The sequence below is a fragment of the Pantoea sp. sgz302252 genome (assembly GCF_042610525.1).
In the GTDB taxonomy this organism is placed as follows: Bacteria; Pseudomonadota; Gammaproteobacteria; order Enterobacterales; family Enterobacteriaceae; genus Erwinia.
The window spans coordinates 197,588-312,930 of the sequence record NZ_JBHDVM010000002.1 but is presented as its reverse complement, the minus strand read 5'-3'; the positions used below and the strand labels follow the sequence as shown (position 1 = coordinate 312,930).

Below are 115,343 nucleotides of genomic sequence, written 5' to 3'. Positions count from 1 at the left end.
GGTTTTACGAAACAGCACCACGGCCAGAACCAACGCGGCAACGGCAGGTATCGCACCAATATAACCTACCGAAGACATAGAGAGATCCAGGCTAACTTTATTACCTAAAAGCGCGCCCGCGCCGATACCAATATTAAAGATGCCGGAGAACATCGCCATAGCGACATCGGTAGCGTCCGGTGCCAGCGTCAGCACCTTCATCTGCATGCCCATACCAATCATCATAAAGGCCACGCCCCAGAACAGGCTCAGCACCACCAGCCCGGCCTTGCTTGCCGCAACCGTTGCCAGCAGCAGCAGGCAAAGCGAAAGCAGGCCGATTGCGCCGGTCAGCAACGGTGTCAGGCGCTTCTCGCCGCTTTTACCGAAAATAATGCTGCCGATAATGCCCGCAATACCAAAAATCAGCAGCAGCAGGGTAGCGAAGCTCTGCTCGAACCCGGCGACTTTCTCTACAAATGGCTCAATATAGGTGAACGCAGTAAAGTGAGCAGTCACCACCGCTACGGCCAGTGCATACAAACCTACCAACGCGGGACGACGCAGCAGATCCGGCAGGCTTTTCAGTGAACCGGTATGCTCTGACGGCACGCGCGGCATAATTTTTAAAATCAGCCCCAGCAGCACAAAAGCGCCTGCGCCAATAGCCAGGAAAGTGCTGCGCCAGCCAAAGGCCTGGCCGATAATCCTGCCCAGCGGCAGGCCCAGCACGGAAGCCAGCGCGGTAGCGGTAGCGATCAGGCTTAGCGCCTGCGCTCTTTTACCCGGCGGCGCCAGCCTGACCGCCAGCGAGGCGGTAATCGACCAGAACAACGCATGTGCCAGCGCAACGCCCGCGCGGCTCAGCAGCAGTACGTCGAAATTCCAGGCGAAAAAGGCCAGCACATGGCTGAGGGTGAACAGGCTGAAAATGGCAATCAGCAGCACCCGACGGTCGCTGTTACTGGTCATCAGCATTAGCGGCAGCGACATCAGCGCGACAATCCAGGCGTAAATCGTCAACATAATGCCCGCCTGCGCGGACTCCATGCCAAAGCTGTGGCCGATATCGGAAAGCAGGCCGACCGGCATATATTCGGTGGTGTTAAAAATAAACGCAGCTACAGCCAGAGCCAGCACGCGTGACCAGGCAACTTTGCGTGAAACGGTGTTCATCTCGGACATAGGCTTCAGCTCCGTAAAAACTCAAAACGCGTCATTCTAGGGCCGCATGCATAAAATTCAATCTGAAAGTGATCTTCATCACACTTTTTACAAAGTTTGAAGGTTTAGATAAGGCTAAATTTCAGGAAAGCTATTATTTTTCAACAAGCTGTATCGAGTCCGCTTTTTACAGGAAAAGCAGGCTGGTTCAGTTTGAAAGCTCAGAGGAAAGATTGAATTTGTAAGGTGTTACATACTGAGAGTAAAAGAAAGGATCGTAAAATATCGCCTGTCGCCTGAGGTAGGGTTGACGCTGTTTTACTGCAAAAAAACGATTACCAGAAAACCTCTTATTGTTGATATTGAAGAATAAACTCAGCGTAACAAACCGGCATACCAGCCGGTTTGTAGAGATATCAGGCTACTTTTTTACCCGATTTTTTACGCTGCTTTTTCATTTCTGCAGAGTGCACCTCCTGCAATATTCTTTTCTTTTCACAGTCGGTAAAGCGCGTCAGGATCTGGCGAATCAATGGCTGATAGCCGAGACCCGACAACTCTGCGATCATTTTTAAATCTTCAATAAGCGACTTATTCAAACGTATTGAAATAGGTTGAAGTTCGGGCGCTTCATTGATTTGCACGTCAAAATCCGGATGATGAGACAATGCTGAGACTCTGACGTGAGCTTCGCTACGTCCAAGCTCACCGGATTCCCATGCTTCGTCTGAGGGCGAAATCACTGGTGACTGATTATCTGGCTTGTTAACGTTTTTGCTCATATTTAACCTTTTCTGTATCCATATTTTTCATAGATGCGCATTTCGTCATCGTTAGGAACCTAAGCAGTCCTGATTGCTATCTCACTGTTTTCTTTATATATAAAGACTATTTTTAATTTTTTACCATAGTCAGTTTCAGCGATAAACCATTGCGTTGGAGGATCAGACTTGTGATCTTCTCGCGTGTCTTCCAGAAGATAGCCATCCCGATTTGAAAAACATTCAATGATTTCGCTTTCTGTGACTGGCGGGACTTTACTGGCCAGTTTAAGTCTGACCTTCTGTGAAATCAGTAGCCTCATACTGTTCAGACTCCTTCCATAGCGTCTTTGTATATACATGCTATCCAGCTAAAGGCTAAAATTCAAGCCTGCCGGGGAACAAAAAGCAAACAAAAGAGGTTTTTTTGAGCGAATATGAGGATGATGTGAAGACAGGTAATTTTAAAGTTGTATATACAATATAAAGACAGCCAGGGCGATAGCGAAAGTCAGCGTCAGAAAGCAAAAAAGCAGCCACAATGGGCTGCTTTTTAAGGAGTTTTTTGGTCGGCACGAGAGGATTTGAACCTCCGACCCCCGACACCCCATGACGGTGCGCTACCAGGCTGCGCTACGTGCCGACGCGTGAGCTAATACTACGCAAATCCGCTACGATTGCAAGCAGCTAACGCCTTGACTGCTATGAAAATAACCAATTCAGCCAGCTGTTATGCGCCAAAAAGGACACAGATCAAATTAGACTGCTGACGAACCTGAAGCGATGGAGGGCCTGTGGCGCACTACGGGCCATGGACGGCCCGTACTGAGCTGCCACGGAAGGCGCTTTTTGCGTCTTTACGGAAGACACAGACCCTCCTGAGCCGGCACCGGCATATTTTGTCGTCAACCTCATCAAATTTCTTTTAAATCTGCGGCCCGGGCGGTAACAGATCAGTTAGCGATAAACCTTTTCTCTTCCGTCAGCACCTGCAGCAGCAGCGTCAGCTGTGGCCTGTGATCTTTCAGGCGCTGGCCCTCGTTGTTCCAGGCACTATAGCTGCCGCTGTTATCCAGCTCCAGCGTCAGGCCCGGTGTGAGCACCACCAGCTGGCCGCTATTCATACTGGTTACCCAGTTATGGCTGCGTCGGGCGGCAAACAGATCTTCGCCCTGTGAATAATCGGATGCTGGCGTACGGACATGCAGCAGGCGCTGCATCAGCGTGGTCATCACATCCTGATGATTGGTCAGCTTATCAATCTGCTGCGACGGCGTATTCGGCCAGTGGATCACCAGCGGCACCTGTAAATTAGCGCGGTTACCCATGCTGTCGTCGTCGTTAAGCGCCACGCCATGCTGTGCGGTAATAACCACCACGGTGTTTTCCAGCAGGCCTTTCTCCTGCAGGGTAGTCAGCACGTTTTGGATCTGCGCATCCACTTCGGCAGCGCCGCGCGTATAGCGTTTTAGCGACTCTTTCTGCGTGGCGCCGGTTTTACCGGACGACAGAGAAAGATAAGAGAACCAGGGCGCGCTTTTGGCTTTCTGCGTCTCCAGCCAGCGCTGCCACTGCGTGACGGTCTGCGCATCAGACTGGCTTTCCGAATTCGGCAGAGAGTAGTCGGCCAGCAGAGCCTGACGATAGAGCGGGGAAGCGAAGCCGTCGCTGGCGAACAGGCCAAACTGGTATCCCTGCTTCGCCAGCGCGTCGGTCAATGCCGAAGGAACGCGCGAAGAAAGCACGCCATCCATATAGCCCGCCGAAATGCCGTAAAACAGCCCGAACAGGCCGCTGTCGGCGTGGCTGCCGGTGCTGAAATGCTGCGTAAAGCGCACGTTCTCGCTGGCGAACTGCGTCAAATGCGGCAGCGATTTCGCCATTGTGGCTTCGTTCAGACCGTCTACGGTAATCACCAGCAAATTATTGCGGGTGCCGCCGTCGCGGAAAGTAATATCGTTCAGCGGATAGGCGACCGACAGCGCTTCCGGATTACCTTGCTGAACCAGCCTGCGCTGGTACTCCTGCGCGTCCAGCAGGCCGTGCCTTTCCAGAAAGCGTCTGGCCGTCATCGGATAGGAGAGCGGCAGGTTAGAGCGCTGCATGGTGACGGGCCGATAGAAATTCGCATCGGCCCAGATATACATCAGATGGCTGGCAAAGAAAGCCACGATAAATAGCACCGCCAGCGGTTTGCCAAAGCTGCGACGGTTCAGGCTGCGCAGCTTTTGCCAGCTCCAGGTGGCGAACAGCATCTCTACCAGGAAAATAGCCGGCACGCTGATAAACATCAGCTGCCAGTCCCGCGCCATCTCGCTCTGATCGGGGTTGATCACCAGCTCCCAAACCACAGGGTTAAGATGCAGGTGGAAGCGGGAAAACACTGCGCTGTCGATTAACAGCAGCGTCAGGCCAGCGGTGGCGATAATGGCGGAAAGAAAACGCAGCAGCCTCTGCGACATCACCACAAAGGTCAGCGGAAAGACGATCAGCAGATAGGCGGCAAAAACAATAAAGCTAAAATGGCCCGTCCAGCTGGTAAAGGCGTAGATGCGCCCGACCAGCGAAGCGGGCCAGTCGGCAACAAACAGATAGCGGCTACCCAGAATAAGGGCAAAGAGGATATTGAACAGGGCGAACCAGTGCCCCCAGCCAATCATCTGGGAGACTTTATCACGGTAGCGCGGCTGATTTGTTACCATAGTGAGATCACATTAATGCGCTTTATCTTCACGCACCGAAGCCTGAAGCGCCTCGGCAAATGAACGCGCCAGGGCGCGGCGCTGCTCGGGAGCAACGCTGGTATTCAGCAGATTAGTGACCATATTGCCCAGCACCATCAGAGAGAGATCGGTGGGAGCCTTGTCTTTTTCAAGTACGTTGACCATTTCGGCGAGGAGTTTTTCCACGCGGTCGTCGCTGTAACGGGATGATTGTGGCATAGCGTTAAATTTATCGAGTATTAAAAGGCGGCATCTTAACGTAAAAGCGCAATTTTTTCTGCAATTTTATCGTGAGTGAAAGGTTAAACTTGTTGCCTGTTGATCCCGGCCACGCTCGGTGATTGAATACGCGCTTAAGTTTACAGGAGAGTTTACATGAGTCTGGATATCGAGCAGATTGCCCTTCATCAGATGGTTAAGCGTGATGAACAAACGCTGGAGCTGGTGCTGAGGGAGTCGCTGTTGCCGGCCAACGGCCCGGTCACAGCGATGATGGAGGAGCTGCATCGCGTCTACAGCGCCAAAAGCAAGGCCTATGGCCTGTTTAATGAAGAGAGCGAGCTGGCCGATGCGCTGCGCAACTGCCGTAAAGGCCAGGACGACTTTCTGGCCTTCAGCCGGGCGGCCACCGGGCGCCTGCGCGACGAGCTGGCGAAATATCCGTTTGCGGAGAGCGGCGTCGTGCTGTTCGCTCACTATCGCTACCTGGCGGTAGAGTATTTACTGGTTGCGGTGCTGAACAGCCAGAACAGTATGCGCGTCAATGAAGAGTTAGATATTAGCACCACCCATTATCTGGATATTAACCATGCGGATATCGTGGCGCGAATCGATCTCACTGAATGGGAAACAAATCCGGAATCGACCCGCTACCTGACTTTCCTGCGCGGACGGGTAGGGCGCAAAGTGGCGGATTTCTTTATGGATTTCCTGGGCGCCAGCGTTGGTCTGGATACCAAAGCGCAAAACCGTGGGCTGCTACAGGCGGTAGATGATTACTGCGCAGAGGCGGCGTTAGATAAAAATGAACGCCAAAACTATCGTCAGCAGGTTTACAGCTACTGCAACGAGCAGCTGCAGTCGGGCGAAGAAATTGAGCTGGAAGGCCTGTCGAAAGAGCTGGCGCCGCTGGGCGAAAAAACGTTCCAGGATTTTACTCAGGAGCAGGGCTATGAGCTGGAAGAAAGCTTTCCGGCGGATCGCAGCACGCTGCGCCAGCTCACAAAGTTTGCCGGCAGCGGCGGCGGCCTGACGATCAATTTCGACGCTATGCTGCTGGGCGAAAGGATCTTCTGGGATCCGGCCACGGATACGCTGACCATTAAAGGTACCCCGCCTAATCTTCGCGACCAGCTGCAGCGTCGTAGCGGCGGCAAGTAAGGCTAAGCGCCGTGTAACAGCGGCGCGTTCGGCAGCCAACAGGCCGGACGTTTTGGTTATTTTTGAGCGTTTTATAGAAGCTTATGGTGATGTAATCGTTACTCTGTACTTTTGGCCGTAGATCAAAAAGGACAGAAGCATGATTAATCTATTTCCATGCATATCATCCAAACCCAAAGAAACAATAAATGAATGTGCCGGACGCGTTGTAAAAAATAATCTTGTGACTGTGAATTTTGGCAACAGGGAATATAAAGTTACTGTCAAGAATAATCATGATGTCACAGTGACCCGACAAGATAAAACCTGGTACAAGTCCGTTGGCGATATCTTCGCCAGAGGATTTACCCGTGGGCAAAAAGCCTTTACCCCAAGAGCGCTACAGCTGCAGAAGGCAATACAGGCGGAGTGGATAAAAGCGAAGCAAAACATAAACGAGTGCTTTGCTGACTCATCAACAGAACAATCGATTCCAGACCGCGCCAGCCAGGCTATAAGCGATTCAATGACCGGACGATTTTCACAAAAGGAAATCATTGCAAAAAGAAACGCTCTCAGGAAAGTTTCTCCCGAGCCTAAGCTTTTTCAACAGAGAACATCTCCCGAGCCTAAGCTTTCTGTTGAGAAAACTTGTTCCAGTCAACCCTCTTCCGACCCTCAGGTTGATGAAAACAGTTCTTGTGTAGAGAAACAGACTGAAGAGCTATTTTCCCGATTAAATACGACGAACAAAGGACCTAAGAAAAAGCTATGTGCGGAGACATCCAACAGTCTCTACACGGACAAAGCGGGCCCGTATCTGCCTGATGAAGTTTGCCGATTCAGTGACGTTCTTGCGATGGCCGCTACAGCGGTAGACCCCGGTTTACATGCCAACAAAATAACTATAAATGATAAAATTGTCGCTATAGCCAGCCAGTACCCGAAAACAGAGCAGATAAAGACGCATCTAAGAATGATGGCCAATAAAAAAACGCCTGCTCTGGTGGTTTTATCAACCAAAAAAGAGATTGTTAAATCTTATGCTCCAGGCTGCTGCTGTCTGCCAGACTATTTTTCCAACCGTAATCCATATTCTAAGCAGAATAAAATTTACAATGGAGGAAAAAATTCTGTTATTTTGGGTAAGGCAAAGGAAAGCGTTTCCGAAAGCGGACAGCAGAACCTTCTTATTAATGATTCATATAATTTAAAATTAAAGAATAGCAATAATGAAGATATTACTATTCCGGTGCAACATGTTACTAACTGGCCTGATAGAGAGACCATACCGCTGGATACTCTAATAAATCTGCTCAATCTTATCATTACTACTGTGAAGGACAAGCTAAACGAATATAAGGAACAGGGTGTCGACATTGTTCAGGATATGGTGCCTGTGATCCATTGTAAAGCAGGCGTAGGTCGTACCGGCGTGATTATTGCGGCCCTCGCATTGCGTCTCAATCCGACTATGTCGCTTCAGGAAGTAATCGAGATTATGCGTGCTTCGCGTAATAATAAAATGGTACAAACGTATGGGCAGCTGCGAACTTTAGTGCAATTCTGTCTCAAAGAGGACTATGAAATCCTGCGAACATCAGAGGCAGGAATATAAAAAGGCAATTGCCGTAAGCAGCCTGCTGCCGGGGTTCTCTCTTTCCTGTAAATTTCATAAAAAAACGCCGCGTTAAGCGGCGTTCTTTCACAGCAATTTCACTCGCGATTAAGCGCGAACGAAGTCGATGTGGTGCAGTTTTGGCTTGAACGGGTGACGCTGAACAGCCTGCACTTTTACTTTAATTTCTTTGCCATCGACAACCAGGGTCAGCACGTCGGTGTAGAAACCAGGCTTAGCCTGAGTATTCATCACGCTGTCGTGATCCAGTTCGATAGCTACAGCCGCTTCGTTACCGCCATAAATGATAGCCGGGAACTTGTTAGCTGTACGCAGGCGGCGGCTCGCACCCTTACCCTGCTCTTTACGTACTTCTGCATTAATAGTGAACATTGTTCAGTCTCTTTAAGTGATTATCCTGCTACAGGCGACCCAGCAGCAGGTTGGAGCGTTCAGCTTTTGCATTGGCAAAAGCGGGGCGCATTGTAGCAGGCAAGGGCCGCGCGGGCAACGCCTTAAAACGTTTCTGGCCTCAGCGGATCTCGTTGGCGCGCCGAAAACGGCCCTGATAATCGAATACTTTTTCGCGGATCTGCCAGAAATTACGCTGTTTACGCGCCACCACGAAATCCGGATGGCGCAGCAGCGGCTGCATTGCCACGATATCCGCCGCATTCTGCCAGCCAGGCGGCACACCGGGCGCGCGCTGATGTGGACGCATAAACAGCTGCTCAAAAGCCTTGCGCTGCGCGGGCGTGCTCAGCCGGAAGCGCTCGCTTACTTCAGTCGCTTCCTCGTCGAAATAGCGCGCTTTCAGCCATTCGCCTTTTTCATCCTTGCCGTTTTCCAGCACCATAGCGGCGCAGCGCAGCACCAGCGCATCCTTCAGCTTTAGCGCCGCCTTAAGCATATCGTCGGGATCGACCAGCACCGCGTCGCACTGATGGCAGCGGCGGGCAGCAATATCGTTTTCAGCGTTGCAATGCGGGCAGCTTTTAAAGCGAAAGCGGAAATCGCACTGCTCGCGCTCGCCGTCGTCATCTTCCAGCACGCCCTGGCAGCGGCGGCCAAAGTGCTCAATAATGGTGCCGTCGGCGGTAGTTTTTCCCCAAAACGTATTGGCGAAGCCGCAGGCGGGGCAGAAAACCTGCACCGGTTTGTTATCGCTTTTCCCCTTTGGCGCGCCTACTTCAGGCGTAAAAATATCATGCGGATTCCCGGCATAGTCCAGAATCAGGCAGTCGGTTTTGCCCGGGCAAAGACGCAATCCGCGTCCGACGATCTGTTGATAGAGGCTAACCGACTCGGTAGGGCGCAGAATGGCGATAAGATCGACATGCGGCGCGTCGAAGCCCGTGGTAAGTACTGCGACATTAACCATATAGCGAATTTCACGCGCTTTAAAAGCGGTAATCAGCGCATCGCGCTCCGCGCCTGGCGTATTGGCGCTGATCAGCGCTTTACTGCCGGGCAGCAGCCCCAGCACCTCTTTGGCATGCTCGACCGTAGCGGCGAAAATCATCACGCCCTGACGATCCTGAGCGAACTCGACAATTTGCTGAATGATATGCGGCGTAATGCGCTGCTGCTGTTTCAGCTCAAGGTTAAGATCCGCCTCGCTAAACAGTCCGTTCTCCCTGGCCGTCAGGCGGCTGAAATCATATTGCACCACCGGCATATCCAGCCGTTCCGGCGGCACCAGAAAGCCATTTTTAATCATATAGCGCAGCGGCAGCTCGTAGATACAGTCGCGGAACAGCGCCCGCTCGTCGCCGCGCACCATGCCGTGATAGTGAAACTGATAGATCCAGCCTTTGCCCAGGCGATAGGGCGTGGCGGTCAAGCCCAGCAAGCGCAGCTGCGGGTTGCGCAGGCGCAAATGATTAAGTATCTGCTGATACTGGCTATCTTCGGCATCGCCGATGCGGTGGCATTCATCCACAATCAGCAGCGAAAACTCGCTGTCAAACTGCTCCAGGTTGCGCGCCACTGACTGCACGCTGCCGAATACCACCTTGCTGCGGCTCTCTTTCCTTTGCAGGCCGGCGGCGAAAATATCCGCTTCCAGGCCGTAAGCCTGATATTTGCTATGGTTCTGCGCCACCAGCTCTTTGACGTGCGCCAGCACCAGCACGCGGCCACGCGCCACCCTCGCCAGTTCGGCGATCACCAGGCTTTTGCCTGCGCCGGTCGGCAGAACAATCACGGCGGGCTGATGGGAACGACGGAAGTAGCTGAGCGTGGCGTCAACCGCTTCCTGCTGGTAAGGACGCAGGGTAAAGGACATAAATAAAAATCCGCGAGCAAAGCCGCATTATGCCACGAAAGCACGATCGGTGCGCGTGCGCCTCTGTGCCTGAGACGCAACTCCCGATATACTGCGTTGTTACTCTCTTCTGACGTTCCGCTACAGGAACGGCGAATTCATCTATTGAAACAGGCAGTGCAGATTTAATGCGACTCGATAAATTTTTATCTCAGCAACTGGAAGTCAGCCGGGCGATAGCCGCTCGCGAGCTGCGCGCGCGTAAAGTGACGGTTGATGGGGAAGTAGTGCGCGACGGCGCTTTCAAGCTTAGCCCGGAAAGCGAAGTAGAATATGACGGCAATCTGCTGCAGCTACAGCCTGGCCCGCGCTATTTTATGCTCAATAAACCTCAGGGCTACGTCTGCTCCACCGACGATCCGGATCATCCAACGGTGCTCTACTTTCTGGAAGAGCCGACAGCTTACAAACTCCACGCTGCAGGCCGCCTGGATATAGACACCACCGGCCTGGTGCTGATGACCGATGACGGCCAGTGGTCGCACCGTATCACTTCGCCGCGCCACCACTGCGAGAAAACCTATCTGGTGACGCTGGAAAATCCGGTAGCGGACGATACGGCGGCTCAGTTCGCCGCGGGCGTGCAGTTGCATAACGAGAAAGATCTTACCAAACCGGCGCAGCTTGAAATCATCAGCGACAACCAGGTGCGGCTAACCATCAGCGAAGGTCGCTACCATCAGGTAAAACGGATGTTTGCAGCAGTCGGCAACCACGTAGTGGCGCTGCATCGTGAGCGTATCGGCGCTATCGTGCTGGATGAAGAGCTGGCAGAAGGCGAATACCGTCCGTTAACGGCGGAAGAGATCGCCAGCGTAGGCCTGCCTGCAGAATTGAAATAAGGAAACAGGGATGCGTAAGGAAAAGAACTCTTCGGCCGGACTGGTGGTCATTCTTGGCCTGCTGGCGATGTTAATGCCGTTGTCGATCGATATGTATCTGCCTGCGCTCCCGCAAATCGCCCGCGAGTTTGGCGTATCGGCCGGCAGCGTGCAGATGACGCTGAACCTTTATATTCTGGGATTCGCGCTGGGGCAACTGATTTACGGCCCGCTGGCCGACAGCTTCGGCCGCAAGCCGGTAATAGCCGTGGGTACGCTGATCTTCGCCGTAGCGGCGGCGGCCTGCGCTATGGCGCAAACCATTGACCAGCTGATCTTTATGCGCCTGCTGCACGGCCTGTCAGCAGCGGCGGGCAGCGTGGTAATCAGCGCTCTGATGCGCGACAGCTACTCGAAAGAAGAGTTTTCGCGCATGATGTCCTTTGTGATGCTGGTAACCACTATAGCGCCGCTACTGGCCCCGATCCTGGGTGGCTGGATGCTGCTACTCTGGAACTGGCACGCTATCTTCTGGGCAATTTCGCTGGCGGCAGTGGTGACAACGCTGCTGGTAGTCACGCAAATCAAAGAGACACTGCCGCGCGACAAGCGCCAGAAATTTAATATGCGTACCACGCTGCGTAACTTTCTGTCGCTGTTCCGCCACAAGCGCGTGTTCAGCTATATGCTGGCCAGCGGGTTCTCGTTCGCCGGCATGTTCTCTTTTCTGAACGCCGGGCCTTTTGTTTACATTGAGCTGAACCATATTTCGCCGCAGGACTTCGGCTACTACTTCGCGCTGAACGTGGTGTTCCTGTTCCTGATGACGCTGCTGAACAGCCGCTGCGTGCGCCGCTTCGGCCCGCTGGCAATGTTCCGCCTGGGGCTGCTGATCCAGTTTACTATGGCCGTCTGGCTGGTGGTGGTCAGCGCGTTGAACCTTGGCTTCCTGCCGCTGGTATTTGGCGTGGCAATGTTTATTGGCTGCGTCGCTATGGTTTCTTCTAATGCGATGGCGGTCATTCTGGAAGAGTTTCCACATATGGCCGGTACGGCCTCCTCGCTGGCGGGTACGCTGCGTTTCGGCGTGGGCGCGTTGGTCGGCGCATTGCTTTCCGGGCTGACTTTTACCAGCGCCTGGCCAATGGTCGGCTCGATGTTTGTCTGCGCTACGTTCTCTATGCTGCTGTTTATCTACGCTATCCGCCCTCGTAAAGGCGCTAGCGCCTAATCCTGCCGGGCAAAACGGGAGGTATCGCCTCCCGTTTTCAGCGCCCGTTCCTTTTACAGGAATAGTCTAAAGTTTCCGGTTTTTTCCAGCCCATCCACTATAATGTTGTCTTATTGTAAAAAAAGCTTTGCTTGAAATTACTTTTATGCAACAAATGTGAGGGCTGTCCCACTCTTGTCGGGCCAGCGAAAATCAAACCGGGCCCCGGCAGCCGCAAAGCCTCCGCAGACGAGGCGCTGCCTTAGCCAATAACGAAGTAGCCATGATGATAGCGTCCGATACGGTCTGGGGAGCAGAAGTGAACAGATTGCAGCATTCGGTGGTGCACCGCTTACCACAAAGCTATCGCTGGGGGATCGGCGACCGGCTGGAGGCGCTAAAGCTGAGCGGCGCGGAGGCGGAAGACGAGCTGGTGGGCTTAAGCCTGCTCAGCCATCAGGGCAGCCAGGCCTGGGATATCATGCGCATGCTGAAAGAAACGCTGGTGGAAATCCAGCTCGACTGCGCCGTGGTCGAGTGGGAAGGCGAACCCTGCCTGTTTGTCGCGCGCAACGACGAAAGCACCGCAACCTGCCGCCTGAAAAATTTTGGCGTCGGTATCGCTGAAACCTTCAAAGATATGCCTGCCTGAGCCTGGCTCAGGCAAGCGCGATCAGTTCCTGCGTGTAGCGTGCTTTCGGCGCGGTAAAAATGGTCTCGCAATCACCTTGTTCTACTACTTCTCCCTGCCGCAGCACCACTACCTGGTGACATAACGACCTGACTACGCGCAAATCATGGCTGATAAAGATATAGGCCAACTGACGATCTTGCTGCAGTTTTTTCAGCAGCGCCAGGATCTGTTTCTGTACCGAGCGATCGAGTGAAGAGGTTGGTTCATCCAGTATGATCAGGCGCGGCTGCAGGATCAGCGCGCGCGCGATGGCGATACGCTGCCGCTGGCCGCCGGAAAACTCTGCCGGATAGCGATGGCGCGTCTCGGCATCCAGGCCGACTTCCTGCATTGCCTGGATTACCTGTGCTTCCCGCTGCTCCACGCTCAGCTCAGGCTGGTGCACCTGCAAACCTTCTTCGATAATTTGCTGAACGTTCAGCCGGGGATTCAGGGCGGAATTAGGATCCTGAAACACCACTTGCATTTCGCGTCGCACCGGCAGCATCTGTTTGCGATTCCACAAATGCAGCGGCCGGTCGCCCAGCCAGATCTCGCCTTTGGCCTCAATTAGCCGCAGCAGCGCCAGCCCGGTAGTGCTCTTGCCGGAGCCGGATTCGCCTACCAGTCCCAGGCTTTCACCGGGACGCAGCTCGAAGCTCAGCGATTTTAGCGCCTGGTGCGCGCCAACTACGCGGCGCATCACGCCTTTTTTCAGCAAAAAAGCGACGCTGAGATCGTTAACGCGCAGCAGCGGCGGCGCGGCGCTGTCCGCGGGGTTTGGGCTGCCGTCCGGCTCTGCATCCAGCAGCGCGCGGGTATAGAGATGTTGGGGCGCGCTGAACAGCTTGCTGGCGCTGTTACTCTCCACGCCCCGGCCATTGCGCATCACCAGCACCTTATCCGCCAGCTGCCGGACAATATTCAGGTTATGGGTGATAAACAGCAGGCCCATATTCAATTCCTGCTTCAGCTCTTTCAGCAGCACCAGAATCTGCGCCTGCACGGTAACATCCAGCGCCGTGGTCGGTTCATCGGCGATCAGCAGCTGTGGCCGCGTCAGCAGCGCCATGGCAATCATCACGCGCTGCCGCTCGCCGCCGGAAAGCTGATGAGGAAAATCGCCCAGCCGTTTGGCGGGCTGCCGAATACCCACGCGATCCAGACAGCTGAGGATTTCAGCTCTGGCAGCCGCCGCGCGCATGCCGCGATGCAGCGAAAGCACTTCATACAGCTGTTTTTCGATATTGTGCAGCGGATTCAGCGACACCATAGGTTCCTGAAAAATCATCGCCATACGGTTCCCGCGCAGGCCGCGCAGCGTACGCTCGTCGGCTTTCAGCACATCCTGACCGGCAAACAGAATCTCTCCCTGCGGATAAACCACCGGCGGTGTTGGCAGCAGGCGCATCATTGACAGGGCGGTCACGCTCTTGCCGGAACCGGATTCGCCCACCAGCGCCAGCGTCTCGCCAGCCTCCACGCTTAGCGAAAGATCATCAACCACCCGGCGCTCGACGCCGGCCTGGCGAAAGGCAATGCTTAAATTTTTAACGCTCAGCAACGACATCAGTGCACCTTACTGGGATCGAAGGCGTCGCGAACCGCCTCACCAATAAAAATCAACAGCGACAGCAAAATCGCCAGCGAGAAGAACGTCGCCATGCCAAGCCAGGGTGCCTGCAGATTATTTTTACCCTGTAGCAGCAGCTCGCCCAGCGAAGGCGAACCCAGCGGCAGCCCGAAGCCAAGGAAATCCAGCGAAGTCAGCGTGGTGATCGAGCCGCAGAGAATAAAGGGCAGATAGGTCAGCGTCGCCACCATAGCGTTTGGCAGCATATGGCGCAGCATAATAGTGCGGTCACCGACGCCCAGCGCCTGTGCTGCGCGGATATAATCGAAATTGCGGGCGCGTAAAAACTCGGCGCGCACCACGCCGACCAGTTGCATCCAGCCGAACAGCACGCTAATCGCCAGCAGCCACCAGAAACCGGGCTGAATCACGCTTGACAGCAGGATAATCAGAAACAGCGTCGGCATCCCCGACCAGACTTCGATAAAGCGCTGTCCCCATAAATCGACCCGGCCGCCGTAATAGCCCTGGCAGGCGCCTACAATCACGCCGATTACGCTGGAGATCAGCGTTAGCATCAGGCCGAACAGCAGCGAAATACGCGCGCCGTAGAGGATCCTCGCCAGCACGTCGCCGCCGTTGGCGTCGGTGCCCAGCCAGTTCTCCAGCGAAGGGGGAGAAGGGAAGGGGACTTTTGAAGCAAAATTAATGGTGCCGTCGCCGAATTTAATCGGTGCCCAAATGGCCCAGCCTTTGCTGGCGAGACGCGATTTCAGCCAGGGATCCTGATAGTCCGCCATGGTCGCCAGCTCGCCGCCGAAATCGGTCTCGCTGTAGTTCACCAGCAGCGGGAAATAAAAACGGTGATCGTAATGCACCAGCAGCGGCTTATCGTTGGCCAGCAGCTCAGAGCCCAGGCAGAGCACAAAAAGCACGGCAAAAATCCACAGCGACCAGTAGCCGCGACGGTTATGGCGAAAGCGCTGCCAGCGCGCCTGGTTAACGGGGCTTAATCGGCTCATCAGCGACCCTCGAAATCAATGCGCGGATCGACCAGCGTATAGGTGATATCGCTGAGGATATTCAGTAACAGGCCGATCAGGGTGAAAATATAGAGCGTACCGAACATCACCGGATAGTCGCGCTGGATGGTAGCATCGTAGCCCAGCAGGCCCAGGCCGTTGAGCGAAAACATCACTTCGATCAGTAGCGAACCGGTAAAGAACATACTGATAAAGGTGGCCGGGAAACCGGCGATCACCAGCAGCATCGCGTTGCGGAAAACGTGGCGGTAAAGGATTTTCTTTTCATCCAGACCTTTGGCGCGCGCCGTCACCACATACTGCTTGCGGATCTCATCCAGAAACGAGTTCTTGGTCAGCATAGTCAGCGTAGCGAAACCGCCGATTACCGTTGCCAGCACCGGCAGGGTAATATGCCAAAGGTAGTCGATAATTTTATCGTACCAGGGCAGGGAGTCGAACTGCGCCGAAACCAGGCCGCGCAGCGGGAACCAGTCCAGATAGCTGCCGCCCGCGAACAGCACAATCAGCAGCGTAGCAAACAGAAAAGAAGGGATAGCGTAGCCGATAATAATCAGCGAGCTGCTCCAGATATCGAAGGCGCTGCCGTTATGCACCGCCTTGCGGATGCCGAGCGGAATCGACACCAGATAGATAATCAACGTGCTCCACAGCCCCAGCGAGACGGAAACCGGCAGGCTCTCTTTGATTAGCTGCACCACCGAGCTGCTGCGAAACAGGCTGTCGCCGAAATCGAAGCGGACATAGTTCCACAGCATATCCAGATAGCGCTGGTAAATCGGCTTATCAAAACCGTAGCGTTTGGTTATTTCCGCTACCACTTCCGGATCCAGGCCACGCGAACCACGATACTGGCTGTCGCCGGGCTGCCCGTGCAGCGTGCTGCGCCCCAGATTTTGCGGCGCGTTACCTGCGCCTGGCATACCGGTAGTCTGGCCGAACTCAATATTGGCCAGCGCCTGATCCACCGGGCCGCCCGGCGCAATCTGCACGATAAAAAAGTTAATGGTAATAATCGCCCACAGCGTGGGAATAATCAGCAAAAGTCTGCGTAGCAGATAAGCACCCAAACCTGACTCCTTAACGACGCTGGGCCGGCAGCTGCGCGGCTTTATTCACATCGTACCACCAGCTATCGAAGCCTAAGGAATAGGTCGGCCGCGTGGTCGGCATTGAAAATTTATCCCAGTAAGCATAACGATCGCTGGCGCCATACCACATCGGGATCATGTAATAGTTCCACAGCAGCACCCGATCCAGCGCGCGGCCCAGCGGCAGCAGCGCCTTTTCATCGCCCTGATGCTGATTGATCTGCTCAATCAACTGGTCAATTACCGGGCTGGCGACGTGCGGTCGGTTATAGGTTGAGTTGATATAGGTGCTTGACCAGTACATCTGCAATCCACTGTCAGGGTAGGGCATGGCCGGATAAGGTGAAGCCAGCATATCAAAATCGCTTTTGCGTAAACGAGCCAGATACTGTGAGCTGTCTACCTGACGAATGTTCAGCGTAATGCCCAGCCGCGCCAGACTATGCTGGAAAGGGAGCACCCACTGATCGTTGCCGCCGCTGCGCAGCAGCATTTCAAACGTGAAAGGCCTGCCGTTTTTATCCACCAGCCGCTGGTTTTTCAGCGTCCAGCCAGCCTGTTGCAGCAGCGCCGTGGCTTTAAGCAGATTAGCGCGGTCATAGCCGCTGCCGTCAGTATGGGAAGGCTGAAAAATTTGCGAAAAAGCCTCATCAGGAATTTTGCCCTTAAACGGCGCCAGGATCTCCAGCTCTTTTGCCTCCGGATAACCGGTTGCGGCATAGTCGGTATTCTGGAAATAGCTTTGGGTACGCTTATAGGAGCCGTAGAACAACGCTTTGTTCATCCATTCGAAATCAAAAGATAACGAGATGGCCTCGCGTACCCGACGATCGGCGAACAGTGGCTTTTGCACGTTAAAAGCGAGCCAGGTTGAAGCCGTAGCTACGGTGTTCGGTTTTTCGTCTTTAATAATGTAATTGTTTTCAAAATTGCGGCCGCGATATTGCGTCGCCCACTTTTTCGCTGAGCCTTCAGCGCGAAAATCAAAGGCGCCCGCCTTAAAGGCTTCAAAGGCCACGTTATCGTCCAGATAGTAGTCGTAGCGCAACGTATCGAAATTAAATCGGCCTTTGTTCACCGGCAAATTCGCCGCCCAATAATCCTTAACGCGAGTCCAGGTTACGGACTGGCCCATCTTGTAAGCGCTGACTCGGTAAGGGCCGCTGCCGGGCGGCGGCGTAGGTAGCGGCTCGCTGAGGTTATGATCCTGCCAGAACTTTTTCGGGAACACAGGCGAAGCCAGCAGCGAGAGCATCATATCTTTGTTGCCGACCGGCAGCTCAAAACGCGCCGTCAGCCGCGAGATGGCTTTAGCCGTGACGCCTTTATAAAATACCCGGAACTGCGGCACGCCTTCCGTCATAAATTTATTAAAGGTAAAGGCGACGTCTTCCGCGGTAATTGGCGAGCCATCCTGAAAACGGGCCTGCGGATTTAGCGTAACCTCTACCCAACGATAGCTGTTGGGATAGCGTGCAAACTCTGCAATCAGGGGATAATAGCTGCCAGCTTCGTCTTCAGAATTAACAAACAGCGTATCATAAAGCGTGTCCGTGCCCTGGGCTGGATTACCCCGCGAAGCAAAACGGTTAAAGTTGTCATAGGTGCCAATAGCGGAAAGCGTGACGCTGCCGCCTTTGGGCGCGGCCGGATTCGCATAGTCAAAATGGGTAAAATTAACGGCGTATTTCGGTTCGCCGAGCTGCGCAAAAGCGTAGCTTTCGTTAATTTCATCGGCTTGCGCCGCTGCCGTGACAAAACAGAACAGCAATAAGGTCAACCAGCGAAATATCATCTTATTATCCGAATCCAGACTAAAAAGGCAGCGCATCGCCCGGCTTGCCAGGCGCGTACGGCGGCATCAGTGCGCCTGCATAGCGTAGCGCAAAAAGTTATCCCGCAGCCGGGCCACTGTGCTTCTCATGCTTAAAATAGTCAATTAGCTGGGTTACCGTACGCGGGCGGCTGAACAAAAAGCCCTGCAGATGACAAACGCCGCGATGGCGCAGCCAGCTGGCCTGCTCGTCGGTTTCCACGCCTTCGGCTACCGTATGCAGGTTCAGTTTTTTTGCCAGCGCCAGCACCGCATCCAGCACCGGCGAAGAAAACGACTCGCGGGCGATATTTTTAACGAATCCCCGATCGATCTTCAAATAATCGAAGCGGAATTTTTCAAGATAGATTAACGCGCTGTGCCCGGTACCGAAATCATCCAGCGCGATACGAATATTTTTACTGCGCAGCCAGTCGAAAACGCGCTGGGCATTGCGGGTTTCCACCATAGTTCGCTCGGTGATTTCAAAAACGTAGCGAAAATGTTCCTGTGGCATCGCTTCCAGCCAGCCGGTGACATCCTGATAAAAGGTTTCATGGCTCAGGTGAGTGGGAGAGAGGTTTAAATTGAGATTGGTGCCGGCGGGTACCGCGTGGCGTAGCCTGTGACAGTCGCGCGCCACCAGCTCAAACAAATGACGGGTCAGCGGCACAATTAAATTTTTACTTTCGGCGTAGCGAATAAAAGCATCAGGCGGGATAGCACCTGCCTCAGGATGAGTCCAGCGCAGCAGGGCTTCCAGGCCGCAGGCTTTACCGGTCGCAGCGGCGACCACCGGCTGATACTCCACATGAAATTCACCGCGGCGGATACCCAGCAAAATTGCTTTGCCCGGCCGCATGCGCAGCGTTAAGGCCATAAAGCAGCTAAATCCGCCCAGCAGCCCCAGCAGCAGGCCAATCGGCAAAATCAGCATAATATCGTCAAACGAAAGCCTGCTGCCGTAAAGCTGTAGCTGCACGGGATAGCCTGGCAGCGCGATAGTTTTCAGCGGGGTGGCGGTAAGCGAACTTACGGGCACCACGCGCTGTTCCCAACTGGTTATTGCCTGAGAGCCGGTCACTATAGCTATGCCAGTTATCTCCTGCTGCTGCCCGGCATACAGCAGATAAGGGGTCAGATTAATGTTCAGGGTAGCCAGCACGCCGCTGCCAGCTTCGCTACCGCGTAGCCAAACCTGTAATACCGGCTTGTCGGGCGTCAGCGGCGCGGCAGCCAGCTGAACATCAAGCGGCAGGCCAGTACTGGTCAGGGGAGAGAGCTGCTGTAAATCGGCCTGGCTATCCCCAGCGACGGAGGAGCAATAAACCTGATTATTAACAACCATCAGAAGGGCTTGAATATTGTCATCAGTGGCGACGCGCCGGAGCAGGTCGTCTTTAATAGCGGCGCAGGCGGGATGTGGCAATGCCTGTAGAGGCAGTAGGTTCTGCTTCAGCTGGCTGAACATCTTCAGAACATAGGCCTGGGTGTTGGCCGCCAGCCTGTCATGATTATCCGCCCGGCGGTGCAGCGTCAGCAGTAGCGCGATAACGATAAACAGGGCAAGCAGAAAGAGGCCGAGGGTCGCGCTAAAGCAGGCAATCTTGCGAGGAGTGAGCAGAGGCCGCGTAAGGCTTGATGAGAGTGGCATGGGGTTTATCTCCCGGAAGTGCCCGTTTAATGTTTGCGCTGTCCTGCACAACAGGCGCCCGTTTCACTGCGGCAGGATATACCGGGAAAGCGCCTTTTGTCTCCATATTATTATGATTAGCTTCGCTTTTTTAATGCATTCTGTCAGCGACAGCCGGGCTGAAGCCAGAACTCAGGGCAAAGAAAAACCCCGCCAGGGCGGGGTTTGTCATCGAAAGCATTCTCGTTTTGCACAGGCTTCAGGGATCTTAGCTCTGCGTTCGGTCCAGTACTCTTCGGGCGGCGCGGTAACGGTTCTTCCAGTAGGCGTCGTTGAGGTTGGAAATCATTACGCCGCTGCTGGTAGAGGCATGCACGAAATTATCGTTGCCCAGATAAATGCCGACATGGCGACCGGTGGAACCGGCGCGGAACAGCACTAAATCGCCCGGACGCAGCTTGCTGCGCTGGATGCTTTTGCCGGTATCTTCCTGCTCGTAAGTCGAACGGGGCAGATCCAGGCCAAATTGTTCACGAAACGTGGTCTGCACAAAGGCAGAACAGTCAATGCCGCGTTTACTGGTACCGCCAAGACGGTAACGAACGCCCTTCCAGTCCGAATATTGATCCATCAGGCGGGTTTTAATATCCACATTCTGAACCAGCTGTTCGAATTCATCCTGAGACGCCTGAAGTAAAAAACCGTTATGGCCTTTAACTGCATGCGTATCAGTTTGTGCATTGCTGTTGGTATTGGTTGAGCTACAGGCTGAAAGCAGCGTGGCTAACGCCACTGCGGGCAATACCCGCCATATATATCTCAGAATCGGTTGAGACTTGACCATTATGTTTGTGATCCCTTGAAGTCCTTAACGACAAAAGTCGCTAGCTATGCGAAACGAAACGAGAGTAATTAGCGCACTACGGCCAGACAATTCCACAGCGTTCAATCTGTGCGTATGCGCACAGTTTAAAATGTAAATAATGGAAATATCTTACAGCTTTACCTAATCGGAAATGAGATTACCCGATTAACTGCGCGGTGGCGAGGGGTTTTAGCGACTTTTTTACAGGTTTTTATGATAAGAAACAGCGAGGTCGTACGCTTGCCGCTTTATCGGCATCAGAGGCGAAAACCTGAGGATAAAAAGGGTAAAAAAGCGATAAAAAGTGCGCTTTAAAACAGATTCAGATTAATACCGCTGTACCTTTTTCCACGGCAGCAGATTCATCTGCAGGATAAACATAACCAAATCTTTTGCATAAAGTGTTTTTTTGAGAGGTAAATCGCATAAAAAAAGCGACGAACGCCAATGGGAAAGGGTTTTCGTCGCATTTAAACCGGCTAAAAAAGACGGCAATTACTTAGCTGGCTTATATTTTCCTGGCAAATAACGATATAAAGCGTTTACCAGCCAGTCGCTGCCCGGCGTAATTAACCACCAGCTCATGCCGACCAGCACCACGGAAAGCGAGCCCACCGCCACATCGGTAAACCAGTGCGCGCCGATCATAATGCGCGGCGTGGCGAAGATCAGCACGATAGCCACGGCAATCAAAAAAGCGTTACGGCCAAAATAGCGCAGCATAAAGCAGGCAAAAATCATCAGCATCATGCCGTGGTCGCCGGGAAAGCTGTCGGAAGAGGCGTCTTTGGTCGGAATACCGGTCAAAGTCGTGACATGGTTGACATCCGGGAAATATTTGGTCGGGCTGGGATGCGAAACCGGAATCAGGTGGCCGAGCTGATTCAGCACCACCGCCGTCAGCAGCATGGCTATGCCGATAGCCAGCAGCCGCCTGCGTCCCTGAGGCGTCTCGCGTCGCCAGAAGCTGTAATAAAGCGCGCCCATTGCCAGCAGTGATACCGCATCAAAAGGCCGGAAATTGGTGATGGCCACCAGCCACAGCAGCGCCTTATTAGTGACCAGACGCTCGTTAAACCAATAAAAAATGGTTTTATCCAGCGTAAACCAAAAGCCGTGGTTTTCCGGCAGATACCAGGAAAAAAACAGCGCCAGTCCCAGCGCGTTGAGCGCCAGGATAGAGATCAGTCGATTAGCACGCATTTTATGAATGTTTATTTAAGAAGAAGTGACGGCGTACATTATACAACAGCAGTTAAACGAAGTTTCAACAAAGATGCCTGCAGACTGTTCCAGTCCGCTTCTTCTTCATGAATGATTTCGATCCTGCTGTCCGGTGGCGCGGCCTGGCGCGTCTCAATATTCAAGTCGGCACCCTGGCGGTTAACGCTTAGCAGGCCTTCCTTTATCCGCATTACGCCTTTAACCCGACTGACCGGAGCCAACCGTGCCCACTCCAACAGACCAACCGTATCGAAAACGGTATCGGCATCAAACACCCAGCCGCAGGAATAATAGCCTTGTCCCTGGTTGAGCGAGCGCCGCCAGCGCGTATTTTGTACGGGTGCCAGCGCCGCCAGGCGAGAAGAGGAGCGGGCATGATGATGTGCCGCCTGCGGCAGTGGTTGCTGATTCAGCCTTGGCCGTGTCAGCAGCTCGCTGGCAATCTCTCCAAAACGCGCAGGGATTACCGGGCGCTGTAGCTTGTCCTGTGCCTGCCAGTCTCGCAGGGCGCTCAGCGTGACCGTATCCCAGCGGTCTTCTTTATTTGCCACAATAATATCGGCCGCCGCCAGCTGATCGCGGAAATTTTCATTGGCCGTGACGCGGGCATCGCTTAACTGGCGCGGATCGAGCAGGCAAAGCGTGGCGTCCAGAGTCAGCCAGGGCTGATACACTTCGGCGGCCAACAGATCCAGGATTTGTTTAGGATGGCCGAGCCCGGTCGGTTCAATCAGCAGACGATCGGGTTTGGCCTGCTTCAGCAGCATATTCAGCCCAACCTGCATCGGCAGACCGTTAACGCAGCACATGCAGCCGCCAGGAATCTCCTTCAATATTGCGCCGCTTTCCGCCAGCAGTGCGCCATCAATGCCTACCTCGCCAAACTCGTTGACCAGCACCGCCCACTTTTCGCCTTCCGGCTTCTGCGCCAGCAAATGCAGCAGCGTGGTTGTTTTGCCGCTGCCAAGAAAGCCGGTAATAAGGTTCACGCGCGTCATGGTTTTCTCCCTAAGTTTGGCCCGAAAGAGTGCCGAAAATCGCCTTGCCTACTATGGTTAAACAGGCAGAGGTTAATTAATGAGGTTAAGTATGAGTCATTCTCAACTTGCGCAGGCCCTGTTTTTCATTGCCCTGGCCAGCAGCCCGCTGGTAACGCAAGCTGCCAACTCTGGCGTGATCCATTTTTCCGGCGCCATTGTTGACACAGGTTGCGATATGAAAGTGGAGCAGGGCCAGGCCACAGCTTCCTGCTTTCGCGATGGCGAAACGGAAGTTTTGCCGATTTCACTGCAGCCCGGTAAAATGCCGCTGGCGACTCTCGCCCATACTGAAATCACCTGGCTGGACAGCGAGCGCCAGCAGGGCGTACTGACTATAACCTATCGTTAGCTTATTGTTATAACATAACAAAAGCGGCGATGCATTTCGCTTTCGCCGCTGGGGAATAGTGTTTTACAGAGGCTGGCGTAAATTAATCCGCGCGGCCCATATAGCGGCGTTCAGCAATATGAATGCGGATACGCTCACCGCTGCTCAGGTATTCCGGCACCTGAATAACCAGGCCGGTGCTCATGGTTGCAGGCTTGGTACGGGCGCTGGCGGAAGCGCCTTTGATACCCGGCGTGGTCTCGATAATTTCCATATCCAGCGTCTGCGGCAGCTCCAGCGCCAGGATCTGGCCATCCATCGTCAGCACCTGCAGGCCAGGAATGCCGCCATCGGGAATAAACAGCAGCTCTTCTTCAATCTGATCTTTTTTGAAAACGTAAGGCGTATAGTCTTCGTCATCCATAAAGACATATTCGTCGCCGTCTACATAGGAAAAGGTCACCTGGCGGCGGCTCAGGGAGATCGCCTCCAGGATATCGTCGCCTTTAAAGCGCTCTTCGACCTTCAGGCCGGTGCGAATATCGGTGAAGCGCATCTTATACAGGGTAGAAGCGCCACGCGCGCTGGGGCTTTGTACATCAATATCTTTTACTAACAGCAGCTTGCCGTTGTAGCTGACGGCCATGCCTTTTTTGATTTCATTTGCTCTTGGCATTGTAATAGTCCGATAAAAGGAGCGGTGGAAATATTGGCGTCAACTTACTCTTGCCGACGCCTTCAGGCAAGTGCTGAGCGGCAAAGAAAAGTGGTCATGGCGTTCATAGAGCGCGCCTGCTATTGTCGCGCCGATTAAAAAGAGGATTACCCATGCAATGTCGAGCTTCCTGCGGCGCCTGCTGCACCGCGCCTTCTATTTCTACACCTATACCCGGCATGCCCAACGGCAAGCCAGCCAATACGCCTTGTATTCAGCTGGATGAAGATTACCGCTGCAAAATCTTTACCTCGCCGCTGCGGCCTGCGGTGTGCGCCAGCCTGAAGCCCGATGCAGAAATGTGCTGCAACAGCCGTGATGAAGCGATGACCTGGCTGCTGGATCTGGAAAAGCAGACTGCTTACTGTTAAATCGCTGTTGACAGAAAGTAAGGTATCAGCCAGGTGTCAGCAAAAGCGATATTTTTTCCGAAAAGAAAAGGCGAAGTGTGCGTCGCTTCAAAAATCTGCTATGCCATTGCCGGTAAAACTTGCCAGAAACAGGCAAGCAGGGCCAAACTCATTGAAACGTTTCAGCGTTGTCTGCACAGAGAGTTAGCGGCCCAGGGGCCCATTTTTATCTTCTCTGGCTGAAACGATTCAATGAAGCAGTGAGGAGAACTATGTTCCAGCTTGAACTGAATGCAATTCACCCCGGCGCCAGGGCCGGCAGCAAAGAAGAGGCCATCCGCCAGGTTGCCGCGGCACTCACCTCAGCCGGTAACGTAGGTGAAGGTTATGTTAACGGCATGCTGGCCCGCGAGCAGCAAACTTCCACCTACCTTGGCAACGGCATCGCTATCCCCCACGGCACTACCGACACGCGCGATTTGGTGCTGAAAACCGGCGTGCAGGTTTTCCAGTTTCCGCAGGGTATCGCCTGGGGCGAAGACCAGACCGCTTATGTGGTAATCGGCATCGCCGCGAAATCGGACGAGCACCTGGCGCTGCTGCGTCAGCTAACGCACGTCCTGAGCGACGACAGCGTGGCAGAACAGCTAAAAACTACAGACTCCGCAGAAACGCTGCGCGGCCTGTTGATGGGCGAAAAGCAGGGAACAGAATTCCGATTTGACACCTCGCTGATTACTACTGACGTAGCGGCCAGCGATCTGATGACGCTACAGGCGTTGAACGCTGGCCGTCTGCAACAGGCTGGCGCGGTTGATGCCAGTTTTGTCAGCCGCGTCATCGCCTCGCGCCCGCTGAATCTGGGGCAGGGCATCTGGCTGAGCGACAGCGCCGAGGGTAACCTGGGCAGTGCCGTCGCCGTCAGCCGCAGCGCTGCACCTTTTGATGTAGACGGCGAAAAAGCCGCGCTGCTGGTTACCGTCGCGGTTGCCGACGAGCAGCCGCTGAACGTGCTGAACTACTTAAGCGATCTGCTGATCAAGCAGAAAGCGGAGCGCCTGATGAGCGCAGATGCAGCAGGCATTCTGGCGCTGCTGACCAGCGAAGTCTCCGAGCAGGCGGACGTGCTGACAGAAGAGTTCACTATCCGCAACGAACACGGTCTTCACGCTCGTCCCGGCACCGCGCTGGTCAGCGTGATCAAGAAATTTAACTGCGACGTCACCGTCACTAACCTTGACGGCAGCGGCAAACCAGCCAACGGCCGTAGCCTGATGAAAGTCGTGGCGCTGGGCGTGAAAAAAGGCCATCGCCTGCGCTTTACCGCCAGCGGTGAAGATGCCCGCGCGGCGCTGGACGCCATCGGCGAGGCTATCAGTTCCGGCCTGGGCGAGGGCGCGGCATGAGCAGACGCGTAGCTACTATTACCCTGAACCCGGCCTACGATCTGGTCGGCTATACGCCGGAAGTCGAGCGCGGCGAAGTCAACCTGGTGAAAACCACTGGTCTGCACGCGGCTGGTAAAGGCATCAACGTGGCTAAGGTGCTTAAGGATCTGGGCATTGATGTCACCGTCGGCGGCTTCCTGGGCAAAGAGAACCAGGACGGCTTTCAGCATCTGTTCAGCGAGCTGGGCATCGCCAACCGCTTTCAGGTAGTGGAAGGCCGTACCCGCATTAACGTCAAGCTGACCGAAAAAGATGGCGAAGTCACCGATCTGAACTTTTCGGGCTTTGAGGTCACGCCGCAGGACTGGGAGCGCTTTACCACGGACTCCCTGAGCTGGCTGGGCCAGTTCGATATGGTTTGCGTCAGCGGCAGCCTGCCCGCTGGCGTTAATCCGGACGCCTTTACCGAGTGGATGAGCGCGCTGCGCACTCACTGTCCCTGCATTATTTTCGACAGCAGCCGCGAAGCGCTGGTGGCTGGCCTGAAAGCCGCGCCCTGGCTGGTAAAACCGAACCGCCGCGAGCTGGAAATCTGGGCAGGCCGCAAACTGCCGACGCTGCAGGATGTGATTGAGGCGGCGCATGCGCTGCGCGAACAGGGTATCGCCCACGTGGTGATTTCGCTGGGCGCAGAAGGCGCGCTGTGGGTTAACGCTTCAGGCGAATGGATCGCCAAACCGCCAGCCTGTGAGGTGGTGAGTACCGTGGGTGCCGGAGATTCCATGGTCGGCGGGCTGATTTACGGCCTGCTGATGCGCGAATCCAGCGAGCATACCTTACGTCTGGCCACCGCCGTGGCCGCCCTGGCCGTCAGCCAGAGCAACGTAGGCGTGACCGATCGCACCCAGTTGGCCGCGATGATGGCGCGCGTCGACCTGAAACCTTTTAACTGACAGCAGGAGAGGCATAATGAAAACGCTGCTGATACTTGATCCTTCGCTGGGGCTGGCTACTGGCCATCTGGCAAAAAATATCACCAAAGCGACCGCGACCGCCAAAGGGCTGACGCTGACCGAAAACCTGGCGGAAGCCGACCAAATCATCCTGGTAGGCGAAACGCTGCCTGCTAATGTCGATCTTACGGGCAAAGCCGTTTACCAGACCTCTGCTGAACAGCTGCTGCGCCAGCCGGACGTTGAGCTGGGCAGAGCGCAAACCGAAGCGAAAGCCTGGCAGGCACCTGCTGCCGTAGCTAAACCCGCAGCGGCAAGCAGCGCGGCGGACGTAGTTGCCAGCGGGCCGAAACGCATTGTCGCCGTTACCGCCTGCCCAACCGGCGTGGCGCACACCTTTATGGCGGCAGAAGCCATCGACGCAGAAGCGAAAAAGCGCGGCTGGTGGGTGAAAGTCGAAACGCGCGGCTCCGTAGGCGCGGGCAATGCGATTACCCCAGAAGAAGTAGCAGAAGCCGATCTGGTTATCGTTGCGGCGGATATCGAGGTAGACCTGGCGAAATTCGCCGGTAAACCTATGTATCGCACCTCAACCGGTCTGGCGTTAAAGAAAACCGCACAGGAGTTTGATAAGGCGCTGGCGCAGGCTAAACCTTACCAGCCGCAGGGCGGCAGCCAGCCAGCGGCACAGGGCGAGAAAAAAGAGAGCGCGGGTGCCTATCGCCATCTGCTGACCGGTGTTTCCTACATGCTGCCGATGGTCGTCGCGGGCGGTTTAAGCATCGCGCTTTCCTTTGCTTTCGGCATCACCGCTTTTAAAGAGCAGGGCACGCTGGCAGCCGCGCTGATGGATATCGGTGGCGGCAGCGCCTTTAAGCTGATGGTGCCGGTGCTGGCAGGCTTTATCGCCTTTTCCATCGCCGACCGTCCGGGCCTGACGCCGGGCCTGATTGGCGGCTGGCTGGCCAGCACCATTAACGCGGGTTTCCTGGGCGGTATTATCGCTGGTTTTATCGCCGGTTACGCCGCGAAGTTTATTAGCTCTAAACTCAGGCTTCCGCAGAGTATGGAGGCGCTAAAACCGATCCTGATTATCCCGCTTGTCGCCAGTTTGATCACCGGTCTGCTGATGATCTACGTAGTGGGCGGCCCTGTAGCTAAGATCATGGAAGGCCTGACCCACTGGCTGAGCAACATGGGCACAGGTAACGCCATCCTGCTGGGCGCGGTGCTGGGCGGCATGATGTGTACCGATATGGGCGGCCCGGTGAATAAAGTAGCCTATGCGTTTGGCGTCGGCCTGCTCAGTTCGCAAACCTATGCACCAATGGCGGCGATCATGGCGGGCGGTATGGTGCCACCGCTGGCAATGGGTCTGGCGACGCTGGTGGCGCGCCGTAAGTTCAACAAAGGGCAGCAGGAAGGCGGTAAAGCGGCACTGGTACTGGGACTGTGCTTTATCTCTGAAGGCGCTATTCCTTTCGCGGCCCGCGACCCGATGCGTGTATTACCCTGCTGTATCGTTGGCGGCGCGCTGACCGGCGCTATCTCCATGTGGGTAGGCGCTAAGCTGATGGCACCGCACGGTGGGCTATTTGTCCTGCTCATCCCGGGCGCTATCACGCCAGTGCTGGGCTATCTGCTGGCGATTATCGCCGGAACCCTGGTAGCCGGACTCTCTTACGCGGTGCTGAAGCGCCCGGAAGCGGAGATGGCGAAAGCCTGATTCAGACGTAATACGAAAGCGCGGGTAACCGCGCTTGAGGTTGATGACAAACCCCAGGTCGCGTTTAAATCAGTGACAGAGCAGCAGAGGCAGATCGGAACACGGACACGCCGTAGACCCGTCCATGGGGGCTCGTTTCGCGCGTCCATGCGCGAAAACGGTCCGCTTATCCGCTCAGCCTCTGCCGCTATCAAGCAGCTGTGTTGCTGTAGAAAAAAGCTAAAATCCAGAAACGGTTTAGGTTTGTCAGCAGTCTGAAGCGCGGGCAACCGCGCTTTTTTTATAATGATGACTCAAACCTGTTCCGACTTCAGCCAGGCGATCTCATCTTTCCAGATATCGGGATTGATGGTTTCCAGAATCAGCGGGATATTATCGAAGCGGCTGTCTTTCATTAACCAGCTAAACACTGTTTTGCCGATGTTGCCTTCGCCCAGGCTATGATGGCGATCGACGCGGCTGGCGAAAGCGCTTTTGGCATCGTTAAGATGCATGCCACGCAGGTATTCAAAGCCCACAATCCGCTCAAATTCCGCAAACGTTTTTTCGCAATCCTCTTCGGTACGCAGATCGTAACCGCCCGCAAAAGCGTGGCAGGTATCAATGCAGACGCCAACGCGCGACTTATCCTCAACGCCGTCGATAATCGCTGCAAGATGCTCAAAGCGGAAACCCAAATTGCTGCCCTGACCGGCGGTGTTTTCGATCACTGCCGTTACGTTTTGCGTTTTATCCAGCGCGATATTCACCGATTCGGCAATGCGCTTCAGGCAGGCGTCTTCGTCGATCTGCTGCAAATGGCTGCCGGGATGGAAATTCAGCAGCGTCAGGCCCAGCTGGTCACAGCGCTGCAGCTCATCGATAAAGGCGGCGCGCGATTTCTCCAGCGGCTCTTCCAGCGGATGGCCCAGGTTAATCAAAAAACTGTCGTGCGGCAGGATCTGCGCGGCGCTGTAGTGATACTTCTCGCAGGCGTTGCGAAAGGCGGAAATCGTCTCTTTGCTCAACGGCGCGGCGCGCCACTGGCGCTGGTTTTTGGTAAAAAGCGCGAAAGCCGTGGCTTCGATTTCATGCGCGCGCAATACAGCCTGCTCCACGCCGCCGGAAGCGCTGACGTGGGCGCCAATATATTTCATGCCTTGCTCCTGAATCCAATAATGCGAGCGGGGAATAATAACCGGAAACGACGTGAATTTATGCCAGTAAATGCTGGATTGCCAGGTTAATCGCGCCGCCGCCCGCCAGCAGCCAGATAAACAGCAGCAGGCCCAGCAGCAGCGGCTTTATGCCCGCTTTTTTCAGCATGCTGAACCGTGTGGTTAAGCCTAACGCCACCATAGCAACGGCCAGCAAAAAATTATCCAGCTCATTCAATGCGGCTACCAGCGGCTGCGGCAGCAGATGCAGCGAGTTGAACAGCGCTACACCGATAAACCCCAACGCAAACCAGGGAAAGCTTACCGCAACGTTGCCGCTCTTACTGGCGCGGCGGCCAAGCAGCAGCAGAAAAGGCGCCAGCATCATTACCCGCAGCATTTTAGCAATGACCGCTGCGTTTTCCGCTTCCGGGCCAACCGTATGTCCGGCCGCGACAACCTGCGCCACTTCGTGCAGCGTGGAGCCGGTAAAAATTCCCCACTGTGTGGGCGTTATGGCCGGTAATAGCCTGCTGGCTTCGTGCCAGAGCAAAGGATAAAGAAAGATGCCCAGCGTACCGAACAGCACTACGGTCGCCACGGCGACGGCTACTTTTTGCGATTCCGCCTTAATGACCGGCTCGGTAGCCATGATCGCCGCCGCGCCGCAGATACTGCTGCCCGCGCCAATCAGCCACACCGTATCGCGATCCAACCGCAGCACGCGACGGCCAAACCAGCATGCCAGCATAAAAGTTGAGCTTAGCGTCAGCAGATCGGTCAGCATGCCGCCCAGGCCAATATCGGCGATTTGCTGGAAGGTCAGGCGGAAGCCATAAAGCACTATGCCGATACGCAGCAGCCGTTGTTTGGCGAACTGAACGCCAGTATCGCAACCCAAGGCCAGGCGTCCATAAAAGGTGTTGCCCGCGATAATGCCGGTAAGCATGGCCAGGGTTAAAGCGCCCAGGCCAATGGCCATCATAGCGGATTGCCTGGCGAGCCAGAGGGCGGCGGCGGCCAGCAATACAGTTAGCGCCAGACCTGCGCCATAGCGTAGCGGCTTATAAGATAAAGGCGTTAAAGAGAGTTCGGCCATAGTCAGGCTCCTCAGCAAGATAAGGCAAGCATGACGCACACTGGCTTAAAGGAGAAATTGATTATATATTTATAATTAACCAGAATAAGTGATATAAAAGGGGTCAGAATGTTCAGACGGCTAAAAAAATGGGCGGGACTTGTCAGAAAGGATAGCGTGATGCTGTGGTACGCCTGCCGCGACCCGCGCACGCCGCTCTGGCAAAAAGGTCTGGCCGTCGGGCTGGCGGTTTACGCTTTCAGCCCGATTGATTTAATCCCGGATTTTATTCCGGTGGTAGGGCTGCTGGACGATGCCGTTATCGTGCCTGGCGGTATGATGCTGCTGCTGCGCCTGCTGCCGGAAGCCGTGCGGCTGGACAGCCAGCGGCGTATTGCCGATCGGCAGGCGAAAAAGAAAGCTGGCCGCCGCGCGGGGATGATACTGCTGCTCTGGCTGGCGGTAGTCATTGCCCTGGCGCTGTTTTACAACAGGTAAAAAAGCATGCATATCACATTAAGACAGCTTGAGGTCTTTGCCGAAGTATTAAAAAGCGGCTCCACCACTCAGGCTTCCCAGGCTCTGTCGCTCTCGCAATCGGCGGTCAGCGCGGCGCTGGCAGATCTGGAAAACCAGCTGGGCGTTCAGCTGTTCGACAGACCGGGCAAACGGCTGATGGTCAATGAACATGGCCGGTTGCTTTATCCGCGTGCGGTAGCGCTGCTGGAACAGGCCAGCGAAATCGAACAGCTTTTCCGGGAAGATAACGGCGCGCTGCGGGTTTACGCCAGCAGCACCATTGGCAACTACCTGCTGCCGGGCATGATTGCGGGATGGCGGCGCGACTATCCTGATTTGCCGCTGGAGCTGAGCGTGGGCAACAGCCAGGATGTCATCAACGCCGTTATGGATTTCCGCGTTGACGTTGGCTTTATCGAAGGGCCTTGCCACATCAGCGAACTGATTAGCGAACCCTGGCTGGAAGATGAGCTGGTGGTCTTTGCCGCCGCCGACGCGACCATTTTGCAGCGGCCAGTGACGCTGGAAAGCCTGGCCGCCGCGCCCTGGATCCTGCGCGAGCACGGCTCAGGCACGCGCGAACTCGTTGATTACCTGTTGCTTTCGCACCTGCCGCAGTTTAGCCTGGCGCTGGAACTGGGTAACTCTGAGGCGATCAAGCATGCGGTGCGCCATAACATGGGCATTAGCTGCCTGTCGCGCCGCGTCATTGCCGAGCAGCTGGCTGCCGGAACGCTACAGGAAGTGCCTGTGCCGCTGCCAAAACTGAAACGCACGCTGTACCGTCTTCATCACCGCCAGAAGCATTTATCAAAAGCGCTGCTGCGTTTTTTAAGCTACTGTGCGGAATAGATTCGGGAATTTTAGCGCCAAAGAAGACAAAAGCTTCCCGCGAGTCCGCTAATAATTCGCCGCGGATCATGAAGCTATCTTATAACGTCGCGTAATGACTTCTTCTGGCGAAGGAGTTTGTTACAATCGCGCCTCATTTTAGCCAGAGCACAGCATTTACCAATGGATCATGACACAAAAACAACACAACAGCCTGAATTAAGGCGTAAATTAAAGGCGCGTCATCTGACGATGATCGCTATCGGCGGCTCAATCGGCACCGGTCTGTTCGTTGCCTCCGGCGCGACCATCTCCCAGGCAGGCCCAGGCGGCGCGCTGCTCTCCTATGCCCTGATCGGCCTGATGGTCTACTTCCTGATGACCAGCCTTGGCGAACTGGCAGCTTTTATGCCGGTATCCGGCTCATTCTCTACCTACGGCTCTAACTTTGTTGAAGAAGGCTTTGGCTTCGCGCTGGGCTGGAATTACTGGTACAACTGGGCGGTCACCGTGGCTATCGAGCTGGTGGCGGCGCAGCTGGTGATGACCTACTGGTTCCCGGATACGCCAGGCTGGATCTGGAGCGTGCTTTTCCTGAGCGTGATCTTCCTGCTCAACTACATTTCGGTAAAGGGCTTTGGTGAGGCAGAATACTGGTTCTCCCTGATCAAAGTGGTCACTGTGGTGATTTTTATCGTAGTGGGCGTGATGATGATCCTCGGCATCTTGCGCGGCGACCAGCCGGTAGCAGGCTGGCAGAACTGGCAGATCGGCGATGCGCCTTTCTCCGGCGGTTTTTCCGCGATGATCGGCGTAGCGATGATTGCCGGCTTCTCTTTCCAGGGCACTGAACTTATCGGTATTGCCGCCGGTGAATCAGAAGATCCGGCCAAAAACATTCCGCGCTCGGTTCGTCAGGTTTTCTGGCGCATTCTGCTGTTTTATATTCTGGCGATTCTGGTGATCAGCCTGATTATTCCTTACACCGACCCAAGCCTGCTGCGTAACGACGTGAAAGACATCAGCGTCAGCCCGTTTACGCTGGTGTTTAAGCATGCTGGCCTGCTGTCGGCAGCGGCGATCATGAATGCCGTTATCCTGACCGCCATTCTTTCTGCGGGCAACTCCGGCATGTATGCTTCAACCCGCATGCTGTTTACGCTGGCGCGTGAAGGTAAAGCGCCGAAAATTTTCGGCAAGCTTTCCAAAGGCGGCGTGCCGCGTAATGCGCTTTACGCCACAACTGTGGTGGCAGCGCTCTGCTTCCTGACTTCCATGTTCGGTAACCAGACCGTTTACCTGTGGCTACTGAATACTTCCGGTATGACAGGCTTTATCGCCTGGCTGGGTATCGCTATCAGCCACTATCGTTTCCGTCGCGGCTACGTGGCGCAAGGGAACGATGTGAACGATCTGCCGTATCGCTCTAAGTTCTTCCCGCTTGGGCCGATCTTTGCCTTTGTACTCTGCCTGATCATTACGCTGGGGCAGAACTATCAGGCATTCCTGGCGGATCGCATCGACTGGTACGGCGCGGCGGCAACCTATATCGGCATTCCGCTGTTCCTGGTTATCTGGTTCGGCTACAAGCTGACGAAAGGCACGCGCTTTGTAAAATACAGCGAAATGAAGTTCCCTAAATTCAAATAGCTTTCCCTTTCCCGAAAGGCGCGATTTTCCGCGCCTTCAGACTGCTGACAAACCTAAAATGCTTCTGGATTTTGGCTTTTTATTACAGCAACACAGACGCCTTACAGCGGCAGAGGCTGAGCGGATAAATGGACCGTTTGGCGCAGGGACGCGCCAACCGAGCCATCAGGGACGATTTCACGGCGTGTCCATGTTCCGCTCTGCCTCTGCTGCTCTGTCACAGATTTAAACGCGACCTGGGGTTTGTTATCAACCTCAAAGGGGCGGTTTTCCGCGCCTTTTTCATGAGTAATATCCCGTTACACATATGATTGATAACTATTATCATTTCCTTTATTGTTAGCGCCGTAAGTTTTTTGCTTTGCTAATTTTGCAGGATCGGCGGCCGCCAGCTGCGGGTCCGATAACAGGTAGAAATCATGAGCGTGACCCACAACCCCGACCGCGGCGGCTGCCAACAGCACGAAGGCGCGATGAATCGTTATCATCATCTGCTGCGCCGCCGTCTGTTTTTTATGGGGGTGCTGGTACTGGCTATCCTCGCTTCGCTGCTGTTCGACTTTACCTTAGGCCCATCAGGATTATCGCTGGAAACCCTCTGGCAGACGCTGCTTTCACCACAGAGCGTTGATGCCGGATCGCGGGTTATCGTCTGGGATATCCGTTTACCTTATGCGTTGATGGCGGTAGTGGTGGGGCTGGCTTTAGGCCTGGCCGGAGCCGAGATGCAAACTATCCTGAATAATCCGCTCGCCAGCCCGTTTACGCTGGGCGTTTCCTCCGCCGCCGCGTTCGGCGCTGCGCTGGCTATCGTGCTGGGCATCGGCTTGCCCGGGATTCCCGATCAGTGGTTTATTTCTGCCAATGCCTTTATTTTCGCGCTGCTGGCCGCGCTGATGCTGGATGGCGTCACTCGCTGGACGCGCGTAGCCACTTCTGGCGTAGTCTTGTTCGGCATCGCGCTGGTCTTTACCTTTAACGCGCTGGTGTCGATGATGCAGTTCATCGCCAGCGAAGATACGCTTCAGGGGCTGGTGTTCTGGACGATGGGCAGTCTGGCCCGCGCCTCCTGGGACAAACTGGGCGTGCTGACGCTGGCGCTGCTGGTTATCCTGCCGTTCTCCATGATGAGTTCCTGGAAGCTGACCGCGCTGCGCCTGGGCGAAGATCGCGCCGTAAGCTTTGGTATAGATGTGCGTCGCCTGCGTCTGGGCACGCTGCTGCGCATCAGTATTCTTTCTGCACTGGCAGTGGCTTTTGTCGGGCCGATCGGCTTTATCGGCCTGGTGGCGCCACATATCGCCCGTCTAATCTTTGGCGAGGATCATCGCTTTTATCTGCCAGCCAGCGCGCTGACCGGCGCGCTGGTGCTGTCGATGGCGTCGGTGGTGTCGAAAAACCTGGTGCCGGGCGTCATTATTCCTGTCGGCATTGTGACTTCTCTGGTCGGCGTACCTTTCTTCCTGAGCATTATTCTGCGTCATCGGGGGAACGTCTGATGGACGGCTTAAAAATCAGCGGCTTTCACGCCGGTTATCCTAAACGCAAAATTATCAGTGACCTGAACGTGCCGCTGCTGCCGCGCGGTAAAATCACCGTGCTGCTGGGGCCGAACGGCTGCGGAAAATCGACGCTGCTGCGCTCTGTCGCGGGCCTGAACCAGGCGCAGGGCGAGCTTTGGCTTAACGGCACCGAGCTGCTCAGCCAGCCGTTCGCACGCCGCGCAGAGAAGGTAGTTTATCTGCCGCAGTCGCTGCCAGCTGGCGTACATCTGCACGTGCTGGAATCTATTATCGTTGCCCAGCGCGCCTCCGGCGGACGCAGCAGCGCGGCAAGCGAAGCGGAAGTGATGGAACTGCTGGAAAGGCTTGGCATCGCCCATCTGGCATTAAGCTACCTGGACCAGCTTTCCGGCGGGCAAAAGCAGCTGGTAGGGCTGGCACAGTCGTTGATCCGCCGCCCGGAGCTGCTCCTACTGGACGAGCCGCTCAGCGCGCTGGATCTTAATTATCAGTTCCACGTTATGGATCTGGTGCGCCGCGAAACCAGCAAGCGCAATATTGTCACTGTAGTAGTGGTGCATGATATCAATATCGCGCTGCGCCACGGCCAGCATGTGCTGATGCTGCAAAACGGCGGGCTGATTGCGGACGGCCCGCCGGAAGAGGTGATTACGCCGGAAAGCCTGGCGAAGGTATATGGCGTGCGCGGCCGCATTGAACGCTGCTCGCAGGGTACGCCGCAGGTGCTGATTGACGGGCTGGTCAGCGAACCGGTTTCCTGATTAGGGGCAGTCCGTTTGAGTGGCATGGCTAAAGGTTGGTAAAAACCGGCCTTTAGCTTTGCACACTGGCGTGAGTAAATATTGCGAAGTTATGATCAGGGTTGTACAATATTTGCGCACTCAGCGACAGGAGGACGTCATGCCGGCAAAATTCATCAACGCCACAAAGGTTAATGAAGTTTTCGCGCACCTGAACGAAAGCGAGGATAACGCTGCGCTCTATTCGGCTCTGGCTAATGGCGAAGAGGTGCAAATTGAGGGCGTTATACTCTCACCTGGTTATCGGCTGGTACGTGTTGATGACCGTTTTGCCGGTAAGATTAGCCAAAGCCATTTCGAGCTGGCGCTTATTAACGATCTCTCAGAAGACGTTGCTTATTACAACCGCGTTGTGATCCAGCCGGATGTTTTCCTGAATTGCCGGCCAGTTACCCAGGTACTGGTATGGCGAACTCAAAAGCCTAAGCATCGAAAAGAGCTGCACGAGCTGGCGGGTGCCGTTTTCCTGCATTATTTGCTTAAACGCTATGACGTGATTATCTCTGACATGAACCACACGCATGACGGTATCGCCTTCTGGCAGGCAAGGATCTATGATGCGCTCGCCTATGGCCTGAAAGTTTATGCTTACGATATGCTTAGCTGTGAGCTAAACCAGATCCGTTCCGAAGAGGAAGTAGGGCATTACGAGCAGTGGCTGTGGGGTGATATAAATCACTATCAGAACCGGCTGGCTATCATTTCCAAGCTTGCGCTTCCCGTCTCTGCCTCCGTGCCTGACGCTATAACTGCCTGAAAATCTGCTCCTGGTTATCTGAGCCAGCAAATAGTTAATATATAAGCCCTGATGACAAATTAATAACTTTTTCAACGCGCACTGTCAGTAAATAGCCTCTATCACGGGCTATGGTTCGAATCGCCGCGAGTAAAATTTAACGGAAAGGGTAATTAAGATAATTAACTATTTCAGCGAATTAAATACCCCCATAAAGTTGGTGCAACACTCTTATTAAAAAGGCCGGGAGTTTCCCGGCCCAGGCCATTTAAGCCAGCAGATATTTAGCATGGAAGCGCAAATGATCTTCCACAAAGCTGGCGATAAAGTAATAGCTGTGATCGTAGCCGGGCTGAATACGCACGGTCAGCGGATAGCCTTTATCGCGGGCGATGGCTTCAAGCCGTTCCGGACGCAGCTGATCGGCCAGGAACTGATCGCTGTCGCCCTGATCCAGCAGCATCGGCAGCGGGTGCGTGGCCTGCTGCATCAGCAGGCAGCTATCCCAGTTTTCCCACTGGCTGCGATCTTCGCCCAGATAGGCCGTAAAGGCTTTCTCGCCCCACGGCACCTGCCCTGGGTTAACGATAGGCGCAAAAGCAGAAGCCGAAACAAAGCGCTGTGGATTACGTAACGCCAGCACCAGCGCACCATGTCCGCCCATCGAATGGCCCATAATCGCCTGACGATCGCTGACGTTAAAGTTGTCTGCAACCAGCGCTGGCAGCTCTTCGGTCAGGTAATCGTACATGCGGAAGTGCGCATCCCAGGGCGCCTGGGTGGCGTTCAGGTAGAAGCCTGCGCCCTGGCCCAGATCGTAGGCTTCGTCATTCGGCACGACTTCGCCACGCGGGCTGGTATCCGGCATAACCAATACCAGACCCAGCTCTGCCGCCACGCGCTGCGCGCCGGATTTAGTGGAAAAGTTCTCGTCTGAACAGGTCAGCCCCGCCAGAAACCACAGAACCGGCGGCGGCGCTTCGCTTTTCGGCCCGGGTAAAAAAATGCTGAAGGTCATCGAGCAGTTCAGCGTGGCCGACAAATGACGGTAGCGCTGCTGCCAGCCGCCAAACAGCCGATGTTCTTCAAGAAGCTCCAGACTGGAGGCCATCCTTTTCTCCTTATTTAGTAAAATGCACCACGGAGCGAATCGATTTACCTTCATGCATTAAATCGAACGCTTCGTTGATCTCTTCCAGCGGCATGGTGTGGGTAATAAAATCATTCAGCGCAAATTTGCCGTCAAGGTAATCCTGCACGATGCCCGGCAGCTGCGTACGGCCTTTCACGCCGCCGAAAGCGGAACCGCGCCAGACGCGCCCGGTCACCAGCTGGAAAGGCCGGGTAGAGATCTCTTCGCCCGCGCCAGCCACGCCGATGATAACCGATTCACCCCAGCCCTTATGGCAGCATTCCAGCGCTGAACGCATCACGTTGACGTTGCCGATACACTCAAATGAGAAATCGACGCCGCCATCAGTCATCTCCACAATCACTTCCTGGATCGGCTTATCATAATCTTTTGGGTTAATCAGATCGGTGGCGCCCAGCTTTCTGGCCAGATCGAATTTGCTGGTGTTCAGATCGATGCCGATAATGCGTCCCGCTTTCGCCATCTTCGCGCCGATAATCGCGGACAGGCCGATGCCGCCTAAGCCGAAGATCGCCACGGTATCGCCTTCTTTAACTTTGGCCGTGTTCATTACCGCGCCCATGCCGGTGGTAACGCCGCAGCCCAGCAGGCAAACCTCTTCCAGCGGCGCTTCTTTGCTGATTTTCGCCAGCGAGATTTCCGGGATAACGGTGTATTCGGAGAAGGTGGAAGTGCCCATGTAGTGGAAAATCGGCTTGCCGTCTTTAAAGAAACGGGTGGTGCCATCCGGCATCAGGCCTTTGCCCTGGGTAGTACGGATCGCCTGGCAAAGGTTGGTTTTGCCAGAAAGACAGAACTTACATTTGCCGCACTCCGGGGTGTAGAGCGGAATAACGTGATCGCCGACCGCCACGCTGGTAACGCCTTCGCCGACCGCTTCCACAATACCGCCGCCTTCGTGGCCGAGGATTGCAGGGAAAACGCCCTCAGGATCCTTGCCGGAAAGGGTATAGGCATCCGTATGGCATACGCCGGTGGCGACGATGCGCACCAGCACTTCGCCTTTCTGCGGCGGCATCAAATCGACTTCTTCGATTTTCAGCGGTTCGCCGGCAGCCCAGGCAACAGCGGCGCGAGTTTTAATCATCTGCATTTCGGTTTATTCCTTATTAAGGTGGCTTGTTGCCGTTTGGCATGGATCCGGCGAGCGGCGCCAGCCGCTCAAGCCGTTTAATTATGGCTGAATTTCATCATCCGGCGACTGCTCTATAATCAGATACTTCAGCGCCTTGACGTTGGGCGTAAAAGCGTCGCGGCGCCAGACCAGATAAGTGTTGGTTTCACTGATTTCCGCAGGCAGCTCGTGCCGCTGCACCTGGCCGGGCGCGGCAATCTTCTCCAGCACCGATTCCGGCAATATCGCCAGACCGGAGCCGCTTGCCACGCAGGCGAGCATGGCGTGATAAGACTGAATTTCCATAAACTGGCCGGGCTGCTCGCCCGCCTGGCGAAACCAGTTTTCCAGCCGCAGCCGGTAAGAACAGCCGGGACGAAAGGTAAACAGCGTTTCGCCAGCGGCATCCGCAGGCTGCTGGACGGGCGCGCGTTGCGGATTGCTGATTATCACCAGGCGTTCGGCAAAGGTTTTACAGCTGTTTAGCTCATCGACCGCTACGGGGCCATCAGCCAGCGCGGCGGCCAGTGTGCCCTGGCGCACCTGCTCAATAAGCTCGCCGGAAGTGCCGGTAATCAACGACAGCGTGACTTCGGGATAGCGTTGATGAAAGCTTGTCAGCAAAGAGGGCAGATGCACGGCGGCGGTGCTCTCCATCGCGCCCAACGCAAAATTGCCGCCGGGTTCGCCGCTTTGCGCCATCTTCAGCGCTTCTTCGCTGAGCGCCAGGATGCGCTGCGCGTAGCAGAGGAAATTGTGGCCCATCGGCGACAGGCGCAGGCGCTGCTTTTCACGGATGAAAAGATCTATGCCCGTTTCCTGCTCCAGCTGGCGTAGCCTGGTAGTCAGATTAGAGGGCACGCGATGCAGCAGCTCGGCGGCGCGCGCCAGCGAACCGGTCTCGGCTACCGTACAGAACATCTTTAGCTGCGTCAGATCCATTCATTCTCTTTTTGTAAGCAAGTTGGTCAGTATTATTCATTTTTCGTGAGTTTAACCATCATGCAGACTGGGCGCAAGAATTTAATAACATCGTTAAAGGAGCAAGAGATGGCCGGACGGGTGGCGTTCAGCGCTTTTATTGCGCTGATTGTGGCGATGGGCATCGGGCGATTTACTTTTACGCCTCAGGTACCGCTGATGATCGCAGAGCATCAGCTGACGCTGACCAGTGCGGCGGTGGTCGCGGCTTTTAACTATCTGGGTTACCTTTGCGGCTCATGGAATGCGATGCGCACGAACGTGGGCGTAGAGGCAAAGCTAAAAGCGGGTATCGGCGGCGCAGTAATATTGACGCTGCTTTCTGCCTGCGTATCGGACGCCTGGCTGCACGGCGCGGTGCGTTTTGTGATTGGCTGGGCCAGCGGCTGGACGATGGTGCTGGTAGCGGCGTGGAGCAATGAACAGCTGCATAAATATGGTCGGCCAGGGCTGAGTGCAGCCGTGTTTGCCGGGCCGGGCACGGGGATTCTCCTCAGCGGGCTGCTGGCGGTTTTCCTGCACGCGCGGCAGGTCAGCGCTGCTCAGGCCTGGTGCGCCTATGGCGTGCTGGCGCTGTTGCTGGCGCTGCCCATCCTGCGTTTTCTGCCGCGTAAAGGCGAACTGCACCGGCCGGAAACAGCGCCGGAACCGCTGGTGCTGACGCCCGCCCTGAAAAAGCTGGTCTGGAGCTATAGCCTGGCCGGATTCGGCTATATCATTCCCGCCACTTTTCTGTCGCAGATGGCGGCAGCCCGTTTTCCCGGCAGTGCCTTTGGTCAGTTCGTCTGGCCTGTCTTCGGCGGTACGGCGGTGCTGGGGATTGGCTTAGGGATCCTGATGCGGCACCTTGGCGAGGCTAATACCCGGCTGGCGTTTAATCTGTGGGTTCAGGCGCTGGGTGTTCTTTGCGCCGCCATCGTGCCGGGCCTTAGCGGGCTGGCGATTGGTGCCGTACTGATGGGGCTGCCTTTTCTCAATCTGGTGCAGCTTTCGCTGCAATATGCCAGAGAAATGGCGCCGCATCACAGTCGCTATATGGCAGGCTTGCTGACCACGGGCTATGCCGTCGGGCAACTTGTCGGGCCGTTGATTTCTGCACTATCTACAGGCCTTACGCACCGGCTGGAGCCTGCGCTTTACGTCGCGGGCGTGGGACTGCTACTGGCGGGTGCGCTGGTCTGGCGGCGCGCTGCATGATTCAGTTTCAGAGCCGATTGGATTGATTGCTGGATTAACGTCGCGTTGTGTACCAAAATAGCGCCTCTGAAATTGTACCGGCCCCGTCGGGGCTGGCGTAACATCTGCTGGAGAAAAGATCGCCATGGCTACGTTAAGTCAGGAAGCCACACTTGTTCACGAAGCGCTGGTCGCGCGTGGACTGGAAACCCCACTACGCTCGCCTGCGCGTGAAATGGATGACGAAACCCGCAGACGGCTGATCGCCGGTCATATGACCGAAGTTATGCAGCTGCTCAATCTTGATTTAGAAGATGACAGCCTGATGGAGACCCCGCACCGCATCGCCAAAATGTATGTGAACGAGGTTTTCTCTGGCCTGGACTACGCCAATTTCCCGAAAATCACGCTGATCGAAAACAAAATGAAAGTGGACGAGATGGTGACGGTGCGTGATATCACGCTGACCAGCACCTGTGAACACCATTTTGTGATCATCGACGGTAAGGCGACGGTGGCCTATATCCCGAAAGACAAAGTCATTGGCCTGTCGAAGATTAACCGCATCGTGCAGTTCTTCTCTTCCCGTCCGCAGGTGCAGGAGCGTCTGACCCAGCAGATCCTGATCGCGCTGCAAACGCTGCTTGGCACCAATAACGTCGCGGTCTCTATCGATGCGGTACACTATTGCGTGAAAGCGCGCGGCATCCGCGACGCTACCAGCGCCACCACCACCACTTCGCTGGGCGGCCTGTTTAAATCCAGCCAGAACACCCGCCAGGAATTCCTGCGCGCCGTTCGCCACGTTTAATCTGTTGGCCGCTGGCTTTTAGCCCTTTACGGTCAGGAACCTGCCGATGCCTCGTATTCACACGCTGGATTTTATTCGGGGCATCGCCATCCTGGGGATCCTGCTGCTTAACATCAACGCCTTCGGCCTGCCGGGCGCCGCCTATCTCAATCCTGCCTGGCAGGGGAGCGTTACGCCACACGATGCATGGACGTGGGCGTTAATCGATTTTTTCGCCCAGCTTAAATTCCTCGCGCTGTTTGCGCTGCTATTTGGCGGTGGCCTGCAATTGCTGCTGTCACGCGGCAAACGCTGGCTGCAGGCGCGGCTAAGCTGGCTGGTGCTGCTCGGTTTTCTGCACTGCCTGCTGTTTTGGGAAGGCGATATTCTGATGGACTATGGCCTGATTGGGCTGGTGGCCTGGCGGATGATCCGCGATGTTGCTTCAACGCGCCAGCTGTTCAATACCGGCGTGATGCTCTACGTTGTGGGCTGCGGCGTGCTGGTGGTCTTCGGGCTACTGTCAGGCCATCAGCCTAATAATTCCTGGCTGCCGGGCGCGGCGGATATCGAATACGAAACCTTCTGGAAAACGCACGGCGGCTGGGAGGCGATACGTAATCGGCTCGATCTGCTTTCCTCCGGGCTGATGTCGCTGGCGGCGCAGTACGGCTGGCAGCTGGCCGGTATGATGCTGATCGGTGGCGCGCTGATGCGCAGCGGCTGGCTACAGGGCCGCTGGAGCCTGGCGCACTATCGGCGTACCGCGCTAATTCTGCTGCTGCTGGCAGCGGTCATTGAGCTGCCGGGGATTTACCTTCAGTGGCAGGCTGGCTGGGCTTTTTATCCCAGCGGCTTCTTCCTGCAATTGCCGCGTGAATTAAGCGCGCCGCTGCAGGCAGTAGGCTATGCCGCGCTCTGTTTTGGCTTCTGGCCCGTGTTGGCTGGCCTTAAACTTACGCATGCCGTGAGCTGTGTAGGTAGGATGGCGCTAAGCAACTATCTGCTGCAAACGCTGATTTGCACTACGTTGTTTAACCAATTTGCCTGGTTCAACAAGTTTGACCGCCTGGAGCTGCTGGCCGTCGTACCAGGGGTTTGGCTTTGCAACATCACTTTTTCAGTGATATGGCTGCGTTATTTCCGTCATGGGCCGGTTGAGTGGCTCTGGCGCATTCTTACCCGCTTCGCTGGCGGCGAGCCGCAGCGCTCATGATAGCCGTCACAAATGTGACGGAAACAGATGTAACCGTTTTCATCCCTGTGAGCTGATTCACGCAGCCGCCTGTCTCCCTTTGTCAGAATAGCCTCCGCAAACCACGCATTCGGGAGAGCTATGCAAACCTTATCTTTCACAGGCGTTCAGCCATGATCACCATTCGCGATGTAGCCCGTGAGGCTGGCGTATCGGTGGCGACGGTATCGCGCGTACTCAATCACAGCGCGGCGGTAACTCAGGAAACGCGGGAAAAAGTGCTGGGTATCGTCGAACAGTTGGGCTACAGGCCCAATGCTAACGCGCAGGCGCTGGCCTCACAGGTCAGCGACACCATCGGCGTGGTGGTGATGGATGTCTCCGATCCCTTTTTCGGCGCGCTGGTGAAAGCGGTAGACACCGTGGCGCAACGCATGCAAAAGCACGTACTTATCAACAACTCCTATCATCAGGCCGAGAAAGAGCGACACGCTATCGAAGTGCTGATCCGCCAGCGCTGCGGTGCGCTAATCGTCCACGCCAAAGCGCTGGCGGACGAGGAACTGGCCTCCTTTATGGAGCAGGTGCCCGGCATGGTGCTGGTTAACCGCGTAGTGGCAGGCTATGCGCATCGCTGCGTCTGCCTGGACAATGTCAGCGGCGCGCTGATGGCGACCCGTATGCTACAGCAGCAGGGGCACCGGCGTATCGGCTATCTGGATTCCAGCCATGCGATTGAAGACCGGGAACAGCGCCGCGCGGGCTGGCGTCAGGCGTTGGCAGAGCAGGGCGTAACGCCAGCCGAAAGCTGGATAGCCAGCGCCGAGCCGGATATGCAGGGCGGCGAGGCGGCGATGGTAGAACTGTTGGGCCGCAACCTACAGCTCAGCGCCGTCTTCGCCTATAACGACAGCATGGCCGCCGGAGCGCTCACCGCGCTGAAAGATAATGGCATTGCGGTGCCGCAGCAGATTTCCGTGATCGGCTTCGATGATATCCCCATTTCACGCTATACCGATCCGCAGCTGACTACGGTACGTTATCCCATTGTTTCTATGGCGAAACTGGCAACAGAGCTGGCGCTGCAAGGCGCAGCCGGGCTGCTGGACGAATCGGCACAGCACTGTTTTATGCCAACGCTGGTACGGCGTCATTCCGTGGCACCGTGCCAAAATGTGGCGGCGATCACTTTCCGCAACGATACCGCTATGTAACCGTTTTCAATCCGTGAGTAACTTCACAGTTAATTAACATCTGCTTCTCTAAGATGGCCGTGCCTGGCCAGGCAACAACCAGAAAAACAGGCCCGGCCGCATGCACAAGCCTACGACCCTACACAGAACCGGAGAGAACAATGAAGAAGGCATTCACCCTCACAGCCCTGGTTGCCAGCATGATGTTTGGCGCATCGGCGCAGGCGGCCGATACCCGCATTGGCGTCACCATTTATAAATACGATGACAACTTTATGTCCGTAGTGCGCAAGGACATTGAGAAAGAAGCGAAAAACAGCAGCGGCATTCAGCTGCTGATGAACGACTCGCAAAACAGTCAGTCAACGCAGAACGACCAGGTGGACGTGATGGTCGCCAAAGGCGTGAAGGCGCTGGCGATTAACCTGGTGGATCCGGCGGCGGCCGCGGTAGTGATCAGCAAAGCCAAAGCCAACGATATTCCGGTGGTATTTTTCAACAAGGAGCCGTCTGCCAAAGCCCTTGCCAGCTATGACAAGGCTTACTACGTCGGCACCGATTCCAAAGAGTCCGGCGTCAAGCAGGGCGAGCTGATCGAAAAACACTGGAAAGCCAATGCGAACTGGGATCTGAACAAAGACGGCGTAGTGCAGTTTGTGCTGCTGAAAGGTGAGCCGGGCCATCCGGATGCCGAAGCGCGTACCAAATATGTTATCGACACCCTGAACAAAGACGGCCTGAAAACGCAGCAGCTGCACATGGATACCGCCATGTGGGATACCGCCCAGGCAAAAGACAAGATGGATGCGTGGCTCTCTGGCCCGAACGGCAACAAAATCGAAGTTGTTATCGCCAACAACGATGCAATGGCGATGGGCGCAGTAGAAGCGCTGAAGGCGCATAACAAAACGTCCGTACCGGTATTCGGCGTGGATGCGCTGCCGGAAGCGCTGGCGATGGTGAAATCCGGCGCGATGGCGGGCACCGTGCTTAACGATGCGGAAAACCAGGCGAAAGCTACCTTTGATATGGCGAAAAACCTGGCGGCAGGCAAACCGGCTACCGAAGGCACCAACTACAAGCTGGAAGGCAAAGTGGTGCGCGTAGCCTATGTGCCGGTTGATAAAGACAATCTCGCTCAGTTCAGCAAATAAGTCTCTTCGGGCGCAGCCGCGCTTCTTACCGGGCCCGTGACAGTGCGGGCCCGATTGTAAAAACGATCCGCCAGGTAGAATTATGAGCAGCGATCAGGGGCAGTATCTGCTGGAAATGACTAACGTCAGCAAATCTTTTCCAGGCGTTAAAGCGTTAGATAACGTTAATTTGAAAATTCGCCCCCATTCGGTTCATGCGTTAATGGGCGAAAACGGCGCGGGTAAATCAACGCTGCTAAAGTGCCTGTTCGGTATTTACAGCAAAGATACGGGAAGCATTGTTTTCCAGGGCAAAGAAATCGACTTTAAAAGTTCTAAAGAGGCGCTGGAAAACGGCGTTTCCATGGTGCATCAGGAGTTGAACCTGGTTTTGCAGCGCACGGTTATGGATAACATGTGGCTGGGGCGCTATCCGCGCAAAGGCTTTTTTGTCGACCAGGAAAAGATGTATCGCGATACCAAAGCTATTTTCGAAGAGCTGGATATCGATATCGATCCGCGTGACAAAGTAATCAATCTTTCCGTGTCGCAAATGCAAATGATCGAGATCGCCAAAGCTTTCTCCTACGATGCCAAAATCGTCATTATGGATGAGCCGACCTCTTCATTAACCGAAAAAGAAGTGAACCACCTGTTCACTATTATCCGTAAATTAAAAGAGCGTGGCTGCGGCATTGTTTATATCTCACATAAAATGGAAGAGATATTCCAGCTCTGCGACGAAATCACTATTTTACGCGACGGCCAGTGGATAGCGACCCAGCCGCTGGAAGGGCTGGACATGGATAAGATCATCGCCATGATGGTGGGACGGTCGCTCAACCAGCGCTTCCCGGATAAAACCAACGTGCCGGGTGAAACCATCCTTGAGGTGCGCAATCTGACTTCGCTGCGCCAGCCTTCTATCCGCGACATCTCCTTTGACCTGCGTAAAGGCGAAATCCTCGGCGTGGCCGGGCTGGTGGGCGCTAAACGTACCGATATTGTAGAAACGCTGTTTGGTATCCGTGAAAAGTCTGGCGGCACCATTAAGCTGCACGGTAAAAAAATCAATAATCACTCGGCTAACGAGGCGATTAATCACGGTTTCGCGCTGGTGACGGAAGAGCGGCGTGCCACGGGGATTTATGCGTTTCTGGATATCGGTTTTAACTCGCTGATCTCAAATATTCGCAAATATAAAAACTCAATCGGCCTGCTGGATAACAACCGCATGAAAAGCGATACCCAATGGGTGATTGATGCCATGCGAGTAAAAACGCCGGGCCATGCGACCTCCATCGGTTCGCTTTCCGGCGGCAACCAGCAAAAAGTCATTATTGGCCGCTGGCTGTTAACCCAACCGGAAATATTAATGCTGGACGAGCCGACGCGCGGTATCGACGTCGGCGCGAAGTTTGAAATTTACCAGCTGATCTCCGATCTGGCGAAAAAAGAGAAGGGCATCATTATTATCTCTTCCGAAATGCCAGAGCTGCTGGGCATTACCGACAGGATCCTCGTCATGAGTAATGGCATGGTGGCGGGCATTGTCGAGACCAAAACTACCACGCAAAACGAAATATTACGTTTAGCATCGAAGCACCTTTAAAGAGGCAAGGGCTGACACCATGAATGCTGTAAACAAAAAGAATGCGCTTACCTGGCTGAAAGAAGGTGGCATCTATGTTGTGTTGCTGGTGCTGCTGGCAATCATTATCTTCCAGGATCCGACGTTTTTAAGCCTGATGAACCTGAGTAATATCCTGACCCAGTCTTCAGTGCGCATTATTATCGCGCTCGGCGTAGCGGGACTGATTGTAACTCAGGGTACTGACCTTTCCGCCGGTCGCCAGGTTGGCCTGGCAGCCGTGGTCGCGGCAACGCTGCTACAGGCGATGGATAACGCCAATAAGGTATTTCCGCACCTGGATACGGTGCCAATCCCGCTGGTGATCCTGATTGTCTGCGTGGTGGGCGGCCTGATTGGCCTGGTCAACGGTCTGATTATCGCTTACCTGAAGGTTACGCCGTTTATCACCACGCTGGGCACGATGATTATCGTTTACGGCATTAACTCGCTCTACTATGACTATGTAGGCGCTTCGCCGATCGCCGGTTTTGATGAGAAGTTTTCGACCTTTGCGCAGGGCTTTATTCGCCTGGGCGATTTCAAGCTCTCCTACATCACCTTCTATGCAGCTATCGCGGTGTTCTTTGTCTGGATCCTGTGGAACAAGACCCGCTTTGGTAAAAACATTTTTGCTATCGGCGGTAACCCGGAAGCGGCAAAAGTCTCAGGCGTAAACGTTAACTTTAACCTCATTCTGATTTATGCGCTGTCCGGCGTGTTCTATGCCTTCGGCGGCATGCTGGAAGCGGGACGCATCGGTTCGGCAACCAATAACCTTGGCTTTATGTATGAACTGGATGCGATTGCGGCCTGCGTGGTGGGTGGCGTCTCCTTCGCAGGCGGCGTGGGCACCGTAGCTGGCGTGGTTACAGGCGTGCTGATTTTTACCGTGATCAACTATGGCCTGACCTATATCGGCGTTAACCCCTACTGGCAGTATATTATCAAAGGCGGCATTATTATCTTCGCCGTAGCGCTGGATTCCTTGAAGTACGCGCGTAAAAAATAACGTTGTGCCAACAGGAAAAGGCCAGACTATCTGGCCTTTCTTGTTTCATCCTCAGAACTGCACGCCTTTTGTCAGCCCGCCATCCACCAGCAAATTAGTACCGGTAGTAAAACTCGCCGCGTCGCTGGCCAGGAAAACAGTGGCATTGGCCACTTCCTGCGGCGTCGCCATTCTGCCTAACGGATTAGAGGCCAGGCATTTAGCGAACAGCTCCGGCTGATTTCTTTCAATGTCTCCCCAGACGCCGTCGCTGAAATAGACGTTGCCCGGCGACACGGTATTGACGCGTATGCCGTCAACGGCATGGCGCTCTGATAAAGTTTTACCGTAGTGGATTAACGCCGCCTTCATCACGCCATAAGGTTCGGCAAACATATCAACTTCACGCCCGGCCACGCTTGAAATCAGCACCACAGAAGCCGACGCGGATTTTTTCAGCCAGGGAAGGGCGGCCTGCACCATGGACACGGTGCCCATCAGATCGGTATCGAAAGCCTTGCGCCACACTTCCGGATCGCCGCCGGCAGCCAGTGCGCTGACGTTAGGGATAATAATGTCCACTCCGCCCAGTCGGCTGGCCGCCGCTGCAACCCATTCCTGCATTTGGCCGGAAGAGGTAACATCAACCGCGGTTCCGGTCGCACGTGGCCCAAAAGCCTGCTGGGCTTGCTGCACGCCTTCAGTGCTGCGGGCGCAAAACTCTACCTGAGCGCCTTCGGCAAGAAAGCATTCTACAATGGCCCGTCCGATACCTCGTGAACCGCCGCTGACCAGCACGCGCCGATCTTTCAAATTAAGATCCATTTAATGCTCCTTTATAAAGTTCAGACTTGTTTGCGCTGATCAGACTGACAGAAAAGGAGGGCGGGATTAGAACAATCAGTGCGTTAGGTTACAGACAACGCTTTTTTCGGAGTAAGGTCGTTGGTTATCGCGCGGCCGTCTTGCTCTTTTGCTCCAGCTCCAGCAGCTGCTCTGGCGTTACCGCCGGATAGCCTTGCGCATCCTCAGGAATTTCGTGGCGCGCCGGGATCGGCACCAGCGGGCCTAAGAAGCGGGGCTCGCGTTTCATAATATAAAGATCGGCTAACGCGCCCAACCGCGCCGCGACTTCGCGCAGACGAATAGTCAGCATATTTTTAGGGGAAGGCACCGCATAACACTGGGCCTGAATGCCCATATGCAGCGCAATAAACAGCGCACGCTCGCAGTGGAAGCGCTGGGTGATAATAATGAAGTCGTTGGTGTCGAACACTTTGCGGGTGCGAACAATGGAATCCAGCGTGCGAAAGCCCGCATAGTCCAGCACGATATCGGCAGGTGCTACGCCAGCGGCAATCAGATCGCGGCGCATAGTCATAGGTTCGTTATAGCTCTGCTGAGCATTATCGCCGCTTAGCAGCAGATAATTGACCTTGCCGCTGTTATAGGCGTTGAGCGCGCCCTGCATACGGTACAGGTAGTACTGATTAATCACGCCGGTACGATAATATTTTGCCGTGCCCAGCACCACGCCGACCTGACGATGCGGCAGCGATTTAAGATTATCGTAGACATAAGGCGCGGTTTTAACGCTGATCCAGCGATCCAGGCCGAGCGCGGCTACCACCATCAGAGTAATGATGATAATCAGACCGTAGATCAAGCGTTTTATCATGCCGGACGATACTCGGGATCAAGCAAAAAAGGTGGCTCAAGGCTACTGTACCCGGCGAGGTGAAGCAAGCGGCAGCGCATCGGGCGATGTTTTTTTGCGCGAAAGATCGAGGTTTTTGCGAGGGAAACGCGGAAGGAGAAAAGCCGGACGCAAAATGCGCCCGGCTTCAGGGATTAAATAGAGGTACGGCGATAGTTGCGGTATTGCGGCAGCCAGAAATTATCGGCAATCGCCCGCGACAGGACATCTTCCGAGGTCACTACCGCCACGCCTGCCAGCTGCGCCGCTTTGCCCACCGCCATAGCGATGACTTTTGAAACGCCCTGGATATCTTTCACTTCCGGCAGCACCGGGCCTGCACCGTCGTTAACCAGCGGTGAACAGTCTGCCAGCGCGCGGCTGGCCGCCATCAGCATGCTGTCGGTAACGCGCGTGGCGCCAGAGGCAATCACGCCTAAACCAATGCCGGGGAAGATATAGGAGTTGTTGCACTGGGCGATCGGGAAGGTTTTCTCTTTCCACAACACCGGTGCGAACGGGCTGCCGGTTGCTACCAGCGCCGCGCCGTCTGTCCATGCCATAATATCCTGCGGCGTTGCTTCCACTCGCGAGGTCGGGTTAGAAAGCGGCATAACGATTGGGCGCGCGCAGTGCTTATGCATCTCGCGGATAATCTCTTCGCTAAACAGGCCAGGCTGGCCGGAAACGCCGATCAAAATGTCCGGATGTGCATTGCGCACTACGTCCAGCAGCGACAGCGAATCAGAGCTGGAATCCCAGCCTGCCAGATTTTCGCTTTTTTGCACCAGCTTGCTCTGGAAGCCGAGCAGGTTAGGCTGCTTGTCGGTAAGCAGGCCAAAGCGATCCACCATAAAGACGCGTCCACGCGCTTCTTCGTCGCTGAGTCCTTCTGACTTCATCTGCGCGATAATCTGCTCGGCGATGCCGCAGCCAGCGGAACCGGCGCCGAGGAATACCACTTTCTGCTCGCTCATTTTGCTGCCTGCCGCGCGGCTGGCGGCGATCAGCGTGCCCAGCGTGACGGCGGCGGTGCCCTGAATATCGTCATTGAAGCAGCAAACCTCGTCACGATAGCGCTCCAGCAGCGGCATGGCGTTTTTCTGCGCGAAATCTTCAAACTGCAGCAGCACGTTCGGCCAGCGGCTCTTCACCGCCTGAATAAATTCGTTAACGAAGTTATCGTACTCTTCGCCGGTAATACGCGGATGGCGCCAGCCCATATAGAGCGGATCGTTCAGCAGCTGCTGATTGTTGGTGCCGACATCCAGCACCACCGGCAGCGTATAGGCCGGGCTGATGCCGCCGCAGGCGGTATAAAGCGACAGCTTGCCGATAGGAATGCCCATGCCGCCGATGCCCTGATCGCCCAGGCCAAGAATACGCTCGCCATCGGTCACCACGATAACCTTCACATTCTGCTTGGTGGCGTTTTGTAGCATATCTTCAATGCTGGCGCGGTTCGGGTAAGAGATAAACAGCCCGCGCGCGCGGCGATAGATTTCTGAAAAGTGTTCGCAGGCCGCGCCAACGGTTGGGGTATAGATAATCGGCATCATCTCTTCGAGATGATTATCCAGCAGGCGATAGAACAGCGTTTCGTTGGTATCCTGGATATTGCGCAGGTAGACATGCTTGTCGTTGGCGTTTTTGAAATCCTGGAACTGGCGCCAGGCGCGCTGGGCCTGCTCTTCGATGGTTTCCACCGTCTCCGGCAGCAGGCCGTTGAGGTTAAAATCGTTACGTTCTTCCACGGAGAAGGCGCTGCCCTTATTCAGCAACGGAAACTCCAGCAGGATAGGGCCGGCATAGGGGATATAAAGGGGACGTTTACTTTCGTAGTCGAGTTCCATGTAAAATACTCACTGGGATCTAATTAGTGGCCCAATCCTAAAATAATTCCCCTGAAAGTACAGCATTTGTTAACAGCTGATAACAAAAGCGAGCGCTTTGCCGCAACAAATGTACGGCAACACCCCTCAGGTTAGCGGAACGGTCTGCAAACTGGCGCAGCCCAGGGCCTGTAACGTCGCGGCGGTAGCCTGACGCTGAATCAAACGAGCATCGGGCGCTTCCGCAAGCGCGGCGCGTTGGATTTGCCGCACATCATAGCCTGCAAGATTCAGCAGGATCAGCGCGGCCTGTAGCGGCGGCAAGGTTGGGTTAAAAGCGGCGTTTTCAGCGTAGCTGCCAGCAAAGATCGCGCCATCGCTCATCTGCAGCGCCACGCCGCTCAGCGCGCCGGAATAGGGCGCATGGCTGCGGTTGGCGGCTTCCAGCGCCGCTTTTACCAGCGCTTCGCCCTGAATGACCAGGCCGTGATCGACCTCGTCCAGCAGCAGCTTTTCAATTGCCAGATCGCGCGGGCCGAAAGCATCGGGCAGATAATCGCCCAGCGTCGCTGGCTCACGTCCCGGCAGATTGATGCGCAGCGCGGTGCCACTGTTCAACTCGTTCATAAACTGACGACAGTGGCCGCAGGGTGTGTAGTTGACCGTGATTGCTTCCAGGCTCTTTTCGCCGCGCAGCCAGGCGTGTGTTACCGCGCTCTGCTCGGCATGCACGGTTTGCTGCATAGTCGCGCCAACAAACTCCATATTCGCGCCAAAATAAAGATGCCCGCTCTTGCCCAGCGCCAGCGCGCCCACGTTAAAGTCGGAAAGCGGCGCTACGGCACAGGCCGCCGCCAGCGGCAGCAGCGCGAAAGCAAGCTCGCGGTTATCCAGACCGGTTTGCACGCGCAGATCGCTCATTTGCGCTGGCGTAAAAAAAGCGGGAAAGGCATCAGTCAGTAATGGCTGAAGCGCCGCCTGAAGCGGCGCAGGCAACGCGGCGAAAGCCGCATGAAAACGTGATTGCATAGGAGCTTCTCTTGCTTATCCGGCCGCTTATTCTGGCGGGCGGTCAAACTGATGTATGTGACTATAATCACATACATCATGTAATTTATGAAAGAGAACAAACAAATGCGTGATGCGTAACAAATTTAGCGCCAGAAATGCATCAGCAGCGGAAAAAGAAAGGGCGCCAGCAAAGAAGTAATAATGCCGCAGAGTACCAGCGCCAGCGAGCTCCACGCGCCTTCCTGATAATCCAGTTCTGAACAGCGCGCTGTCCCCAGGGCATGCGAGGCATTGCCAATAGCCAGGCCGCGCGAAGCTTTACTGTGTATTTTCAGCAAATTAAGCAGCATATGGCCGAAAACCGCGCCCAGTACGCCAGCCATCAGTACGCAAATAGCGCTGATAGCCGGAATGCCGCCTAAAGTGCCGGAGACCGCCATCGCAATTGGCGTGGTGACCGACTTTGGCATAATGGTGGCGGCTATCTGCGGCGTGGCGCCCATCCATAACGCGATGGCGGTGCCGGAAATCATCGCCGTCAGGCTGCCGATAAAGCAGACGCCGATAATCGATTTCCAGCGCGCGCGAATTTGATGCATCTGCTCATAGAGCGGTAGCGCCAGCGCTACCACGGCGGGCTGCAACAGTTGGTTTAAAACGGCGCTACCCTGAAAATAGCGGGCGTAAGGCATCTGTATCAGCAGCAGCAGCGGAATAATTACCGCCATTGAGATCAGCAACGGATTAAGCAGCGAGATTTTCACTTTTGCCGCCAGCCGACGGGCGCCGAAGAAAACCAGCAGAGTTAACGGCAAAGACCACCAGATATCACTCATCGGCTGCTCCTTTTACTTTGCCGTGCAGCCGGTGCGAAATCAGGCCTACGGTGATTAATACGATAAAGGTGCTGACCACGCAGGAAACCACTATCGGGCCGAACTGCGCGCGAAGCAGATCGGTATAGCCCATCACGCCGACGCTGACCGGCACGAACAACAGCGCCATATAGCGGATCAGCAGCATGCTGCCAGGCCTGATCCAGTCGGGCGGCAGTAGCTGGAAAGCCAGCAGAAAGAACAGGATCAGCATGCCGAGAATACTGCCCGGAATAGTGACCGGCAGCAGCGTGGCCAGCCCGATGCCAGCATAAAGACAGAGGTAGATGATCAGAAAGGCGCGCAGATAGCGCCAGAGATCGAGCAGGAGGGTACGCATGATAAACTCCGGTTTTTCAACGCATTAATCATACGATCAACGGCATAAATGTGCATTACACAGGCAAAAAAACGGGCGAATCGCTTCGCCCGTTTCTGTGCTTATTTTACCTGCATGCCGGGCTGCGCGCCGCTGTCAGGCGAAAGCAGGAAAATCTCCTTGCCGCCAGGACCAGCCGCCATCACCATGCCTTCTGAAATGCCGAAGCGCATCTTGCGCGGCGCCAGGTTAGCTACCATCATCGTCAGACGGCCTACCAGCACGGCCGGATCCGGATAGGCCGAGCGAATGCCGGAGAAGATATTGCGCGTCTCGCCGCCCAGATCCAGCGTTAAACGCAGCAGCTTGTCGGAACCTTCCACGAACTCAGCGTTCTGGATCAGCGCGATACGCATATCGACTTTGGCGAAATCGTTAAAGTCGATGGTTTCGGCAATCGGCGCATCCGCCAGCGGGCCGGTAACGGCTGGCTTATTTGCCGCCGCCGCGTCTTCTTTCGAAGCTTCGATCAGCGCGTTGACCTTATCCATCTCTATGCGGCTGTACAGCGCTTTAAACGCGGAAATATCGTGGTTCAGCAGCGGCTGTTCAATGCCGTCCCAGCTCAGCTCCTGATTCAGGAAAGCCTCGGCGCGCTCGCTCAGCGACGGCAGCACCGGCTTCAGCCAGGTCATCAGCACGCGGAACATATTGATGCCCATTGAGCAGATCGCCTGCAGATCCGCATCGCGGCCTTCCTGTTTCGCTACTACCCATGGCGCCTGCTCATCAACGTAGCGGTTCGCTACATCTGCCATCGCCATAATTTCACGCACGGCGCGACCGAACTCGCGGCTCTGCCAGGCTTCTGCAATACTGGCGGAAGCATCAACAAAGGATTGGTACAGCGCCGGATCGGCCAGTTCAGCGGCCAGCTTGCCGGCAAAACGCTTGTTGATAAAACCGGCGTTGCGGGAAGCCAGGTTCACCACCTTGTTAACGATATCGGCATTTACGCGCTGCACGAAATCTTCCAGATTCAGGTCGATATCATCAATGCGCGAAGAGAGCTTGGCGGCATAATAGTAGCGCAGGCTGTCGGCATCCAGATGATCCAGCCAGGTGCTCGCCTTGATAAAGGTGCCGCGCGATTTAGACATCTTGGCGCCGTTTACCGTGACATAGCCGTGAACAAACAGATTGGTTGGCTTGCGGAAGTTGCTGCCTTCCAGCATTGCCGGCCAGAACAGGCTGTGGAAGTAAACGATATCCTTGCCGATAAAGTGGTACAGCTCGGCTTCGGAATCTTTTTTCCAGAAAGCGTCGAAATCGATATCGCCGCGTTTGTCGCAGAGATTTTTAAACGAGCCCATATAGCCGATTGGCGCATCCAGCCAGACGTAGAAATATTTGCCAGGCGCGCCCGGAATTTCAAAGCCGAAATAAGGCGCGTCGCGGGAGATATCCCACTGCTGCAGGCCAGATTCGAACCACTCCTGCATTTTGTTGGCAACCTGCTCCTGCAGCGCGCCTGAACGGGTCCAGGCCTGCAGCATGGCGCTGAACTCCGGCAGATCGAAGAAGAAATGCTCGGAATCGCGCAGCACCGGCGTCGCGCCGGAAACCACGGACTTTGGCTCGATCAGCTCAGTTGGGCTATAGGTGGCGCTGCACACTTCACAGTTATCGCCATACTGATCCGGCGCTTTACATTTAGGGCAGGTGCCTTTAACGAAACGGTCCGGCAGGAACATGCCTTTCTCCGGATCGTAAAGCTGCGAAATAGTGCGGTTCTTGATAAAACCGTTTTCTTTCAGCCGGGTATAGATCAGCTCCGACAGCTCGCGGTTCTCATCGCTGTGCGTCGAGTGATAGTTATCGTAGCTGATGTTAAAGCCAGCGAAGTCGGTCTGATGTTCCTGACTCATCTCGGCAATCATCTGCTCGGGCGAAATGCCCATCTGCTGGGCTTTCAGCATAATCGGCGTGCCGTGCGCGTCGTCGGCGCAGATGAAGTAAACCTCGTTGCCGCGCATTCGCTGGTAACGGACCCAAATATCTGCCTGGATATGCTCGAGCATGTGGCCGAGATGAATAGAACCGTTGGCGTAAGGGAGTGCGCACGTTACCAATATTTTTTTCGCGACTTGAGTCATAGTGAGACTTGCTATACCTGTATTAAATAGGGAATTCCGATGTTACCCGAAAGGCCTGGCCTGCGTAAACAGCGCCGCGCCGCGCGCGCCGTTTTTTGCTCTCTGCCGCCTGCGGCCAGATCTGATATGCTCTGAACAACGTCATACAAAAAAGGAGCCGGGATTATGCAACAGTCCCAACATTCGCCGGAAGCGCTGCGCGCAATGGTAATGGGCGTTTTAACCACGTTTGAACATCCTACGCTGCGGCGCAACCTGACCGTACTGAAAGCGCTGCGCCACTGCGCGATGCTGGATAATACGCTGCATATTGAACTGCTGATGCCTTTCGCCTGGCACAGCGGCTTTGAGGCGCTGAAAGAAAACGCCAGCGCCGAACTGCTGCGGCTCACCGGCGCGGACGCCATTAGCTGGAAGCTCAGCCAGGATATCGCCACGCTGAAAAGGGTAAAAAACCAGCCCGGCGTCAAGGGCGTGAAAAACCTGGTCGCCGTTAGCTCCGGCAAGGGTGGCGTCGGCAAATCCAGCACCGCAGTGAATCTGGCGCTGGCGCTGGCGGCGGAAGGCGCAAAGGTTGGCCTGCTGGATGCGGATATCTATGGCCCCTCAATCCCCGATATGCTTGGCACGCAAGACGAGCGGCCAACTTCGCCGGATGGCACCCATATGGCACCGATTATGGCGCATGGCCTGGCCACTAACTCTATCGGCTACCTGGTCACCGAAGACAATGCCATGGTCTGGCGTGGGCCAATGGCCAGCAAAGCGCTGATGCAGCTGCTGAACGAAACGCTGTGGCCGGATCTGGATTATCTGATCCTCGATATGCCGCCGGGCACCGGCGATATCCAGCTGACGCTGGCGCAAAACGTGCCGGTAACCGGCGCGGTAGTTGTGACTACGCCGCAGGATATTGCGCTGATCGACGCCCGCAAAGGCATAGTGATGTTTGAAAAGGTCAGCGTACCGGTGCTGGGCATAGTTGAAAACATGAGCGTGCATATTTGCAGTAACTGTGGCCATCACGAACCCATTTTTGGCAGCGGTGGCGCAGCGGTACTGGCGGAACAATATAATACAAGCCTGCTGGGCCAACTGCCTCTGCATATTACGCTGCGTGAAGATCTGGACGACGGCGAGCCAACGGTAATACGCCGACCGGACAGCGAATTTACCAGGCTCTATCGTCAGCTGGCGGGCGAAATCGCCGCGCGGCTTTACTGGGATGGCGAGGTCATCCCGGAAGATATCGCTTTCCGCGTAGTATAGCGGCTCAACTTCAGCAGCGAGAAAAGGCCGCTGACAAGAACGGCTTACAGCACGTAATGCAATAGCAGATATTCACCCTGTTCGCCTTCGCCGCTGCTGATAATCTGCCAGCCGTGGCGCTGATAAAAATCCAGCGCCCGGCTGTTCGCCTTCAGGCATTTCAACGCGCCGGTCGAAGTAAAACTTTGCTGCGCTGCCTCCAGCAGCTCGCTGCCAATGCCCTGGCCCTGGCGGTCGGGATCGACAAATAAACTGTGCAGGAAATTATCCGCAGGCAGCAATGCGGCGAAACCAGTGCGATGCCCGTCGTGCTCGGCTACCAGAATGCGCTCACCCAGGGTAACGCGATCGAAATCTTCCAGCTGCCAGTCGCTGCCGTCCAGCCAGTGCCAGTTCGCTTTCCTGGCGGCAAGGAACAGCGTGCGCAGAAAAGGGCGGTCGGCTTCCTCGAAAGCGCGAACGGTCATCGGCTTTCTCCCCAGACCGGTTTGACATGCCTTTCGCTTTCAATGCCCGTGCCGCGATAGTCGTAATCGATTTTTCCCGCTTCAAAAAGCTGATCCAGCAGCCTGAAATTATCCGGCGGCGTAACGTTGCAGCGGCTGTTAAGCAGGGTATCCCGAATGCTAAACGCGCGATCGCCGCGAGCAATCTGTTGCAGGTATTCCAGCATTTGTAGCGCTGCGACGCTGATGCCATATTGTTCGTTAAGCGGTCTTGTCATTGTACTTCTCGTTAAAGCGATGGTTTCTTTTCAGGGTAGCCGACCTTAGCAAAAAGTTGGTGCCGGGAGAATCGGTAAGGGGATGAACTTGCTCTTACGTGGAGCTCGCACAGGACAGGGTGTTTTGATGTTTTTACTTCTCTGGAAGGCTGTGAATTTCTTCAGGCAAAGAGTATTTTCAGATAAGTTAAGCAGGCCTGGATGAGTGAAGGATTGCATTGCGGTGAGCCGCAGAAGCTCCTTTAAAGCCAAAACGAGAAAAACCACCCCGAGGGATGGCTTTTCCGATACTAACTAAAGCGTACGGGTCCGAAGAAATCCGCACCTTGATGCCGTTAAGGTACCTTAAAGCGACGAAAGCGTCAAAAATGTGGGAGCGAGTGGAAAGGAGGAAAAATGCGCCTGAAGATTATATATCAATCGAGCGAATGCAGATTTACAGTGATATTTTGAAGCTTAAACCCAGGGAAGAAGCTGGCGGTTACACAGAATTACTGACAGGCTCCAATGCAAGCCCTGATGCACTACCTGGAAGTTGTTCATGGCGCTCTTTCCAGACACAGTAAGATCACGTTAACGATGGTGGAAAATTTAAAGGCTAACTTCCGCTCTTCCTGTTTTGCTAATCCATCTACGCGAGAGTTCCTCTCAACGGCAGCAGGGTGCCAGGTGCCTGAATATTATAACCGGCTTGTGCATGCTGCTTTCGCCGTTTACAAGGCTTCCTATCGGCAGTACTATTCCAGGCTAACATCAATAAAGACGTTAATCGCAACTTATTGATTTACTAAATGACTCGGGGTGCCCCTAAGGGCTGAGAAAAACCCGTTGAACCTGAACTGGATAATGCCAGCGGAGGGAAGTCAGATGCCCAACTGCATCGCCTTCTTGATCGCCGGTTGGGAGCGCTATGATCCAACCTACTCACTTTACGGCCAGCCCGGCCGCCTCGCTAGCCCTGTTTCACCAGCGTTCGCCGTTGGTGCATTGCCTGACCAATGACGTGGTGCAAAGTATTACGGCTAATGTCCTGCTGGCGCTGAACGCTTCGCCCGCGATGGTGACGGAGCCTGCGGAAGCCAGCCAATTCGCCGCCATTGCCGATGCCGTCCTGATAAACGTCGGTACCCTGACCGCATCCCGTAGCGAAGCTATGCTTGCTGCGGTGCAGAGCGCGACAGCGGCAGGAAAATCATGGACTCTCGACCCGGTTGCCGTTGGCGCGCTGACTTTCCGCAGCGATTTTTGTCAGCAATTGCTGGCTTACCGTCCCGCTGCCATTCGCGGCAACGCTTCGGAAATCATGGCGCTGGCGCGTCAGGCGGTTTCCGGCCGCGGTGTGGATAGCCTGCATGATTCTTCCGCCGCACTGGAAGCTGCCGTCTTGCTGGCTCAGTCCAGCGGTGCTGTGGTTGCCGTAACGGGAGAAACAGATTACATCACTGATGGCGAGCGTCTGTTGGCCGTGTCAGGCGGTTCGCCGCTGATGACGCGCGTGGTTGGCACGGGCTGTGCGCTCTCTGCCGTGGTTGCCGGGTTCGCCTCGCTGCCGGGCGATCGTCTGCTGCATATCGCCGCAGCCTGCCGGGTTATGAGCCTGGCCGGGGAACGGGCAGCCGCTGCGGCTGGCGGCCCAGGCACCTTCGAACCGCTGTTTCTGGATGAGCTCTATCAACTGCATAAGGAGCTGACGGCATGAGAGTCAACGCGTTAACTATTGCCGGAACAGATCCCAGCGGCGGTGCAGGCATCCAGGCCGATCTGAAAACCTTCTCCGCGCTGGAGGCCTACGGCACCAGCGTTGTTACCGCGCTGGTGGCGCAAAATACCTGCGGCGTGCAGTCCGTTTATCCCATCGCGCCTGAGTTCGTTGCCGCCCAGCTTGATTCCGTTTTAAGCGACCTGCGTATCGACAGCGTGAAAATAGGCATGCTGCAGGACAGCGATATTGTGGAAGCCGTGGCGGAAGGCCTGCAGGCTTCAGGCGTTCCCTGGCTGGTGCTGGATACGGTGATGCTGGCCAAAAGCGGCGATCCACTGCTTTCCGAACGCGCCGTGGCAACGCTGCGGGAAAGGCTGTTACCTCAGGTCTCTATCATCACGCCCAATCTGCCGGAAGCCGCCGCGCTGCTGGCGTGCTCGCCGGCTAGCGATGAAAAAGAGATGCTGCGCCAGGGCAGGGCGTTGCTGGAGCTGGGCTGCCAGGCGGTACTGATGAAAGGCGGCCATCTGAGCGACAGCGAAAGTCCGGACTGGCTGCTGACCCGCGAAAGCGAAGAGCGTTTCACCGCGCCGCGCGTGCCGACTAAAAATACGCACGGTACAGGCTGCACGCTTTCTTCGGCACTGGCCGCGCTGCGCCCGCGCCACAATAACTGGCTAACTACAGTGCAGGAGGCGAAGCAGTGGCTGCAGGGCGCGCTGCAGCAGGCCGATACACTGGAAGTAGGCAAAGGCATCGGGCCAGTTCATCATTTTTATCGCTGGTGGTAGCGCAAAAAATCGCCTTTCTGCGTGGGATCCTTCTGAAAAATGGAGTCAGCAATTTGCCTTAAGCCATAAACAGCGTCCACCCTGTTGAGGATTATTACCGGGAGCAGGCAAAGGCTCCCCTGGCTTTCAACAGGAGTTTACATGACGGACATCGCACAGTTACTGGGTAAAGAGGCTGATTCGCTGCTGCAACACCGCTGCCTGACTATTCCAGCGGAAAACCTTTATTTGCCGGGGCCGGACTACGTCGACAGAGTGATGATCGATAACAATCGCTCACCTGCCGTGCTGCGCAATATGCAGACGCTTTACAACACTGGCCGCCTGGCGGGCACGGGCTATCTCTCTATCCTGCCGGTCGATCAGGGCGTAGAGCACTCCGCTGGGGCCTCTTTCGCCGCTAATCCGCTCTATTTCGATCCTAAAAACATTGTTGAGCTGGCAATCGAAGCAGGCTGTAACTGTGTAGCTTCTACCTATGGTGTGCTGGCCTCCGTATCGCGCCGCTACGCGCATCGCATTCCATTTATGGTCAAGCTGAACCATAACGAAACGCTGAGTTATCCAACGCAGTATGACCAGACGCTATACGCCAGCGTGGAGCAGGCTTTTAATCTGGGTGCGGTAGCGGTTGGTGCCACTATATACTTTGGCTCAGAGCAGTCGCGCCGCCAGCTGGAGGATATTGCCACCGCCTTTGAGCGCGCGCATGAACTCGGCATGGTAACGGTGCTCTGGGCCTATCTGCGTAATAACAGCTTCAAGAAAGACGGCGTGGATTACCATGCCAGCGCCGACCTGACCGGCCAGGCTAACCATCTGGCGGCCACCATCGGCGCCGATATCGTTAAGCAGAAAATGGCGGAAAATAACGGCGGCTACAACGCCGTGCAGTTCGGTTCCACCGACGAGCGGGTTTACAGCAAGCTGACCAGCGATAATCCTATCGATTTGGTGCGCTACCAGCTGGCGAACTGCTATATGGGCCGCGCCGGGCTGATTAACTCTGGCGGCGCCTCGGCGGGCGAAACCGATACGGCTGAATCGGTTCGTACCGCCGTAATTAACAAACGAGCCGGCGGTATGGGATTAATTCTGGGCAGAAAAGCTTTTAAAAAATCGATGAAAGACGGCGTGGCGCTGATCAACAGCGTACAGGACGTTTATCTGGCGAAGGATATCACTATCGCTTAATGCTTTACTGGCGGCGCTGCGGGCCGCCAGCCTTTAACTCTGTTCGAACCAGTCGCCGTTTTGCTCGGCAACCGGGGTAATAGAGAAAATCATCTCCTGCAAATGACGGCGCAGCGCCTGTTCGGCGGCGTCGGCATCTTTGGCGCGCAGCGCCTGAAAAATTTCCTCATGCTGATGAATCAGGCTCTCCGGCGGCGAGACTTTACTCAGTGTCAGAAAGCGTACGCGATCCATAGTCGCCTTAATATTCTCCACCGTTTCCCAGGCCAGTTCACAGTTAATGCTTTGCGCTATCAGGCGGTGAAACTCATCGTCCAGCAGTAAAAAGGCCTGGCTGTCCTGGCGCTGGGCGGCCATTTTTTGCAGCTGAAGGTTATGTTCCAGCAGCGCAAGCGCCTGCGGGCCTGCCTCTGCGGCTGCGCGACGCACAACCGCTATTTCGACCGCTTCACGAATAAAACGGCCGTCGGCGACGCGCTGGGCCGAAATTTTGCGCACAAAAGTACCGCGCTGCGGCAGGATCTGCACTAAACCCGCTTCCGCCAGCTTGATAAAAGCTTCGCGAACCGGCTGGCGTGAAACGCTGAAGCGCGCGGAAACTTCTTTCTCGGAAAGCAGCGCGCCGGGCGGAATGGCACAGGTAACGATATCCTGACGCAAAAAGCGATAAATCTGCTGATTCACCGGCTCGCTGGCGGTAATGGTGTAGGCAATAGACATTCGGCAACTTTCATATCATAAAGGCATCATACGGCATGACGCTGGCGGGTTTCAGTCTAATCAGCCTGTCGCGCCAGCGCCAGCCCTTTTGCGGAGGAAAAGCTTAGCCGATAGCCTGTCGCACCGCTTCCTTCGCGCCCGTTTTCAGTAGCAGCTGATAGTAATGGGAAAGGCGTTCGCGAAACGCTGAACTATCCGGTAGGTCGTTGCCGAAAACTTCCCGCAGGGAAAGCAGAGCGGCAATGCGCTCTTCGCCTTCAGCGCTCTGTGCAACCCTTTTCGCCAGCTCGCCGCTCAGCGGATCATTGATAATGATTTCCCGCCCTTGCTCATCCACGCCGCTGACAAAGCGCATCCAGGCCGCCACGCCCAGCGCCAGTAATTCAAAACGGCTGCCGTTCGCCAGATGCCAGCGGATGCTGTCCAGCCAGCGCTGCGGTAATTTTTGCGTGCCGTCAGTCGCTATCTGGAAGGTACGGTGCTTAATGGCCCGATTTTTATAGCGGGCAATTAATGAGTCAGCATAGGCGACCAGATCGACGCCCGTGGTGCTTAGCGTCGGTGCCTGTTCATCCAGCATCAGACTGCGCGCGGCGCGTAAATAACAGGGATCGTCCATGCAGTCGCTGATATGCTCGTAGCCCGCCAGATAGCCCAGGTAGGCCAGCAGCGAATGGCTGCCGTTAAGCATGCGCAGCTTCATCTCTTCGTAGGGCAGCACGTCGGCTACCAGCTCCGCGCCCGCTTTTTCCCACTGCGGACGGCCAGCAACGAAATTATCTTCGATCACCCACTGGAAAAACGGCTCGCACTCTACGCCAACCGGATCGCTACAGCCCAGTTTGTGGCTCAGCTCTTCAAAAGCTTCCGGCGTCATAGCAGGCACAATGCGATCGACCATAGTGGAAGGAAAAGTAATATGCTGGCGAATATAATCGGCCAGGGCGGGATCCTGCATTTGCGCCAGCTGCACCACAACGTTGCGCGTTACGCGACCGTTTTCCGGCATATTGTCGCAGGACATTACGCTGAAAGGCGGCAGGTTGAGTGCGCGGCGGCGTTTAATGGCAGCCAGAATAATACCCGGCAGCGAATCTGGCTGCTCCGGATGCGCTAAATCATGAACAATCGCCGGATGATCCGGATTTAGCTCGCCGGTGGCGGGCATATAGCAGTAGCCTTTCTCTGTCACCGTCGCCGAAACGATCGCCACATCCGGCTGGCACATGGCGTTGATGATTTTTTCAATACCGTCGCCGTGGCGGTAAAGCGCCTCTTTCACTACGCCGACCACGCGTGTTTTCAGGCTACCATCGGCTTTTTCCGTCACGCTGTAGAGCATGTCCTGCTGGCGTAGCGCTTTGATCAGTTCGCCAGTGTTGGCCGGATTGATTTCACATTCACAGTAGCCCCAGTCGCTTTGCTGTTCAGCCGCCAGGATATCTGCGCAGACGGCCTGATGCGAGCGATGGAAAGCGCCAAAGCCAAAATGCACGATGCGCTGGCGTAAAGCGGGGCGGTTATAGCGTGGCAGCAGCGTGCCTTCAGGAAGCTGGTCAAGGGATAGCATGGGTAATCCTTATCAGAATAGGGTGGAAAGCGCGCGCCGAAGCGCGCCCTGGATATCAGACGGAAACGGCTTTGGCCGCGTTTTTAGGGCTTTTGATCACAAACAGCACCAGTAGCGCGCCTGCCGCCGCGATAACGCCGGCCAGAATAAAGGCGCTGTCGAATTTGCCGGTATGATGGACGATATAGCCGGTGACAATCGGGCCGATAATGCCGGACAGGCTGCCGATCAGATGGATAAAGCCGCTGATGCCGCCAACCCGGCTCTTATGCACTACGTCCTGGATAATGGCCCAATAGATAGCGCCGGTGATATAGAGAAAAAAGATCGAAATCGACATCAGGATCACGGCGGGATAAACATCTTTTACCGAACCTGCCAGCGCAACGCATAGCGCGGCGGCCAACAGTGAAATAACCAGCACGATCTTGCGTGACAGCAGCAATTTGCCGGTGATCTTAAAGATTTTATCGGAAATCAGGCCACCCAGAGCCAGGCCAACAAAGCCGACGATCCACGGGATCATGGTGGTGACGCTCATAGATTTAATATCCAGGCTGTGCGCCTGCACCAGATAGGCCGGGAACCAGCTCAGGAAGAAAAACAGGATGTAGTTGTAGCAAAAGAAGGCAAAGGCAGTGACCAGGATGATTGGCTGACGCAGATAATAAGTAAGCCCGTGAGCGGACTGAGCCAGCTCTTCATCCGGCGTGGACTGCTCTTCTTTCAGGCTGGCGATCAGCTCGCGCTCCTGTGCGCTAACGCGGCGGCTTTTCAGAGGGTTATCTGCCGCAATAAGAAACCAGGCGACCATCCAGACGATACCGATAGAGCAGATAATCACAAAAGCGGGACGCCAGCCGAAGGCCAGTGCGAGATAGCCGACAATTGGCCCGGCAACTGCACCGCCCAGCGGCGAACCGGCGCTGAGAAAGCCCATGGCGGTAGCCGCCTGTTTTTTCGGGAACCAGCCGTTGATCGCTTTATTGGCGGAGGCGCAAATCGGACCTTCGGCCATGCCGAACAGTACGCGCAGGATCAGCATCGACCAGAAGCCGGTCGCCAGCGCGGTAAAGCCGCAAAACAGCGACCACATGCCGACCGCTATGCCTAATACCAGCGTCGGCCCGAATTTATCGGTAGCCAGCCCGCCGATAAAGTTAAACAGCGCATAGCCGAAGAAAAAGCTGCCGAAGATCAGGCCAAACTGCTCGGCATTCAGCAGCAGATCCTTTTCGATCATCGGCACCGTCAGCGACAGGGCTACGCGATCGAGATAGTTGATCATATAAACCAGGAACAGCAGGAGTACGATTGTCCAGCGGAGATTCTTAAACATAAAAGTTCCTTAATTATTATAGTATTCAGGAGATCTCTGACCCTGTAGGGTACGGCGGCGGAGAGCCTGGTGCCCTCGGCCACCCTGGCCAGAATGCTGACCTGTTAACTGATACTAAGAATGACTTTGCAGCAGCTGCGCGGATCTTTTTCAAACAGCGTCATGGCGGCTTCCACATCGCTTAACGGCATATAGTGCGTCACCAGTTTCTCCGGCTGGATCAGCTTCTGCTCCAGCCAGCCGATTACCTCCGGGAAACGCTGGCTATTCAGCCTGGAGGTAAAAAGCGAAAGCTCTTTGCTGGTCAGGCTCTGCTGCGTCACCGTGCAGGGCTCGCCGGAAAAGCCAAGCAGACCGATACGCGCGGCAGGAGAAGCCAGCGCCACCGCTTCGGCCAGAATCGCCGGATGGCAGGCGGCATCGATAATCAGCGTGGGTTTTTCGCTGCCCAACTGCGTTGCCAGCGGTGTTTCGCTGTTATTCAGCACTACGTCTGCGCCGTTTTCCTGCGCCATCGCCAGCCTTTCCGGCAGCCGGTCGGCCACTATCACCTTGCGCACCTTAAAGACGTTTTTCAGCGCCTGAATAGCGGTTAACCCCATCGGGCCAGCACCGAAGATCAGCGCCACATCGGCTGGCTTTGGCTGCAGAAAGGCGCAAATATTTGCCGCAATGGTGAAGGGTTCAATCAGGCTGGCCAGCTTGTCCGGGATCGCCTCAGGCACCCGATACGCGTTGCGGGCAGGCGCAACGGCGTATTCGCTGAAACCGCCGTCGTGATGAACGCCGATCACCTGAAGCTCGCTGCAAACGTTGGGACGGCCTACAGAGCAGGGATAGCAATGACCGCAGCTGACTACGGGATCTACCGCCACGCGTTCGCCAAGCCGCGCAGGATCTACGCCTTCGCCTGTAGCATCAATCACACCGAAAAACTCATGGCCGATCACACGCGGATAGCGGGCGAAAGGATTATGGCCGTGCCAGATATGCACATCCGAACCGCAGATGCTGGCATAGTTGACTTTTACCCTGACTTCGCCAGCCGCGGGCTGCGGCAGCGGGCGCTCTTCCAGCAGCAGTTTGCCGGGTTCGGCTATTACCACACTTCTCATTGGTTTCTCCTTACCAGTTCCATAAAGTGCCGTCTTCCAGACGGGCGACGGGCAGATAGGCAGGTTCGTAGGGATATTTCGCTGCCAGCTTCTCGTCGAACTCAATGCCCAGGCCTGGCTTATCGCCAGGGTGCATATAGCCATCTTCGAACGTCCAGCTGTGTCGGAACACTTCCATCATCTGCTCGGAATAGCCCATATACTCCTGCACGCCGAAGTTAGGTACCCAAAGATCGAAGTGCAGCGCCGCCGCCATGCAGATCGGCGAAAGATCGGAAGGGCCGTGTGAGCCGGTACGTACCTGATAAAGCGAGGCGAAATCGGCGATGCGGCGCATGCCGGTAATCCCGCCCGCGTGGGTGATAGTGGTGCGGATATAATCGATTAGCTGCTCTTCAATCAGCTGTTTGCAATCCCAGATACTGTTAAAAACTTCCCCGACTGCTATCGGCGTGACGGTATGCTGGCGGATCAGGCGGAAACACTCCTGATTCTCGGCTGGCGTCGGATCTTCCATCCAGAACAGCCGGTAGTCCTCCACGCTTTTACCAAAGCGCGCCGCTTCGATCGGCGTCAGGCGATGATGCATATCGTGTAACAGATGTTCGTTAAAGCCATATTTATCGCGTATAGCGGCAAACAGCTTCGGCGTAAAATCGAGATATTTCTCCGTTGACCACAGCTGCTCTTCCGGCCACTCGCCTTTGGTTGCTGGCTCGTAGGCAAGCCCTTTGCCCTTCGCCATACCGTAGGTGGTTTTCATGCCTGGCACGCCGCACTGCGCACGAATGGCCTTAAAGCCCATCTCTTTGTGTTTGGCATAGTCGTCCATGACTTCATCAATGCTATGACCGGTGGTATGGCAGTAAACCATTACGCCGGTACGGGAAGCGCCACCCAATAGCTGGTAAACCGGCATATTGGCCGCTTTGCCCTTGATATCCCACAGCGCCTGATCGACAGCAGAGATAGCGGACATGGTCACCGGGCCGCGACGCCAGTAGGCGCCTTTGTAAAAGTACTGCCATATATCCTCGATCTGATGAGCGTTGCGGCCGATCAACTGCGGACAAACATGATCTTTCAGGTAGGAGGCGACAGGTAATTCGCGTCCGTTCAGCGTTGCGTCGCCAATACCGGTGAGCCCCTGATCCGTGGTGATCTTAACCGTGACAAAGTTCCTGCCGGGGCAGGTAACAAAGACTTCCGCTTTTACGATTTTCATTGATTTATTCCTGGTGAAGAGAGTGAGGAAAAAATACGCACTGTCGTACTACCATACAAGTAGGCTTAAGCGAATCTCTGATGGCGATCACATTAGTAGGGCGTTTTAGTCGCAGACAGGCGGATGCCGCGAAGAAAAAGAAGGAAGGTGAAGGAATTGCATCCGGAGTGAAAAAATGGCTGAAAATTAATGCCTTAGCCGATAATTGGTCGCATCGGCTAAAGCAGAGACGAGGCCTTAAGCCAGCAGTTCGCAGTCTGGGGGCAGGCGGCAGCTTAGCGCGGCAGGCATTATCTCAATACGGAAATGGGTGCCGCGTAACGGTTCGCCATCAAGGTTGAAGGCCATTTCATTCGGCGAAGTAATCTCCAGCCAGGGCAGCGAGGCGCGAATAATACTGGGGTTCTCGTCATCACTGCCGGTGATAGAGTTAAACAGCGTCGGCAGGATCTCTTTGGAAGTAACAATGCTCAGCTCCAGCGCGCCATCGTTAATCAAGGCGCCCGGACAAAGCCGCTGGCCGCCGCCCGCCTGGCGGCCGTTGCCGATACCGATCACCAGCGCATCGCCCTGCCAGCCGAAATCAGGCCCGCGCAGCTCGCAGCTGTCCGCTTTCAGAGTATCCATGCGCAGCAGGCCGTGGATCAGATAGGATACGCCGCCCAGCGCCGACTTCAGCTTTTCCGGGGTTTCAGTCGTGATACGCGTGCCGAAGCCGCCGGTCGCCATATTAATAAAGTAGCGATCCTGATTGACCCGCGCTAAATCGACAGGCACGGCTTTGCCGACTATCGCCAGCCGCAGCGCGTGTTCCATCTCTTCCGGAATGCCCGCGCTGGTGGCGAAATCATTGGCGGTGCCCAGTGGGATAATGCCCAGCGCCGGACGTTCAGCGGTCTCTACGCCAGCCAGCGCAGTGGCGATTTCGTTAATAGTGCCGTCGCCGCCGCCCGCTATCACGGTGGTTGCGCCCAGCGCTACGGCTTCTTTAACAAAGCGCTCGCCGTCGCCATGCTCCCAGGTAACGCGAACCTCAATCGGCAGGCCTTCTTCGCGCAGCTTCAGAATCGCTTCACGCAGTTCTTCGTTGCCCGCGCCCTTGCCGTTGAGGATCGCCAGCGTCAGTGAATGTTGATCCATCTTCTTATCCTGTCTCAGTAGCCCTGGCTAAAAGTGTTTCAGTTATAGCATATCCGGCTGAGACTGGAAAAAGAGAAGAGATGTCAGGCGGTGATAAACAATTTTGGCGGCTGAGTGGCTCTGGATATCCGATCTTCAGGTGTACCTTGTCCACTATAAGGTGTACTATGTACCAAAAGGAAAAGGAGGGCATAGTGGACCATGCGATTGAGTTTATCGAAACCCCAACTTTCACTCGTCAGATAAAAGAGATTGCAACTGACGATGAACTAAAGGACCTGCAGAAGAACTTATTGAGTCGCCAGAGAAGGGTGATCTTATTAAGAAAACCGGTGGGCTCCGGAAAATCCGCCTGGCGACGGGGACACAGGGTAAAAGTGGAAGCGCGCGAGTTATCTACTTTTTAGCAACTGAAGAAATTATTTACCTGATTATGGCTTATCCGAAAAATGAGAAAGAGAGCCTTACCACGGCTGAAAAGGCAGAGCTGAAGAAATTAACTAAGTTATTAAAACGCGGGGGTTGAAATGAGTTTTTTTGACGAGCTGAAAACTTCTCTGGAAGAAGCGGTAGAGATTAAAAAGGGCGTAAAAGCGCCAGGCAGAGTCGTTCGCTATGAAATTGCCGATGTCAGGGCGATACGGGAGCAGCTAAAAATCTCGCAGGCAGAGATGGCCAGGGCGCTGGGAACCAGCGTTGATACCATTAAAAGCTGGGAGGCAAAAAGAAGAAATCCTACCGGCCTGGCGGCAAAGGTTCTGGCGACCATCAAGTCTAATCCGGCTTTTTTCTATGCGCTGGCCGCCCACTAAGTGAATCAGGCAGCGCCGAAAAAAGAAGGGCCCGCGCGGCGAACCGGCGGGCCAGGAGGTGGTTAAACAAATTGCTATTTGGAATTTTTCATTCGGCGCCCGCGCATAGTAATGGAAAATCACCAGCAGGAATGTGATGCCATTCTAAAAGTCACGCTATGAAACTATTTTATTCTGCAGTAGCGAGATTACGCATCAGCAGCGCCCAGGCCAGATCTATCTCTTCCGGTACCGGGATCCAGACAAAATGGCCGTTGCCGGGCGCGACTTCCGCTGGCTGCAATTTGGCGTTTTCCATCTTTTCCAGACGGAAGGTAATATTGCCTGCTGGCGTCATCAGTTCCATGCTGTCGCCGGTGCTGAACTTATTCTTGACCTCTACCAGCGCCATCTCGCCACGGCGTTCGCCGGTAAATTCGCCGACAAACTGCTGGCGATCGGAAGCGGAAAAGCTGCGGTCGTAGGTCTGATAGCTGTCATGGGTATGACGGCGTAAAAAGCCCTCGGTATAGCCGCGATGCGCCAGGTTTTCCAGCGTCTCCAGCAGCGAGGGATCGAAAGGCTTACCGGCGGCGGCATCGTCAATAGCGCGGCGATAAACCTGTGCCGTACGCGCACAGTAGTAGTGCGATTTAGTGCGGCCTTCGATTTTCAGGGAATGCACGCCCATTTTGGTCAGTTGTTCTACATGCGCCACGGCACGCAGATCTTTTGAATTCATGATGTAGGTGCCGTGCTCGTCTTCAAAGGCAGTCATATATTCGCCGGGCCGCATCGCCTCTTCGATCATAAACACCTTATCGGTCGGCTGGCCCGCGCCCAGCGTCGGCTCCACATTCCTGACCGGAATAGGATCGTACTGCTGCACGATATTGCCGATCTCGTCCTCTTTGCCTTCCTGCACCTTATACTCCCAGCGGCAGGCGTTGGTGCAGGTGCCCTGATTCGGATCGCGCTTGTTGATATAGCCGGAGAGTAGGCAGCGGCCCGAATAGGCCATGCAGAGCGCGCCATGCACAAAGATTTCCAGCTCAATCTCCGGCACGCGCTCGCGGATCTCGGCAATCTCTTCCAGCGACAGCTCGCGTGAGAGGATTACTCGCGTCAGCCCCATCTGCTGCCAGAACTTAACCGTGGCCCAGTTAACCGCATTAGCCTGTACGGAAAGGTGAATTTCCATTTCCGGAAAGGCTTCGCGCACCATCATGATCAGGCCCGGATCGGACATAATCAGCGCGTCTGGCCCCATTGCCACCACCGGCGTCAGGTCGCGGATAAAAGTTTTTAATTTGGCGTTATGCGGCGCGATATTGACCACTACGTAGAATCGCTTTCCCTGCGCGTGCGCTTCATTAATGCCGATCGCCAGATTTTCGTGATTAAATTCGTTATTGCGCACGCGCAGGCTGTAGCGCGGCTGGCCGGCATAGACGGCATCGGCACCATAGGCGAAGGCGTAACGCATATTTTTCAGCGTGCCGGCAGGGGAAAGCAGTTCTGGTTTAAACATGAGGTCTCAATCCTGGCATAAGGCCGTTGCGGCCTTACAAAATGTGCGGGGATTGTAAAAGCTGACGCCGGGAATGTAAATTGCGCTAGATCAAACGGCACACGTCCGCTTCCCAGCGGTAGCCCATGCCGTAGACCGCGCGAATAAAGGGCTGATCGGCATCCAGCGCCTCAAGCTTGCGGCGCAAATTCTTAATATGGCTGTCGATAGTGCGATCGGTCACTACGCGATAGTCGTCATACAGATGATTCAGTAACATTTCGCGAGAAAAGACCTTGCCCGGTTCATGCGCCAGCGTTTTCAGCAGGCGGAACTCGGCGGGCGTCAGCTCCAGCGGAGTATTGTCCCAGCTGGCCTGAAAGCGCGCTTCGTCCACCACCAGCAGCGACGCTTTTTGCGCCTCTTCCGGCGTACGTTTACAGCGTTTTAGAATGGTTTTTACCCTGGCGACCACTTCGCGCGGGCTGAACGGTTTACAGATATAGTCATCCGCGCCGATTTCCAGGCCCAGCAGGCGGTCAATCTCTTCTGTTCTGGCGGTCACCATAATAACCGGCAGCTCGGTAAAGCGGCGCAGCTCGCGGCACAGCGTCAGGCCGTCCACGCCCGGCAGCATCAGATCCAGCAGCATCAGATCCGGCGGATTCTGCTTAACCCATTCCAGCACTTCATCGCCGCGCAGCAGGTGATGAGTCCGATAGTTGGCGGCCTGGAGATAATCGACCAGCAGCTGACCGAGTTTGGGTTCATCCTCGACCACCAGAATAAGTGGGCTAAGCGGTTCCTGATTCATGGCACTCTTCTTTACAGGCGGGCAGGTTAAGCCCGGATTTGTCTTGCAGGTAAGTGTACCGTAATTTTAAGACCACCGGCATCAGAGTGATCCGCTTTAATTATGCCCTCGTGCGCTTCCACGATGTTCTGGCAGATAGCAAGGCCCAGGCCCGATCCGCCGCTGGCGCGATTGCGGGAGCTTTCGGCGCGGTAGAAACGTTCAAAAATTTGCTGGCGCTGCTCGTCGGTAATTCCCGGCGCGCTGTCTTCAAACCAGATTATCTGCTGGCCCTGTTGCGTACGCAACGTAACCGTCAGCCCGCCGCCCGCATCGGTATAGCGCAGGCTGTTTTCCATCAGATTGGTAAAGAGCTGCATCAGGCGATCGGGATCGCCAAACAGCGGCGCCGATTCCGGCAGGCGAAGCTGGAGAGCCAGCCCCCGATCCTGATAACGCGTGGTAAAATTAGCGGCGACCAGCTCCAGCAACGGCACCAGATCGATATCGCTGCGGCGATAGGCCAGCGCGCCTTCGTCAGAGAGCGACAGCTGGTGCACATCATCCACCAGCCGGGTTAGCGTGGTCACTTCCCCCAGCAGCGAGGTTACGGCATCCGGCGTCAGCTTGCGTACGCCGTCCTGAATCGCTTCCAGCTCGCCGCGCAGAATAGCCAGCGGCGTGCGCAGCTCGTGGGAAATATCGGCCATAAAGGCGCGCCGCATGCTCTCGTTTTTCTCCAGCGTGCTGGCCAGACGGTTGAAATCCTGCCCCAGACGGCCCAGCTCGTCGCGGCTATCCGCCTGCACGCGCTTGCTGAAATCGCCAGCGGCCAGATGATGCGTACCTTCGACCAGCCGTTTTACCGGCGCCAGTAAACCGCGCGACATCAGCCAGGTTACCAGTGCCGCCAGCAGCATCGCTACGCCGACGATAATCCAGCTGGTGCGCCTTTGCTGCTGATCGAAATTGATATCCGCGCTGCGGGTCAGTCTTTCCGGCGGTGAGCCGATCACCCAGCCCACCACGTGGCCGCTGCTGGTGGTAATATTGCGGCGGCTGCCTTCCTGTGGCACCGGGGCGCGCGGCCCCATCATCACATGATATTGCTGATCGATAATCCAGAACTGCGTGCGCCAGCCGTGTGGCGGTAGCTGGTTATTCGCATCCGGGTTTTGCTCCAGCGAATGCAGGATTTGAAACACCAGCTTGTTGTTGTGGCGTAAAAAATCCCAGTTGCCGTGCTGTTCGTACTGATCCGCCAGCGCGTCGCTCAGCAGCCCCAACCGTTGCTCGTTGCCTTTCTTGATATAGTCGATAAAACCGTGTTCAAAGCTCAGGCGCACGCCCCAGTGCATAGTGATCAGCACCAGCATGCAGGTGGAAAAAATAGCGATAAAAAGCTTGGCGGTGATGCCGATACGTAATTTTGCAAACATTAAAACTTTCTCCGACGGCTCAGCGCCACGTTTTTCGTGACGTCAGGCGGAACCTGACGAAATATCAGCGCGGGCAGAATAATCACTGCCGCCATACAGATATAGGTATAGATAAAGGCCTGCTGTGCCAGATCGCCGGACGTCGATTGCTGGCCGAAAGTACCCAGCAGCAAACCGGCCAGGGTAACGCCGATGCTCATCGACAGCTGCATCACCATCGACAGCAGGCTATTGCCGCTGCTGGCCAGCTCGTCGGGCAGCTCCTTCAGCGTCAGCGTATTCATTGCCGAAAAGCGAATGGCGTTGACCATGCCCTGCAGAAACAGCACCAGCGGTAACAGCCAGTGCCAGCCCAGCAGCGCCACAATGGGAAACAGCAGCACCACCAGCGCAAGAGCCACGGTAGCGCCAACCAGCACGTTGCGGTAGCCGAAACGGTTGACGATCTGCACCACGATACGTTTCATGCCCATATTGCCCAGCACCATCGGAATCATCATCAGCCCGGCATGAAAAGGCGTATAGCCCATGCCGACCTGCAGAAAAATCGGCGTCATAAAAGGCAGCATACCGCTGCCGATACGGCCGGTCAGGCTGCCCAGCAGCCCAACAGAGTAAATGCGGTTATCGAACAGCTTCAGGCTAAACAGCGCGCCTTCGTTATTACGGGCGTAAAGCAGATAGAACAGCAGAGAAAAAACGCCTGCCAGGATAAACAGACAAAGCATCAGTGGGGAAATTCCGGCGCCACGCGAGCCGTCGAGCGCCAGCGTCAGCGTCGCCATACCCACCGCCAGCAGCAAAAAGCCGCGAAAATCAAAACGCCTTCGCGGCAGCCGCAGATCGGGCATCAGCAGCAGTGTTGCCGCCGCGCCTGCCAGACCAACCGGCAAATTCAGCAGGAAGATCCAGTGCCAGCTGGCGTATTGCACCAGCACGCCGCCCAACACCGGCCCAAGCAGCGGCCCAACCTGGCCCGGCAGCGTCACGAAAGTCATTGCGGCCATATACTGCTCGCGTGGCACCAGCTTCATTACCGTTAGCCTGCCTACCGGCACCATCATTGCGCCGCCAATCCCTTGCAGCACGCGCGAGGCGATTAGCTGATCGAGCGTGGCGGACAGGGCGCAAAACAGCGAGCCGAGGCTAAACAGCACGATGGCGCTAAAGAAGATATTACGCACGCCGAAGCGATCTGCCAGCCAGCCGCTGACCGGCAACATTACGGCGACGGTTAGTACGTAGGAGACCACCACAGAATGCATATGCAGCGGATTTTGGCCCAGGCTGTGGGCCATCGCGGGCAGCGCGGTATTAACGATAGTGGTATCCAGCGACTGCATAAAGAAGCCGAAAGCCACAATCCACAGCTGCCAGCGCACGCTGGCCGGAAGCGCATTCATTAGCTGGTTGCCTCCTCGCGCCGACGCGCAGTCGGTTTGCGCCGCAGCTTATCCATATAGAGATAGATTACCGGCGTGGTGTAGAGCGTCAGCAGCTGACTCATCACCAGGCCGCCGACAATAGTGATCCCCAGAGGCTGGCGCAGCTCCGCTCCGTCGCCGGAAGTGAGCACCAGCGGCAATGCGCCCAGTAAAGCCGCCAGCGTGGTCATCATAATTGGCCGGAAACGCAGCAGGCTGGCCTGGAAAATTGCCTCGCGCGCGGTCAAATTGCCGTTGCGTTGCGCGTCCAGTGCGAAATCAACCATCATAATGGCGTTCTTTTTTACGATGCCGATCAGCAGCAGAATGCCGATCAGCGCAATGAGCGAGAAGGGCGCGCCAAACAGTTCCAGCGCTAATAACGCGCCGACGCCAGCCGAAGGCAGGGTAGAAAGAATCGTCAGTGGATGTACGTAGCTTTCATAAAGAATGCCGAGCACGATATACACCGTAGCGATAGCCGCGAGGATCAGCCATAGCTGGCTGCTTTGCGTTTGCTGGAATATCTGCGCCGTGCCGGCAAAGCTGCCGCGTACGCTGGAAGGCACGCCCAGCGCGGTCATGCTGCGCTCGATAGCGTCGGAAGCCTGGGAAAGCGAAACTCCTTCCGGCAGATTGAACGAAATCGTGGAGGCAGCGGAAAGCCCCTGATGGTTAACCGACAGCGGTGCATTGGCCGGTTGCCACTTCGCAAAGCCGGAAAGCGGGATTGCCTTGTCTTCATTGTTGATGACATACATCAGATCCAGCGAGCTGATATCCTGGGTATAGCGCGGATCGACTTCCATCACCACTTTGTACTGGTTCAGCGGCTGGTAGATGGTGGAAATCTGCCGCTGGCCGAAGGCGTTATTCAGCAGGCTGTTAGCCTCGGAAACGTTAATCCCCAGTTGCGCCATACGCGTGCGGTCGTAAACCAGCGCCATCTCCGAGCCTTTATCCTGCTGATCGGAGTTAACGTCCGCGAGTTCAGGCAGCTTAGCGAAAGCCTGACGGATTTTCGGCTCCCAGGTACGCAGGTCGTCCAGATCGTCGGAAAGCAGCGTGTACTGATAGCCTGCATTGGACTCGCGTCCGCCAGCCCGCAAATCCTGTACCGCCATCAAAAACAGATTGGCGCCTGGTTCCTTAGCCAGCTTGCCGCGCAGGCGGGCAATCACGGCCTGGGCGCTGTCGCTGCGCTCGCTGAGCGGCTTAAGTGAAATAAACATTGAGCCGCTGTTGGTGCGCGAGCCGCCGGTAAAGCCGACTACGCTTTCCACCGCCGGGTCGTCGCGCACGATTTTCATAAAATCTTCCAGCTTGCCGCGCATCGACTGAAACGAAATGCTCTGATCTGCCTGGATAAAGCCCATCAGCCGTCCGGTATCCTGCTCCGGCATAAAGGTTTTCGGCACTACCACGTAGAGATACATGGTCAGGCCGATGGTGGCGATAAACAGCAGCAGCGTCCAGCGGGAATGGTTCAGCACCCAATTCAGCGAACGTCCGTAACCTCGCTGAATGCCGGTCAGCACGCGGCCAAAACCGCGCAGGCGCGGCTGCTCGCGTTTGGCATGTGCTTTCAGCAGGCGGCCGCACATCATCGGCGTCAGGGTAATCGAAATCAGCAGTGAAATCAGGATGGAAACGGAAAGCGTAACGGCGAACTCGCGAAAGAAGCGGCCAATCAGCCCGCCGAGCATCAGCAGCGGCAGAAACACCGCTACCAGCGAGAGGCTCATCGACAGCACGGTAAAGCCTACCTCACGCGTGCCCTGTAGCGCCGCCTGGATTGGCTTCATACCCGCTTCCACATGGCGGGAGATATTTTCCAGCACCACTATAGCATCATCGACCACGAAGCCCGTTGCTACCGTCAGCGCCATCAGCGACAGATTATTCAGGCTGAAGCCGCACAGATACATTGCCGCGAAAGTACCGATTAGCGAAACCGGCACGGCAACGGCAGGAATAAGCGTGGCACGACCGGAACGCAGGAAGATAAACACCACCAGGATCACCAGCCCGACAGAAATCACCAGCGACTGCTCAACCTCGGCCAGCGAGGCGCGAATAGTAGGCGAGCGGTCCTGAGCGACATCCAGCTGAATTGAGGCGGGAATGCTGTTGCGCAGCTCCGGCACCGCCGCGCGGATCCGGTCGACAGTGTCGATAATATTGGCTTCCGGCAGTTTGCGGATCATCAGCAGGATTGCCGGTTTGGCATTCGCCATCCCGGCGTTGCGCACGTCCTGTACCGAATCCGTGACGTTGGCGACATCCTGCAAACGTACCGCCGCACCATTGCTATAGTGTACGATCAGCGGCTGATACTCCGCCGCCGTTTTCAGCTCGTCGTTGGTTTTGATCTGCCAGCGACGCTGGCTGTCTTCAATAGCGCCCTGCGGCCTGCGCTGGTTAGCGTTGCTGATAGCCGTGCGCACCGCATCCAGCGACACGCCCTGGTTAAACAGCGCCTGCGGATTAAGATCCACGCGCACGGCAGGCAGCGAGCTGCCGCCGACGGAGACATCGCCCACGCCCTCGATTTGCGCCAGCTTCTGCGCCAGCTGGGTTGAGGCGTAATCATAGAGATCGCCCTGCGACCAGGCATCCGAAGTCAGCGTCATAATCATAATCGGCGCGTCGGAAGGGTTGATCTTACGCCAGGTCGGGCGGCTCGGCATGCCGGTCGGTAGCAGGCTCTGCGCCGCGTTGATCGCGCCCTGAACATCTCGCGCCGCACCGTTGATATCGCGATCGTAATCAAACACCAGAATAATGCGCGTGCTGCCCAGCGAGCTGGTGGAGGTCATCTCGCTAACGCCCGCGATGCGGCCCAGCGAACGCTCCAGCGGCGTAGCCACCGAAGAAGCCATCGTCTCTGGCGAGGCGCCGGGCAGCGAGGCGGAGATTAATATCACCGGGAAATCCACCTGCGGCAGCGGCGCCACCGGCAGCAGGCGAAAGCTCAAAACGCCCGCCAGCGCGATGGCGATGGTCAGCAAAATAGTGGCGACCGGCCGGTGAATAAACAGCGCGAAGAACTTCACGGCGCCTCCTTCAGCTTCAGGCGACGGCGGGCCGCGTGTGCCAGGCGATCGAACAGCAGATAGATCACCGGCGTGGTAAACAGCGTCAGCACCTGGCTGACAATCAGGCCGCCTACCATAGCGACACCCAGCGGCTGGCGCAGCTCTGCGCCCACGCCCGTGCTTAGCATCAGCGGCAGCGCGCCCAACAAAGCCGCCAGCGTGGTCATCAAAATAGGGCGGAAGCGCAACAGGCAGGCCTGATAAATCGCTTCGTACGGCGTCATACCCTGTTCCCGCTCGGCCGCCAGCGCGAAGTCAATCATCATAATGGCGTTTTTCTTCACGATGCCGATCAGCAGGATAATGCCGATAATAGCGATCACATCCAGTTCGCTGCCGCTGAGCATCAGCGCGAGCAGCGCGCCGACGCCCGCTGTCGGCAGCGTGGAAAGAATAGTGATGGGATGAATAAAGCTCTCGTAAAGTACGCCCAGCACGATATACATCGCCACCACCGCGGCAACAATCAGCCAGACGGTGCTGGAAAGCGCCGCCTGAAACGCCAGCGTGCTGCCCTGAAACTTCGTCATAATCTCTGTCGGCATCGCCATATCGCGCTCGGCCTGGGTGATGGCGTTCACCGCTTGCTCCAGCGAATAGCCGTCGCTGACGTTAAACGAGAAGGTGGTCGACGGGAACTGATCCAGATGGTTAATGCTCAGCGCGCCGTGACGCTGCTCTACGCTGGCGATGGCGCTTAGCGGCACGCTGCCGCCATCGGTGCTGGTCAGGCGAATAGATTCCAGCGCGGCCAGGCCTGGCGTGGTAGATACATCGTTTTCCAGCACCACGCGATACTGACTGGCCTGCGTATAGATAGTGGAGATCAGGCGCTGGCCAAAAGCGTTATAAAGGGCATTATCCACGTCCGCCATGCTGATGCCGAGACGGCTGGCGTTATCGCGATCCACCTTGATATAAGCTTCCAGCCCCTGGTCCTGCCAGTCGCTGCTGACATCCTTCAGCTGCGGCAGCTTGCTCAGCGCGGCGGTGAGTTTCGGCACCCACAGACTCAGCGACTCCAGCGAGCCGGTTTGCAGCGTAAACTGATACTGCGTGCGGCTGAGCTGGGTATCGATAGTCAGATCCTGTACCGGTTGCAGATAAAGATTGATGCCGGGCAGGGCGGCTACGGCCTGCTGTAAACGCTCGATAACCACCGGAATACGATCCGCGCGCTCATCCAGCGGCTTAAGGTTGATTTGCAGCCTGCCGCTGTTCAAAGCCGGATTAGTGCCGTCCACGCCAACGAACGAAGTCAGGCTCTGTACTGCCGGATCCTTCATGATGATCGAAGCCACCTGCTGCTGGCGCTGTGCCATGCTGGTCCAGGAAACTGACTGCGGCGCCTGAACCGTTCCCTGGATAATGCCGTTATCCTGTAGAGGGAAAAAGCCTTTCGGGATCGCTATCCACAGCAGCACGGTAACCGCCAGCGTGCCAAGAGCCACGCTGAGCGTTAGCCACGGATGATTTAGCACGCGCTTTAAAAAACGGCCATAGGCGGCGATAACACGCTCGAACATCGCTTCGCTGGCGCGCGAAAAGCGGTTCTGTTTGCGCAGCGACTCCACGCTGAGCATGCGCGCGCACATCATTGGCGTCAAAGTTAGCGAAACTACGGCGGAAATCAGAATTGAAATCGCCAGCGTTACGGCGAACTCGCGGAACAGCCTGCCGACAATATCGCCCATAAACAGCAGTGGGATCAGCACCGCTATCAGCGAGAAGGTCAGTGAGATAATAGTAAAGCCGATCTCGCCTGCGCCTTTCAACGCAGCGGCCAGCGGCTTCTCGCCTTTTTCGATATAGCGAGAGATGTTCTCGATCACTACGATGGCGTCATCCACCACAAAACCTGTAGCTATGGTCAACGCCATCAGCGTCAGATTGTTAATCGAGAAGCCAAGGAAATAAATTACGGCAAAGGTACCAATGAGCGACAGCGGTACCGCTACGGCCGGGATAATTGTGGCCGGTATATTGCGTAAAAACAGATAGATAATCATTACAACCAGCGCTATCGCCAGCATCAGCTCGAACTGCACGTCGTGCACCGAGGCGCGGATATTAGTAGTGCGGTCGGTCAGTACTTTCACCTCTACCGATTTCGGCAGCGAAGCGGTCAGCGCGGGCAGCATCTCGCGAATGCTGTCGGCGGTAGTAATAATGTTTGCGCCCGGCTGGCGCTGAATATTCAAAACTATAGCCTGCTGACGATTAGCCCAGGCGCCCAGCCAGCTATTCTCCGCGCCCTGTTCCACGCTGGCGACATCACGCAAACGCACCGGCGCGCCATTTTTCCAGCTGATAATCAGCTGGCGGTAATCCTCTGCCGACTTCATCTGGTCGTTAGCGGAAAGCGTGATGGAGCGCTCCGGGCCGTCCAGGCTACCCTTCGCCGAATTCACGTTGGCGCTGCTGATAGCGGTGCGCACGGCTTCACTGGTTAACCCGAGCGAGGCGAGCGCCTGCGCGTTCAGCTTCACGCGTACCGCAGGCCGCTGGCCGCCCGCAAGGGTTACCAGTCCAACGCCGGAAACCTGGGAAATTTTCTGCGCCACGCGCGTTTCCACCATATCCTGCACCTGGGTCATCGGCATGCTGGTCGTGGTAACGGCCAGCGTCATGATGGGCGGATCGGCGGGATTGACCTTGCTGTAGACCGGCGGATTGGGTAAATCAGACGGCAGCAGATTAGTGGCGGCGTTAATGGCGGCCTGCACTTCCTGTTCGGCTACGTCCAGCGGCAGCGCCAGCTGAAACTGTAGCGTCACCACCGAAGCGCCGCCGGAGCTTTGCGAAGCCATCTGCTTTAAGCCTGACATCTGGCCGAACTGCCGTTCCAGCGGCGCGGTGACCGCTGAGGTCATGACATCCGGGCTGGCGCCGGGATAGAGCGTGACGACCTGAATAGTCGGGTAATCGACTTCCGGCAGCGCCGAAACGGGCAGATAGCGATAGCCGAGAATACCGGCAAGCAAAATAGCGATCATCAGTAGCGTGGTCGCCACCGGACGCAGAATAAACTGGCGGGAAGGGCCGCCGCCTGAACTGGAGGGCTGCATTACTGACGCGCTCCTTTAGCGGGCGGCGTGTTTTTGCCCGAAAGCGGCGTGGTTTGCGGCGCGACCACTTCTACAGTAGCGCCCTCTGTCAGCCGATCGATACCGTCGGTAACCACTCGTTCGCCTTCGTCGAGGCCAGCATTAATAATAACTTTTTCGCTGTCCTGCGCGCCGATCGTAATGGTTTTTTTGCTGACTTTATTATCGCTGTTAACTACCCAGACAAAATGGCCTTCATTGCCCATCTGTAATGCGGCGACCGGGATAACAATGGCATCCTGAAGCGTATCTACCTGCAAACGCGCATTAACGAATTGGTTGGGGAAAAGGCGATCGTCTTCGTTGGCAAACTGGGCTTTAACTTTAATGGTGCCGGTAGTGACATCGATTTGGTTATCCATACTCAGTAGCGAACCGGTAGCGAGCAACGTTTTGTTACTGCGATCCCAGGCTTCTACCGGTATGGGCTGACCGGATTTTTGTGCGCCCAGCAGCGTTTCGATCTGATTTTCCGGCAGCGTGAACACCAGCTCTACCGGATGCGTCTGGGTGATCACTACGAGACCGTTAGTATCGCCGCTGCTGACATAGTTGCCGATATCTACCTGACGCAGCCCTACGCGACCGTCGATAGGTGAGGTAATGCGGCTGTAGGTCAGGTTCAGCTGAGCGCTGGCGACGCTGCCTTCATCCGCTTTGATTGTGCCGAGGGTTTCGCTGACCAGCGCGCGCTGGGTATCCAGCTCCTGCTGTGAAACCAGGTTAGTCTTTACCAGTTTCTCCAGCCGCGCCAGATCGCGGCGGGCATTAGCCAGCGTCGCCTGATCTCTTGCCAGTTGGCCCTGGGCCTGGGTTAGCGCGACCTGAAAAGGACGGGGGTCGATTTCCGCCAGCAGCTGGCCCGCTTTGACCTCCTGGCCCTCTTTAAAGTGGATCGCCATCAAATCGCCATCGACGCGGCTGCGTAGCGTAACGGTATTAGCGGCGCTGACGGTGCCGAGGCCGGTAAGATATTGCGGTACGCTCTGGCGTACCGCAGCGGCGGCCTGCACTGGCGACAGCGCGCCGCCCATAGCGTGGCGTCCGCCGCCCTTAGCGCGCTGATGGCCTGTTTCCTGCGCAGTGGTCTGCGGCGCGCTGTGGCTGTGCCACCAGTAAATTCCGCCTGCCGCGATGGCGACGAGCACAACCAATAAAATTTTACGGGCGTTCATCCTGTTATCAGCTCTCCAAAGGCAAAAGTTAGCGTCGGTAAAAAAAGGTTGACGCTTAATATTTCAATTTTAACGGGTTTGGCCATGATAAAAATGAAGGAATTAAGAATAACCGTTCAGCAAGTGTAAGTATTCATACGCCTTACTACTTTTACCGTAAATCAACAAACCAGTGGTTAGCAGGTTTGCTACGCTAATAAGCATCTCAGAAACCCTTTCATTACAGGAGTATAAAGATGAGTCAACAGCATCGCACGCTGGGCCGTACCGGTATTCAGGTTCCTGCGCTGACCTTTGGCGGCAACGTTTTCGGCTGGACAATTGACCAGCAGACTTCTTTTTCCCTGCTGGACGCGCTGGTGGATAAAGGTCTCTTTTTTATCGACACTGCCGACTGCTATTCGCGCTGGGCGCCGGGCAACGAGGGCGGCGAATCTGAAACCATCATCGGCAACTGGCTGAAAAAAACCGGCAAGCGCAATCAGATTGTGCTGGCTACCAAGGTCGGGATGGAGATGGGCGAAGGCAAAACCGGTCTGGCGCCAGCCTATGTTCGTCAGTCGGTAGAGGACTCGCTAAAGCGTCTGCAAACGGATTACATCGATCTTTATCAGGCGCACCGCGACGACAGCGACACGCCGTTACAGGAAACGCTGGCGACCTTTGACGCGCTGATTAAAGAGGGCAAAGTACGGGCGATCGGCGCTTCTAACTATAGCGCGGAGAGGCTGGCGGAAGCCCTGAAGATCAGCGAAGAGCAGGGGCTGGCACGCTACGAGACGCTACAGCCGGAATATAACCTCTATGATCGCCAGGATTATGAAAGCGGCCTGGAGCAGGTGGCACAGGAAAATGGCCTCGGCGTCATTAACTATTACTCGCTGGCCAGCGGTTTTCTTAGCGGCAAGTATCGCAGCAAAGCTGATGCCAGCAAAAGCAAGCGCGGCGAAGGCGTGGTAGAGAAATATTTAAACGAGCGCGGCCTGCGCATCCTGAAGGCGCTGGATGAAGTTGCCGAAGAAAGCAACGCCACGCCAACGCAGGTCGCGCTGGCATGGCAGATTGCTCGCCCGAGCATTACCGCGCCTATCGTTAGCGTCACTTCGCTCGCCCAGCTGGATGAGCTGAGCAAGGCCGCTGCGCTTCAGCTCAGCGATAAAGCGGTCAGCAAGCTGAGCGAAGCGAGCCGCTATTAATCAGCGAAACAGCACCTGTGCCCAGCGCGCCAGGCCGGCGGTGACGGAACCAAAGTCATCGCCGCTGGCGAGCGGGATATCGGGTAGCTGTTGTTGCAGCGCCTGCCGCAGCACCGGCGAGCGGGCGCTGCCTCCTGTCAGGTAGATCACATCCGGCTTAGTGCCGCTCTCGTCCAGCGCCAGCTTCACCTGCTCCTGAATGCGCTCCAGCGGCTGCGCGATAGCGGTTTTCAATCCCTCTACGCTGATTTCCGTCGCCAGAGCGGCATCGATGAAATCCAGCGCCGAGGTAGTCTGAGGCTGTTCGGAAAGCGCGATCTTACTCTCTTCTGCCGCGCGCACCAGGCGATAGCCCAGACGCTGCTGCCAGACTTTCAGCAGGCGCTTCACTTTTTCCGGCTCCTGCGCATCGCGGATCAAATCCTGCAGCTGCTTGCGGCTGGCCGTAGCGTAAAAATCACTTTGCGCAGGCACGTCGTTAATGGCGATGGCGTTCCACCAGGGCAGCGCAGGCAGCGCGATACCTTTGCTGGTCAGGCCGCCGCTGCCTAACAGCGGCATCAGTTCTTTAAAGGCCAGCATAATATCCAGATCGTTACCGCCGACGCGGCAACCGCTGTGGCCCAGCAGGCTTTCCTGACGCTCGGCTTTATCGTGCCACTGTGGGCCCATCAGCAGCATGGAGCAGTCGGTAGTACCGCCGCCGATATCCACGATCAGCACGCGGGTCTCTTCTTTCAGCGTCGCTTCAAATTCCAGACCGGCGGCGACCGGTTCGAACTGGAACTCAACCTCTTTAAAACCGGCGCGGCTGGCGGCGCGAGCCAGAATGCCCTGTGCCTGGCGGTTAGCTTCATCGCCGCCCAGCCCCTGGAAGTTCACCGGACGACCGATCACCGCCTGAGTAATACTTTGATTCACCTGCGCTTCAGCCTGCTGGCGAATATGCAGCATCATCGCGCAGACCAAATCTTCAAAAAAGGCGACCTGCTGCGGCTTGAGGCCGCTGGCACCCAGGAAAGATTTTGGCGATTTCACAAACCAGGTATCTTCCGGCTCGGCCATATACTGCGCCAGCGACGCCAGGCCAAACTGCACGCTGGCGGGCGTGACCTCGATATCTTCTTCGCGGTTAAAAGCCAGCGCGCGCCGCAAAATCGCCTGGTTTTCAGCCTCCGGCGTCGGCACCTGGTGATGACGGAACAGCCATTCGCTGACCGTGTCGCGCGTCGGCGCGCAAAGCATGGAAGGCAACAGTTTAGAACCGTTTTCCAGCGGCAACAGGGCAGGCGTGCCCTCTTTCATAATGGCTACCGAGCAGTTCGCCGTCCCGTAGTCAAAGCCGATAAACATTTATCCCCTCCACAGATAAAAAAAGGGGGCGACTTTAGCTCAGGCAAGGCGGCAGAGCAAGCATTCAGGCAGGGTAGCCGGATCTTTTCGAAAAAAACAGGCGCGGGTAATTTGATACAAATCAAAACATAATGCGTTGATGGCAAATGAAAAGTGGCCTTCACGTCAGGATGATTGTTATTTAGTATTTCCTGAGTCAAAAAAAAGGTAAATAAAAGGCGCCTTAAAATAGAGACAAGCGATCTATAAATGCTGTAGTTAGTCTGGCAATAATTTTAAAAAAATTAATGGAGACCTAATGTAGTTTTGCGTTGGTTTAATAAAGTGGTTACGATTAACACTTTTTATATTATTTAACTAAAGACGCCATCCCATTAATACATTTGATTATATGAGGTATATATGAATATACAGCCAACATCTTCAGGCTGTGCGGCTACTACAAGAACGCTATCGCCGGCAGAAAATCCGCTTGCCAGTCGCTCATTCAGAAAAAGCATACGCAGAGTAGCCAATACATGGAATGATAAGCTCAGAAAAGCATCCACATATATATTAACAAAAAGCGGTGTATCTGGTTCTACAGAGAACGATTCGCTGACTGGCTGCCTTGACAATAAAAAAACAAAAAAACGCCTGGCTCAACCAGAGAGTTCAATTAATTTTTCTCATCTTAAGGTTTCTCGTGAAAAAATCTCTCTGCAACCAGACCTGGCGGTTTATTCTCCGTCAGAAACTACGATGGAAAACAGAAAATTTTTTCTGGCAGAAGGAAAGGTGCTCAATCCCATAGCAATATTTGGTTTCGGGGATGATATATTTCATTCAGCTTGCTTCGTCAAATGGAGTGTAAACGCTATACAACCTCTTATCACAATGCCCTGGCTCAATAAGAGTATCGGATTAAGTAATGATGAATACTATGATTGTAAAAATATGGCCGATAAGTATTTTTGTTTAATAAATTCCTTAGTGAGCTTCCTGGACAAAGACAAACCTTTTGACTGTTCCCCCAATTCTTTTCTGACGCCAGAGTTTTTGCAAGAATGGAAAGGCTACCTTAAAGAGAGAAAGCAAAAGTTGGATATATTTGCTCGCCTTGCCAGAGAAAGCGATCCCGTAGCAAAAGAAATCAGGTTAAAAAAGCTTATTGCTAAAAATACGGGTGGTGATACGGATATGGAGCAATTTTTTTATTTTATTAAGAATAATTTTTTCTCTTGTGCTAATAGCCATGAAGTGGTTAAAAAACTGGAAACCATGAAATCAGATAAAAATTGGGTGGAAATGGGGCCGCTCATACATAGCATGTATAAGTTTGTTGATAAGCATTTCTTCAGGAATACCAGTAAGTTAGGCCTGGCTTTTTTGCAAAGTAAAGGTTTCGACTTTATTTTCGCCGACAACGGCAGGCCGGACGGGAAGGTCTTGAATGCTAAAGATCTGGCAATGAAGAAGTATCACCATTATGAAAGAAATTGCATCACCAGAGACGGAGAAAAAATTCAGATCTGGGAGCCGATAACCTTTTCTGAAGCCAGGTTTATCAATAAAAATCTTCCCCTGTTTAAAGATTCATTTATTCGCGTCCGCTGCGATGAAGAGACCATCCGAATGGCGAAGTGGGGCGATGATAACTGGCTGGAGCATCCGAGAGCGGCATTCAGAAAACTAAAAATGTATGCGCGCAAATAGCTTTAACGCCGTTCCTGCATTGGTGGCCACCGCTATAAACGATCCCGCGGCGCCAATATTCGATCGTTTTCGCGCTGCGACAGCACCGGCTTAAGGGTATCTCGCAGCTTAGCTTCATACACGGAAAGCTGGCCGCGGCCGTTATGCTTGGCGTTATAGCAGGCTAAATCCGCCTGGGCCATCACTTCACTGGCCTGGGCGTTATCTTTATTCAGCAGAGCAATGCCCGCGCTGGCGCCGATGCGGTGCAGCTGGCCTTCCCACAGGAAAGGATAGTGGTTTACCGCGTTCACCAGGCGCTCTGCTATCTCCTGCGCTTCGGCCAGCGCGCAATCCGGCAGCAGTACGCCGAACTCGTCGCCGCCCAAACGGGCAAGGAAATCGCCGCCGCGTAAATGTTGTTTCATCTGCACGGAGATTTCCCTCAGCAGCGCGTCGCCAGCGGCATGCCCGGCGCTGTCGTTGACCGCCTTAAAGCGGTCCAGGTCAATAAAAATCAGGATATGCTCACGCTGCTGCTGGCTGGCCGCATGGAGTAGCTGCTTTAGCCGCTGCTCGAAACTGCTGCGGTTAGGCAGGCGGGTCAGCATATCGTGCGAGGCGCCGTAGCTGAGTCGGCGCATCATCTCCCGCGACTCGCTGACATCCTGAATCACCATTACGCTGCCGATATAGCCGCCTTCCTGCGTTTTCAACGGCATAATGCTGTAGTGAACATCAAAACGTACGCCAGCGCGATTGTGCAGCACTAACTCCTGTTCCAGCTCGGCTTTGCTGTGCGGCAGCTCGCACAACAGCATATTTTCCATCGGCGGGCCGTCGCTGCCGTGCGTGATGCGCAGCAGTTCGCTAAGCAGTTTTCCTGCTGCTTCTTCCTGCGTCCAGCCGCTCATAATCTCCGCTACCGGATTCATAAAGGTAACCCGCATCTCTTCATCGGTACTGATCACCGCTTCACCGATAGCGTCCAGCGTAATATGCATCCGCTCTTTTTCCTGATAGAGCGCTTCGGTTAGCTGGCGCATAGCGGTGATATCCTGATTGATGCCGAGCATCCTTTCGACCTTGCCGCTATCGTCGAAAACCAGCGTTGACTGGCTGTGGATAAAACGAATGCCCTGATCCGTAATAATCCTGAACACCACATCTACATCACAGGGTTTTCTTATTCCTGCATCAAACGCGTCAATAGCCATCTGCCTGTCGGCAGGCAGCAAACAGTTTACCCAGGTAAGATAGGTAGCCTGGCCCGCTTCGGTCAGGCCATAGATTTGAAACATGCGCTTGTCCCAGCTCATTTTGCCGGTCTTCAGGCTCCAGTCCCAGACGCCGATACCGCCCGCCTCGTTAGCCAGGGTAATGCGCTGCATCAGGTGACGGTTGACCGCTTCGGTCTGCTTCAGATCGGAGATATCCTCAATCTGCGAAATAAAGTAGAGCGGCCGCCCATCGACATCGCGCACCAGCGAGACTGCCAGCAGCACCCAGACCGTCTGCCCATCTTTGCGCAGATAGCGTTTCTCGTGGCTGTAAGTTTCAATTTCACCCGCCAGCAGCGCGCTCAGCCTGGCTTCATCGGTCGCCAGATCGTCGGGATGCGTCAGCGCCTGGAAAGTCATCCCCATTAGCTCTTCTTTGCTGTAGCCCAGCAGCCGACAGAGCGATTGATTGACCTGCAGCCAGCGGCCTTCCGGCGCCACCAGCGCCATGCCGATAACAGAATATTCCATGGCGTGGCGAAAGCGGGCTTCGCTCTGGGAAATATGCTTTTTTTCCTCGCGAAAAGAGTGCATCACCAGCGTCATCATATGGCTGGGAATAATCGCCAGCAGAAACGGCAGCCAGGGCGCGCTATTGACGATAGACTGCGCATCGGCATATCTCAGCAGCTGGTTTAGCGCCAGCAGCAGGCTCATCATCACTAAAGTGGCGAGAAAAACCAGGAAAGCGGAAAGGCGTGGCAGGCGAACGGCGCTGTAGAACAACACCACCATGACAAAAGTAAAAGACCACGGCAGATAGCGTAATGCGCAGTAGCTAAGCGCCAGCGTAGCAATCAGAGTGAGTAGCGTTTCCGGCAGCGCATGCGTGCTGAGCGACTTGCGTAGTTCATCGGGTTGCCATAGCAGGCATACCGGGCCCAGCGCCAGCATGCCGATGGTTTCCGAGATTGCCCAGGTAAGAAAGAAATGAAAGCTGGCCTCGCCGGTAAAGCTCAGCGCCTGGCAAGCCAGCAGCGCGCCGAGCAGCGGCATAAAGATACCGGTCGCCAGCACCATTTTGCTCCAGCCAGCCAGCGAGTCCAGCGGCGCATGCTTGTCCAGCAGCCTGCGTAACAGCGCACCGCCCAGCAGCGCCTGGATTAGATTGATCAGCGGAAATGCCAGCACGATCAAGGCATGACCAACAAAGAGTGCATTAGCGGCGATAATGGCGAGGGTACAGCTGCCCAACAGCACCGGCAGCGCGCGCGGCGGATAGCGGAAAACAATCATCGTCATCAACGCGGTAGGAAGCCACAGCGGAGAAATGTGCAGGCTGACTTTAGTCAGTTCCAGACAGAATAGCGTCAGAACAAAAGCGAGCGCGCCAAGCATCGCCCCTTTGAACCAGGGAAGCGCAGCGCGATCGGCAGGGGAAAAGGTATCAGTCGTCATAAAAATCCAGCGAGGCAACGGAGATCGGTCAGCTCGAACCCATTAATGCTAACACAACCATTTTTGAATGCCTGCGCTAATTCAAAAGATTGCTCTATTCGGCCGATTGAACCTGCCAGCCGCGCCTATTGGCGCAGCTTCAGTAAGTCGGCGCGCGTCCAGGGATGCTCAATACCGGCAATCTGTACTGAAAGACGTTGTAAAAACCACTGCGTGGTAGCGAGACGGCCATGGCTCAGCAGCAGCAGTGGCAGCAGCAGCGCGATGCAGAGCTGAACGGCGGAAAAGCCCTGCACCTGCGAGCGGCGCTGGCTTACCAGGAACGCCGTGCTGAGAGTCAGGCCAAGAATCAGCCCGGCAATCACTTCGCTGGCGGAGTGATAGTTAAGCATTAGCCGGGATGCGCCAACCATGATGGGGATAGCATAGCCAACGCCGACGGCGAAAAGGCGGCCTCTCTCCTGCAGGCGGCCGCTAAGCAGCCAGAGCATGACCGGCCACAGTGTAGCCGACATAGCGGTATGGCCGCTAAAGCCGGTAAAATTGAAAGTGGCGCTGCCGATGCCGAACCCCATAAAGGCGACTTTGGAAAAACTCACTACGGCACCAGCGGTGCAAAAGGCCAGCGCCCAGTACCAGGCCGCCCGGCGATCGCTGTTTTTCCAGATAATCAGGCCGGCCATCACGATAGCTGTGGGGATAAGCAACATGCTGTCGCCAAAATAGGTCAAAAAGTGCAATGTACGCCAGTACACATTGTTTCCTTATTATGCTGTATTAACCCGGAGCCTGGTCAGTAACGGCACAGGCCCGGGCCGAAAAGGTGAATCTGACCGCCGTTAGTTTACCGCCAGGCGGCGGGCCAGGCATAACGGGAAAGTCTTAAAAGCCTTCTGCCGCTTTTTTCTGGCATCAACATGCCGAAATCCCTATACTTACGCGCGAATTCATCCTCTCCATTGTCTCAGACACAAATCAGGTCTTTAATTTATGACTGACAAGTCGCATCAGTGCGTCATCGTAGGTATCGCGGGCGCATCTGCCTCGGGAAAAAGTCTTATCGCCAGTACGCTCTATCGCGAAGTTCGCGATCGGGTCGGCGATGAAAATATTGGTGTTATCCCTGAGGATGCTTATTACAAAGACCAAAGCCATCTGACCATGGACGAACGGGTTAAGACCAACTACGATCACCCCAGCGCGATGGATCATAATCTGCTGCTGCAGCATCTGCAGATGCTGAAAGCAGGAGAAGCGATCGATCTGCCGGTTTACAGCTATGTAGAGCATACGCGTACCGCGCAGACCATCAAGCTGAAACCGAAAAAAGTGATCATCCTGGAAGGGATTCTGCTGCTGACGGATGCGCGCCTGCGCGCCGAAATGAACTTTTCGATCTTTGTGGATACGCCGCTGGACATCTGCCTGATGCGCCGTATGAAGCGCGATGTCAACGAGCGCGGCCGCTCAATGGACTCCGTGATGGCGCAATACCAGAAAACGGTACGGCCAATGTTCCTGCAGTTTATCGAACCTTCCAAACAGTACGCCGATATTATCGTGCCTCGCGGCGGTAAAAACCGTATTGCGATCGATATCCTGAAGGCGAAGATCAATCAGTTCTTCGAATAAAACCGCCCCGGCATCTCGCTGGTGCCCGGGCATTCTGCGCAGGGAGCGCTCGGGCTCCCGCCGCTCAGCATTTTGATTAAATGGAGTACTTATCCATGCGTTTATGCGACCGTGATATAGAAGCCTGGCTCGACAGCGGCCAGCTTGACATCTCCCCGCGTCCGCCGGTAGAGCGCATCAACGGCGCCACCGTTGACGTCCGCCTGGGCAATCAGTTCCGCACCTTCCGTGGCCATACCGCCGCCTATATCGATCTCAGCGGCCCGAAAGACGAAGTCAGCGCGGCACTGGATCGCGTGATGAGCGACGAAATCGTGCTGCCGGAAGGCGAGGCCTTTTTCCTGCATCCGGGCGAGCTGGCGCTGGCCGTCACTTTTGAGTCTGTGACTATCCCGGATAATCTGGTCGGCTGGCTTGATGGCCGCTCGTCGCTGGCGCGGCTTGGCCTGATGGTACACGTTACCGCACACCGCATCGATCCGGGCTGGCAAGGACGTATCGTGCTGGAGTTCTATAATTCTGGTAAGCTGCCGCTGGCGTTAAGGCCGGGAATGCTGATCGGCGCGCTAAGTTTTGAACCGCTCTCTGCGCCTGCTGCCCGTCCTTACAACCGTCGCCAGGATGCCAAATATAAAGGCCAGCAGGGTGCGGACGCCAGCCGTATCGATAAAGATCAGGACGACGCTTAACCGCAGAAGGGCAGGGCGTTCAACCCGACTTTACGCGGCGGGGCAAAAGGTAAGAAGCGAAAGCTATAAGGGGAAGGCATGAAAAGGTTTATCACCACGTTAGCCATCTTGCTGGTGGTTATCGTGGCCGGAATGACGGCGCTGGTTTTGCTGGTCAATCCCAACGATTTTCGCGCCTATATGGCCAGCCAGGTTGAGCAGCGCAGCGGCTATCAGCTTAAGCTGCAGGGCGATCTGCGCTGGCACGTCTGGCCGCAGCTTAGTATCCTTTCCGGCCCGATGAGCCTGACCGCGCCCGGCGCGCAGCAGCCTTTCGTCAGCGCCAGCAATATGCGGCTCGACGTCAAGCTTCTTCCTTTGCTTTCGCATCAGCTGGCGGTAAAACAGGTGCTGCTGAAAGAAGCGGTGATCCGCCTGACCCCCGACAGCGAGGCACAGCGTCCCGCCGACGCGCCGCAGGGGCCGGCGGATTCTGCGCCGTTGCAGGCAACCCAGCACTGGACATTCGATATCGATAATCTGCAGGTAGCGGACAGCCTGTTAATCTGGCAGCAGAGCAGCGGCAAGCAGCTTAACGTCCGCGATCTGAACCTCCAGCTGTCGCAGAACCGGCAGCGCCATGCCCATCTTGAACTTGGCAGCCGTATCAGCCGCGACCAGCGCGAGCTGCTGTTAAACCTGAATGCAGATGTAGATCTGAGCCGCTACCCGCAGCACCTTGCCGCCAATATCAGCCAATTAGACTATCAGTTAAACGGTGCCGATCTGCCGCGCGAAGGCGTCAAGGGGCAGGCCAGCCTGCAGGCTGAATGGAACGACGGCGACGCCTTTAGCCTGAAAGACCTGGCGCTGAGCCTTAACGACAGCCAGCTTAGCGGCAGCGCCAGCGGTACTTTAGCCGGACGGCCGCAAATAGCGCTGGATCTGCACTCCACCATGCTGAATATGGATTCGCTGCTGGGGCTGGAGACCGGCGTCGGCGAGAACGGGCAGGGCATCCAGACCCAGCGCGCCGGGCCAGCGCCCGTGATTGCCCAGGTCGAGCGCGACGCTGCCGATTCGCCTTTTAATCAGTTGGACGGCCAGGTGAAGCTGGCGGTGGATACAATGCGCTGGCGCGGGTTGACGTTCAATCAGGTTGCGCTGCAGGCCAGCAGCGAAAACGGCTTGCTGAAACTGGCGACCTTTAGCGGCAAAGCTGGCAACGGCGAGTTTTCTCTGCCGGGCAGCATTGATTTCCGTCAGCCGCAGACGCAGGTAGCGCTGACGCCTTCGCTACGCGGTATCGATGTGGCGCCACTGCTGCAGGCTTTTGAACTTCCGGCCTCGCTAAGCGGCGATTTAACGTTAAACGGCAATTTCAACGGCAGCGGTCTTACCGTTCCCGCCTTTAAGCGCGACTGGCAGGGCAGTGCGGAAATCAAATTGCAAAACGCGCTTTTCTCCGGCCTCAATTTCCAGCGCATGATCCAGCGCGCCGTCGAGCGAAGCAGCAGTCGCGTTCATGCCGCAGCCTCGCCGGAAAAAGATTTTCAACAAATTACCGGCAAAATGACGTTGCAAAAGGGGCTGCTGGCCTTTGTAAACCTGGACGGCCGCGCCTCAATGCTTAATTATAGCGGCCAGGGTACGGTTAATATGGCCCAAAAACAGGCAGATATGAACTTTGGCGTGACGGTAACCCAGGGCTGGCAGGGCGATAGCGAGCTAATTGGCCGCCTGCAGCAAACGCCGGTGCCGCTGCGTATTTACGGGCCGTGGGAAGGGCTGAACTACTCGCTGCAAATCGATCAGGTACTGCGGCAGCAGCTGCAGGATGAAGCGAAAAAGCGGTTGAAAGCGTGGTCACAAAAGAACCCTGAGAGCGGCAAAAACAGTTCTGTGCAAAAGCTTATCAAAGATCTTTAAATAAAAGCGCGGATAAACATCCGCGCTTTCCTTACTCTTCTTCTTTAACCAGTGGGACAATCTGCACTTTCTGCACGCGGTGGCTTTCGACCTGTAGCGTACGGAATAAACAGTCGTCGATTTGAATTTCTTCGCCTTCCTGCGGTACGCGCTGCATATGCTCCATCAGTAAACCCGCCAGCGTGTGGTACTCCCTTTTTTCATCCAGCGGTAGCGGCACGTATAAAATCAGATCGTCCAGTGGCATATGGCCGTTAGCCGTCCAGCTGCCGTCCGCGTTTTGCTGGATATCGTAGCGGGGATCGATTGCTTCGCCCTCGTTGGGCAGATTGCCTGCAATCGTTTCCATTACGTCGCTAAGCGTTACCACACCTTCCACCGAGCCGAACTCATCAACGACAAAAGCAAAATGGGTGCGCGCGTTGCGAAACTGCTCCAGCGCTGGCAACAGCGAAAGCTGCTCAGGGAAAACCAGCGGCTGCCGGATCAGGGCGCGAATATCCAGGCTGTCACCGTGCAGCGCCTGCTTTAGCAGATCGATAACGTGTACAACGCCCAGCGGATCTTCGCTGTTCTCAGTAACTACCATCCTTGTGTGCTGGTTTTGATCGAGCATCGCCATGATTTTTTCCGGCGACTCGCTGAGATCCACAGAGGCGATATCATGGCGGGAGGTCATAATGCTGCTCACCGTACGCTGGCCCATGCCAAGCACACGCGCGATCATCATCCGTTCCTGCTTATTAAAAATAGGCTGGCTGCCGCCGTCGGCTATCAAGGAGGAGGTGTCGGCATCCAGCTCTGCCTGCTCATGGCTGCCGCGCAGCAGGCGCAAAACAGCTTCCGCAGTCCGTTTGCGCAGCGGCGCTTTGGCGGAAAGAAAGCGGCGGCGGTTAAAGTGCGCCAGCTGGTTCAGAGCTTCAATAATTACCGAAAAGCCGATGGCGGCATAAAGGTAACCCTTGGGAATATGGTAGCCAAAGCCGTCCGCGACCAGGCTAAAGCCGATCATCAGCAGGAAGCTGAGGCACAGGATTACTATAGTGGGATGCTGATTAACAAAGCGCGTCAGCGGTTTGCTCGCCATCAGCATTAAGCAAATAGCGATAATAACGGCCGCCATCATCACTGCCAGGTGATCGACCATACCTACGGCGGTAATAACGGAATCCAGTGAGAAAACCGCGTCCAGCACCACGATTTGCGCCACAACAGGCCAGAATCGGGCGCCGCGCTTTTGCGGATTTTCATCCTCATCCTTGCCTTCCAGCCTTTCATTTAGCTCTACCGTGGCCTTAAACAGCAGAAAGACGCCGCCCAGCAGCATAATTAAATCGCGCGCGCTAAACGGATGTCCGCTCACCGAGAAGAGGGCGGAGGTTAATGAAGATAGCCACGAAATAGAGGCCAGCAGCAGCAGACGCATGATTAGCGCCAGCAGCAGGCCAGTAACGCGGGCGCGGTCACGCTGCGCGGGCGGCAGCTTTTCCGCCAGAATGGCGATAAAAACCAGGTTATCAATGCCAAGCACCAGTTCCAGCACGATCAGGGTGACAAGGCCGGCCCAAATTGACGGATCGGCGATCCATTCAAACATCAGAAATTCACTCTTAAGGGTTATGGAAATGCCATGATGATAGTGAACGCTGCCTGATTCAACAAATAATCCCCGAATTGTCCTGGCAAGACGCATAAGCAGCAGCCTGGCGCGGCCTCAATTTTTAGAATTATCTGAATAAAAATAGCTGTCTGATTAAAAGTTTTTCAGGAATATTCGCATAGGTCTGCCTGGTAAAGTAAGAGATACTTAAGATAAGCGGCCCGGCCAGCTGCAATTATTCAGGGCCAGAGAGTAAAGTTAATCCGAATTTTAAGGTGTCGAAAAATAGCTAAGGTAAGGTATAGCGTGGAACTGAAGGTAGTCTTAATCCTAAAAGCGCCCACGGGCCGAAGCGGGCTCTTGTAAACAGGCCAGTAATAACTAGTATAGCAATGTGTTAGTAAACGGCTCCGTTAATGTAGCAATTAGCCCGGCCGCATTTTAAAGTCCCTTAATGTGTTTTTTGCTGTTCGGGATGATAAATGCGCCAGCCTGTGCCTTCAGGCAACAGGATAAAATCAACGTCCCGGATAAAGTACAGCGCATTGGCAGCTACAAGCCAGGGGCGGTAGCGTGTCCGGAGCAGTGAGGGTTGGCGAGAATTTCACCGCTTTATCGTTGATTTTATAGACCTGCTCTCTGTTGGTACTGTTGATTACCGTGGCCTTTTCATCACGTCTGTATACGTTCCCTGTGTAATAAATGGCGCGTCTGAAAAACACGCAATCCTCAGCGGTGGAAATTATTAAATCACAGGTTTTCGAAGAAAAAATAAGAGTTAATTATGCGCGATATACAATTTACCTTTAAAGGGCTGTTAATAAAAATATCATTGGCACTTTCAGATCTTATTTTTTTTAACGCCTCTTTGTTTATTGCAATTTTGCTGATGAAAAGCTTGCCAAATAACGTTTTTGACGAGATGACGACGCAAGACTTGCAATTAAAGATAAGCACACACTTAGTTCTTTCCGTGATTTGTATTGCCTGGTTCTGGGTACGTCTGCGTCACTATACTTACCGCAAACCTTTCTGGTTCGAATTAAAAGAAATTTTTCGTAGCGTGCTGATTTTTTCTGTTATCGATCTGTCGATTACCGCTTTATCGAAATGGGAAATGTCTCGCTGGATTTGGGTGATAACCTGGCTGCTGGCGCTGGTCCTTATTCCAGTTGGCCGCGCCATTGTTAAACGCGTGCTGAACCGCAATGGCCTGTGGAAAAAACAAACCATTATTATCGGCAGCGGTAAAAATGCGGAAGAAGCCTGGATGGCGCTGCAGAGCGAAGAAGTCATGGGCTTCGACGTTGTGGCTTTCTACGATGTGGATGGCACTACGCCTGCGCCAATGCTGTTTGGCGTTCCTGTACTGCACGATGAAGCTTCGCTATGGCAGCAGGTAAACAGTGAAACGCAATTTATTGTCGCCGTTGAGTACGAACAAAGCCACCATCGCGATCTGTGGCTGAAAAACCTGGCGAAACATAATTGCCGCTCCGTTTCTGTTATTCCTTCGCTGCGCGGCGTTCCGCTTTATGGCACTGATATGGCCTATATCTTCAGCCATGAAGTAATGATCCTGCGCGTCAGCAACAATCTGGCTAAACGTACTTCACGTATCGTTAAGCGTACTTTCGATATTGTTGGGGCGCTGGCTATTATCACTATGCTGATGCCAGCGCTGGCCATTCTGATCTTTATGGTGGCTCGCGACGGCGGCAATCCTATTTATGGACATGAGCGCGTCGGGCTCAACGGCCGTAAATTTAAATGCCTGAAATTCCGTTCGATGGTGGTTAATTCCAAAGAAGTGCTGGAAGAAGTGCTGCGTAGCGATCCCGCCGCTCGTGCGGAGTGGGATAAAGATTTCAAGCTTAAAAACGATCCCCGTATTACCCGTATCGGCCACTTTATCCGTAAAACCAGCCTTGACGAACTGCCGCAGCTGTGGAACGTTGTGCGCGGCGAAATGAGCCTGGTCGGCCCGCGTCCGGTTATTGAAGACGAGCTTGAGCGCTACGCTGGCGACGTTGACTACTACTTTATGGCTAAACCGGGTATGACCGGTCTCTGGCAGGTCAGCGGACGTAACGATGTCGATTATGAAACCCGCGTTTACTTCGACTCCTGGTATGTCAAAAACTGGTCATTGTGGAACGATATCGCCATCCTGTTCAAAACCATAGGTGTGGTATTGAAGCGCGACGGCGCCTACTGATTTAAGTTTCCGGCGCTCCTGGAGCGCCATCGTTATGCCATAGCTTGACTGTTGACTGTCATGGACTTGCGCGCGCAACGTTTTCTTCGTTAAGCGTCGGTTACAGCGAACCGGCAAGGCAACAAAAAGATAGGGACGATAATGAGTGACAGCGACAGCGATTGAAACGCTTATTCTACCTTTGCAAGACGCTACACAGCGGCGGAACCGCCACTATCAATCAAATTACTGATAGCGATGAGACAGATGATTACAATCAAAACTAAGTTATTACCCTTGTTGATATCGGCAGCCCTCCTTTCAGGATGTACGGTGGTGCCGGGCTCAAAACTTTCCACCAGCGGAAAAGATGTGATCGAGCAGCAGGACAGCGATTTTGACATTGATAAATACGTTAATGTCTTCCCGATGACGCCGAGTCTGGTTGAGCGGATGCGTCCGAAACCTGTGGTGGCGCGCCCTAATCCACAGCTGCAAAATGAACTGCAAAATTATGAGTACCGCATCGGCATCGGCGACGTGCTGACCGTCACCGTGTGGGATCACCCGGAACTGACCACGCCAGCGGGCCAGTACCGTAGCGCCAGCGATACCGGCAACTGGGTACACTCAGACGGCACCATTTTCTATCCTTATATCGGCCGCGTGCGCGTAGCCGGCCGTACCGTTCAAGAAGTCCGTACTGAAGTTGCTAACCGCCTGGCTCAATACATTGAGAGCCCGCAGGTTGACGTCAGCGTCGCCTCTTTCAAATCGCAAAGAGCCTATGTTACGGGCGAAGTTGCTACTTCCGGTCAACAGCCTATCACCAATGTGCCGCTGACGATTCTGGATGCGATTAATGCCGCAGGCGGCCTGACCACCAACGCTGACTGGCGCAATGTAGTGCTGACCCATAACGGCAGCGAAGTACCTGTTTCTCTGCAGGCGCTGATGCAAAATGGCGATCTCTCGCAAAACCACCTGCTTTATCCGGGCGATATTCTGTTCGTGCCGCGCAACGACGATCTTAAAGTCTTTGTGATGGGCGAAGTGAAACAGCAAACCACGCTAAAAATGGATCGCAGCGGCATGACGCTGTCAGAGGCGCTGGGCAGTGCGCAGGGCATGGATCAAACCTCAGCTGACGCTACCGGCGTCTTTGTTATCCGCCCAATCAGGGGCAAAGACCGCACTAAAATCGCTAATGTCTATCAGCTGAACCTGAAAGATGCTTCCGCGATGGTGATGGGTTCCGAATTCCAGCTTGAGCCGTACGATATCGTTTATGTCACTTCTACGCCGCTGTCGCGTTGGAACCGCGTTATCTCTCAGCTGACGCCGACCATCTCCGGCGTTTCTAACGCAACGGAAACCGTTCGCTACATCCGTAACTGGTAATACTGGGGCGATATGATTCATTCAATCCTGGTTGTCTGCGTCGGCAATATCTGCCGTTCGCCGACCGGCGAAGGTTTGCTTAAGCGCGCGCTTCCCAATAAGCGGGTAGCTTCTGCCGGGCTGAGCGCTCTGGTAGGGCATCCGGCTGATGGCACCGCCAGCGACGTCGCTATGCAACACGGCCTCTCGCTGGAGGGGCATCAGGCTCAGCAGTTCACGGCTGAACTCGCCCGCGAGTTCGACCTGATCCTGGTGATGGAAAAAAAGCATATCGATCGCATTACCCATATTGATCCGGCCGCACGCGGCAAAACCATGCTGATAGGCCACTGGCTCAATCAAATTGAGATAGCGGATCCTTACAAAAGAAGTCGTGAAGCTTTTGAAGCCGTTTACGGATTACTTGAAAACGCTACCCAGAAATGGGTCAACGTATTAAGCCGATAGTTGGGATTATTCATGAAAACAAAAAACAGGGTCATGACGGCACCGCAGGAAGAGACTAAAGGACTGCCGCTGGCGCATTTGGTTGGCCAGCTTATCGACCATCGCTGGATTATCGTTGCCGTTACCGCCGTATTTATGCTGCTGGGCACGCTTTATACGCTGTTCGCTACGCCTATCTATAGCGCCGACGCGCTGGTGCAGGTTGAACAGAAAGACACCAGTTCGGTGCTGACCAGCCTGCAGGATGCATTACCGCAGACGCCTGCGTCTGATACTGAAATTCAGATTCTACAGTCGCGCATGGTTATCGGTAAAACCGTCCACGATCTGGGCCTGGATACGGTTGTCGAGCAGAACTACTTCCCGCTGATTGGTAAAGGCCTGGCGCGCATCATGGGCGATAAGCCGGCGAATATTGCGGTTTCCCGCCTGGAGCTGCCGCTCAAGTGGAAAAAGCGCAATGTCGAACTGGAAATCAACGATGCCCAGAGCTACACCTTGAGCAAAGATGGCGACGTACTGTTTAAAGGGCGCGTTGGCCAGCTGGAACAGCATGGCGACGTGGCGATCCTGGTCAGCGGTATCGATGCCGACAAGGGCACCACCTTTACGGTGAGCAAGCTCAATGAGCTGCAGGCGATCACTATGGTGGTGAATAACCTGTCGGTTGCGGACAAAGGTAAAGATACCGGAGTGCTCGGCCTGAACTACACGGGACCGGATCAGGACAGCATCAGCAAAATCCTTAACCAGATTGTTGACAACTACCTGCTGCAAAACGTCGAGCGCAAATCAGAGCAGGCGGAGCGCAGCCTGGCCTTCCTGCGCAAGCAGCTGCCTGAAGTGCGTAACAAGCTGAACGAAGCGGAAGACAAGCTCAACGCCTATCGCCGCGAAAACGAGTCCGTCGATATGTCGCTGGAAGCGAAATCGGCGTTGGATTCCTCAGTCGACGTACAGAGCCAGTTGAACCAGCTGACTTTCCGTGAGGCGGAAGTTTCCCAGCTTTATACTAAAGATCACCCGACCTACCGCGCACTGCTGGAAAAGCGTAAAACGCTGGAAGACGAACAGGCGCAGCTGAATAAAAAAATCGCCACCATGCCGCAGACTCAGCAGGTCATCCTGCGTCTGACCCGTGACGTGCAGTCGGGCCAGGAGATCTACATGCAGTTGCTGAACCGTCAGCAGGAACTGGGGATCAGCAAAGCCAGCACCGTAGGCGATGTCCGTATCATCGACCGTGCGGAAACGGCCAACGCGCCTGTAGCGCCGAAGAAAATGCTGATCATTCTGGCAAGCCTGATTGCAGGTCTGGTTATCTCTGTAGGTATGATCCTGCTGAAAGCGCTGTTCCATCACGGCATCGAAAACCCGGAGCAGCTGGAAGAGCTGGGTATCAATGTCTATGCCAGCGTGCCGCTTTCCGACTGGCAGCGTAAGAAAGACAGCGCGGCACTGGCGCGTCGCGGCAGTAAAGTTAAAACCGATCCGCACGAAACGCTGCTGGCGCTGGGCAATCCGACGGATCTGTCGATCGAGGCAATCCGCAGCCTGCGCACCAGCCTGCACTTCGCCATGATGGAGGCGAAAAACAACGTACTGATGATCACCGGCGCCAGCCCTGGTATCGGGAAAACCTTTATCTGCGCCAACCTGGCGACGCTGGTGGCGAAAGCGGGTCAGCGAGTGCTGCTGATCGACGGCGATATGCGTCGCGGCTATACCCATGATCTGCTGGGCGCGGATAACCGTCAGGGCCTTTCCAACGTGCTTTCCGGGAAAACGGCCTTTTCCCCAGCGCTGATCCAGCAGGGCGCTTACGGCTTCGATTTCCTGCCGCGTGGTCAGGTGCCGCCGAACCCGTCTGAGCTGCTGATGCATCCGCGTATGGAGGAGTTGCTGACCTGGGCGAGCCAGAACTATGACCTGGTGCTGATCGATACGCCGCCAATCCTGGCCGTAACCGATGCTTCGATTATTGGTAAAATTGCCGGTACTTCGCTGATGGTGGCGCGCTTTGAAACCAACACCGTCAAAGAAATTGACGTGAGCTTTAAACGCTTTGAGCAAAATGGCATTGAAATCAAAGGTGTTATCCTTAACGCCGTGGTACGCAAAGCCGCTAACTCTTACGGCTATGGCTACGACTATTACGATTACGAATATAACAAGCCTGGCAAAAGCTAATTTTGATGGTTAACGGGGCGGGGCAAATCCGCCCCTTTTTATCGTCGCACAGAGACAACACGCACGCTGTACACAGGTGATTCTGTGTTTCGCGCCAGGCAAGGGCAGGCGCCCTTAACAGAATGGTTCAGCAACAGGGCATGCGTCTTCAGGCGCGGCTTTGTGCCGACACGCGGCACAGCTGCCTGTCAGAGCTGGCAACGTGTGGAATGAAGGAATCACACCATGGCTCCATATTGGTATGTATCAGGATTTTTACTGATCCTTGCGGTCGTAGAAATTCTGTTAAAGAAAGATGAACGTACTACCCATGCGCTGACCTATCTGCTGGTTATCGCGGTGGCGACGCTGGTTGTATTCGGCGGTATCCGTGGCCTCGGCACCGGCATGGATGACAATCAGTACCGCACCTTTTTCGATGCTTTTAACGAACGTATTCGGGTCAACGGCCTGGCTGATACGATTGCTTACTTCCGCTATGAGCCGCTGATTTTTGCGCTGGCCTTCCTGATCAGGCTGATTTCGCAAAACGCCGATATCTTTCTGTTTGTGTTTTGTTTACTGGCGGTATCGGTCAACGCGACCTTTTTTAAAAAGATGTCGCCTTATCCGATCGTGGCGCTGGCGCTCTATTCAGCGCATATCTTTATCAACAAAGATATGAACCAAATCCGCTTTGGTTTAAGTTCGGCGCTGTTCCTTGGCGTGCTCTGGTATATCTACCAGCAGCGTTATTGGGTGGCGCTGGTCTTTACCCTGCTGTCGTTTTTCAGCCATAACACGGCGGTAATGGTAGTCACCATTATACCTTTCCTGTTTATTCGCGATTCGCGCTGGTGGCCGGTAGCCATCATTTTGCTAAGCATTCCGGCTTCAAAAGTCGGCGGCACCAGCTTTATTTCGCTGATCTCCTCGCACCTCGGATCGCTGGGTGAGAGGGCGGAAGGCTATAACGGCGAAGCCTCTAACGCGGGCGAGGGCAGCATCTTTTCGGTATCTAACCTGAAAAATATTATGCTGGTCTTTATCTTCGTTTATTGCCTGCTAAGCGACGAAATAAAAAAATATAATTACCAGCAATACCGCCTTAATTATCTGCTGGTGCTGGCTTTTGCCCTCGGCGGCGGCATCCGTATTTTCTTCTATAACTATTCGTCGGGTGCGCGTCTTTCCAACTATTTGTTGCAGGTTGAACCAGTTATTCTGGCTGCGCTGGTATATCAGGCTAAACCGATCCTTAAACCAGTAATGTTCGCGATGTTTGCTTTCTTTCTTGTCTACTACCTCTACTACAACACGATTTCTCTGAAGCAGGCCGTCACCGGCTATGAAGTGGCTCAGGGATTCAAACTGTTTTATTGATCGGAGAGGTAACATGATTAAATCCCTTATTGCCGTGGCAGTCCTGTCAGCATCCTGTCTGGCACAGGCCGCTAACGAAAGCGACGCCTTTGTTATCGCCGCGTATGGCGACTCCACCACCGCAGGCGTTATGTCCTCCGGCGGTAAAAATATTATTACGCCAGGTAATGAACTGGCTTACCTGCAAAAGATGCTGCAGAGCAAGTATGGCAGCGCTATTGAAGTAGAAAATCACGGTTTGCCGGGCGCTCAGGCGGCAGCCTTGCTCTACCGCAAGGGGCAGGAGGATACCAGCCTGTGGCGCGAGCGCATGGATAACTCCAGCGCGAAAATTATCCTGCTGAATTTTGCCATTAACGATGCACGCCACTTTTTCTTTAAAGACAAAAATGCTCATCTGGAAAGCCCTGAAGAGTATGCTCGCCTGATGACCGAGCTGGTAAAAGAGGCAAAAGCGCACAACAAGCTGGTCGTGCTGCAGGAGCCAAACCCGATCTGCGGTAAAGCCGAACGCTGGAATGTCTGGCCTTACGTTTATCAGCTTAATGAAGTGGCGAAAGCGCAGGACGTGCCCATTGTAAAACAGTGGTCGGCCATCAAAGCGCAGCGCGACTGGCAGAGCGGCATGTCGCCGGACTGCATTCATCCTTCCGAAATGCTCTATCAGCAAAAAGCGCAGCAGACGTTTAACGTGATCAGTGCCAACTTCGATAAGGAACTGTCGCAGCCAGGCAGCTAAATCCCAACCGTATCTGTGGCTTCAGGAGTTGTCATGTATGTAGTAATCATGATGGTGTCGTTTTGCCTTGCGCTGCTTATTTTGCGCGCGACCTCATTTCATAAAGGCATTTATAACCCCAGCGGAATTAAAAGTATCTCCGGGCTGCGTGCGCTGCTGGCCAGCATCGTTGCCTTCTCGCATTTAGTGCATTATCTCTATTCACTGGATGGCAACTGGATTTTTGATAAAGATTATTTTGCCTGGTTTTCGGAAGGGAATTTTTTCGTTAACGCGGGCAAGTTTGGCGTGCTGCTGTTCTTTATGATCTCGGCTTTTTTATTCTACCGTTGGGTCGATAACGACGGCATGCCCGCAAGCCAGCTCACCTGGAAACTACTGAAATCTCGTGTTCGCCGCATTGTGCCGATGTTCTGGTTCTCCGGCCTGGTGATTCTCCTTGTTGGGCTGGCGCAGGGCGGTTTGCAAATCGATGCTAACAGCATTGTTGATGCCGTACTTTGGCTACTATTCGTCGGTAGCTACCATATTGGCCACTTTCTTACCGCCGATGTTAACGCTGGCGTAGAATGGACGCTGCGCCTTGAATGGCTGCTTTACCTTTCTATCCCGCTGATATTCATCGTAAATCGCGCCACGCAGGGTAAATATAAAACGCTTCTAATCCTCGGTTCTGTCGGCGTCATTTTCTGTATCGCCGTTGCTCTGCGCCTGTGGGGCAAGACCTACACCGATCCGCGTCCCGTACTTGGCTTTGCTATGGGCTATATCGCCTATACCTGGCGCGATCGGCTGGTGCGCTATAAGAACTCGCGTCCGGCAAGCGTGCTCTGCATCCTGCTGGCGGTTTTCGCGCTGGCTTTTACCAGCAACGCTTTCTGGTATTTGGCGTTTCTTTGCTGCCTGACGGTGATTTTTTTCGTGGTCAGCAGCGGCAACAACCTGATGGGCATGCTGGAGAATAAAACCCTGATGTCGATCGGCGAGGTGAGCTACAGCCTCTATCTTATCCACGGCGTGGTGCTCTACTTTATCAAGCAGATCCCGCATAGCATGCTGCCGCACAATATGGTGGTTTATACCCTGATTTCAACTTTGTTCTTTGTGGCTTCGTTCTACGTAGCGAAGATGACCTATCTGTTCGTCGAGAAACCATTTATCGGCAGCAGCAACAAGAACAAGGTGGCGGCTCAGGTTTCGCCCGTTAAGCAGCGCCGCTCCGGTAACCCTTAATTATCAACGGGAGCGCGCCGTCGTCGCCGCGTGACGCGCAGACCGTTACTTATAGATTTCAGCCCTGATTTAAGAGGTACTGGCATGAAGGATATCCGTTTCTCCATTGTAATACCTGCGTACAACGCCTCGCAGTCGATCGCCACGACGCTGGATTGCGTTAAGGCGCAGAGCTACCGCAATTTTGAAGTGATTATCATCGACGATAAATCAGACGACGCGGCGGCGCTGGCGGCTCTGGTCAATAGCGAGCGCTATAGCGAACTCAATATCCAGCTGGTTCTGTCACAGGAGAAGCTCAACGGCGCAGGGGCGCGTAATAAAGGTATTGAGCTGGCGAGCGGCGATTTTATCAGCTTTCTGGATGCTGATGACGAATGGCATGCCGACAAGCTAAAAGAGTCGGCCGCGAAAATTGCCGAGCTGGAAGCGCGGGGCGTCGAGAACTACGTTATCTTCAGCCAGGTCAATATCTGGCAGGATGGCAGCTTCCTGAAGGTAATGCCAATGCAGCCACCGGGCACCGGTGAAACTATCGCCGAGTATCTGTTTGGCTGCTACGGTTTTATGCAGACCAGCACACTGGTGCTGAAGCGCGAAGATGCAATAAAAATTCAATTTGATACGCGTTACCGCCGTCATCAGGATTATGATTTCTGCATCCGGGCCGATCGCATGGGTTACCGCTTTGAGATGATCGCTCGTCCGCTGGCTAACTATCATCTCATCACCCACTTTGGCTCAAAGCACAAAGGCGAATCCGTTAAATACTCTTATTTCTGGCTTGACTGCATGAAGCCCTGGCTGACGGCGCGTGATATTCATACCTACAAAGCTTACAAGCTGCCGCTGCGCTACAAAATGGACGGTAAATCGTTACAGGCCAGCATAAGTTTCGCCCGCTATTTCCTTTTGACCAATAAAGATAATCAGGCCTACTTTATCAACCGTCTGAAAGACAAGCTGAAAGAGCGTTTTGGTGGCAAGAAGCTCTCTACCGAATAAGTCAGATTTTATGGCCGGAGCAGGGCAGCATTGCGGTATTGTCCCGTGCGCCCATGACGTTCGCCAAATCTTTTGGCGACCGACCTTTTGCAGAATGATTCAGTATTGTTTCGCGGTAAGCGCGAGACGATTCTCTCCGTTTTTTACAGATTCAGGTAACCAGATGAACAATCATGTTGGCACCGTCGGCATAGTTATGCCGATGTATAACGCGCGGCAGACCGTTTTGCGCGCCGTACAGTCGATAATCGACCAGACTTACTCCGACTGGCACCTCTACCTGGTTAATGACAAATCAACCGATGACTCGCTGGCGCTGGTGCGTGAGCAGTGCCGCGATCCCCGCATCACCATTATTGAAAACGAAGTTAACCTGGGCGCGGCTGAGACGCGCAATGTCGGCCTGCGCGCGGCACAGCAGGAGATCATCGCTTTCCTGGACAGCGACGATGAATGGCACCCGGAAAAACTGGCACGCCAAACCGCAGCTATCGCCGCTGGCGATAATTTTGTTATCACGCACTACCACTACAAAACGCGTAGGGCCGATCACGATATCGTCTACGGCAAGCCTGTACTGCTGCGGGACAGCTTTGTGAAAAAGCAGTACCGCGTCTGTTTCTCTTCGGTCTGTTTCCGCCGTCCGCCTCAGGGCATCTTTTTCCAGCGCAAAGGGCATGAGGATTTCCTTTTCCTTTATGAACTGTTCAGCCTTTATGGTCAGGCGCGCGTCATTCCGGAAATTCTGGTGAACTACTATGAGCTGGGCGATTCGCTGTCGCGCAATAAAAACCGCGCCGCGCAGTGGCATCTGGAACTATTAAGAATTATCTATAAAAACAATCCCTTTAAAATCTATTACTATTACGGCTGGTACATGGTCAATGGCGTGCTGTTTACCCTGAAGCATCGATAAGCCAGAGCAATGTAGTAGTGGTTTTTCATTTTTTCTGAGATGGATAGCGGTTCATGAAAAAAATTGTCCTGGTGATCAAAGACGCCTATTCCTATGCCGGTACGGAAAATATCTGCAACTTTATGTCAGAGTGCCTGGGCGAAAGCTGTGAGGTCACCATTTATTCGCTGGAGGGCAGCGGCAAACCTTTCTATCCCTTCAGCCAGGTAAAAGAAATCGTCAGCTTTGCGGGCCACAGCAACCCAATCAAAAGCGCCGTCCAGCGGGTGAACGCCGAAAAATTCGACAGCGTTTTTCTGATTAGCATGGGGCGCCTCAGCGTGATGTATGCCTTGTGGAGCCTGCTGTCGCTAAAAAAGAAACATGGCAAAGCCTACGCCTGCGAGCACATTGCTATCAACTCTTTCGGTAAGCCAATCAAGTTTCTGAAATACCTGCTGCTGCGCTACTACGACAGCGTTGTGGTACTGACCGAAAAAGATCGGCAGGTTTTCCGCGGCTGGGGCATTCCCAGCCAGCAAATTCCCAATCCGGTCGTTTATAAAAACTGGCAGCGCGAAACGCGTAGCCGCCAGGCGCTGGCGGTAGGCCGCCTGGATCATCAAAAGGGCTTCGATCTGCTGCTGGATATCTGGCAAGACTTTGCTCGCGCCCATCCTGAATGGAAGCTGGTTATTGCCGGTGACGGTGAACTGCGCCAGCAGCTGCAGGATCAGGCTGCCAGCCTCGGCATCAGCGACAGCGTGAACTTTGTCGGCAAGGTCAGCAACATCAATGATTACTACCGTGACAGCGATATGGCGCTGATGACTTCACGCTATGAGGGCCTGCCGCTGGTGCTGCTGGAGGCAAAATCCTGGTCACTGCCGGTGGTCGCCTATGACTGCCCGACCGGCCCACAGGAGATCATCGACAATGAAAAGGATGGTTTCCTGGTAGCAATGAACAATAAAGCTGAATTTTTGGCGCGCATGGAACAGCTTGCCAATGATGACCGGCTCTTTTTCGCCATGAGCGAAAATACCCGGACAACCGCGCTGAAGTTTGACGGTAAAAAAATAAAACAGAGCTGGCTCGCTCTGGCGTAGCCCGGCCGCACTACATTACCTCAGGGCTAACTTATTTAACCCGACAGGGTTCACCAGAGCACAGGAACAAGCATGAAAAGAAGAGAAGTTTTACAAACGGCAGCCTCCTCGGTTATCGCCGCCCTCTCTGTGAGTACTTTTTCCAGCTATGCAGCCAAAAATTCCGCCGTTGCCGGTAAAACGGATACGCCAGCCGATCTGCCGCCGGGCGATGCCCATGGCGTTAATTTTAGCCAGCGGCTGGCGGAGCCAGGCGGCTATCAGCTGATCGGCGAAATCCCTTCAGTAGTCGCGCTACGCAACGTCAAACCTTTGTTTGAAGGCGCCAAAATTAAGCTAAAAAGCTGGCATGAAGGTCGCGAAGTCGGCGGTGGTGAATTTGTCGGCAGTTTAAGTCCGGCGCAGGACGATGGCGGCGTCGTTATCGCGGGCGAAGGCTTCCACTGGCAGCGCGTGGTGGAAGATTATAATCGTTTGACGCTGTTTGATTTCGGTGCGATTGCCGATGGTAAAACCGATGCGGCCGATGCAATACGCGCGATGTATGCCTGGGCGCAAAACAACAACCAGCAGGTTTCCATCCAGTTTCCCGCCGGTCGTTTCTTTGTCTCAAAATTTGATGTCTCAAATAAAAGCAGCCGCTTTTTCCGTCTGGCCGGCGCGCCGGTAAACTTTGGCTATTTCCCCACGACCACGCTGGTTTCCGATGGCGCATCGGAATTTGTGTTTAGCGTGATGGCGCGCTGGGTGGAAATCGCCAATATCAGCTTTGACGGCGGTATCGACAAACGGCCGAACATGCAGGGCTTCTTCCATAACAGCTGCCCGGCGGGCCAGTTTTTCCGCGGCACCAGCCTGCGCTTCAGCCAGGTTGGCGGCGTTTCGCTCAGCCTGATGGATACGTTGGACTGCAAAATAGATCAGTGGTATGCCTCGCACTGTACCGGAGACGTGATCAAAGGCGTTTGGTCGTTTACCAAAAAAGGTAACTGGGATCACAATACTGCCGTCGAACTGTCAAACTTCAATGCGCAACATTGTGATGGCAAAGTTATCAACCTGCCGCGCTGCAGCCAGTCATTTATTTATAACGGCTGGATTGAGCATAGCCCTTATCCGGGTGATATCTCCGATGGGCAATGGATTATCGACGGCCTGAGCATGGAAGGATGCAAGAACCCGCTCAACGCTCGCAATGCGCGACTGAACCTGCGGCAGATAAACCTGCAGGTAGGCAGCCGCATCGATAACGCCATCGTGCCAGGGAGCTGGCTCAGCAGCTTTGAGCTCGGTTCAACGCGCATCGAGTCTTTTGGCGCGGCGCTTGATGGCAGCCTGAAATATGGTCATGTTACCGGGAAGCATCGTCTGGAGAACAAAAACGACTCGGAGCAGTGGGTTGAGTTAGGCCGCTTTTACTCGCCGGAAGCGGGAGATAGCTGGGAAGTTGAAATCATGGGCGACGACGGCAAAGCGCTGATCCAACTACAGCGGCAGCCGCATAAAAGCAGCGCCAGCTGGCATAGCGAGAACAACAGCCCGGTTACTGACGTCGCCTATTACGCGCCTTACGATAGCGACGCTATTATCTGTGTAAAACTGGCGCCACAGGTTTCCTCAGCCGTAGTGCTATTGAAAACTACCGGCAAAGATCGCTACCTGACCGGCAAATGCGCCCGTTTTAACGCCACGCTGAAAAAGCTTGATAAAGCACCGGGGCAGGGCAGCCAGAAAGCGGAAACTCGCTTTTCCATGCAGAGCGGCAAGGTAGCAATCGGCGGGACTAATGAAGGCGAATTGTTACTTTCCGCCAATACGATTACGGCTGACCGCGTCAATGCGTCCAGCCCGGCCGGGTACATTTCAGTGCTGATTAATGGGGAGCACTGCGCCCTGCCTTATTTTAAAATAAAATAATTATGTCACCGACAACGTTGATGCAGGGATGCGGACGTTTTTATTTGGATAAACTTTGATGATAGTGTGGTGGCTCTAATGAAAGACTTATCGGTTGTCATACCCGTTTATAATACTGGTGAACACCTGCCGCAATTATTTGAGCAACTGCTGCAATTTCCGGCACAGCGCGTTGATATTATTTTGGTGAATGATGGTTCTCAGGATAACAGCAAAGCTCTGTGCGAAGAAATGGCGGCAAAGACAGATAATTTCTTTTTAATCGATAAGCCCAACGGTGGCGTTTCCAGCGCCCGCAACACCGGTATCGAGGCGCTAACCAGCCGCTATGTCTGGTTTTGCGACGCCGATGACCGTTTTTCGCCGGAAAAAATTATCGCCTTAATTGATGAAGCTGCTGGCGACGCCAGTCCGGACGCGCTTTGTTTCTCCTACGAACAGCTGACGCAAAGCAGCGGGCAAAGCGACAAGTGTATTTTTCCGCAGGATCGCTGTAGCGGCAGAGAGGCTATAGTTAAATATAATTCTTATGACGGGCCGAACAATCTGAGCACGGTCTGGAACAAGCTTTTCCTGGTGGCCACGCTGCACCAGCACAAGCTGCGTTTTGATACCAGTATGCATCACTCAGAAGATCGCGCCTTCAACCTTAATTTTCTCTACCTTTCGCAGGAAGTCGTACTGTCGCCACAGCTCTGCTATCAGTATATCCGTTATCCGTCGGGCACGCTGGCTACCAGCTATTCCGCCAGCCGCATAGAAGATACTAAAAAGTCCGATCGGATATTTTTAGGTATGATGCAAAATCTGGGCAAGAAGACGGAACCACTGGCCGATATGATGCGATTTAATTATATGAGCATGTTAACGGAAAATATAATTAAGTCTCAGCTCTCGTTTTTTGCCGGCTATCGCCCGGTTAAAAAAGAATACAGCAGTAATCGCGGCAACGATTACCAGGTTAATCACTTCAGCGCGGGGCGCTCAGCACAGGTTCTGTGCCAGCTGCTCAACTGGCGCTTGCCTTTTCTCTACTATTCAATTTTCTGGCTAAAAGAGAAATTAAAATAATATTTTGTAGATGGTTAACACAGGGGCCTTCCCGGCATGGTGGACAGAAAAAAAATTAAAAGTGCGGCCATATGGTCCGCATTTGAAGCACTTTCTTCAGCAGCGCTCAGCATTATTTCCGTAGTCTTCCTGGCGCGTATTCTTAACCCAGATGACTACGGTAAAATTGCCGCCGCGCAGACCATTGCAGCCTTAATGGTGTTGGTGCTTAGCCTTGGCCTGACCGAAGCGGTTATCCAGCGTAAGGATCTCACCCAAAAGCTGCAGCTTACCGTGCTCTGGAGCACATTAGGCCTGAGCCTGTTCAGTTTTCTGCTTTCGCTGGCGATCGCGCTTTATATCGACCATGCCTGGAACAGTAAAATTATCGCTATCATCATGGTAAGCGAGGGCATCGGCGCCGCAATGCAGATTGCTGTAGTGCTGCCTACCGGGCTGCTGATGAAAAACCTGGAGATGAGCGCGCTAACCAAGCGGACGCTAATCTCACGGCTTTGCTTCTTCGCCGTTGCTATTCCCATGGCGCTGAACGGCTTCGGGCTGTGGAGCGTAGTGTTGGGCAGCCTGCTGCAAAACAGCATCGCCACGCTGCTGATCTATGTGCAGGCGCGAAAGATTTTACCCAAAGGCTTCTACTTCAATCTGAAAGATCTTATCGAACTGTGCAAATTCGGCCTGTTCGTAATGATTGAAAACCTGCTGTGGAATGTCTTATCGCGCGTGTTCAGCCTGCTGATCCTTAGCTTTCACGGCGTGGCGCAGCTCGGTATTTACAACATGTCGACCCGTCTGACAGATGCCATTATGAACATCCTTAACACGGTGATTGGCCGTATGGCGCTGCCGGTATTCTCCTCGGTGCAGGACGATCGCAACAGGCTGATTAGCGCCTTTTACAAGGCGACAAAAATCTTTAACTACGTTTCGATGCCTGCTTTTGTCGGCATCGCGCTTACCTGTAACGACTGGCTGCCGCTGGTACTAGGCGAACACTGGCGTCCGGCGGTACCAATTATTCAGGTTATCGCTATTATGAACGCCGTTATGTTTTCGCGTATGTTTGTCGGCATCGTCATGAAAGCGGTAGGGCAGTCGCGCCGTTTCCTCTACCTGTCGCTGACTTCGGCCATTGTTGCCGTTATCTCAGCGCTGGCTACCGCTAAGCTGTCGCTGATTGAAACCATGATGACCTGGTCCTCGATGCGTGTGATTATCACTATCCCGCTCGGCATCTGGCTGATGAAACGCATTATTTCTCTGGGCGTTATCGATCAGCTGCGGCCGGTATTCTACCCGGCATTAACCACGCTGGTTATGGCGCTGGCGCTGCTTCTGTTCCGCTACGTTGGCACGGGACTGACAGGAAACCCTGTGGTCTATGTGATCAGCGAGATCGGCGTCGGCGTACTGGCTTATCTGCTGGTAATGGGCGTTTTGTTTAAACTAAAAAAAATCCAAATTTAAATATCTGTTATGGTGACATATGAATAACGTAATGATTGACCTAAAAAACCAGCTAAATGCCATTGTTGCAGAGATTAAAGACAAGAATGATGTCATCTATCTTGATTACCCTTTTTACCATAACGTTGGCGACTTATTGATTTATGCAGGCACGCTGCAATTTTTCAAAGATAACCATATCAACGTAAAACTTTTTCGCTCTGAAAAAGATTTTGATGTTGCGGAAATTCGTAAGTACCTGACGCCTAATACCACTATCCTTTGCCAGGGCGGCGGTAATTTTGGCGATATCTACTTTGTGCATCAGAATTTACGCGAGCAGGTGGTGAAAAACTTCCGCCAGAATAAAGTTATTATCATGCCGCAAAGTTCGCACTTCTCGGACGAAAAACGCCTGGCCGAGTCGGCGTCTATTTTCCGCCAGCATCCGGATGTGGTTATCTTCTCGCGTGATACCAGAAGCCATGAACTTTCTAAGCGCTTCACGGACAACGGCAAACTGATGCCGGATATGGCGCATCAGCTATATGGCTCTCTGAAAATGAAAAACCGTAAGGAAGAAGATAAGCTTTACTTCCTGCGCGTCGATTGTGAAGCCAGCGCCGATCAGAACGCTTACGGTGTGCCGCAGGGAACAAAAACTTTTGACTGGGTCGATTTGATTACCGAAGGCGACCTGAAAAAAATCCGCTTCCTGCATCGCGCAGCGAAAGTGGGCAGAAAGCTGAACTCCACGCTGATTAAAAATTATGTCGACAAAGCCTGGCGTAACCACACGCTGGAAATGGCTAACCGTAACGCGCATCTCTTCTCTGGCTATAAAGAAGTGGTGACTTCGCGTATGCACGGTCATATTCTCTCTTGTCTGGTAGATACCGACAACGTGCTGATTGATAATTCTTATGGCAAAAACAGCGGCTACTATGCGCAGTGGACGCAGAATATCGACAATGCCCATCTTTTTAGCCAGGGCTAATCAATTTGACCTGAACAGGGGAGAGCGGTGATGTTACCGATCTATATCGTCTCTTTGAAAAGAGATATCCAGCGGCGTGAAACGCTGTCCGCTATTCTGGACAAATATGCGCTGAACTACGAATTTGTCGATGCGGTTTACGGCAAAGACTTGCCGGCCGAAGAGGTGGCTAAGTTCAAAGTAGACGGCGTGACGCGACGGAAAGGACACAAACCTACCGCTGGCGAGCTTGGCTGCACGCTGAGCCATCTTAAAATTTATCAGATCATGCAGGAACGCGGCCAGCCGTGGGCCTGCATTCTGGAAGACGATGCCATTCTGGACGCGCGCTTCGCTGATTTTTGCCGTGGTTTTGACAATGGCGACTATAGCGCGCTGCATGACGACGAGCTTTACCTGCTTGGTGGGCAAAACGGTTTACGCTGCGCGCCTTATGTAGCTTTAAGCCACTGGTACAAAAAGCGCGTGGGCAGCGAGCGTTTTCGTAAATCGATCAAAAGCGAAAACTTTCTGTTTCGTACCTGCTGCTATCTGATTGGCGCGGGATCCGCAGCTAAGCTGACAGCCCTGGCGCGTGAAGAATTTTTTGTGGCCGATGAGTGGAATTATTTCCTGCGTAAGGGCATCTTCAACAATATCTTTGTTGCGAATTTTGTCGACCACCCACTCGATCTGACCACCAGTCTGATCGAGCAGGAACGTAAAGAGCAGCAGCTGAAAGCCTTCGGGCAATCTGCTGCCGTTGCCGCGCCTTCGGCGCTGTCGCTTTCCGTGGTAAAACCGCGTGTAAAACGTGCGCTATTGATTTGCCGCGCTCAGCTCCGCGCTTTCTATATTTGATTTCGTTCTGAAAAAGTGCGCCCGGTGATTTTTCGCCGCGGCGCATTTCTTGTTTAATATGGATATTTTATCACCAGTGCGCAAAATATATTTCCTGCGTTCTGCGAAACAGGTCTGATTATTTTAGCCCGCTGCAATAGCCGGGTATGATAATAAGAAAATCCGCAGAGACTGACAAAAGCGCCTTTTTTTCCGGCTTTTTTTCAGATAAAGATTATACTTGCCGGACCGGCCGATCCTGCATAATCGACCCATGACTTCACTTCATTATATGGAACAAATATGACCAAGCTTAAAGCAGTTATCCCCGTTGCGGGTCTGGGTATGCACATGCTCCCTGCTACAAAAGCCATTCCTAAAGAGATGCTGCCAGTTGTCGACAAGCCGATGATTCAGTACATCATCGATGAGTGCGTGGCGGCGGGCATCAAGGAAATTGTCCTGGTCACTCATGCATCCAAGAATGCGGTTGAAAACCATTTCGATACCTCTTACGAGCTGGAAGCCCTGCTGGAAGCGCGCGTTAAGCGCTCGCTGCTGAGCGAAGTGCAGTCTATCTGCCCGCCGGGCGTAACTATTATGAACGTGCGTCAGCCGCAGCCGCTGGGCCTGGCTAACTCTATTCTGTGCGCGCGCCCAATGCTGCACGATGAAGCTTTCGTCGTGGTGCTGCCAGACGTTCTGCTGGATGACTCTACCGCCGATCCACTGCGCTACAACCTTGCTGCAATGGTGGCGCGTTTTGAAGAGACGGGTCATAGCCAGGTGCTGGCGCACCACATGCCGGAAGCCGATCTCTCTGAATACTCGGTGATTAAAACTCAGGAAACCCTGGATAACCCGGGCCAGACCAGCCAAATCGTTGATTTTGTAGAAAAACCAGAGCAGCCGCAAACGCTGCAGTCCGATCTGGCCGCGGTAGGCCGCTATGTGCTTTCTGCAGATATCTGGGCAGAACTGGAAAACCTGGAACCGGGCGCATGGGGCCGCTACCAGCTGACTGATGCCATTGCCAGCCTGGCGAAAAAGCAGCGTGTCGATGCGCAGCAGCTGACCGGCGTCAGCTTTGACTGCGGCCGTAAAATGGGCTATATGAAAGCCTTCGTTTCCTGGGGCCTGCGTAACAACGCCCAGGGACGCGAATTCCGCGAAGAAATCAAAAAGATTCTGGCGAAGTAATTTATCTACGCAAGGCCGCGCCCGCGCGGCTGAAAAGGAGTTGATATGGCTATTTTGGTAACAGGCGGCGCTGGCTACATTGGTTCCCATACGGTGCTGACGCTGCTGCAGCGCGGCGACGATGTGGTGGTCCTGGATAACCTGAGCAATGCTTCCCGTGAATCGATCAACCGCGTAGAAAACCTGACCGGTAAAAAAGCGGTATTCTGCGAAGGCGATATTCTGGATCGCGCTTGCCTGCGCGATCTTTTCGCCCAGCACAAAATCACTGCTGTTATCCATTTTGCGGGCCTGAAGGCGGTTGGCGAATCTACCCGCATGCCGCTGGAGTATTACCAGAATAACGTCACCGGTACGCTGGTACTGCTGGAAGAGATGCGCGCCGCAGGCGTCAATCAGTTTATCTTCAGCTCTTCCGCCACCGTTTATGGCGCGGATGCGCCGGTGCCTTATGTAGAAACTACGCCTATCGGTGGCACCACCAGCCCTTATGGCACCTCTAAGCTGATGGTTGAGTTTATCCTGCGCGATTACGCAAAAGCGAACCCGGACTTTAAAGCTATCGCGC

Annotated in this window: 97 protein-coding genes, 1 tRNA gene, 1 pseudogene and 1 riboswitch (1 of these 100 cut by a window edge); of the genes and pseudogenes, 51 read left to right on the top strand and 48 right to left on the bottom strand. The window is 54.8% G+C overall.

Translation table 11 applies throughout. The annotated features are described in order from the left end of the window. The 6 genes from ACETPC_RS05430 to ACETPC_RS05405 form a co-directional block, all read right to left on the bottom strand. Nucleotides 1–1,164, bottom strand: the 5' portion of a protein-coding gene (locus ACETPC_RS05430) for a sugar transporter (protein ID WP_380179353.1). Its footprint begins 51 nt before the window's first position; 1,164 of the gene's 1,215 nt are visible here — the first part of the coding sequence; the start codon lies at nt 1,162–1,164; its stop codon lies beyond the left edge, outside the window. A gap of 395 nt (nt 1,165–1,559) precedes the next feature. Then, nucleotides 1,560–1,925, bottom strand: a complete 366-nt coding sequence (locus tag ACETPC_RS05425) for a hypothetical protein (RefSeq protein WP_380179352.1) — start codon at nt 1,923–1,925, stop codon at nt 1,560–1,562. 59 nt (nt 1,926–1,984) lie between these two features. After that, on the bottom strand, nt 1,985–2,227 hold the full coding sequence (locus ACETPC_RS05420; RefSeq protein WP_380179350.1) for a hypothetical protein: 243 nt from the start codon (nt 2,225–2,227) through the stop codon (nt 1,985–1,987). 243 nt (nt 2,228–2,470) lie between these two features. Continuing rightward, nucleotides 2,471–2,547, bottom strand: a tRNA-Pro gene (locus tag ACETPC_RS05415). A 310-nt stretch (nt 2,548–2,857) separates the two neighbouring features. Beyond that, nucleotides 2,858–4,606 (bottom strand): LPS biosynthesis-modulating metalloenzyme YejM, encoded by a 1,749-nt coding sequence (gene yejM / locus ACETPC_RS05410; RefSeq protein ID WP_380179349.1) that lies wholly within the window; start codon nt 4,604–4,606, stop codon nt 2,858–2,860. A gap of 12 nt (nt 4,607–4,618) precedes the next feature. Beyond that, nucleotides 4,619–4,846 (bottom strand): YejL family protein, encoded by a 228-nt coding sequence (locus tag ACETPC_RS05405; RefSeq protein WP_125288209.1) that lies wholly within the window; start codon nt 4,844–4,846, stop codon nt 4,619–4,621. A 156-nt stretch (nt 4,847–5,002) separates the two neighbouring features. Between ACETPC_RS05405 and yejK the strand changes: the two genes are divergently transcribed. Then, nucleotides 5,003–6,007 carry a nucleoid-associated protein YejK gene (yejK, locus tag ACETPC_RS05400; RefSeq protein ID WP_380179346.1) on the top strand — a complete coding sequence of 335 codons (1,005 nt, stop codon included), beginning with the start codon at nt 5,003–5,005 and terminating at the stop codon, nt 6,005–6,007. 139 nt (nt 6,008–6,146) lie between these two features. Further along, nucleotides 6,147–7,604 carry a protein-tyrosine phosphatase family protein gene (locus ACETPC_RS05395; RefSeq protein ID WP_380179344.1) on the top strand — a complete coding sequence of 486 codons (1,458 nt, stop codon included), beginning with the start codon at nt 6,147–6,149 and terminating at the stop codon, nt 7,602–7,604. Between the two features lie 108 nt (nt 7,605–7,712). Here ACETPC_RS05395 and rplY read toward each other — a convergent pair whose 3' ends face one another. Both rplY and ACETPC_RS05385 read right to left on the bottom strand, forming a co-directional pair. Beyond that, nucleotides 7,713–7,997, bottom strand: a complete 285-nt coding sequence (gene rplY / locus ACETPC_RS05390; RefSeq protein WP_380179342.1) for a 50S ribosomal protein L25 — start codon at nt 7,995–7,997, stop codon at nt 7,713–7,715. Between the two features lie 139 nt (nt 7,998–8,136). Beyond that, the gene (locus tag ACETPC_RS05385) at nt 8,137–9,891 is read right to left on the bottom strand and encodes a DEAD/DEAH box helicase (RefSeq protein WP_380179340.1); all 1,755 of its coding nucleotides are present in this window, start codon (nt 9,889–9,891) and stop codon (nt 8,137–8,139) included. A 167-nt stretch (nt 9,892–10,058) separates the two neighbouring features. On the opposite strand from ACETPC_RS05385, the gene rsuA reads away from it, so the two are divergent. The 3 genes from rsuA to ACETPC_RS05370 all read left to right on the top strand — a co-directional run bounded on the left by rsuA (nt 10,059) and on the right by ACETPC_RS05370 (nt 12,613). Then, complete coding sequence (gene rsuA / locus ACETPC_RS05380) at nt 10,059–10,772, top strand: 16S rRNA pseudouridine(516) synthase RsuA (RefSeq protein ID WP_380179338.1); 714 nt, start codon at nt 10,059–10,061, stop codon at nt 10,770–10,772. 10 nt (nt 10,773–10,782) lie between these two features. Beyond that, the gene (locus tag ACETPC_RS05375; protein WP_380179336.1) at nt 10,783–11,982 is read left to right on the top strand and encodes a Bcr/CflA family multidrug efflux MFS transporter; all 1,200 of its coding nucleotides are present in this window, start codon (nt 10,783–10,785) and stop codon (nt 11,980–11,982) included. A gap of 298 nt (nt 11,983–12,280) precedes the next feature. Further along, nucleotides 12,281–12,613: a YejG family protein gene (locus ACETPC_RS05370; RefSeq protein WP_380179676.1), complete on the top strand. Its 333-nt coding sequence runs from the start codon at nt 12,281–12,283 to the stop codon at nt 12,611–12,613. A 7-nt stretch (nt 12,614–12,620) separates the two neighbouring features. Here the strand turns inward: ACETPC_RS05370 and yejF are convergent, their stop codons facing one another. From yejF to ACETPC_RS05330, 8 genes are all read right to left on the bottom strand, one after another. Continuing rightward, nucleotides 12,621–14,204, bottom strand: a complete 1,584-nt coding sequence (yejF, locus tag ACETPC_RS05365) for a microcin C ABC transporter ATP-binding protein YejF (RefSeq protein ID WP_380179334.1) — start codon at nt 14,202–14,204, stop codon at nt 12,621–12,623. Then, on the bottom strand, nt 14,204–15,229 hold the full coding sequence (locus ACETPC_RS05360; RefSeq protein ID WP_380179332.1) for a microcin C ABC transporter permease: 1,026 nt from the start codon (nt 15,227–15,229) through the stop codon (nt 14,204–14,206). The genes yejF and ACETPC_RS05360 overlap by 1 nt, the downstream gene beginning before the upstream one ends. Further along, nucleotides 15,229–16,320, bottom strand: coding sequence for a microcin C ABC transporter permease YejB (locus ACETPC_RS05355; protein WP_380179330.1), 1,092 nt, complete (start codon nt 16,318–16,320; stop codon nt 15,229–15,231). The genes ACETPC_RS05360 and ACETPC_RS05355 overlap by 1 nt, the downstream gene beginning before the upstream one ends. Nucleotides 16,321–16,330: 10 nt before the next feature. Beyond that, nucleotides 16,331–18,136: an extracellular solute-binding protein gene (locus tag ACETPC_RS05350; RefSeq protein WP_380179328.1), complete on the bottom strand. Its 1,806-nt coding sequence runs from the start codon at nt 18,134–18,136 to the stop codon at nt 16,331–16,333. Between the two features lie 97 nt (nt 18,137–18,233). Then, a complete protein-coding gene (locus ACETPC_RS05345; protein ID WP_380179326.1) occupies nt 18,234–19,808 on the bottom strand; it encodes a cyclic di-GMP phosphodiesterase in 1,575 nt (524 codons plus the stop codon). 247 nt (nt 19,809–20,055) lie between these two features. Further along, nucleotides 20,056–20,631 carry a bifunctional murein DD-endopeptidase/murein LD-carboxypeptidase gene (gene mepS, locus ACETPC_RS05340; protein WP_380179324.1) on the bottom strand — a complete coding sequence of 192 codons (576 nt, stop codon included), beginning with the start codon at nt 20,629–20,631 and terminating at the stop codon, nt 20,056–20,058. 516 nt (nt 20,632–21,147) lie between these two features. Beyond that, the gene (locus tag ACETPC_RS05335) at nt 21,148–21,855 is read right to left on the bottom strand and encodes a phosphatase PAP2 family protein (protein ID WP_380179322.1); all 708 of its coding nucleotides are present in this window, start codon (nt 21,853–21,855) and stop codon (nt 21,148–21,150) included. A 38-nt stretch (nt 21,856–21,893) separates the two neighbouring features. Continuing rightward, the gene (locus tag ACETPC_RS05330; RefSeq protein WP_380179320.1) at nt 21,894–22,874 is read right to left on the bottom strand and encodes a CobW family GTP-binding protein; all 981 of its coding nucleotides are present in this window, start codon (nt 22,872–22,874) and stop codon (nt 21,894–21,896) included. A gap of 91 nt (nt 22,875–22,965) precedes the next feature. Between ACETPC_RS05330 and ACETPC_RS05325 the strand changes: the two genes are divergently transcribed. Then, a complete protein-coding gene (locus tag ACETPC_RS05325; protein WP_380179318.1) occupies nt 22,966–23,265 on the top strand; it encodes a hypothetical protein in 300 nt (99 codons plus the stop codon). An 82-nt stretch (nt 23,266–23,347) separates the two neighbouring features. Here ACETPC_RS05325 and yeiP read toward each other — a convergent pair whose 3' ends face one another. Continuing rightward, complete coding sequence (gene yeiP, locus ACETPC_RS05320; RefSeq protein ID WP_380179316.1) at nt 23,348–23,920, bottom strand: elongation factor P-like protein YeiP; 573 nt, start codon at nt 23,918–23,920, stop codon at nt 23,348–23,350. Between the two features lie 152 nt (nt 23,921–24,072). On the opposite strand from yeiP, the gene ACETPC_RS05315 reads away from it, so the two are divergent. The 4 genes from ACETPC_RS05315 (at nt 24,073) to fruA (ending at nt 28,376) form a co-directional block, all read left to right on the top strand. Beyond that, entirely contained in the window at nt 24,073–24,330 is a 258-nt protein-coding gene (locus ACETPC_RS05315) for a YkgJ family cysteine cluster protein (RefSeq protein ID WP_380179314.1), read from the top strand. 251 nt (nt 24,331–24,581) lie between these two features. After that, nucleotides 24,582–25,715 (top strand): fused PTS fructose transporter subunit IIA/HPr protein, encoded by a 1,134-nt coding sequence (gene fruB, locus ACETPC_RS05310; protein WP_380179312.1) that lies wholly within the window; start codon nt 24,582–24,584, stop codon nt 25,713–25,715. Then, nucleotides 25,712–26,650, top strand: a complete 939-nt coding sequence (gene fruK / locus ACETPC_RS05305) for a 1-phosphofructokinase (RefSeq protein ID WP_380179310.1) — start codon at nt 25,712–25,714, stop codon at nt 26,648–26,650. Before fruB ends, fruK begins: the two co-directional genes overlap by 4 nt. A 16-nt stretch (nt 26,651–26,666) precedes the next feature. Beyond that, nucleotides 26,667–28,376, top strand: a complete 1,710-nt coding sequence (fruA, locus tag ACETPC_RS05300; protein ID WP_380179308.1) for a PTS fructose transporter subunit IIBC — start codon at nt 26,667–26,669, stop codon at nt 28,374–28,376. A 293-nt stretch (nt 28,377–28,669) separates the two neighbouring features. On the opposite strand, the gene nfo is transcribed toward fruA, so the two are convergent. Both nfo and ACETPC_RS05290 read right to left on the bottom strand, forming a co-directional pair. After that, nucleotides 28,670–29,512 carry a deoxyribonuclease IV gene (gene nfo / locus ACETPC_RS05295; protein WP_380179306.1) on the bottom strand — a complete coding sequence of 281 codons (843 nt, stop codon included), beginning with the start codon at nt 29,510–29,512 and terminating at the stop codon, nt 28,670–28,672. A 58-nt stretch (nt 29,513–29,570) separates the two neighbouring features. Then, nucleotides 29,571–30,611, bottom strand: a complete 1,041-nt coding sequence (locus ACETPC_RS05290; protein WP_380179305.1) for a YeiH family putative sulfate export transporter — start codon at nt 30,609–30,611, stop codon at nt 29,571–29,573. 108 nt (nt 30,612–30,719) lie between these two features. Here ACETPC_RS05290 and ACETPC_RS05285 point away from each other — a divergent pair, with 108 nt between their 5' ends. From ACETPC_RS05285 to ACETPC_RS05260, 6 genes are all read left to right on the top strand, one after another. Beyond that, entirely contained in the window at nt 30,720–31,088 is a 369-nt protein-coding gene (locus ACETPC_RS05285; protein ID WP_380179303.1) for a YkvA family protein, read from the top strand. Nucleotides 31,089–31,094: 6 nt separating this feature from the next. After that, the gene (gene yieE / locus ACETPC_RS05280; RefSeq protein ID WP_380179302.1) at nt 31,095–31,961 is read left to right on the top strand and encodes a DNA-binding transcriptional regulator YeiE; all 867 of its coding nucleotides are present in this window, start codon (nt 31,095–31,097) and stop codon (nt 31,959–31,961) included. 162 nt (nt 31,962–32,123) lie between these two features. Further along, nucleotides 32,124–33,590, top strand: a complete 1,467-nt coding sequence (locus ACETPC_RS05275; protein WP_380179300.1) for an amino acid permease — start codon at nt 32,124–32,126, stop codon at nt 33,588–33,590. A gap of 419 nt (nt 33,591–34,009) precedes the next feature. Further along, nucleotides 34,010–35,089 carry a FecCD family ABC transporter permease gene (locus ACETPC_RS05270; protein ID WP_380179298.1) on the top strand — a complete coding sequence of 360 codons (1,080 nt, stop codon included), beginning with the start codon at nt 34,010–34,012 and terminating at the stop codon, nt 35,087–35,089. Further along, nucleotides 35,086–35,874, top strand: a complete 789-nt coding sequence (locus ACETPC_RS05265; RefSeq protein ID WP_380179674.1) for an ABC transporter ATP-binding protein — start codon at nt 35,086–35,088, stop codon at nt 35,872–35,874. The genes ACETPC_RS05270 and ACETPC_RS05265 overlap by 4 nt, the downstream gene beginning before the upstream one ends. A 139-nt stretch (nt 35,875–36,013) precedes the next feature. Beyond that, a complete protein-coding gene (locus ACETPC_RS05260) occupies nt 36,014–36,670 on the top strand; it encodes a hypothetical protein (protein WP_380179296.1) in 657 nt (218 codons plus the stop codon). Nucleotides 36,671–36,917: 247 nt separating this feature from the next. Here ACETPC_RS05260 and fghA read toward each other — a convergent pair whose 3' ends face one another. The 3 genes from fghA to ACETPC_RS05245 form a co-directional block, all read right to left on the bottom strand. Continuing rightward, nucleotides 36,918–37,760, bottom strand: coding sequence for an S-formylglutathione hydrolase (gene fghA, locus ACETPC_RS05255; protein WP_380179294.1), 843 nt, complete (start codon nt 37,758–37,760; stop codon nt 36,918–36,920). A gap of 10 nt (nt 37,761–37,770) precedes the next feature. Then, on the bottom strand, nt 37,771–38,895 hold the full coding sequence (locus ACETPC_RS05250) for an S-(hydroxymethyl)glutathione dehydrogenase/class III alcohol dehydrogenase (RefSeq protein ID WP_380179292.1): 1,125 nt from the start codon (nt 38,893–38,895) through the stop codon (nt 37,771–37,773). A gap of 81 nt (nt 38,896–38,976) precedes the next feature. Then, nucleotides 38,977–39,858, bottom strand: coding sequence for a LysR family transcriptional regulator (locus ACETPC_RS05245; RefSeq protein WP_380179290.1), 882 nt, complete (start codon nt 39,856–39,858; stop codon nt 38,977–38,979). 108 nt (nt 39,859–39,966) lie between these two features. Here ACETPC_RS05245 and ACETPC_RS05240 point away from each other — a divergent pair, with 108 nt between their 5' ends. The 7 genes from ACETPC_RS05240 (at nt 39,967) to mglC (ending at nt 48,026) form a co-directional block, all read left to right on the top strand. Then, entirely contained in the window at nt 39,967–41,094 is a 1,128-nt protein-coding gene (locus ACETPC_RS05240; RefSeq protein ID WP_380179288.1) for a YbfB/YjiJ family MFS transporter, read from the top strand. A gap of 124 nt (nt 41,095–41,218) precedes the next feature. Continuing rightward, nucleotides 41,219–41,884: a GTP cyclohydrolase I FolE gene (gene folE / locus ACETPC_RS05235; protein ID WP_380179286.1), complete on the top strand. Its 666-nt coding sequence runs from the start codon at nt 41,219–41,221 to the stop codon at nt 41,882–41,884. 46 nt (nt 41,885–41,930) lie between these two features. Beyond that, entirely contained in the window at nt 41,931–43,079 is a 1,149-nt protein-coding gene (yeiB, locus tag ACETPC_RS05230; protein ID WP_380179284.1) for a DUF418 domain-containing protein YeiB, read from the top strand. 152 nt (nt 43,080–43,231) lie between these two features. Continuing rightward, complete coding sequence (galS, locus tag ACETPC_RS05225) at nt 43,232–44,272, top strand: HTH-type transcriptional regulator GalS (RefSeq protein ID WP_380179282.1); 1,041 nt, start codon at nt 43,232–43,234, stop codon at nt 44,270–44,272. Between the two features lie 140 nt (nt 44,273–44,412). Beyond that, entirely contained in the window at nt 44,413–45,405 is a 993-nt protein-coding gene (gene mglB, locus ACETPC_RS05220; RefSeq protein ID WP_380179280.1) for a galactose/glucose ABC transporter substrate-binding protein MglB, read from the top strand. A gap of 82 nt (nt 45,406–45,487) precedes the next feature. Then, complete coding sequence (gene mglA / locus ACETPC_RS05215) at nt 45,488–46,996, top strand: galactose/methyl galactoside ABC transporter ATP-binding protein MglA (protein ID WP_380179278.1); 1,509 nt, start codon at nt 45,488–45,490, stop codon at nt 46,994–46,996. Nucleotides 46,997–47,015: 19 nt separating this feature from the next. Continuing rightward, on the top strand, nt 47,016–48,026 hold the full coding sequence (gene mglC, locus ACETPC_RS05210) for a galactose/methyl galactoside ABC transporter permease MglC (RefSeq protein WP_380179276.1): 1,011 nt from the start codon (nt 47,016–47,018) through the stop codon (nt 48,024–48,026). 51 nt (nt 48,027–48,077) lie between these two features. On the opposite strand, the gene ACETPC_RS05205 is transcribed toward mglC, so the two are convergent. The 7 genes from ACETPC_RS05205 to metG form a co-directional block, all read right to left on the bottom strand. Continuing rightward, complete coding sequence (locus tag ACETPC_RS05205) at nt 48,078–48,830, bottom strand: SDR family NAD(P)-dependent oxidoreductase (RefSeq protein WP_380179274.1); 753 nt, start codon at nt 48,828–48,830, stop codon at nt 48,078–48,080. Nucleotides 48,831–48,954: 124 nt separating this feature from the next. Continuing rightward, nucleotides 48,955–49,683, bottom strand: a complete 729-nt coding sequence (sanA, locus tag ACETPC_RS05200; protein WP_380179272.1) for an outer membrane permeability protein SanA — start codon at nt 49,681–49,683, stop codon at nt 48,955–48,957. Nucleotides 49,684–49,856: 173 nt separating this feature from the next. Then, nucleotides 49,857–51,554: an NAD-dependent malic enzyme gene (locus ACETPC_RS05195; RefSeq protein ID WP_380179270.1), complete on the bottom strand. Its 1,698-nt coding sequence runs from the start codon at nt 51,552–51,554 to the stop codon at nt 49,857–49,859. A gap of 126 nt (nt 51,555–51,680) precedes the next feature. Beyond that, nucleotides 51,681–52,562 carry a cytidine deaminase gene (gene cdd / locus ACETPC_RS05190; protein WP_380179268.1) on the bottom strand — a complete coding sequence of 294 codons (882 nt, stop codon included), beginning with the start codon at nt 52,560–52,562 and terminating at the stop codon, nt 51,681–51,683. Nucleotides 52,563–52,687: 125 nt separating this feature from the next. Next, the gene (locus ACETPC_RS05185) at nt 52,688–53,380 is read right to left on the bottom strand and encodes a CidB/LrgB family autolysis modulator (RefSeq protein WP_380179266.1); all 693 of its coding nucleotides are present in this window, start codon (nt 53,378–53,380) and stop codon (nt 52,688–52,690) included. Beyond that, the gene (locus tag ACETPC_RS05180; protein WP_380179264.1) at nt 53,373–53,759 is read right to left on the bottom strand and encodes a CidA/LrgA family protein; all 387 of its coding nucleotides are present in this window, start codon (nt 53,757–53,759) and stop codon (nt 53,373–53,375) included. Before ACETPC_RS05180 ends, ACETPC_RS05185 begins: the two co-directional genes overlap by 8 nt. A 101-nt stretch (nt 53,760–53,860) precedes the next feature. Then, nucleotides 53,861–55,894 carry a methionine--tRNA ligase gene (gene metG / locus ACETPC_RS05175; protein ID WP_380179262.1) on the bottom strand — a complete coding sequence of 678 codons (2,034 nt, stop codon included), beginning with the start codon at nt 55,892–55,894 and terminating at the stop codon, nt 53,861–53,863. A 162-nt stretch (nt 55,895–56,056) separates the two neighbouring features. Here metG and apbC point away from each other — a divergent pair, with 162 nt between their 5' ends. After that, nucleotides 56,057–57,163, top strand: coding sequence for an iron-sulfur cluster carrier protein ApbC (gene apbC / locus ACETPC_RS05170; protein WP_380179672.1), 1,107 nt, complete (start codon nt 56,057–56,059; stop codon nt 57,161–57,163). Nucleotides 57,164–57,207: 44 nt separating this feature from the next. Here the strand turns inward: apbC and ACETPC_RS05165 are convergent, their stop codons facing one another. Both ACETPC_RS05165 and ACETPC_RS05160 read right to left on the bottom strand, forming a co-directional pair. Further along, entirely contained in the window at nt 57,208–57,630 is a 423-nt protein-coding gene (locus tag ACETPC_RS05165) for a GNAT family N-acetyltransferase (protein WP_380179260.1), read from the bottom strand. Then, on the bottom strand, nt 57,627–57,887 hold the full coding sequence (locus ACETPC_RS05160) for a hypothetical protein (RefSeq protein ID WP_380179258.1): 261 nt from the start codon (nt 57,885–57,887) through the stop codon (nt 57,627–57,629). The genes ACETPC_RS05165 and ACETPC_RS05160 overlap by 4 nt, the downstream gene beginning before the upstream one ends. A 787-nt stretch (nt 57,888–58,674) precedes the next feature. Next, nucleotides 58,675–58,765, top strand: a riboswitch (TPP riboswitch). A gap of 32 nt (nt 58,766–58,797) precedes the next feature. On the opposite strand from ACETPC_RS05160, the gene thiM reads away from it, so the two are divergent. From thiM to fbaB, 3 genes are all read left to right on the top strand, one after another. Then, entirely contained in the window at nt 58,798–59,586 is a 789-nt protein-coding gene (gene thiM, locus ACETPC_RS05155) for a hydroxyethylthiazole kinase (protein ID WP_380179256.1), read from the top strand. Continuing rightward, complete coding sequence (gene thiD / locus ACETPC_RS05150; RefSeq protein WP_380179254.1) at nt 59,583–60,380, top strand: bifunctional hydroxymethylpyrimidine kinase/phosphomethylpyrimidine kinase; 798 nt, start codon at nt 59,583–59,585, stop codon at nt 60,378–60,380. The genes thiM and thiD overlap by 4 nt, the downstream gene beginning before the upstream one ends. A 141-nt stretch (nt 60,381–60,521) precedes the next feature. After that, nucleotides 60,522–61,574 (top strand): class I fructose-bisphosphate aldolase, encoded by a 1,053-nt coding sequence (fbaB, locus tag ACETPC_RS05145; RefSeq protein WP_380179252.1) that lies wholly within the window; start codon nt 60,522–60,524, stop codon nt 61,572–61,574. Nucleotides 61,575–61,607: 33 nt separating this feature from the next. Here the strand turns inward: fbaB and ACETPC_RS05140 are convergent, their stop codons facing one another. The 6 genes from ACETPC_RS05140 to yegS form a co-directional block, all read right to left on the bottom strand. Next, entirely contained in the window at nt 61,608–62,294 is a 687-nt protein-coding gene (locus ACETPC_RS05140) for a GntR family transcriptional regulator (RefSeq protein ID WP_380179250.1), read from the bottom strand. Between the two features lie 103 nt (nt 62,295–62,397). Beyond that, nucleotides 62,398–63,864 carry a mannitol dehydrogenase family protein gene (locus ACETPC_RS05135; protein ID WP_380179248.1) on the bottom strand — a complete coding sequence of 489 codons (1,467 nt, stop codon included), beginning with the start codon at nt 63,862–63,864 and terminating at the stop codon, nt 62,398–62,400. A 55-nt stretch (nt 63,865–63,919) separates the two neighbouring features. After that, nucleotides 63,920–65,203, bottom strand: coding sequence for an MFS transporter (locus tag ACETPC_RS05130; RefSeq protein WP_380179246.1), 1,284 nt, complete (start codon nt 65,201–65,203; stop codon nt 63,920–63,922). A 104-nt stretch (nt 65,204–65,307) separates the two neighbouring features. Then, nucleotides 65,308–66,318, bottom strand: a complete 1,011-nt coding sequence (locus tag ACETPC_RS05125) for a Zn-dependent oxidoreductase (RefSeq protein WP_380179244.1) — start codon at nt 66,316–66,318, stop codon at nt 65,308–65,310. Between the two features lie 10 nt (nt 66,319–66,328). Next, nucleotides 66,329–67,543 (bottom strand): D-mannonate dehydratase ManD, encoded by a 1,215-nt coding sequence (gene manD / locus ACETPC_RS05120; protein WP_380179242.1) that lies wholly within the window; start codon nt 67,541–67,543, stop codon nt 66,329–66,331. 237 nt (nt 67,544–67,780) lie between these two features. Further along, on the bottom strand, nt 67,781–68,683 hold the full coding sequence (yegS, locus tag ACETPC_RS05115) for a lipid kinase YegS (RefSeq protein WP_380179240.1): 903 nt from the start codon (nt 68,681–68,683) through the stop codon (nt 67,781–67,783). Nucleotides 68,684–68,877: 194 nt separating this feature from the next. On the opposite strand from yegS, the pseudogene ACETPC_RS05110 reads away from it, so the two are divergent. Continuing rightward, nucleotides 68,878–69,209 (top strand): annotated as a pseudogene (locus ACETPC_RS05110) (type II toxin-antitoxin system RelE/ParE family toxin). 1 nt (nt 69,210) lies between these two features. Then, the gene (gene nadS, locus ACETPC_RS05105) at nt 69,211–69,495 is read left to right on the top strand and encodes a NadS family protein (protein WP_380179238.1); all 285 of its coding nucleotides are present in this window, start codon (nt 69,211–69,213) and stop codon (nt 69,493–69,495) included. A gap of 169 nt (nt 69,496–69,664) precedes the next feature. Here the strand turns inward: nadS and yegQ are convergent, their stop codons facing one another. The 7 genes from yegQ to ACETPC_RS05070 form a co-directional block, all read right to left on the bottom strand. Continuing rightward, a complete protein-coding gene (yegQ, locus tag ACETPC_RS05100) occupies nt 69,665–71,005 on the bottom strand; it encodes a tRNA 5-hydroxyuridine modification protein YegQ (RefSeq protein WP_380179236.1) in 1,341 nt (446 codons plus the stop codon). A gap of 85 nt (nt 71,006–71,090) precedes the next feature. Continuing rightward, nucleotides 71,091–71,798 (bottom strand): two-component system response regulator BaeR, encoded by a 708-nt coding sequence (baeR, locus tag ACETPC_RS05095; protein ID WP_380179234.1) that lies wholly within the window; start codon nt 71,796–71,798, stop codon nt 71,091–71,093. A 26-nt stretch (nt 71,799–71,824) separates the two neighbouring features. Further along, the gene (gene baeS, locus ACETPC_RS05090; RefSeq protein ID WP_380179232.1) at nt 71,825–73,216 is read right to left on the bottom strand and encodes a two-component system sensor histidine kinase BaeS; all 1,392 of its coding nucleotides are present in this window, start codon (nt 73,214–73,216) and stop codon (nt 71,825–71,827) included. Continuing rightward, a complete protein-coding gene (mdtD, locus tag ACETPC_RS05085; RefSeq protein ID WP_380179230.1) occupies nt 73,216–74,619 on the bottom strand; it encodes a multidrug transporter subunit MdtD in 1,404 nt (467 codons plus the stop codon). The genes baeS and mdtD overlap by 1 nt, the downstream gene beginning before the upstream one ends. Then, complete coding sequence (gene mdtC / locus ACETPC_RS05080) at nt 74,619–77,696, bottom strand: multidrug efflux RND transporter permease subunit MdtC (RefSeq protein WP_380179228.1); 3,078 nt, start codon at nt 77,694–77,696, stop codon at nt 74,619–74,621. Before mdtC ends, mdtD begins: the two co-directional genes overlap by 1 nt. Further along, on the bottom strand, nt 77,693–80,806 hold the full coding sequence (locus ACETPC_RS05075) for an MdtB/MuxB family multidrug efflux RND transporter permease subunit (protein ID WP_380179226.1): 3,114 nt from the start codon (nt 80,804–80,806) through the stop codon (nt 77,693–77,695). Before ACETPC_RS05075 ends, mdtC begins: the two co-directional genes overlap by 4 nt. Further along, nucleotides 80,806–82,020, bottom strand: a complete 1,215-nt coding sequence (locus tag ACETPC_RS05070; protein WP_380179224.1) for an MdtA/MuxA family multidrug efflux RND transporter periplasmic adaptor subunit — start codon at nt 82,018–82,020, stop codon at nt 80,806–80,808. Before ACETPC_RS05070 ends, ACETPC_RS05075 begins: the two co-directional genes overlap by 1 nt. 236 nt (nt 82,021–82,256) lie before the next feature. Here ACETPC_RS05070 and ACETPC_RS05065 point away from each other — a divergent pair, with 236 nt between their 5' ends. After that, complete coding sequence (locus ACETPC_RS05065; RefSeq protein ID WP_380179222.1) at nt 82,257–83,216, top strand: aldo/keto reductase; 960 nt, start codon at nt 82,257–82,259, stop codon at nt 83,214–83,216. Here ACETPC_RS05065 and yegD read toward each other — a convergent pair whose 3' ends face one another. Next, nucleotides 83,217–84,569, bottom strand: coding sequence for a molecular chaperone (gene yegD, locus ACETPC_RS05060; RefSeq protein ID WP_380179220.1), 1,353 nt, complete (start codon nt 84,567–84,569; stop codon nt 83,217–83,219). A gap of 402 nt (nt 84,570–84,971) precedes the next feature. Here yegD and ACETPC_RS05055 point away from each other — a divergent pair, with 402 nt between their 5' ends. Beyond that, nucleotides 84,972–86,264 carry a hypothetical protein gene (locus tag ACETPC_RS05055; RefSeq protein ID WP_380179218.1) on the top strand — a complete coding sequence of 431 codons (1,293 nt, stop codon included), beginning with the start codon at nt 84,972–84,974 and terminating at the stop codon, nt 86,262–86,264. A 32-nt stretch (nt 86,265–86,296) separates the two neighbouring features. Here ACETPC_RS05055 and ACETPC_RS05050 read toward each other — a convergent pair whose 3' ends face one another. Both ACETPC_RS05050 and ACETPC_RS05045 read right to left on the bottom strand, forming a co-directional pair. Further along, entirely contained in the window at nt 86,297–88,921 is a 2,625-nt protein-coding gene (locus ACETPC_RS05050) for a diguanylate cyclase (protein WP_380179216.1), read from the bottom strand. Between the two features lie 125 nt (nt 88,922–89,046). Beyond that, nucleotides 89,047–89,676, bottom strand: coding sequence for a phosphatase PAP2 family protein (locus tag ACETPC_RS05045; RefSeq protein WP_380179215.1), 630 nt, complete (start codon nt 89,674–89,676; stop codon nt 89,047–89,049). A gap of 235 nt (nt 89,677–89,911) precedes the next feature. Here ACETPC_RS05045 and udk point away from each other — a divergent pair, with 235 nt between their 5' ends. The 3 genes from udk to asmA all read left to right on the top strand — a co-directional run bounded on the left by udk (nt 89,912) and on the right by asmA (nt 93,150). After that, a complete protein-coding gene (gene udk / locus ACETPC_RS05040) occupies nt 89,912–90,553 on the top strand; it encodes a uridine kinase (protein WP_380179213.1) in 642 nt (213 codons plus the stop codon). 95 nt (nt 90,554–90,648) lie between these two features. Continuing rightward, nucleotides 90,649–91,242: a dCTP deaminase gene (gene dcd, locus ACETPC_RS05035; protein ID WP_380179212.1), complete on the top strand. Its 594-nt coding sequence runs from the start codon at nt 90,649–90,651 to the stop codon at nt 91,240–91,242. A gap of 78 nt (nt 91,243–91,320) precedes the next feature. Then, nucleotides 91,321–93,150, top strand: coding sequence for an outer membrane assembly protein AsmA (asmA, locus tag ACETPC_RS05030; RefSeq protein ID WP_380179210.1), 1,830 nt, complete (start codon nt 91,321–91,323; stop codon nt 93,148–93,150). 31 nt (nt 93,151–93,181) lie between these two features. Here asmA and ACETPC_RS05025 read toward each other — a convergent pair whose 3' ends face one another. Further along, nucleotides 93,182–94,747 carry a TerC family protein gene (locus tag ACETPC_RS05025; RefSeq protein ID WP_380179208.1) on the bottom strand — a complete coding sequence of 522 codons (1,566 nt, stop codon included), beginning with the start codon at nt 94,745–94,747 and terminating at the stop codon, nt 93,182–93,184. A gap of 787 nt (nt 94,748–95,534) precedes the next feature. Between ACETPC_RS05025 and wbaP the strand changes: the two genes are divergently transcribed. The 17 genes from wbaP to ACETPC_RS04940 form a co-directional block, all read left to right on the top strand. Next, nucleotides 95,535–96,968 carry an undecaprenyl-phosphate galactose phosphotransferase WbaP gene (gene wbaP / locus ACETPC_RS05020; protein ID WP_380179206.1) on the top strand — a complete coding sequence of 478 codons (1,434 nt, stop codon included), beginning with the start codon at nt 95,535–95,537 and terminating at the stop codon, nt 96,966–96,968. Between the two features lie 237 nt (nt 96,969–97,205). Next, nucleotides 97,206–98,348, top strand: a complete 1,143-nt coding sequence (locus tag ACETPC_RS05015) for a polysaccharide export protein (protein WP_380179204.1) — start codon at nt 97,206–97,208, stop codon at nt 98,346–98,348. A 12-nt stretch (nt 98,349–98,360) separates the two neighbouring features. Beyond that, complete coding sequence (locus ACETPC_RS05010; RefSeq protein ID WP_380179202.1) at nt 98,361–98,795, top strand: protein tyrosine phosphatase; 435 nt, start codon at nt 98,361–98,363, stop codon at nt 98,793–98,795. A gap of 12 nt (nt 98,796–98,807) precedes the next feature. Then, complete coding sequence (gene wzc, locus ACETPC_RS05005; RefSeq protein ID WP_380179200.1) at nt 98,808–100,985, top strand: tyrosine-protein kinase Wzc; 2,178 nt, start codon at nt 98,808–98,810, stop codon at nt 100,983–100,985. Nucleotides 100,986–101,210: 225 nt separating this feature from the next. After that, the gene (locus tag ACETPC_RS05000) at nt 101,211–102,347 is read left to right on the top strand and encodes an EpsG family protein (protein WP_380179198.1); all 1,137 of its coding nucleotides are present in this window, start codon (nt 101,211–101,213) and stop codon (nt 102,345–102,347) included. 13 nt (nt 102,348–102,360) lie between these two features. Beyond that, nucleotides 102,361–103,086, top strand: a complete 726-nt coding sequence (locus tag ACETPC_RS04995) for an SGNH/GDSL hydrolase family protein (RefSeq protein ID WP_380179196.1) — start codon at nt 102,361–102,363, stop codon at nt 103,084–103,086. A gap of 33 nt (nt 103,087–103,119) precedes the next feature. Continuing rightward, nucleotides 103,120–104,319 (top strand): acyltransferase family protein, encoded by a 1,200-nt coding sequence (locus ACETPC_RS04990; RefSeq protein WP_380179194.1) that lies wholly within the window; start codon nt 103,120–103,122, stop codon nt 104,317–104,319. A gap of 84 nt (nt 104,320–104,403) precedes the next feature. Next, complete coding sequence (locus ACETPC_RS04985; RefSeq protein ID WP_380179192.1) at nt 104,404–105,324, top strand: glycosyltransferase family 2 protein; 921 nt, start codon at nt 104,404–104,406, stop codon at nt 105,322–105,324. A 163-nt stretch (nt 105,325–105,487) separates the two neighbouring features. Further along, entirely contained in the window at nt 105,488–106,240 is a 753-nt protein-coding gene (locus tag ACETPC_RS04980) for a glycosyltransferase family 2 protein (RefSeq protein ID WP_380179190.1), read from the top strand. Between the two features lie 53 nt (nt 106,241–106,293). After that, nucleotides 106,294–107,328, top strand: coding sequence for a glycosyltransferase family 4 protein (locus ACETPC_RS04975; RefSeq protein ID WP_380179188.1), 1,035 nt, complete (start codon nt 106,294–106,296; stop codon nt 107,326–107,328). A gap of 72 nt (nt 107,329–107,400) precedes the next feature. After that, on the top strand, nt 107,401–109,245 hold the full coding sequence (locus ACETPC_RS04970; protein ID WP_380179186.1) for an amylovoran biosynthesis protein AmsF: 1,845 nt from the start codon (nt 107,401–107,403) through the stop codon (nt 109,243–109,245). Between the two features lie 78 nt (nt 109,246–109,323). After that, nucleotides 109,324–110,316, top strand: coding sequence for a glycosyltransferase family 2 protein (locus ACETPC_RS04965; RefSeq protein WP_380179184.1), 993 nt, complete (start codon nt 109,324–109,326; stop codon nt 110,314–110,316). Between the two features lie 36 nt (nt 110,317–110,352). Then, nucleotides 110,353–111,780, top strand: a complete 1,428-nt coding sequence (locus ACETPC_RS04960; protein ID WP_380179182.1) for an oligosaccharide flippase family protein — start codon at nt 110,353–110,355, stop codon at nt 111,778–111,780. A gap of 31 nt (nt 111,781–111,811) precedes the next feature. Next, entirely contained in the window at nt 111,812–112,756 is a 945-nt protein-coding gene (locus ACETPC_RS04955; RefSeq protein WP_380179180.1) for a polysaccharide pyruvyl transferase family protein, read from the top strand. A gap of 30 nt (nt 112,757–112,786) precedes the next feature. Continuing rightward, entirely contained in the window at nt 112,787–113,596 is an 810-nt protein-coding gene (locus ACETPC_RS04950) for a glycosyltransferase family 25 protein (RefSeq protein WP_380179178.1), read from the top strand. Nucleotides 113,597–113,878: 282 nt separating this feature from the next. Continuing rightward, nucleotides 113,879–114,775, top strand: coding sequence for a UTP--glucose-1-phosphate uridylyltransferase GalF (galF, locus tag ACETPC_RS04945; RefSeq protein WP_380179176.1), 897 nt, complete (start codon nt 113,879–113,881; stop codon nt 114,773–114,775). A gap of 45 nt (nt 114,776–114,820) precedes the next feature. Beyond that, nucleotides 114,821–115,343, top strand: a 523-nt coding sequence (locus ACETPC_RS04940) for an SDR family NAD(P)-dependent oxidoreductase (RefSeq protein ID WP_380179174.1), incomplete at its 3' end; no start/stop codon positions are given.

Excerpts from the sequence above, each read along its gene's own strand:
- yeiB (WP_380179284.1), top strand. The coding sequence starts at position 41,931 with ATGCCTCGTATTCACACGCTGGATTTTATTCGGGGCATCGCCATCCTG.
- fbaB (WP_380179252.1), top strand. The coding sequence starts at position 60,522 with ATGACGGACATCGCACAGTTACTGGGTAAAGAGGCTGATTCGCTGCTG.
- ACETPC_RS05025 (WP_380179208.1), bottom strand. The coding sequence starts at position 94,747 with ATGTTTGAATGGATCGCCGATCCGTCAATTTGGGCCGGCCTTGTCACC.
- ACETPC_RS05195 (WP_380179270.1), bottom strand. The coding sequence starts at position 51,554 with ATGGAACTCGACTACGAAAGTAAACGTCCCCTTTATATCCCCTATGCC.
- ACETPC_RS05130 (WP_380179246.1), bottom strand. The coding sequence starts at position 65,203 with ATGTTTAAGAATCTCCGCTGGACAATCGTACTCCTGCTGTTCCTGGTT.
- dcd (WP_380179212.1), top strand. The coding sequence starts at position 90,649 with ATGCGTTTATGCGACCGTGATATAGAAGCCTGGCTCGACAGCGGCCAG.
- ACETPC_RS04995 (WP_380179196.1), top strand. The coding sequence starts at position 102,361 with ATGATTAAATCCCTTATTGCCGTGGCAGTCCTGTCAGCATCCTGTCTG.
- mdtD (WP_380179230.1), bottom strand. The coding sequence starts at position 74,619 with ATGAATGCGCTTCCGGCCAGCGTGCGCTGGCAGCTGTGGATTGTGGCT.
- mglB (WP_380179280.1), top strand. The coding sequence starts at position 44,413 with ATGAAGAAGGCATTCACCCTCACAGCCCTGGTTGCCAGCATGATGTTT.
- baeS (WP_380179232.1), bottom strand. The coding sequence starts at position 73,216 with ATGTTTGCAAAATTACGTATCGGCATCACCGCCAAGCTTTTTATCGCT.
- asmA (WP_380179210.1), top strand. The coding sequence starts at position 91,321 with ATGAAAAGGTTTATCACCACGTTAGCCATCTTGCTGGTGGTTATCGTG.
- ACETPC_RS05185 (WP_380179266.1), bottom strand. The coding sequence starts at position 53,380 with ATGAGTGATATCTGGTGGTCTTTGCCGTTAACTCTGCTGGTTTTCTTC.
- nfo (WP_380179306.1), bottom strand. The coding sequence starts at position 29,512 with ATGAAATATATTGGCGCCCACGTCAGCGCTTCCGGCGGCGTGGAGCAG.
- cdd (WP_380179268.1), bottom strand. The coding sequence starts at position 52,562 with ATGCAATCACGTTTTCATGCGGCTTTCGCCGCGTTGCCTGCGCCGCTT.
- ACETPC_RS04970 (WP_380179186.1), top strand. The coding sequence starts at position 107,401 with ATGAAAAGAAGAGAAGTTTTACAAACGGCAGCCTCCTCGGTTATCGCC.
- ACETPC_RS05165 (WP_380179260.1), bottom strand. The coding sequence starts at position 57,630 with ATGACCGTTCGCGCTTTCGAGGAAGCCGACCGCCCTTTTCTGCGCACG.
- ACETPC_RS04990 (WP_380179194.1), top strand. The coding sequence starts at position 103,120 with ATGTATGTAGTAATCATGATGGTGTCGTTTTGCCTTGCGCTGCTTATT.
- ACETPC_RS05180 (WP_380179264.1), bottom strand. The coding sequence starts at position 53,759 with ATGCGTACCCTCCTGCTCGATCTCTGGCGCTATCTGCGCGCCTTTCTG.
- ACETPC_RS04985 (WP_380179192.1), top strand. The coding sequence starts at position 104,404 with ATGAAGGATATCCGTTTCTCCATTGTAATACCTGCGTACAACGCCTCG.
- ACETPC_RS04965 (WP_380179184.1), top strand. The coding sequence starts at position 109,324 with ATGAAAGACTTATCGGTTGTCATACCCGTTTATAATACTGGTGAACAC.
- ACETPC_RS05070 (WP_380179224.1), bottom strand. The coding sequence starts at position 82,020 with ATGAACGCCCGTAAAATTTTATTGGTTGTGCTCGTCGCCATCGCGGCA.
- ACETPC_RS05315 (WP_380179314.1), top strand. The coding sequence starts at position 24,073 with ATGCAATGTCGAGCTTCCTGCGGCGCCTGCTGCACCGCGCCTTCTATT.
- baeR (WP_380179234.1), bottom strand. The coding sequence starts at position 71,798 with ATGAATCAGGAACCGCTTAGCCCACTTATTCTGGTGGTCGAGGATGAA.
- ACETPC_RS05000 (WP_380179198.1), top strand. The coding sequence starts at position 101,211 with ATGGCTCCATATTGGTATGTATCAGGATTTTTACTGATCCTTGCGGTC.
- rplY (WP_380179342.1), bottom strand. The coding sequence starts at position 7,997 with ATGTTCACTATTAATGCAGAAGTACGTAAAGAGCAGGGTAAGGGTGCG.
- yegS (WP_380179240.1), bottom strand. The coding sequence starts at position 68,683 with ATGGATCAACATTCACTGACGCTGGCGATCCTCAACGGCAAGGGCGCG.
- manD (WP_380179242.1), bottom strand. The coding sequence starts at position 67,543 with ATGAAAATCGTAAAAGCGGAAGTCTTTGTTACCTGCCCCGGCAGGAAC.
- ACETPC_RS05015 (WP_380179204.1), top strand. The coding sequence starts at position 97,206 with ATGAGACAGATGATTACAATCAAAACTAAGTTATTACCCTTGTTGATA.
- ACETPC_RS05395 (WP_380179344.1), top strand. The coding sequence starts at position 6,147 with ATGATTAATCTATTTCCATGCATATCATCCAAACCCAAAGAAACAATA.
- ACETPC_RS05350 (WP_380179328.1), bottom strand. The coding sequence starts at position 18,136 with ATGATATTTCGCTGGTTGACCTTATTGCTGTTCTGTTTTGTCACGGCA.
- yejK (WP_380179346.1), top strand. The coding sequence starts at position 5,003 with ATGAGTCTGGATATCGAGCAGATTGCCCTTCATCAGATGGTTAAGCGT.
- ACETPC_RS05405 (WP_125288209.1), bottom strand. The coding sequence starts at position 4,846 with ATGCCACAATCATCCCGTTACAGCGACGACCGCGTGGAAAAACTCCTC.
- fruA (WP_380179308.1), top strand. The coding sequence starts at position 26,667 with ATGAAAACGCTGCTGATACTTGATCCTTCGCTGGGGCTGGCTACTGGC.
- ACETPC_RS05385 (WP_380179340.1), bottom strand. The coding sequence starts at position 9,891 with ATGTCCTTTACCCTGCGTCCTTACCAGCAGGAAGCGGTTGACGCCACG.
- ACETPC_RS05275 (WP_380179300.1), top strand. The coding sequence starts at position 32,124 with ATGGATCATGACACAAAAACAACACAACAGCCTGAATTAAGGCGTAAA.
- yejF (WP_380179334.1), bottom strand. The coding sequence starts at position 14,204 with ATGTCGTTGCTGAGCGTTAAAAATTTAAGCATTGCCTTTCGCCAGGCC.
- wbaP (WP_380179206.1), top strand. The coding sequence starts at position 95,535 with ATGCGCGATATACAATTTACCTTTAAAGGGCTGTTAATAAAAATATCA.
- ACETPC_RS05270 (WP_380179298.1), top strand. The coding sequence starts at position 34,010 with ATGAGCGTGACCCACAACCCCGACCGCGGCGGCTGCCAACAGCACGAA.
- ACETPC_RS05330 (WP_380179320.1), bottom strand. The coding sequence starts at position 22,874 with ATGACGCGCGTGAACCTTATTACCGGCTTTCTTGGCAGCGGCAAAACA.
- folE (WP_380179286.1), top strand. The coding sequence starts at position 41,219 with ATGGCTACGTTAAGTCAGGAAGCCACACTTGTTCACGAAGCGCTGGTC.
- fruK (WP_380179310.1), top strand. The coding sequence starts at position 25,712 with ATGAGCAGACGCGTAGCTACTATTACCCTGAACCCGGCCTACGATCTG.
- ACETPC_RS05285 (WP_380179303.1), top strand. The coding sequence starts at position 30,720 with ATGTTCAGACGGCTAAAAAAATGGGCGGGACTTGTCAGAAAGGATAGC.
- ACETPC_RS04950 (WP_380179178.1), top strand. The coding sequence starts at position 112,787 with ATGTTACCGATCTATATCGTCTCTTTGAAAAGAGATATCCAGCGGCGT.
- mglA (WP_380179278.1), top strand. The coding sequence starts at position 45,488 with ATGAGCAGCGATCAGGGGCAGTATCTGCTGGAAATGACTAACGTCAGC.
- ACETPC_RS05245 (WP_380179290.1), bottom strand. The coding sequence starts at position 39,858 with ATGGATCTGACGCAGCTAAAGATGTTCTGTACGGTAGCCGAGACCGGT.
- ACETPC_RS05135 (WP_380179248.1), bottom strand. The coding sequence starts at position 63,864 with ATGCTATCCCTTGACCAGCTTCCTGAAGGCACGCTGCTGCCACGCTAT.
- galS (WP_380179282.1), top strand. The coding sequence starts at position 43,232 with ATGATCACCATTCGCGATGTAGCCCGTGAGGCTGGCGTATCGGTGGCG.
- ACETPC_RS05335 (WP_380179322.1), bottom strand. The coding sequence starts at position 21,855 with ATGCGTGCTAATCGACTGATCTCTATCCTGGCGCTCAACGCGCTGGGA.
- ACETPC_RS05055 (WP_380179218.1), top strand. The coding sequence starts at position 84,972 with ATGAATATACAGCCAACATCTTCAGGCTGTGCGGCTACTACAAGAACG.
- ACETPC_RS05075 (WP_380179226.1), bottom strand. The coding sequence starts at position 80,806 with ATGCAGCCCTCCAGTTCAGGCGGCGGCCCTTCCCGCCAGTTTATTCTG.
- ACETPC_RS05125 (WP_380179244.1), bottom strand. The coding sequence starts at position 66,318 with ATGAGAAGTGTGGTAATAGCCGAACCCGGCAAACTGCTGCTGGAAGAG.
- ACETPC_RS05050 (WP_380179216.1), bottom strand. The coding sequence starts at position 88,921 with ATGACGACTGATACCTTTTCCCCTGCCGATCGCGCTGCGCTTCCCTGG.
- ACETPC_RS05240 (WP_380179288.1), top strand. The coding sequence starts at position 39,967 with ATGGCCGGACGGGTGGCGTTCAGCGCTTTTATTGCGCTGATTGTGGCG.
- ACETPC_RS04975 (WP_380179188.1), top strand. The coding sequence starts at position 106,294 with ATGAAAAAAATTGTCCTGGTGATCAAAGACGCCTATTCCTATGCCGGT.
- yieE (WP_380179302.1), top strand. The coding sequence starts at position 31,095 with ATGCATATCACATTAAGACAGCTTGAGGTCTTTGCCGAAGTATTAAAA.
- metG (WP_380179262.1), bottom strand. The coding sequence starts at position 55,894 with ATGACTCAAGTCGCGAAAAAAATATTGGTAACGTGCGCACTCCCTTAC.
- ACETPC_RS05260 (WP_380179296.1), top strand. The coding sequence starts at position 36,014 with ATGCCGGCAAAATTCATCAACGCCACAAAGGTTAATGAAGTTTTCGCG.
- mglC (WP_380179276.1), top strand. The coding sequence starts at position 47,016 with ATGAATGCTGTAAACAAAAAGAATGCGCTTACCTGGCTGAAAGAAGGT.
- ACETPC_RS05250 (WP_380179292.1), bottom strand. The coding sequence starts at position 38,895 with ATGCAGATGATTAAAACTCGCGCCGCTGTTGCCTGGGCTGCCGGCGAA.
- ACETPC_RS05160 (WP_380179258.1), bottom strand. The coding sequence starts at position 57,887 with ATGACAAGACCGCTTAACGAACAATATGGCATCAGCGTCGCAGCGCTA.
- thiD (WP_380179254.1), top strand. The coding sequence starts at position 59,583 with ATGAGAGTCAACGCGTTAACTATTGCCGGAACAGATCCCAGCGGCGGT.
- fghA (WP_380179294.1), bottom strand. The coding sequence starts at position 37,760 with ATGGCCTCCAGTCTGGAGCTTCTTGAAGAACATCGGCTGTTTGGCGGC.
- ACETPC_RS05205 (WP_380179274.1), bottom strand. The coding sequence starts at position 48,830 with ATGGATCTTAATTTGAAAGATCGGCGCGTGCTGGTCAGCGGCGGTTCA.
- thiM (WP_380179256.1), top strand. The coding sequence starts at position 58,798 with ATGATCCAACCTACTCACTTTACGGCCAGCCCGGCCGCCTCGCTAGCC.
- yejM (WP_380179349.1), bottom strand. The coding sequence starts at position 4,606 with ATGGTAACAAATCAGCCGCGCTACCGTGATAAAGTCTCCCAGATGATT.
- ACETPC_RS05420 (WP_380179350.1), bottom strand. The coding sequence starts at position 2,227 with ATGAGGCTACTGATTTCACAGAAGGTCAGACTTAAACTGGCCAGTAAA.
- fruB (WP_380179312.1), top strand. The coding sequence starts at position 24,582 with ATGTTCCAGCTTGAACTGAATGCAATTCACCCCGGCGCCAGGGCCGGC.
- ACETPC_RS04955 (WP_380179180.1), top strand. The coding sequence starts at position 111,812 with ATGATTGACCTAAAAAACCAGCTAAATGCCATTGTTGCAGAGATTAAA.
- ACETPC_RS05375 (WP_380179336.1), top strand. The coding sequence starts at position 10,783 with ATGCGTAAGGAAAAGAACTCTTCGGCCGGACTGGTGGTCATTCTTGGC.
- ACETPC_RS04960 (WP_380179182.1), top strand. The coding sequence starts at position 110,353 with ATGGTGGACAGAAAAAAAATTAAAAGTGCGGCCATATGGTCCGCATTT.
- ACETPC_RS05290 (WP_380179305.1), bottom strand. The coding sequence starts at position 30,611 with ATGGCCGAACTCTCTTTAACGCCTTTATCTTATAAGCCGCTACGCTAT.
- ACETPC_RS05325 (WP_380179318.1), top strand. The coding sequence starts at position 22,966 with ATGAGTCATTCTCAACTTGCGCAGGCCCTGTTTTTCATTGCCCTGGCC.
- nadS (WP_380179238.1), top strand. The coding sequence starts at position 69,211 with ATGAGTTTTTTTGACGAGCTGAAAACTTCTCTGGAAGAAGCGGTAGAG.
- galF (WP_380179176.1), top strand. The coding sequence starts at position 113,879 with ATGACCAAGCTTAAAGCAGTTATCCCCGTTGCGGGTCTGGGTATGCAC.
- ACETPC_RS05345 (WP_380179326.1), bottom strand. The coding sequence starts at position 19,808 with ATGCCACTCTCATCAAGCCTTACGCGGCCTCTGCTCACTCCTCGCAAG.
- ACETPC_RS05010 (WP_380179202.1), top strand. The coding sequence starts at position 98,361 with ATGATTCATTCAATCCTGGTTGTCTGCGTCGGCAATATCTGCCGTTCG.
- mepS (WP_380179324.1), bottom strand. The coding sequence starts at position 20,631 with ATGGTCAAGTCTCAACCGATTCTGAGATATATATGGCGGGTATTGCCC.
- sanA (WP_380179272.1), bottom strand. The coding sequence starts at position 49,683 with ATGATAAAACGCTTGATCTACGGTCTGATTATCATCATTACTCTGATG.
- yeiP (WP_380179316.1), bottom strand. The coding sequence starts at position 23,920 with ATGCCAAGAGCAAATGAAATCAAAAAAGGCATGGCCGTCAGCTACAAC.
- ACETPC_RS05425 (WP_380179352.1), bottom strand. The coding sequence starts at position 1,925 with ATGAGCAAAAACGTTAACAAGCCAGATAATCAGTCACCAGTGATTTCG.
- rsuA (WP_380179338.1), top strand. The coding sequence starts at position 10,059 with ATGCGACTCGATAAATTTTTATCTCAGCAACTGGAAGTCAGCCGGGCG.
- ACETPC_RS05140 (WP_380179250.1), bottom strand. The coding sequence starts at position 62,294 with ATGTCTATTGCCTACACCATTACCGCCAGCGAGCCGGTGAATCAGCAG.
- ACETPC_RS05360 (WP_380179332.1), bottom strand. The coding sequence starts at position 15,229 with ATGAGCCGATTAAGCCCCGTTAACCAGGCGCGCTGGCAGCGCTTTCGC.
- yegD (WP_380179220.1), bottom strand. The coding sequence starts at position 84,569 with ATGTTTATCGGCTTTGACTACGGGACGGCGAACTGCTCGGTAGCCATT.
- yegQ (WP_380179236.1), bottom strand. The coding sequence starts at position 71,005 with ATGTTTAAACCAGAACTGCTTTCCCCTGCCGGCACGCTGAAAAATATG.
- udk (WP_380179213.1), top strand. The coding sequence starts at position 89,912 with ATGACTGACAAGTCGCATCAGTGCGTCATCGTAGGTATCGCGGGCGCA.
- wzc (WP_380179200.1), top strand. The coding sequence starts at position 98,808 with ATGAAAACAAAAAACAGGGTCATGACGGCACCGCAGGAAGAGACTAAA.
- ACETPC_RS05065 (WP_380179222.1), top strand. The coding sequence starts at position 82,257 with ATGAGTCAACAGCATCGCACGCTGGGCCGTACCGGTATTCAGGTTCCT.
- ACETPC_RS04980 (WP_380179190.1), top strand. The coding sequence starts at position 105,488 with ATGAACAATCATGTTGGCACCGTCGGCATAGTTATGCCGATGTATAAC.